This window comes from Mesorhizobium sp. P171375 (assembly GCF_057786075.1).
Genome location: NZ_JBYNWF010000001.1, coordinates 6,634,731 through 6,747,175, shown reverse-complemented (window position 1 = coordinate 6,747,175; position 112,445 = coordinate 6,634,731). Strand labels below are relative to the sequence as shown.

108 protein-coding genes and 2 pseudogenes (2 of these 110 cut by a window edge) are annotated in these 112,445 nt (G+C 63.3%); 61 read left to right on the top strand and 49 right to left on the bottom strand.

Annotated elements, in window-relative coordinates; all coding sequences use genetic code 11:
• A protein-coding gene (locus tag ACYHH6_RS32900) for a DeoR/GlpR family DNA-binding transcription regulator (RefSeq protein ID WP_352585574.1) crosses the window boundary here: on the top strand, positions 1-708 show its 3' portion. The gene continues 75 nt to the left of window position 1, outside the view; only the last 708 of its 783 coding nucleotides appear in the window; the start codon falls outside the window, past its left edge; its stop codon occupies positions 706-708.
• A 17-nt stretch (positions 709-725) separates the two neighbouring features.
• Here the strand turns inward: ACYHH6_RS32900 and ACYHH6_RS32895 are convergent, their stop codons facing one another.
• From ACYHH6_RS32895 to ACYHH6_RS32870, 6 genes are all read right to left on the bottom strand, one after another.
• Complete coding sequence (locus tag ACYHH6_RS32895; protein WP_352585575.1) at positions 726-1,235, bottom strand: L-2-amino-thiazoline-4-carboxylic acid hydrolase; 510 nt, start codon at positions 1,233-1,235, stop codon at positions 726-728.
• A complete protein-coding gene (locus ACYHH6_RS32890; RefSeq protein ID WP_352585576.1) occupies positions 1,232-2,017 on the bottom strand; it encodes an ATP-binding cassette domain-containing protein in 786 nt (261 codons plus the stop codon). Before ACYHH6_RS32890 ends, ACYHH6_RS32895 begins: the two co-directional genes overlap by 4 nt.
• Positions 2,014-3,012, bottom strand: a complete 999-nt coding sequence (locus tag ACYHH6_RS32885) for an ABC transporter ATP-binding protein (RefSeq protein WP_352585578.1) — start codon at positions 3,010-3,012, stop codon at positions 2,014-2,016. The genes ACYHH6_RS32890 and ACYHH6_RS32885 overlap by 4 nt, the downstream gene beginning before the upstream one ends.
• Positions 3,009-3,839 (bottom strand): ABC transporter permease, encoded by an 831-nt coding sequence (locus ACYHH6_RS32880; RefSeq protein ID WP_352585580.1) that lies wholly within the window; start codon positions 3,837-3,839, stop codon positions 3,009-3,011. The genes ACYHH6_RS32885 and ACYHH6_RS32880 overlap by 4 nt, the downstream gene beginning before the upstream one ends.
• Entirely contained in the window at positions 3,836-4,822 is a 987-nt protein-coding gene (locus ACYHH6_RS32875; protein ID WP_352585582.1) for an ABC transporter permease, read from the bottom strand. Before ACYHH6_RS32875 ends, ACYHH6_RS32880 begins: the two co-directional genes overlap by 4 nt.
• Before the next feature lie 272 nt (positions 4,823-5,094).
• A complete protein-coding gene (locus tag ACYHH6_RS32870) occupies positions 5,095-6,699 on the bottom strand; it encodes an ABC transporter substrate-binding protein (protein WP_352585583.1) in 1,605 nt (534 codons plus the stop codon).
• A gap of 373 nt (positions 6,700-7,072) precedes the next feature.
• Here ACYHH6_RS32870 and ACYHH6_RS32865 point away from each other — a divergent pair, with 373 nt between their 5' ends.
• A complete protein-coding gene (locus ACYHH6_RS32865; protein WP_352585585.1) occupies positions 7,073-8,263 on the top strand; it encodes a M24 family metallopeptidase in 1,191 nt (396 codons plus the stop codon).
• Between the two features lie 616 nt (positions 8,264-8,879).
• On the opposite strand, the gene ACYHH6_RS32860 is transcribed toward ACYHH6_RS32865, so the two are convergent.
• Genes ACYHH6_RS32860 through ACYHH6_RS32850 form a run of 3 tightly spaced genes read right to left on the bottom strand, consistent with a single transcriptional unit; the run spans position 8,880 to position 11,361 of the window.
• Positions 8,880-9,296 (bottom strand): cupin domain-containing protein, encoded by a 417-nt coding sequence (locus ACYHH6_RS32860; protein ID WP_352585587.1) that lies wholly within the window; start codon positions 9,294-9,296, stop codon positions 8,880-8,882.
• Between the two features lie 3 nt (positions 9,297-9,299).
• On the bottom strand, positions 9,300-10,154 hold the full coding sequence (locus ACYHH6_RS32855; protein ID WP_352585588.1) for a phosphoenolpyruvate hydrolase family protein: 855 nt from the start codon (positions 10,152-10,154) through the stop codon (positions 9,300-9,302).
• A gap of 10 nt (positions 10,155-10,164) precedes the next feature.
• On the bottom strand, positions 10,165-11,361 hold the full coding sequence (locus tag ACYHH6_RS32850) for a Tm-1-like ATP-binding domain-containing protein (protein ID WP_352585590.1): 1,197 nt from the start codon (positions 11,359-11,361) through the stop codon (positions 10,165-10,167).
• Positions 11,362-11,474: 113 nt separating this feature from the next.
• Between ACYHH6_RS32850 and ACYHH6_RS32845 the strand changes: the two genes are divergently transcribed.
• The 7 genes from ACYHH6_RS32845 (at position 11,475) to ACYHH6_RS32815 (ending at position 18,205) form a co-directional block, all read left to right on the top strand.
• Positions 11,475-12,158, top strand: coding sequence for a TetR/AcrR family transcriptional regulator (locus tag ACYHH6_RS32845; protein WP_352585592.1), 684 nt, complete (start codon positions 11,475-11,477; stop codon positions 12,156-12,158).
• Between the two features lie 359 nt (positions 12,159-12,517).
• Positions 12,518-13,834, top strand: a complete 1,317-nt coding sequence (locus tag ACYHH6_RS32840; protein ID WP_352585594.1) for an ABC transporter substrate-binding protein — start codon at positions 12,518-12,520, stop codon at positions 13,832-13,834.
• Positions 13,835-13,902: 68 nt separating this feature from the next.
• Positions 13,903-14,808, top strand: a complete 906-nt coding sequence (locus tag ACYHH6_RS32835; RefSeq protein ID WP_352585596.1) for a carbohydrate ABC transporter permease — start codon at positions 13,903-13,905, stop codon at positions 14,806-14,808.
• Between the two features lies 1 nt (position 14,809).
• A complete protein-coding gene (locus tag ACYHH6_RS32830; RefSeq protein WP_352585598.1) occupies positions 14,810-15,769 on the top strand; it encodes a carbohydrate ABC transporter permease in 960 nt (319 codons plus the stop codon).
• Positions 15,766-16,002: a hypothetical protein gene (locus tag ACYHH6_RS32825; protein WP_352585600.1), complete on the top strand. Its 237-nt coding sequence runs from the start codon at positions 15,766-15,768 to the stop codon at positions 16,000-16,002. The genes ACYHH6_RS32830 and ACYHH6_RS32825 overlap by 4 nt, the downstream gene beginning before the upstream one ends.
• Positions 15,999-17,102, top strand: a complete 1,104-nt coding sequence (locus ACYHH6_RS32820; RefSeq protein WP_352585602.1) for an ABC transporter ATP-binding protein — start codon at positions 15,999-16,001, stop codon at positions 17,100-17,102. Before ACYHH6_RS32825 ends, ACYHH6_RS32820 begins: the two co-directional genes overlap by 4 nt.
• Entirely contained in the window at positions 17,102-18,205 is a 1,104-nt protein-coding gene (locus ACYHH6_RS32815; RefSeq protein ID WP_352585604.1) for an ABC transporter ATP-binding protein, read from the top strand. Before ACYHH6_RS32820 ends, ACYHH6_RS32815 begins: the two co-directional genes overlap by 1 nt.
• A 58-nt stretch (positions 18,206-18,263) precedes the next feature.
• On the opposite strand, the gene ACYHH6_RS32810 is transcribed toward ACYHH6_RS32815, so the two are convergent.
• Together ACYHH6_RS32810 and ACYHH6_RS32805 are read right to left on the bottom strand one after the other, a co-directional pair.
• Complete coding sequence (locus tag ACYHH6_RS32810; RefSeq protein WP_352585606.1) at positions 18,264-18,695, bottom strand: DUF4437 domain-containing protein; 432 nt, start codon at positions 18,693-18,695, stop codon at positions 18,264-18,266.
• Between the two features lie 133 nt (positions 18,696-18,828).
• Positions 18,829-19,800: an AraC family transcriptional regulator gene (locus ACYHH6_RS32805; protein WP_352585608.1), complete on the bottom strand. Its 972-nt coding sequence runs from the start codon at positions 19,798-19,800 to the stop codon at positions 18,829-18,831.
• A 90-nt stretch (positions 19,801-19,890) separates the two neighbouring features.
• Here ACYHH6_RS32805 and ACYHH6_RS32800 point away from each other — a divergent pair.
• A pseudogene (locus ACYHH6_RS32800) lies at positions 19,891-21,107 on the top strand (MFS transporter).
• 84 nt (positions 21,108-21,191) lie between these two features.
• Here the strand turns inward: ACYHH6_RS32800 and ACYHH6_RS32795 are convergent.
• Positions 21,192-21,539 carry a GFA family protein gene (locus tag ACYHH6_RS32795; protein ID WP_352585609.1) on the bottom strand — a complete coding sequence of 116 codons (348 nt, stop codon included), beginning with the start codon at positions 21,537-21,539 and terminating at the stop codon, positions 21,192-21,194.
• 131 nt (positions 21,540-21,670) lie between these two features.
• Here ACYHH6_RS32795 and ACYHH6_RS32790 point away from each other — a divergent pair, with 131 nt between their 5' ends.
• Positions 21,671-22,963 (top strand): amidase, encoded by a 1,293-nt coding sequence (locus tag ACYHH6_RS32790; RefSeq protein WP_352585611.1) that lies wholly within the window; start codon positions 21,671-21,673, stop codon positions 22,961-22,963.
• Between the two features lie 13 nt (positions 22,964-22,976).
• Here the strand turns inward: ACYHH6_RS32790 and ACYHH6_RS32785 are convergent, their stop codons facing one another.
• From ACYHH6_RS32785 to ACYHH6_RS32765, 5 genes are all read right to left on the bottom strand, one after another.
• On the bottom strand, positions 22,977-23,366 hold the full coding sequence (locus tag ACYHH6_RS32785; RefSeq protein ID WP_352585613.1) for a hypothetical protein: 390 nt from the start codon (positions 23,364-23,366) through the stop codon (positions 22,977-22,979).
• A gap of 53 nt (positions 23,367-23,419) precedes the next feature.
• On the bottom strand, positions 23,420-24,397 hold the full coding sequence (locus ACYHH6_RS32780) for an NAD(P)-dependent oxidoreductase (RefSeq protein ID WP_352585615.1): 978 nt from the start codon (positions 24,395-24,397) through the stop codon (positions 23,420-23,422).
• An 88-nt stretch (positions 24,398-24,485) separates the two neighbouring features.
• On the bottom strand, positions 24,486-25,202 hold the full coding sequence (locus tag ACYHH6_RS32775; RefSeq protein WP_192259232.1) for a FadR/GntR family transcriptional regulator: 717 nt from the start codon (positions 25,200-25,202) through the stop codon (positions 24,486-24,488).
• Between the two features lie 2 nt (positions 25,203-25,204).
• The gene (locus tag ACYHH6_RS32770) at positions 25,205-26,374 is read right to left on the bottom strand and encodes a mandelate racemase/muconate lactonizing enzyme family protein (RefSeq protein WP_352585616.1); all 1,170 of its coding nucleotides are present in this window, start codon (positions 26,372-26,374) and stop codon (positions 25,205-25,207) included.
• Positions 26,375-26,430: 56 nt separating this feature from the next.
• Positions 26,431-27,318: a sugar phosphate isomerase/epimerase family protein gene (locus tag ACYHH6_RS32765; RefSeq protein WP_352585618.1), complete on the bottom strand. Its 888-nt coding sequence runs from the start codon at positions 27,316-27,318 to the stop codon at positions 26,431-26,433.
• Positions 27,319-27,718: 400 nt separating this feature from the next.
• Between ACYHH6_RS32765 and ACYHH6_RS32760 the strand changes: the two genes are divergently transcribed.
• The 4 genes and pseudogenes from ACYHH6_RS32760 to ACYHH6_RS32745 all read left to right on the top strand — a co-directional run.
• The gene (locus tag ACYHH6_RS32760; protein ID WP_112562946.1) at positions 27,719-28,774 is read left to right on the top strand and encodes a sugar phosphate isomerase/epimerase family protein; all 1,056 of its coding nucleotides are present in this window, start codon (positions 27,719-27,721) and stop codon (positions 28,772-28,774) included.
• A 60-nt stretch (positions 28,775-28,834) separates the two neighbouring features.
• Entirely contained in the window at positions 28,835-30,022 is a 1,188-nt protein-coding gene (locus tag ACYHH6_RS32755) for a Gfo/Idh/MocA family protein (RefSeq protein WP_112562826.1), read from the top strand.
• A 97-nt stretch (positions 30,023-30,119) separates the two neighbouring features.
• Positions 30,120-30,971 carry a sugar phosphate isomerase/epimerase family protein gene (locus tag ACYHH6_RS32750; RefSeq protein ID WP_352585620.1) on the top strand — a complete coding sequence of 284 codons (852 nt, stop codon included), beginning with the start codon at positions 30,120-30,122 and terminating at the stop codon, positions 30,969-30,971.
• A gap of 404 nt (positions 30,972-31,375) precedes the next feature.
• A pseudogene (locus ACYHH6_RS32745) lies at positions 31,376-31,699 on the top strand (UTRA domain-containing protein); the annotation flags it as partial.
• A 15-nt stretch (positions 31,700-31,714) separates the two neighbouring features.
• Here ACYHH6_RS32745 and ACYHH6_RS32740 read toward each other — a convergent pair.
• The 6 genes from ACYHH6_RS32740 to ACYHH6_RS32715 form a co-directional block, all read right to left on the bottom strand.
• A complete protein-coding gene (locus ACYHH6_RS32740; protein ID WP_352585622.1) occupies positions 31,715-32,731 on the bottom strand; it encodes a zinc-binding alcohol dehydrogenase family protein in 1,017 nt (338 codons plus the stop codon).
• Positions 32,732-32,798: 67 nt separating this feature from the next.
• Complete coding sequence (locus ACYHH6_RS32735) at positions 32,799-33,764, bottom strand: ABC transporter permease (protein WP_192259215.1); 966 nt, start codon at positions 33,762-33,764, stop codon at positions 32,799-32,801.
• A complete protein-coding gene (locus ACYHH6_RS32730; RefSeq protein WP_352585624.1) occupies positions 33,761-35,314 on the bottom strand; it encodes a sugar ABC transporter ATP-binding protein in 1,554 nt (517 codons plus the stop codon). The genes ACYHH6_RS32735 and ACYHH6_RS32730 overlap by 4 nt, the downstream gene beginning before the upstream one ends.
• An 84-nt stretch (positions 35,315-35,398) precedes the next feature.
• Positions 35,399-36,391 (bottom strand): ABC transporter substrate-binding protein, encoded by a 993-nt coding sequence (locus ACYHH6_RS32725; RefSeq protein ID WP_112562796.1) that lies wholly within the window; start codon positions 36,389-36,391, stop codon positions 35,399-35,401.
• A 296-nt stretch (positions 36,392-36,687) separates the two neighbouring features.
• On the bottom strand, positions 36,688-37,686 hold the full coding sequence (locus ACYHH6_RS32720; protein WP_352585626.1) for an aldo/keto reductase: 999 nt from the start codon (positions 37,684-37,686) through the stop codon (positions 36,688-36,690).
• A 56-nt stretch (positions 37,687-37,742) separates the two neighbouring features.
• Positions 37,743-39,248 (bottom strand): UxaA family hydrolase, encoded by a 1,506-nt coding sequence (locus ACYHH6_RS32715; protein WP_352585627.1) that lies wholly within the window; start codon positions 39,246-39,248, stop codon positions 37,743-37,745.
• Here ACYHH6_RS32715 and ACYHH6_RS32710 point away from each other — a divergent pair.
• The 7 genes from ACYHH6_RS32710 to gndA all read left to right on the top strand — a co-directional run bounded on the left by ACYHH6_RS32710 (position 39,229) and on the right by gndA (position 45,337).
• Complete coding sequence (locus ACYHH6_RS32710; protein WP_352585629.1) at positions 39,229-39,408, top strand: hypothetical protein; 180 nt, start codon at positions 39,229-39,231, stop codon at positions 39,406-39,408. The genes ACYHH6_RS32715 and ACYHH6_RS32710 overlap by 20 nt on opposite strands.
• Positions 39,409-39,509: 101 nt before the next feature.
• A complete protein-coding gene (locus ACYHH6_RS32705) occupies positions 39,510-40,409 on the top strand; it encodes a GntR family transcriptional regulator (RefSeq protein ID WP_352561805.1) in 900 nt (299 codons plus the stop codon).
• A 119-nt stretch (positions 40,410-40,528) separates the two neighbouring features.
• A complete protein-coding gene (locus tag ACYHH6_RS32700) occupies positions 40,529-40,885 on the top strand; it encodes a DUF2946 family protein (protein ID WP_352585630.1) in 357 nt (118 codons plus the stop codon).
• Between the two features lie 101 nt (positions 40,886-40,986).
• Positions 40,987-41,526, top strand: a complete 540-nt coding sequence (locus ACYHH6_RS32695) for a copper chaperone PCu(A)C (RefSeq protein WP_352585632.1) — start codon at positions 40,987-40,989, stop codon at positions 41,524-41,526.
• A gap of 37 nt (positions 41,527-41,563) precedes the next feature.
• A complete protein-coding gene (locus ACYHH6_RS32690) occupies positions 41,564-42,082 on the top strand; it encodes a YcnI family copper-binding membrane protein (protein ID WP_352585634.1) in 519 nt (172 codons plus the stop codon).
• Positions 42,083-42,135: 53 nt separating this feature from the next.
• Entirely contained in the window at positions 42,136-43,758 is a 1,623-nt protein-coding gene (locus ACYHH6_RS32685) for a copper resistance CopC/CopD family protein (protein WP_352585636.1), read from the top strand.
• A gap of 151 nt (positions 43,759-43,909) precedes the next feature.
• Positions 43,910-45,337: an NADP-dependent phosphogluconate dehydrogenase gene (gene gndA / locus ACYHH6_RS32680; RefSeq protein WP_352585637.1), complete on the top strand. Its 1,428-nt coding sequence runs from the start codon at positions 43,910-43,912 to the stop codon at positions 45,335-45,337.
• On the opposite strand, the gene ACYHH6_RS32675 is transcribed toward gndA, so the two are convergent.
• The gene (locus ACYHH6_RS32675; protein ID WP_352585638.1) at positions 45,334-46,389 is read right to left on the bottom strand and encodes a LacI family transcriptional regulator; all 1,056 of its coding nucleotides are present in this window, start codon (positions 46,387-46,389) and stop codon (positions 45,334-45,336) included. The genes gndA and ACYHH6_RS32675 overlap by 4 nt on opposite strands.
• Before the next feature lie 395 nt (positions 46,390-46,784).
• Here ACYHH6_RS32675 and ACYHH6_RS32670 point away from each other — a divergent pair, with 395 nt between their 5' ends.
• The 7 genes from ACYHH6_RS32670 to mgrA all read left to right on the top strand — a co-directional run bounded on the left by ACYHH6_RS32670 (position 46,785) and on the right by mgrA (position 54,108).
• Positions 46,785-48,023: an ABC transporter substrate-binding protein gene (locus ACYHH6_RS32670; protein ID WP_352585640.1), complete on the top strand. Its 1,239-nt coding sequence runs from the start codon at positions 46,785-46,787 to the stop codon at positions 48,021-48,023.
• A gap of 82 nt (positions 48,024-48,105) precedes the next feature.
• Positions 48,106-48,999, top strand: a complete 894-nt coding sequence (locus tag ACYHH6_RS32665) for a carbohydrate ABC transporter permease (RefSeq protein ID WP_352585642.1) — start codon at positions 48,106-48,108, stop codon at positions 48,997-48,999.
• On the top strand, positions 48,992-49,927 hold the full coding sequence (locus tag ACYHH6_RS32660) for a carbohydrate ABC transporter permease (protein ID WP_352585643.1): 936 nt from the start codon (positions 48,992-48,994) through the stop codon (positions 49,925-49,927). The genes ACYHH6_RS32665 and ACYHH6_RS32660 overlap by 8 nt, the downstream gene beginning before the upstream one ends.
• Before the next feature lie 5 nt (positions 49,928-49,932).
• Positions 49,933-51,027 (top strand): ABC transporter ATP-binding protein, encoded by a 1,095-nt coding sequence (locus ACYHH6_RS32655; RefSeq protein ID WP_352585645.1) that lies wholly within the window; start codon positions 49,933-49,935, stop codon positions 51,025-51,027.
• Positions 51,028-51,103: 76 nt separating this feature from the next.
• Positions 51,104-51,850, top strand: coding sequence for a sugar phosphate isomerase/epimerase family protein (locus ACYHH6_RS32650; RefSeq protein WP_352585647.1), 747 nt, complete (start codon positions 51,104-51,106; stop codon positions 51,848-51,850).
• An 11-nt stretch (positions 51,851-51,861) separates the two neighbouring features.
• Positions 51,862-53,004, top strand: coding sequence for a Gfo/Idh/MocA family protein (locus ACYHH6_RS32645; protein ID WP_352585649.1), 1,143 nt, complete (start codon positions 51,862-51,864; stop codon positions 53,002-53,004).
• 57 nt (positions 53,005-53,061) lie between these two features.
• Entirely contained in the window at positions 53,062-54,108 is a 1,047-nt protein-coding gene (gene mgrA, locus ACYHH6_RS32640; protein WP_352585650.1) for an L-glyceraldehyde 3-phosphate reductase, read from the top strand.
• A gap of 84 nt (positions 54,109-54,192) precedes the next feature.
• Here mgrA and ACYHH6_RS32635 read toward each other — a convergent pair whose 3' ends face one another.
• Positions 54,193-55,284 (bottom strand): S1 family serine peptidase, encoded by a 1,092-nt coding sequence (locus ACYHH6_RS32635; RefSeq protein WP_352585652.1) that lies wholly within the window; start codon positions 55,282-55,284, stop codon positions 54,193-54,195.
• A 402-nt stretch (positions 55,285-55,686) separates the two neighbouring features.
• Here ACYHH6_RS32635 and ACYHH6_RS32630 point away from each other — a divergent pair, with 402 nt between their 5' ends.
• Together ACYHH6_RS32630 and ACYHH6_RS32625 are read left to right on the top strand one after the other, a co-directional pair.
• Positions 55,687-56,766, top strand: coding sequence for a trypsin-like serine peptidase (locus ACYHH6_RS32630; protein WP_352585653.1), 1,080 nt, complete (start codon positions 55,687-55,689; stop codon positions 56,764-56,766).
• Positions 56,767-56,916: 150 nt separating this feature from the next.
• A complete protein-coding gene (locus ACYHH6_RS32625) occupies positions 56,917-58,755 on the top strand; it encodes an MORN repeat-containing protein (RefSeq protein ID WP_352585655.1) in 1,839 nt (612 codons plus the stop codon).
• Positions 58,756-58,777: 22 nt separating this feature from the next.
• Here the strand turns inward: ACYHH6_RS32625 and amrB are convergent, their stop codons facing one another.
• From amrB to ACYHH6_RS32600, 5 genes are all read right to left on the bottom strand, one after another.
• Entirely contained in the window at positions 58,778-60,505 is a 1,728-nt protein-coding gene (gene amrB / locus ACYHH6_RS32620) for an AmmeMemoRadiSam system protein B (RefSeq protein ID WP_352585657.1), read from the bottom strand.
• A gap of 144 nt (positions 60,506-60,649) precedes the next feature.
• On the bottom strand, positions 60,650-63,625 hold the full coding sequence (locus ACYHH6_RS32615; RefSeq protein ID WP_352585659.1) for a hypothetical protein: 2,976 nt from the start codon (positions 63,623-63,625) through the stop codon (positions 60,650-60,652).
• Positions 63,626-63,683: 58 nt separating this feature from the next.
• Entirely contained in the window at positions 63,684-64,397 is a 714-nt protein-coding gene (locus ACYHH6_RS32610) for a DUF4760 domain-containing protein (RefSeq protein WP_352585661.1), read from the bottom strand.
• A complete protein-coding gene (locus tag ACYHH6_RS32605; protein WP_352585663.1) occupies positions 64,394-64,786 on the bottom strand; it encodes a hypothetical protein in 393 nt (130 codons plus the stop codon). The genes ACYHH6_RS32610 and ACYHH6_RS32605 overlap by 4 nt, the downstream gene beginning before the upstream one ends.
• 89 nt (positions 64,787-64,875) lie before the next feature.
• Positions 64,876-67,095, bottom strand: a complete 2,220-nt coding sequence (locus ACYHH6_RS32600) for a caspase family protein (RefSeq protein ID WP_352585665.1) — start codon at positions 67,093-67,095, stop codon at positions 64,876-64,878.
• A 296-nt stretch (positions 67,096-67,391) separates the two neighbouring features.
• Here ACYHH6_RS32600 and ACYHH6_RS32595 point away from each other — a divergent pair, with 296 nt between their 5' ends.
• Positions 67,392-67,796: a Fur family transcriptional regulator gene (locus tag ACYHH6_RS32595; RefSeq protein WP_112562754.1), complete on the top strand. Its 405-nt coding sequence runs from the start codon at positions 67,392-67,394 to the stop codon at positions 67,794-67,796.
• Between the two features lie 157 nt (positions 67,797-67,953).
• Here the strand turns inward: ACYHH6_RS32595 and polA are convergent, their stop codons facing one another.
• Positions 67,954-70,902 carry a DNA polymerase I gene (polA, locus tag ACYHH6_RS32590; RefSeq protein WP_352585666.1) on the bottom strand — a complete coding sequence of 983 codons (2,949 nt, stop codon included), beginning with the start codon at positions 70,900-70,902 and terminating at the stop codon, positions 67,954-67,956.
• Positions 70,903-71,340: 438 nt separating this feature from the next.
• On the opposite strand from polA, the gene ACYHH6_RS32585 reads away from it, so the two are divergent.
• From ACYHH6_RS32585 to ACYHH6_RS32550, 8 genes are all read left to right on the top strand, one after another.
• Positions 71,341-72,726, top strand: a complete 1,386-nt coding sequence (locus tag ACYHH6_RS32585; protein ID WP_352585668.1) for a M20/M25/M40 family metallo-hydrolase — start codon at positions 71,341-71,343, stop codon at positions 72,724-72,726.
• Positions 72,727-72,861: 135 nt separating this feature from the next.
• A complete protein-coding gene (locus tag ACYHH6_RS32580) occupies positions 72,862-73,482 on the top strand; it encodes a ribonuclease D (protein ID WP_112562932.1) in 621 nt (206 codons plus the stop codon).
• Between the two features lie 90 nt (positions 73,483-73,572).
• Entirely contained in the window at positions 73,573-73,779 is a 207-nt protein-coding gene (locus ACYHH6_RS32575) for a hypothetical protein (protein ID WP_352585670.1), read from the top strand.
• Positions 73,780-73,886: 107 nt separating this feature from the next.
• Positions 73,887-74,141: a GlsB/YeaQ/YmgE family stress response membrane protein gene (locus ACYHH6_RS32570; RefSeq protein WP_112562748.1), complete on the top strand. Its 255-nt coding sequence runs from the start codon at positions 73,887-73,889 to the stop codon at positions 74,139-74,141.
• Between the two features lie 79 nt (positions 74,142-74,220).
• Entirely contained in the window at positions 74,221-74,367 is a 147-nt protein-coding gene (locus ACYHH6_RS32565; protein ID WP_023686592.1) for a hypothetical protein, read from the top strand.
• 169 nt (positions 74,368-74,536) lie between these two features.
• Complete coding sequence (locus tag ACYHH6_RS32560) at positions 74,537-74,917, top strand: hypothetical protein (protein WP_352585672.1); 381 nt, start codon at positions 74,537-74,539, stop codon at positions 74,915-74,917.
• Between the two features lie 357 nt (positions 74,918-75,274).
• Positions 75,275-77,560 carry a transglycosylase domain-containing protein gene (locus tag ACYHH6_RS32555; RefSeq protein WP_352585674.1) on the top strand — a complete coding sequence of 762 codons (2,286 nt, stop codon included), beginning with the start codon at positions 75,275-75,277 and terminating at the stop codon, positions 77,558-77,560.
• Positions 77,561-77,623: 63 nt separating this feature from the next.
• Positions 77,624-78,376, top strand: a complete 753-nt coding sequence (locus tag ACYHH6_RS32550; protein ID WP_352585676.1) for an SDR family NAD(P)-dependent oxidoreductase — start codon at positions 77,624-77,626, stop codon at positions 78,374-78,376.
• A gap of 15 nt (positions 78,377-78,391) precedes the next feature.
• On the opposite strand, the gene ACYHH6_RS32545 is transcribed toward ACYHH6_RS32550, so the two are convergent.
• Positions 78,392-79,312 carry a zinc-binding dehydrogenase gene (locus ACYHH6_RS32545; RefSeq protein ID WP_352585678.1) on the bottom strand — a complete coding sequence of 307 codons (921 nt, stop codon included), beginning with the start codon at positions 79,310-79,312 and terminating at the stop codon, positions 78,392-78,394.
• 108 nt (positions 79,313-79,420) lie between these two features.
• Between ACYHH6_RS32545 and ACYHH6_RS32540 the strand changes: the two genes are divergently transcribed.
• On the top strand, positions 79,421-80,227 hold the full coding sequence (locus tag ACYHH6_RS32540) for an AraC family transcriptional regulator (protein ID WP_352585679.1): 807 nt from the start codon (positions 79,421-79,423) through the stop codon (positions 80,225-80,227).
• A gap of 24 nt (positions 80,228-80,251) precedes the next feature.
• Here the strand turns inward: ACYHH6_RS32540 and ACYHH6_RS32535 are convergent, their stop codons facing one another.
• The 3 genes from ACYHH6_RS32535 to ACYHH6_RS32525 all read right to left on the bottom strand — a co-directional run bounded on the left by ACYHH6_RS32535 (position 80,252) and on the right by ACYHH6_RS32525 (position 83,119).
• The gene (locus ACYHH6_RS32535) at positions 80,252-82,042 is read right to left on the bottom strand and encodes a cation:proton antiporter domain-containing protein (protein WP_352585680.1); all 1,791 of its coding nucleotides are present in this window, start codon (positions 82,040-82,042) and stop codon (positions 80,252-80,254) included.
• A gap of 205 nt (positions 82,043-82,247) precedes the next feature.
• Positions 82,248-82,697, bottom strand: coding sequence for a baeRF12 domain-containing protein (locus ACYHH6_RS32530; RefSeq protein ID WP_352585682.1), 450 nt, complete (start codon positions 82,695-82,697; stop codon positions 82,248-82,250).
• A 221-nt stretch (positions 82,698-82,918) separates the two neighbouring features.
• Positions 82,919-83,119, bottom strand: coding sequence for a hypothetical protein (locus tag ACYHH6_RS32525; protein WP_352585684.1), 201 nt, complete (start codon positions 83,117-83,119; stop codon positions 82,919-82,921).
• Here ACYHH6_RS32525 and cysG point away from each other — a divergent pair.
• The 7 genes from cysG to ACYHH6_RS32490 all read left to right on the top strand — a co-directional run bounded on the left by cysG (position 83,118) and on the right by ACYHH6_RS32490 (position 90,526).
• Positions 83,118-84,569: a siroheme synthase CysG gene (cysG, locus tag ACYHH6_RS32520; RefSeq protein WP_352585686.1), complete on the top strand. Its 1,452-nt coding sequence runs from the start codon at positions 83,118-83,120 to the stop codon at positions 84,567-84,569. The genes ACYHH6_RS32525 and cysG overlap by 2 nt on opposite strands.
• A complete protein-coding gene (locus tag ACYHH6_RS32515; protein ID WP_112562730.1) occupies positions 84,566-84,859 on the top strand; it encodes a DUF2849 domain-containing protein in 294 nt (97 codons plus the stop codon). The genes cysG and ACYHH6_RS32515 overlap by 4 nt, the downstream gene beginning before the upstream one ends.
• 35 nt (positions 84,860-84,894) lie before the next feature.
• Positions 84,895-86,565 carry a nitrite/sulfite reductase gene (locus ACYHH6_RS32510; RefSeq protein ID WP_352585688.1) on the top strand — a complete coding sequence of 557 codons (1,671 nt, stop codon included), beginning with the start codon at positions 84,895-84,897 and terminating at the stop codon, positions 86,563-86,565.
• The gene (locus tag ACYHH6_RS32505; protein ID WP_352585690.1) at positions 86,540-87,304 is read left to right on the top strand and encodes a phosphoadenylyl-sulfate reductase; all 765 of its coding nucleotides are present in this window, start codon (positions 86,540-86,542) and stop codon (positions 87,302-87,304) included. Before ACYHH6_RS32510 ends, ACYHH6_RS32505 begins: the two co-directional genes overlap by 26 nt.
• A 170-nt stretch (positions 87,305-87,474) precedes the next feature.
• Positions 87,475-88,008 carry a DUF934 domain-containing protein gene (locus ACYHH6_RS32500; protein WP_352585691.1) on the top strand — a complete coding sequence of 178 codons (534 nt, stop codon included), beginning with the start codon at positions 87,475-87,477 and terminating at the stop codon, positions 88,006-88,008.
• Positions 88,009-88,104: 96 nt separating this feature from the next.
• A complete protein-coding gene (locus ACYHH6_RS32495; RefSeq protein ID WP_352585693.1) occupies positions 88,105-89,709 on the top strand; it encodes a GMC family oxidoreductase in 1,605 nt (534 codons plus the stop codon).
• 196 nt (positions 89,710-89,905) lie between these two features.
• Positions 89,906-90,526, top strand: coding sequence for a DJ-1/PfpI family protein (locus ACYHH6_RS32490; protein WP_352585695.1), 621 nt, complete (start codon positions 89,906-89,908; stop codon positions 90,524-90,526).
• Between the two features lie 58 nt (positions 90,527-90,584).
• Here ACYHH6_RS32490 and ACYHH6_RS32485 read toward each other — a convergent pair whose 3' ends face one another.
• Positions 90,585-91,607, bottom strand: coding sequence for a fatty acid desaturase (locus ACYHH6_RS32485; RefSeq protein ID WP_352585696.1), 1,023 nt, complete (start codon positions 91,605-91,607; stop codon positions 90,585-90,587).
• Between the two features lie 84 nt (positions 91,608-91,691).
• Positions 91,692-91,892: a hypothetical protein gene (locus tag ACYHH6_RS32480; RefSeq protein ID WP_352585698.1), complete on the bottom strand. Its 201-nt coding sequence runs from the start codon at positions 91,890-91,892 to the stop codon at positions 91,692-91,694.
• Positions 91,893-92,131: 239 nt separating this feature from the next.
• Between ACYHH6_RS32480 and grpE the strand changes: the two genes are divergently transcribed.
• Together grpE and ACYHH6_RS32470 are read left to right on the top strand one after the other, a co-directional pair.
• Positions 92,132-92,761: a nucleotide exchange factor GrpE gene (grpE, locus tag ACYHH6_RS32475; protein WP_352585700.1), complete on the top strand. Its 630-nt coding sequence runs from the start codon at positions 92,132-92,134 to the stop codon at positions 92,759-92,761.
• 109 nt (positions 92,762-92,870) lie between these two features.
• Positions 92,871-93,503, top strand: a complete 633-nt coding sequence (locus ACYHH6_RS32470; RefSeq protein WP_352585702.1) for a trimeric intracellular cation channel family protein — start codon at positions 92,871-92,873, stop codon at positions 93,501-93,503.
• Between the two features lie 103 nt (positions 93,504-93,606).
• Here ACYHH6_RS32470 and olsB read toward each other — a convergent pair whose 3' ends face one another.
• The 6 genes from olsB to ACYHH6_RS32440 all read right to left on the bottom strand — a co-directional run bounded on the left by olsB (position 93,607) and on the right by ACYHH6_RS32440 (position 100,636).
• On the bottom strand, positions 93,607-94,482 hold the full coding sequence (olsB, locus tag ACYHH6_RS32465) for a l-ornithine N(alpha)-acyltransferase (protein ID WP_435053288.1): 876 nt from the start codon (positions 94,480-94,482) through the stop codon (positions 93,607-93,609).
• Between the two features lie 176 nt (positions 94,483-94,658).
• Positions 94,659-96,950 (bottom strand): PAS domain-containing sensor histidine kinase, encoded by a 2,292-nt coding sequence (locus ACYHH6_RS32460; RefSeq protein ID WP_352585706.1) that lies wholly within the window; start codon positions 96,948-96,950, stop codon positions 94,659-94,661.
• A 144-nt stretch (positions 96,951-97,094) separates the two neighbouring features.
• Positions 97,095-98,084 carry an acrylyl-CoA reductase (NADPH) gene (gene acuI / locus ACYHH6_RS32455; protein WP_352585708.1) on the bottom strand — a complete coding sequence of 330 codons (990 nt, stop codon included), beginning with the start codon at positions 98,082-98,084 and terminating at the stop codon, positions 97,095-97,097.
• Positions 98,085-98,182: 98 nt separating this feature from the next.
• Complete coding sequence (lspA, locus tag ACYHH6_RS32450) at positions 98,183-98,671, bottom strand: signal peptidase II (RefSeq protein WP_352585710.1); 489 nt, start codon at positions 98,669-98,671, stop codon at positions 98,183-98,185.
• Positions 98,668-99,525, bottom strand: a complete 858-nt coding sequence (locus ACYHH6_RS32445) for a TrmH family RNA methyltransferase (protein ID WP_352585712.1) — start codon at positions 99,523-99,525, stop codon at positions 98,668-98,670. Before ACYHH6_RS32445 ends, lspA begins: the two co-directional genes overlap by 4 nt.
• Positions 99,526-99,559: 34 nt before the next feature.
• On the bottom strand, positions 99,560-100,636 hold the full coding sequence (locus tag ACYHH6_RS32440) for an RsmD family RNA methyltransferase (RefSeq protein ID WP_352585713.1): 1,077 nt from the start codon (positions 100,634-100,636) through the stop codon (positions 99,560-99,562).
• Positions 100,637-100,763: 127 nt separating this feature from the next.
• Here ACYHH6_RS32440 and ACYHH6_RS32435 point away from each other — a divergent pair, with 127 nt between their 5' ends.
• The 4 genes from ACYHH6_RS32435 to ACYHH6_RS32420 all read left to right on the top strand — a co-directional run bounded on the left by ACYHH6_RS32435 (position 100,764) and on the right by ACYHH6_RS32420 (position 102,921).
• Entirely contained in the window at positions 100,764-101,462 is a 699-nt protein-coding gene (locus ACYHH6_RS32435) for a helix-turn-helix transcriptional regulator (protein WP_352585715.1), read from the top strand.
• A 91-nt stretch (positions 101,463-101,553) separates the two neighbouring features.
• Positions 101,554-101,934: a VOC family protein gene (locus tag ACYHH6_RS32430; protein ID WP_352585716.1), complete on the top strand. Its 381-nt coding sequence runs from the start codon at positions 101,554-101,556 to the stop codon at positions 101,932-101,934.
• On the top strand, positions 101,931-102,365 hold the full coding sequence (locus ACYHH6_RS32425; protein WP_352585718.1) for an EVE domain-containing protein: 435 nt from the start codon (positions 101,931-101,933) through the stop codon (positions 102,363-102,365). Before ACYHH6_RS32430 ends, ACYHH6_RS32425 begins: the two co-directional genes overlap by 4 nt.
• 121 nt (positions 102,366-102,486) lie before the next feature.
• Positions 102,487-102,921, top strand: coding sequence for a VOC family protein (locus ACYHH6_RS32420; RefSeq protein ID WP_352585720.1), 435 nt, complete (start codon positions 102,487-102,489; stop codon positions 102,919-102,921).
• Here ACYHH6_RS32420 and lhpI read toward each other — a convergent pair.
• The 4 genes from lhpI to sppA form a co-directional block, all read right to left on the bottom strand.
• Positions 102,911-103,876 carry a bifunctional Delta(1)-pyrroline-2-carboxylate/Delta(1)-piperideine-2-carboxylate reductase gene (gene lhpI, locus ACYHH6_RS32415; protein ID WP_112562692.1) on the bottom strand — a complete coding sequence of 322 codons (966 nt, stop codon included), beginning with the start codon at positions 103,874-103,876 and terminating at the stop codon, positions 102,911-102,913. The two genes, ACYHH6_RS32420 and lhpI, sit on opposite strands and share 11 nt — an antisense overlap.
• A gap of 31 nt (positions 103,877-103,907) precedes the next feature.
• Positions 103,908-104,252, bottom strand: a complete 345-nt coding sequence (locus ACYHH6_RS32410) for a DUF1049 domain-containing protein (RefSeq protein ID WP_352585722.1) — start codon at positions 104,250-104,252, stop codon at positions 103,908-103,910.
• Positions 104,253-104,306: 54 nt separating this feature from the next.
• Positions 104,307-104,591, bottom strand: coding sequence for an integration host factor subunit beta (locus ACYHH6_RS32405; protein ID WP_006200394.1), 285 nt, complete (start codon positions 104,589-104,591; stop codon positions 104,307-104,309).
• An 80-nt stretch (positions 104,592-104,671) separates the two neighbouring features.
• Positions 104,672-105,628, bottom strand: a complete 957-nt coding sequence (sppA, locus tag ACYHH6_RS32400; RefSeq protein WP_352585723.1) for a signal peptide peptidase SppA — start codon at positions 105,626-105,628, stop codon at positions 104,672-104,674.
• A gap of 296 nt (positions 105,629-105,924) precedes the next feature.
• Here sppA and lptC point away from each other — a divergent pair, with 296 nt between their 5' ends.
• The 6 genes from lptC (at position 105,925) to ptsN (ending at position 111,191) form a co-directional block, all read left to right on the top strand.
• The gene (gene lptC / locus ACYHH6_RS32395) at positions 105,925-106,638 is read left to right on the top strand and encodes an LPS export ABC transporter periplasmic protein LptC (protein ID WP_352585725.1); all 714 of its coding nucleotides are present in this window, start codon (positions 105,925-105,927) and stop codon (positions 106,636-106,638) included.
• A complete protein-coding gene (locus ACYHH6_RS32390) occupies positions 106,625-107,209 on the top strand; it encodes an LptA/OstA family protein (RefSeq protein WP_352559666.1) in 585 nt (194 codons plus the stop codon). Before lptC ends, ACYHH6_RS32390 begins: the two co-directional genes overlap by 14 nt.
• Complete coding sequence (gene lptB / locus ACYHH6_RS32385; RefSeq protein ID WP_112562685.1) at positions 107,206-108,024, top strand: LPS export ABC transporter ATP-binding protein; 819 nt, start codon at positions 107,206-107,208, stop codon at positions 108,022-108,024. Before ACYHH6_RS32390 ends, lptB begins: the two co-directional genes overlap by 4 nt.
• Positions 108,025-108,238: 214 nt before the next feature.
• Positions 108,239-109,765, top strand: a complete 1,527-nt coding sequence (gene rpoN, locus ACYHH6_RS32380) for an RNA polymerase factor sigma-54 (protein WP_352585727.1) — start codon at positions 108,239-108,241, stop codon at positions 109,763-109,765.
• Positions 109,766-110,059: 294 nt separating this feature from the next.
• Positions 110,060-110,644 carry a ribosome hibernation-promoting factor, HPF/YfiA family gene (gene hpf / locus ACYHH6_RS32375; RefSeq protein ID WP_112562681.1) on the top strand — a complete coding sequence of 195 codons (585 nt, stop codon included), beginning with the start codon at positions 110,060-110,062 and terminating at the stop codon, positions 110,642-110,644.
• Positions 110,645-110,726: 82 nt separating this feature from the next.
• Positions 110,727-111,191: a PTS IIA-like nitrogen regulatory protein PtsN gene (gene ptsN / locus ACYHH6_RS32370; protein WP_006200387.1), complete on the top strand. Its 465-nt coding sequence runs from the start codon at positions 110,727-110,729 to the stop codon at positions 111,189-111,191.
• 94 nt (positions 111,192-111,285) lie between these two features.
• Here ptsN and ACYHH6_RS32365 read toward each other — a convergent pair whose 3' ends face one another.
• Together ACYHH6_RS32365 and ACYHH6_RS32360 are read right to left on the bottom strand one after the other, a co-directional pair.
• Positions 111,286-111,543, bottom strand: coding sequence for a BQ00720 family protein (locus ACYHH6_RS32365; protein ID WP_352585730.1), 258 nt, complete (start codon positions 111,541-111,543; stop codon positions 111,286-111,288).
• A gap of 65 nt (positions 111,544-111,608) precedes the next feature.
• Positions 111,609-112,034: an Hsp20 family protein gene (locus ACYHH6_RS32360; protein WP_023770615.1), complete on the bottom strand. Its 426-nt coding sequence runs from the start codon at positions 112,032-112,034 to the stop codon at positions 111,609-111,611.
• 143 nt (positions 112,035-112,177) lie between these two features.
• Between ACYHH6_RS32360 and ACYHH6_RS32355 the strand changes: the two genes are divergently transcribed.
• On the top strand, positions 112,178-112,445 hold the beginning of the coding sequence (locus ACYHH6_RS32355) for a nucleoside hydrolase (protein ID WP_352585732.1). 674 nt of this gene lie beyond the right edge of the window; only the first 268 of its 942 coding nucleotides appear in the window; it begins with the start codon at positions 112,178-112,180; its stop codon lies beyond the right edge, outside the window.

Genomic DNA, 112,445 nt, shown 5'->3' with positions numbered 1-112,445 from the left:
CGCATCTCCAAGCTCGCCCGGCGAATCGGCGTCGCCGGCGAGACCATCCGCCGCGATCTCATCGAACTCGGCGATGCCGGGCTGATCAACCGCACTTATGGCGGCGCGACGATCTCGCTGGTGACGACCGAACCGGTGATTTCCGAGCGCGGGCTGACCCTGGTCGACGAGCGCGCCCGCATCGGCCGCGGCGCGGCCGGCCTGGTCGAGAAGGGCCAGATCGTGATGATCGATGGCGGCTCGACCACTTATGAGGTGGCACGCAACCTTTCGCAGCTGAAGCGCGACCTTACCATCATCACCAATTCCACCGGCGTGGCCTCGGTGGCCGGCGCCAATCCGACCTTCCGCGTGCTGCTTTGCCCCGGAACCTATGACAGCAGGGAAGGCAGCGTGCTGGGCGAAGACACGGTCGAGTTCGTGCGCCGCTACAACGCTGACGTCGCCATCATCGGGGCGTCGGGACTAAGTGCCGACGGCCCGAGCGACATGATCTCCGGCGCCGCGGCAGTCAAGCGCGCGATGATATCGCGTTCACTGTCGACGGTGCTGGTGGTGACCCACGACAAGTTCGGCCGCTCCAGCCTGGAGCGCATCTGCGGACTTGACGACATTGCCGATATCGTCACCGACAGCGAACCGAAGAGCGACCTGCGCACTGCTGCCGAACAGGCGGGCACGGAGCTGCACGTGTTTGCCGGCGACTGATTGGGCGGCGCCGCTGGCTATCCGGCAGCATCCCGGTTGGTCAGCGCGATGTGGCAGCAGCCTGAGCCGTGGCCCGGCGTCCAGGTGACATTGTCGAAGCGCACGCCCGTCGCCTCGAAAAGGCCGCGGTCGAAGGCGCCGGCGATGCGGCAGAGCGTGGCGAGCTTTTCATCGCCGACACCGGCCTCGATCCAGGCCTCCTTCAGTGGGCAGCGTTTTACCTTGAAGGCGATATGGTCAGGTCCGCGCTCGACATCGGTCGGATACATCAGGCCGCCATCCGGGCTGACGGCCAGGAACGCTTCGCCGATGGCCGCTGCGTCGTTGGGCCCGAAGCGGGCAAAGGCTGCTGCCGCCACCTCCTTGCCGCGCTGTTCGATGGTGCGGATCATGATCGCTTCGGCTCTTTCCGCGCCCAGTTCGCCGGTCAGCTCGTCGAGAAACAGGCGGTAGAGATCGGCCCGGTTGCGGAAGGCGGAATCGAGTTCTCGCGAGAGTTTTTCGGCTCTGGCTTCGGCGTCTGTCATGGTACCTGCCTGCTGCGTCTGTTCAATCTTGGTGCCGCCGCCACCAGCGCCTTGCCGATGGCCGATTGCGGCGCGTCGATAACGGCGCGGGCGTCGCCGCTCTCGGCGATCCGCCCGGCGTCGAGAAGGACGATGCGGTGGGCGATGGCCCGCACCACGCCGAGATCATGCGAAATGAAGAGATAGGCGATCCGTTCCCTGGCCTGCAGGTCGAGCAGCAGCTCGAGGATCTGGCCGCGCACCGAAACATCGAGCGCCGACACCGCCTCGTCGAGCACGATCAGCGACGGGTTCGTTGCGATGGCACGGGCAATCGCCACGCGCTGACGCTGGCCGCCGGAGATTTCATGGATGGCGCGTGGAGCAAGATCGGCCGTCAGCCCAACACGCTCGAGCAAGGCAGCGATCCGGGCAGGCCGTTCGGCTCGAGAGGCGATGGCATGGATGCGCAAGGGATCGTCAAGCACGCGCGCCACCGTGGCGCGCGGGTTGAAGGCGGCGAGCGGATCCTGAAACACCATTTGCAGGTCGGCTCGCCGGGCGCGCAGGGCAGCGTCGTTCAAGGTAAGGAAGTCATCGCCTTCGAATTGTATGTTTCCGGCATCCGGTTCGATCAGTCTGAGCACCAGCCGCCCGATTGTCGACTTGCCGCTGCCGGAGGGGCCGGCCAGCGCCAGCGTCTCGCCGGGTTCGACGGTGAAGGAGACGCCGTCGACGGCGGCAATGGCCTTGCCGCCGCGGCGATAGCGCTTGGTCAGATCGGAGACGGCGAGCAGACTCATGCCGGCGTCCGTCGCAGCAGCGGCGAGGCGTCGAGGCCAAGATGGGCGTCGAGCAGCGCGCGCGTATAGTCCTGGCGCGGGGCATTGACGATCTGCTCCGTCGAGCCGATCTCGATCACCTCGCCGTGCCGGAACACGGCGATGCGTTCGGCAAGCTCGGCGGCCAGCGCGATGTCGTGGCTGATGAACAACAACGTCATGCCATCCTCGATGACCAGTTGCCGGATCAGCGCGACGATCTCGGCTTGCACGATGGTGTCGAGCGCGCTGGTCGCCTCGTCGGCGATCAGCAGTTTGGGTCCGGCGGCAATGGCCGCGGCGATCGCTACGCGCTGCTTCTGGCCGCCGGAGAGCTGATGAGGAAAGGCGCGTATGGCGGAGGCCGGGTCGGGCAAGCGGACGCGTCCGAGCAGGTGCTTTGCCCTGGCGTAAGCTTGTGGCCAGTCAAGGCCGAGATGGGTGTGGGCGACTTCGGCGATTTGCTTGCCGACCGCCATCACCGGGTCGAGGCTGGCGGAAGGGTCCTGGAAGACGAAGCCAATGTCGCGACCAGGGAGGGGCTGTCGGGGTCCGCCAATCGCGGATGTTCGGCGTTCCGTCACACCCCCCTCTGTCCTGCCGGACATCTCCCCCGCAAGGGGGGAGATTGCTCTCTCATCTCCGCTTTCACCAATCACGAACGTTGCAGAAGGGAGGCCGTCGGCAAAGCTGTTGATCTCCCCCCTTGCAGGGGAGATGTCCGGCAGGACAGAGGGGGGTGGGAAGGATCGCGGCGCCTGAAATTGCCACCTGATACGCCCCTCAACCTTGGCTGAACCCGGCAGCAACCCGGCAATCGCCAGCGCCAGCGTGCTCTTGCCCGAACCGCTCTCGCCGATGATCGCCAGCCGCTCGCCGGCAACGATATCAAGGCCGACGCCTTTCAGCGCCGTCACCTCGCTACCATCACGTCGATAGCGCACCGACAGGTCGCGGATCTCAGCCAGCGCGGTCACGAAAGGCTCCTCCTCACCGCCGTCGTCTCGACCACGCCTTCGCCGGCGAGATAGATACCGAGCACGGTCAGCACGAGCGCGATACCTGGAACGATCGACAGGAAGGGCGCGGTGCGCAGAACGGTGCGGCCCTCGGCGATCATGCCGCCCCAGGTGACGCGATTGGGGTCGCCGAGGCCGAGGAAGGAAAGTGCTGCTTCGGTGAGGATCGCGGCGGCGACGATCACCGAGGACAGCGCCAGCACCGGCGGCAGAGCGTTCGGCAGCACTTCACGGAAAGCGATCGCCATCGGATGCATGCCGATGACGCGGGCGCCGGCGACATAGTCGCGCTCGCGGATCGACAGTACCTCGGCGCGCGCCACACGCGCCGGTCCGGTCCAGGCGCCAAGCGCGATGGCCGTGACGACAATGCCGAGCGACGGGCCAACGACGCTGACGAAGGCCAGCGCCAGGAGAAAGCTAGGCACGGTCTGAAAAGCATCGGTGATGCGCATCAGCACCTCGTCGACGAGGCCGCCGACAAAGCCGGCTAGCGTGCCGATGACCGCACCGATGATGAGCGCCGCCGCTGCCGCGGCCAGGCCGACCGCCAGCGAGGTGCGGGCGCCGTGAAACAGTTCTGCCAGCACGTCGCGGCCGAGCCTGTCGGTGCCGAGCGGCAGCGACCAGTCCTGAAACGGCGGCAGCAGGGCCGGACCGGCGATGGCTTGAGGGTCGCCGGGGAAAAGCAGCGAGGCAGACAGCGCCATGGCGAAAAGCACCGCCAGAATGATCGCGCCGGCGACCGCTTCCGGCCGGCGCAGGAGCCGGTTGAGCGGGCTCACGCGCCGGCCTCGCTGGCGCCGACGCGCGGGTCGAGAAAGGCGTAGGCGATGTCGACGGCAAGGTTGATGGCGATGACCAGGACGGCGCTGGTGAGGATAATGCCGAGCAGCAGCGGTGTGTCGCGCGAGGCCACCGCTTCCTGCGCCAGCCGGCCGAGCCCGGGCACGGCAAAGACACTCTCGATGACCACGCTGCCGCCCAGCATCTGCGCCGATTGCAGGCCGAGCATGGTGACCAGCGGCAAGAGCGCATTGCGGGCGACGTGGGCCAACACGATGCGGCGGCGCGACAGCCCCCTGGCGCGGGCGGCGAGGACAAAATCCTGCCGCCAGGCCTCGGCCATGCCGGCCCGCATCATGCGCAGATACAGCGCGAGATAGATGAAGCCGAGCGCGGAAACCGGCAGTACGAGATGGACGACGATGTCGGCGGTGCGGGCGAAGCCGGTCTTGTCGGAGGCCAGGCTCTCGATGCCACCGATCGGCAGCCAGCGCAAATCGACGGCGAAGACGACGATCAGCACCAGGCCGAGCCAGAACCCAGGCACGGCATAGAGCGCCAGCGAGCCGATGGACAGGAAGCGGTCGCGAAAACTGCCGGGTCTGGCACCGGCATAGATGCCGAGCGCCGAGCCCAAGCCGAAGGAGAGCGCGGTGGCGCTGACCATCAGAAGGAATGTCGTCGGCAGGCGCTCGAGGATGACTTCGCGGATCGGTCGCGAGAAGGTGACTGACTGGCCGAGGTCGAGATGCAGCAGCGCCCAGAGATAGTTGGCGAGCCGTGTCAGTTCCGACTGATCGAGGCCCCAGCGATGACGCAGCAATTCGATCATGCCGGCATCGCCACCGGTCGAGACGATATACGCGTCGACGGCGTCACCGGGGGCGGCTTCGAGCAAAAGGAAGGTGCCGATGATGACGATCAGCAGCACGAAGATGCTGCCGACGAGACGGCGGCGAATGAGGGTGAGGGCGCGGGTCATGGCGAAATGGCGCCGCCCGCAAGCATTTGAAGTTGCGCTCTACGGCGCCCCCCTCTGTCCTGCCGGACATCTCCCCCGCAAGGGGGGAGATCAGCTGTCATCGCTGCCTTCGCCAATCTCCAACGTTGCAGGACTGAGCGGGCGGCAGAAACTGCCAATCTCCCCCCTCGTGGGGGAGATGTCCGGCAGGACAGAGGGGGGCGCGAAGGAACTCTCATCCTTGATGATGAGCACTCGCTCAAATGATGCGCAAGCATCGCGTGCGGATCGCGCTAGCCCGCCAGATACGTGTCCGCCCAGTTCGAAACCGCCCAGCGCGGATTGTTGGCGATATTCCCCACCGTGTCGCGCGCGACGCTGATAAAACTCCACTCCGCAACGTTGATCAGCGGCAGGTCGGCGGCCACCTCCTTCTGGAATTCCTTGTACAGATCGGTGCGCGCTGCGGTGTCGAGCGTTTCCGATGCCTTGGCGATCAGCGCATCGAGCGCATCGTTCTTGTAGCCGCCCTGGTTGGAGAAAGGCACGCCGCCCGGAATGCCGCTCTGCACCAGGATGGTGGTCGAGATCGCCGGGTCGCCGCGGAACACTGGCGGGCCGACGGCGAGGTCGAAGGCGTGGTCGGTGTAGACCGCCTTGATGTGCGCGGGCGCATCGTTGTTGACGATCTCGGCGTCGATGCCGATGGCAGCCAGCGCCTGGCGCAGATAGTCGCCGAATTGTTTGGTCTCGTTGAAATAGGGCGCCGGCAGGAGTTTGAGAGCAAAGCGCTTGCCATCATCGGCTTTGGCGTAGCCGGCCTCGTCGAGCAAGGCGTTGGCCTTGGCGACGTCGAACGGATAGGTCGGCACGTCGGCGGTGTAGAATTGCGGGTCATTCTTCGGCACCGGGCCGGTGGCGGTCGCGGCATAGCCGAGGAACACCGTCTTGACGACGAAATCCTTGTCGATGGCATGCGCGATGGCCTGGCGCACCTTCACGTCGGCCAGTTCCTTGCGGCGATGGTTGATCTCGACGACGAGCTGGTAGGTCAACCCCTCATAACCCTTGGAAATCACCTTCAGCCGCGGCACCTTGGAGATGCGGTCGAGGTCGGCCAGCGGCACGGCGGAGAAGGCGGCGAGCTGGATCTCCTGGGCCTCGAGCGCGGCCGCCGCCGAAGTGCGGTCAGGCAGCACCTGATAGATAATCTCGTCGAGATAGGGCTCGTCCTTGCCCCAGTAGTCGGCATTCCTGGTCAGCTTGTAATACTGGCCGGCCTTGTACTCGCCGAACTTGAACGGGCCGGTGCCGATGGGCGCATTGTTGGCCGGGTTCTCCTCGATCTTGCCGACCTCATAGACATGCTTTGGCACCACGCTCGACAGCGCCGGCAAGGCGTTGCGGATGAGCTGGAATGGCGTCGGCTTGGCGAATTTGAATACGGCGGTGAAGTCGTCCGGGGTATCGACGCTGGCCAGATCCTTGAACACGGTGCGGCCGAGATTTTGCAGCGGCTTCCAGATCTGCAGCGCCGAGAAGGCGACGTCGGCCGAGGTGAACGGCTTGCCGTCATGCCATTTGACGCCCTCGCGTAGCTTGAAGGTCACCGACAGCCCATCGGCGGCGCCTTCCCAGGAGAGAGCAAGGCGCGGCTCGAGCCCATCCTTGCCGTCAAACGAAGCTTCGGCCAGCGTCTCGACGATCTTGCTGGAGATGAAGAAAACGCCGTTGGAGGCGACGATCGCCGGATTGAGATTGCGCGGCTCGGAATCGGCGGCGAGCACGAGGCGGCCGCCCTTCTTCGGTGTCTGCGCCCAGCCCAATGTCGGCATGGCGGTGGAGGCCAGCAGCAAGGCCGACCCCGAAAGCAGCGCGCGTCTAGAAATATCTGACATGATCGAACTCCGTCCTCTCCGCGACCCTGCCGGGTGCACCAATCCCCCTCGGATACCAGCGGATCCGCCAGCCTCCTTGTAGCGCCGATTATGGGCCTTGTGCGGGGTTTCGCCAGAGACGGATTTGGCGCATCCTTGCTTGGCTTTGAAATTTTCGTCCGCTGGACCAGTTAGAAGCAGTGGCTCCATCCAATCATTCTGGTAGGACCAGATTGGCTGAGTAGCCGACGAATGACGATTTGCTGACTGGCGCGGTGACGCCATTTCCTTGTTTCTGGCTGGACCAGACTGAGCAAAATGGTGCAGATTTGATCGACAGCCAAGGGATCGGGCGCAGCGCGACTGACGATCCCAAGCAATCAGGGAGAGAAAGATGAACATCGCCCCGGGCAAGAATGCCGTCAGCAATATCCCGTTCGACCAGGCACGGGTCGACCGGCTGATGGAAGAAGCCGGCATTGATCTGCTGCTGGCGACGTCCAAGCACAACACGCAATATCTGCTCGGCGGCTACAAGTTCATCTTCTTTGCCGCCATGGATGCGATCGGCCACAGCCGCTATCTGCCCGTTGTCGTCTACGAAAAGGGCGGGCCGGAGCATGCCGCCTATATCGGCAACCGTATGGAGGGTGCGGAACACCAGAACAACCCGTTCTGGACGCCGACGCTGCATGCCGCCTGCTGGGGCACGCTCGACGCCGCCAATCTTGCGGTGGAGCATACCAGCAAGATCGGCAAGGCGGGCGCGCGCATCGGCATCGAGCCGGCCTTCCTGCCATCGGACGCCTATGCGCTGATCCGCAAGGCGTTGCCGGACGCCAAGCTGATCGATGCGACCGACATGCTGGAGCGCATGCGCGCCATCAAGACCGATGCCGAGCTGGAAAAGCTGCGCATCGCTTCCGAGCTGATCACCGATTCCATGCTGGCGACCATCCAATGGGCGCGCGAAGGCATCACCAAGGCCGATATTATCGAGCATCTGCGGCGCGAGGAAACCAATCGCGGCGCGCATTTCGAATATTGCCTGCTGACGCTCGGCTCCAGCCACAATCGGGCGGCGTCGCCGCAGGCGTGGAAGAAGGGCGAGGTGCTGTCGATCGATTCCGGCGGCAATTACCGTGGCTATATTGGCGATCTCTGCCGCATGGGTATTCTCGGTGAACCCGATGCCGAACTGGAAGATCTGTTGGCCGAGGTCGAGACGGTGCAGCAGGCGGCCTTCTCCAAGGTCAAGGCAGGCACCATTGGCGGCGACATGATTTCGCATGCCGAGGGAGTGCTGAAGGCCTCCAAGGTTGCGCCCTATACGGATTTCTTCGCCCACGGCATGGGGCTGATCACGCATGAAGCGCCGTTCCTGATGACCAACCACCCCGTGACCTATGAAGGCACCTATGCGGCCAAGCCGCTGGAGACGAACATGGTGCTGTCGGTGGAGACGACGATGCTCCACCCGACGCGGGGGTTCATCAAGCTGGAGGATACGCTGGCCGTGACGGAGACGGGGTATGTGATGTTTGGGGATAGGGCTCGGGGATGGAACAGGGGTGGGGTGGCTTAATTATAGTACGCCAGGATTGCCATTTTCAGGCTCGGAATAACCACGAGCTCACCTGACCGCTTCGTCGTAAAATACGAGCCAGGCAACTTTAGCGCTTCGGATATGACTTTGTCCGTTTCGCGTGAGTTGTTCATGCACTGCAAAGATAGTGAGAAAAAGCCCTCTGGACCGACCCAGCCTTGTGGCACAGGCGTGTCCTGCCATTCGGCATAGCTGTAGTAGTATGCGTTCCGATCTGTGGCTGGATAGCCCCGACCCTGACGGGCATTTTGGAAAAACGACAACCCCTGTTGCCCAATTGCGGAAAGTGTCTCATCGGTCAGGTCGAAAATTACTCCGCCACATGCCTTCCGGAGAAGGACTACCGCATCGCTTCCTTGTGTGTTGACGCGATATGTCTTTATCCTATCGGGTAATGCTTTCGTGTAAGAAGCAACCTTATAGTGCTCCCATCCGATCCAGGTTGATAGCGCGGCCACTAACGGAATTATCACGAAGTACCGGCCCAAGAATATGCCCTTTCTGAGCAGGAAATTGGCTATCGGATAGCCTATGCTCTGCCTCGAAGCCGGTTATTCGAAGGCGTTTATGTGCAGATTTCCACGATCTGAAAAATCTATGCGCCCGCCGGAATCAGCCTGAAATCCGGCAGCTCCCGCAGCACCAGCTCCGGCCCGGCCGGCGAGTAAACGACGAAGAGCTGCATCGGTCCGTCACCCGTATTCAGCGTCGAATGAAACCGGCTTTCCGGCACATAGATGGTGCAGCCGGGCCCGACTTTCGCCACCACCGGGTTGCCGTTCTCGTCCTCGACCATCTGCTCGCCATTGCCCGAAATGACGAAGATGATCTCTTCGGCGCCGGGATGATTGTGGCGGGTGTGGCCCTTGCCTGAGGGCAGGTCGACGACGCCGCCGGAAAAGCGCATCGCGCCATTCACTTCCGGAGCGACCGTCAGCGCCAGCTTGCCCCAGTCGAAGCCGAAGGCGTTGACGTCCTTCGGGTAGACAAACACCTTGCTCTTGTCGGTCATCTCTCATCCCTTCTTTTTCTTCTGGTCGTGCAGCGTGACGGCTTTGAAATCCGCCGTCTGCCTGGCGATCGCGGCTTCGGCCGGCAGCCGTTCCATCGAGCTTGCGCCATAGAAGCCGTGCAGGTCCTTGCAGCGATCGAGAATGTAGCGGGCGTCGTCCGGCATCGAGATCGGTCCGCCATGGCAAAGCAGGATGACGTCCTTGCGCACCGAACGGGCGGCGTTGGCGATGGCGTCGATCTGGACAACGCAGTCGTCGAGCGACTTGGCCGACGTCGCGCCAATCGAGCCACCAGTCGTCACGCCCATATGAGCGACGATGATATCGGCGCCGGCTCGTGCCATGGCGCGAGCCTCGTCCGGGTTGAAGACATAGGGCGTGGTCAACAGGTCGAGCTTGTGCGCCTCGGCGATCATGTCGACCTCGAGGCCGAAGCCCATGCCAGTCTCCTCAAAACTCTGCCGCATGCTGCCATCGAACAGGCCGATGGTGGGGAAATTCTGCACGCCGGAAAAGCCCATCGTCTTCAGCTCGGTGAGAAGCAGCGGCATGATGACGAAGGGATCGGTGCCGTTGACGCCGGCCAGCACCGGCGTCTTCTTGACCACCGGCAGCACCTCATAAGCCATTTCCTTGACGATCTCGTTGGCATTGCCATAGGCGAGCAGGCCGGCGGCCGAGCCGCGCCCGGCCATGCGGTAGCGGCCGGAATTGTAAATGATGATCAGGTCGATGCCGCCGGCCTCCTCGGCCTTGGCCGACAGGCCGGTGCCGGCGCCGCCGCCGACGATCGGCACGCCGTCGGCGATCATCGCCTTGAACTTCTTCAGTATGTCCTTGCGCGGTATGGCGGCCATGTCTGGGCTCTCACTGTCTGGCGATGTCGAGGAAGGCCGCGGTTGCGGCCTTGGCAAATTGTGGATCGTTGATGTGCAGCGGCAGCCGCGTGACGCGGCGCGTGGCATTCGGCTGGACGGTTCGCTCGATGGCGTCGAACAGGATGGCGTCAGCTTGCGGATCGAAGAAGGCGCCGCCCTCAATGTCGAGCGCCGATACACCTTTTTCCGGGATCAGGAAATGCACCGGTCCCTCGCAACGGCTCAGCTTCTCGCCGATCCATTCGCCGATGCTGCGGCATTCGTCGGCTGTCGTGCGCATCAGCGTGACGTTGGGATTGTGCTCGTAAAACAGCCGGCCGCGATATTTCCCGGGAATGGTCGGTGGCGCCCAGAAATTGACCATGTCGAGCGCGCCGACAGAACCGACATAGGGGAGCTTGGTGCGAGCAACGGCGCCGAAGCGATCTTCCGTCGCCGGCAACACGCCGCCGAACAGCAGGTCGCAGACCTCCGTCGTGGTGATGTCGATGACGCCGGCGAGCAGGCCACTGTCGGCGAGCTTCTCCATCGAGCGGCCACCGGTGCCGGTGGCGTGGAAGACCATGCAGTCGTAGTTTGCCCGGAGCTGGTCGGCGATGGCCGTCACGCAAGGGGTAGTGACGCCGAACATGGTCAGCCCGAGCGCTGGTTTGCCGGTTGCAGCCGGCGCGGGTTTCGACGCCATGCCCGCTATGGCCTGCGCCGCATTGTGCAACACCGTGCGGGAGAGCCGGTTCAGTCCCGCCATATCGGTCACCGAGGGCATCATGATGATGTCGGAGACGTCGACATAGGGCGCTGTGTCGCCGGAGGCGAGCGTCGAGACCATGATCTTTGGGACGCCCAGCGGCAGTGCGCGCATGCCCGATGTGACGATCGAAGTGCCGCCGCCACCGCCAATGCCGATCACGCCGGATATGTCGTCGCGCGACAGGATGAACCTGGTGAAGGCGGCGCCCATTCCTGCCACCGCGGTACCTCGGTCGTCGATGCCGAGCACGGCGCTAGCTCCGCCCGGGTGATGCGCGGCGACCTCGCTGGCTGGAATATTGACCGGCACGGTGGCGTCGCGCGTGCCGATGTCGACGCGGGCTACCGAACTGCCGGTGGCGGCAATCGTATCGGCCAGGAAGGCAAGTTCTTCGCCCTTGGTGTCGGCTGTGCCCACCACATAGATGCGTTTCATCGCGTTCTCCCGTCGCCGGCTGACCCCGCGTTGAGCCGCCCGCCGCTCACTTGCCCGGCCCTTCGTTGAACGAAGGCCATTGCAATTTTTTGAGACGCGCGTATCGTATTGATATGGATGTCTCACGTCAACAAGCTGCAGCAGGCGACGACGCCAAAGATGCTGCCGAACGCGGCCCGCGTGCCCGCACGAGGCGGCTGATGCTGGAGACGGCGACGCGGCTGATGCAGGCGGGCGTCACGCCCTCGGTCAGCGAAGTCGCGGAGGCGGCTGAAGTCTCGCGCGCAACCGCTTATCGCTATTTCCCGAGCCAGGCAGCCCTGGTGCATGCCGTGGTCGACGAGGGACTCGGGCCGATCCTGACCTGGCAATCGGCTTCGAAAGATCCGGAACGCCGCGTCGCCGAATTGTTCGACACGGCCATGCCGCGCATCGAGGCTTTCGAGGCGACCTTCAAGGCAGCGCTGAAACTGTCGCTCGACCAGTGGGCGCAGCGCCAGGCGGGCACGCTGGGGGGCGAGCCGCAGTTCACACGCGGTCATCGCGTCCAGCTGCTGAAGGATGCAATTGCGCCGCTCAAGGGGCAGCTGCCGCCGCGCGAATTCAAGCGCCTGGCGCAGGCGCTGTCGATGATGTTCGGCGTCGAGGTGCTGATTGTGCTGAAGGACATATGGGGGCTCGACAGCCGCGGCATGCGGTCGGTCGCGCAATGGGCGGCGGGCGCCTTGGTGCGCGCCGCGATGGCGGAATCGATGACAGAAGCGGATACGGCGCGGCCGGCGGCAGCGGTGAAATAGCGCCAATCTGGTTCGACCAGATTTGAGCGGCCACTACCGATGTTAACCTGGATGTGGGTACCAAAACAAGGCTTTCCTATATCAAGGAGTAGGAAAATTAAGGGAAAACAGTCAGATACATGAGAAATCCGGTTATGCAAGCTCCGGCTGTGGTCCAAGAAAGAGCTTGACGGCTATCCAAAATTGGTAATACCAGATCAGGACAGAAAAAGCGGATCGAAAGTGAGAGCTGCGGTCCATTTTCCGGCAAAGCGCGGAGGCTTAGAACCGGAAAGGTGCGATCTCGGGAGGAACTACCAGGGCCGGCCCCGTTGCCGGCTCGCATGATACGGTAGAATGCGCACAAGGGAGGAAACATTATGCGCAAGACAATGACCAGCCTGCTTGCTGGTATCGGCTTAGTGCTTGCCTGCGGAACGTCTGTTTACGCGCAGGATAAATCGCTCACCATCTTCTGGGCGGAATGGGATCCGGCCAATTACCTGCAGGAACTCGGCAACGAGTACGAGAAGGAAACCGGGGTCAAGATCACGGTGGAAACCACGCCATGGTCCGACTTCCAGACCAAGGCCTTCACCGAGTTCAACGCCCATGGCGATGCCTACGATATGGTCGTCGGCGACTCGCAATGGCTCGGCGCCGGCTCGACCGGCGGCCACTATGTCGACCTGACCGACTTCTTCAACAAGCACAAGGTTGGCGAAGTGATGGCGCCGGCGACGGTGAAATACTACGCCGAATATCCGGGTGGCAGCAGCAAGTACTGGGCGATCCCGCTCGAAGGCGACGCGGTCGGCTGGTCCTATCGCAAGGATTGGTTCGAGGACCCCAAGGAAAAGGAAGCGTTCAAGGCCAAGTACGGCTACGATCTCGACGTGCCGAAGGATTTCAAGGCGCTGCGCGACATCGCCGAATTCTTCTACCGGCCGGATCAGAAGAAATACGGCATCGCCATCTATACCGACAATTCCTATGACGCTATGGCGATGGGCTTCGAAAACGCGCTGTTCTCGTATGGCGGGGAACTGGGTGACTATTCGACCTACAAGGTCGATGGTTTCATCAACTCCGACAAGGCGATCGCGGCGCTCGACGCCTACAAGGAACTCTACAAGTTCACCCCTCCGGGCTGGGCCAAGTCGTTCTTCGTCGAGGACAACCAGGCGATCACTGAAAACCTGGCCGCGATGAGCATGAACTACTTCGCGTTCTTCCCCTCGCTGATCAACGAGGCGTCGAACCCGAACGCCAAGAATACCGGCTTCTTCGCCAATCCTCCCGGCCCCGGCGGCGAGCAGTTCGCAGCGCTCGGCGGCCAGGGTATCTCCATCGTCTCCTACTCGCAGAAGCAGGACGAGGCGGTGAAGTTCCTTGAATGGTTCATCAAGGACGAGACCCAGAGGAAGTGGGCGGCACTCGGCGGCTACACCTGCAGCGCTGCCGTCCTCAAGTCGGACGAATTCCAGAACGCCACGCCCTACAACAAGGCCTTCTATGAGACCATGTTCAAGGTGAAGGACTTCTGGGCGGTGCCCGAATATGCCGAACTGCTGCAGCAGCTCAACCAGCGCATCTATCCCTATGTGATCGGTGGTCCCGGCACCGCCAAGGAGACGCTGGACGCGCTTGCCGCCGACTGGAACGCGACCTTCAAGAAATACGGCCGCGGGCAGTAATCGACTTCTTTACGGAGGGGGCGATTGGTGCCTCCTCCGTTTTCTTTTTCAGAACCGGGAGCAGGGTCTTGGCGACCACGATGATCACAACGCTGGACAGGTCCTCGCGAGCCGCCGCACGCGGCCTCAGCGACATTTCGATCCGCAATCTCTTCATCATTCCGACGATCCTGTTCCTGATCGTCTTCAACATTTTCCCGCTGATCTATTCGCTGGGTTATTCCTTCACCGATTTCCGCGCCTCGACCAATGCGCCGGCAAATTTCGTCGGGCTGCAGAATTATCGCGACCTGCTCAACGATCCCTATGTCTGGTCGAATTTCGCCATCACGGCCAAATACGTCATTGTCTCGGTCACCGGCCAGCTGCTGGTCGGCTTCGGCGTGGCGATGCTGCTCAACCGGGATATCCCGCTCAAGGGCCTGATCACCACGCTCCTGCTGCTGCCGATGATGCTGTCGATGGCCGTTGTCGGCCTGTTCTGGAAGCTGCTCTACGACCCATCGTGGGGCGTCATCAACTATGCGCTCGGGCTCGGCAATTTCGAGTGGCTGGCAGACCCCAAGATGGCGCTCTACGCCGTAGCGCTGACCGACATCTGGATGTGGTCGCCCTTCGTGATGCTGTTGTCGCTGGCCGGCCTTTCGGCGGTGCCGAAGCATCTCTACGAGGCCGCCGCGATCGACCGCGCCGGACCGTTCTACACCTTCTTCCGCATCACCCTGCCGCTGGTGGCGCCGATCCTGATGATAGCGGTCATCTTCCGCACCATGGAAGCGTTCAAGACCTTCGACCTCGCCTACATCCTGACCAGCCAGCCGACGGCCGAGCTGATCTCGATCCGGCTCTACAAGATGGCCTTCCAGGAATGGCAGACCGGGCGCTCCTGCGCGATGGCCTACATCGTGCTGATCATGGTGCTGGCAATCACCAACATCTACGTCAAGTATCTGAACAAAGTGAAGGAGCGCTGAGATGGCTGCCGTCCGCACTTCTTCCGAAGTCGCCTTCAACCGCGCCGCAATCGTCGTTGTGCTGGTGGTGACGATCATCTTCCTGGCGCCGATCTACTGGATCGCCTCGACGGCATTCAAGCCGCGCAATCTCGCCACCACGATCCCGCCGACCGTGGTCTTCCAGCCGGAGATATCGCCCTTCGTCAAGCTGTTCACCAAGCGCTCGCAGCTGCGCACGCCACCGACGCCCGAAGAATACGCAGCCGCCCCGTGGTGGGAGCGGGTCGTCTTCGACGGCGGCGAAAAGATCGTACGTGACGGCAAGGGCCAGGTGCAGTGGTCGGGCTATCCGAACCGCTTCATGAACTCGCTGATCATCGCCATCACGTCGACGGTGCTGGCGGTCGGTATGGGCACCTTCACCGCCTACGGCTTCTCGCGCTTCAGGGTTAAGGGGGAGGCGGACCTGCTCTTCTTCATCCTGTCGACGCGCATGCTGCCGCCGGTCGTCGTCGCCATTCCAATGTTCCTGATGTACCGGGCAGTTGGCCTCAACGATTCCCATGTCGGGCTGATCATCCTCTACACCGCCTTCAACCTGTCCTTCTCGGTCTGGCTGATGAAAGGCTTCATGGACGAGATCCCGAAGGAGTATGAGGAAGCAGCCCTCGTCGACGGCTACACCCGCATGGAAGCCTTCTTCAAGATCGTGTTGCCCGAGGCTGCCACCGGCATCGCCGCCACCGCGGTGTTCTGCTTCATCACCGCGTGGAACGAATATGCCTTCGCGCTGATCATGACCAACCGCCGCGCCCAGACCGCACCGCCCTTCATCCCCAGCCAGGTCGGCGCCGGCTTGCCGGACTGGACGGTGATTGCGGCAGGCACTTTCCTGTTCCTGATGCCGGTCGCGATCTTCACCTTCCTGCTCCGCAATCATTTGTTGCGCGGCATGTCGTTCGGAGCGATCCGCAAATGAGCTTTCGCACCATCAACCAGAAATATCTCGAACCCGGCTCGCAGATCCTGATGGTGCTCGGCATCGTCGCGCTCTGCCAGCCCTGGAACATGCTGCTGCACACATACGGCCTGACCATCATCCTGATCGGCCTGATCGGCTTCAACATCACCTCGAAGATCGCGCCGGAAGAGAAGGCCGGCACTGGCCACGGTGCGGACGAGCCGGCGCGAAATCCGGGAGCACCGCATTGACCCAGATCGAGCTTCGTGGCGTTCAGAAATTCTTCGGCGCCGTCCAGGTCATCAAGGACCTCAACCTCAAAATCGACGACAACGAATTTATCGTGTTGCTCGGCCAGTCAGGCTGCGGCAAGACGACGACGTTGCGCGCCATTGCCGGGCTGGAGACGATCGATGGCGGCGATATCCTGATCGACGGCAAGCCGGTGCAGCACCTCAAGGCCGCCGACCGCGACATCGCCATGGTGTTCCAGTCGTTCTCGCTCTATCCGCATATGAGCGTCTACGAGAATGTTGCTTTCCCACTCAGGGCAACGCGAAAGAGCAAGGCTGAAATCGACCAAGAAGTGCGCTCGGTCGCCAAGACGCTGCAGATCACTGACCTCCTGGCCAAGAAGCCGTCGGCTCTGTCGGGCGGAGACATGCAGCGCGTCGCTATCGGCAGGGCGCTGGTGCGGCGCCCGAAGGCGATGCTGATGGACGAACCGATCGGAGCGCTCGATGCCAAATTGCGCGAGGAGATGCGGGCCGAGATCAAGCGGCTGCACATCAAGCAGGGCTCGACCACCATCTATGTCACGCATGATCAGATCGAGGCGATGAGCCTCGCCGATCGCATCGTCATCATGCATGAGGGCGTGCTGCAGCAGGTCGGCTCGCCAGACGAGGTCTATTCGCATCCGGCCAATCTGTTCGTGGCGCAGTTCGTAGGCAGCCCGGTGATGAATGTCGCCGATGCGTCGGTCGCAGAAACGGCGTCCTCGGCCTCGGTCACCGTCGGTGGTGCTGCCGCCGGTTTCGAATTCCCGCGCGCGCTTTTGTCCAAGCTCAACGGCCACGCCGGCGGCCAGCTGGCGCTCGGCATACGGCCCGAAGGCGTGCTGGTGCGCCATGAAGCGGCGGAGGGCTTCCTGCCGGTCGAAACGCAGATCGTCGAGCCGCTCGGCTCCTTCGACATTGTCGACCTCAAGGTCGGCTCCAAAATGCTGCGTGCCCGCACCAAGAGCGGCTTCGTCGGTGGCCCCGGCGAAAGGGTCTTCGCCAGGATCGATCCGACGCAGGCGCATTTCTTCGATACGGCAAGCGGCAAGTCGCTTGGGGTGAGGCTCTGATGGCGCATATCCAGCTCAAGAACATTTCCAAGAGCTTCGGCAACCACACCGCGCTGACCGGGCTCAATCTCGAGATCGCCGATGGCGAGTTCTTCGTGCTGCTCGGCGAGACGGGAGCCGGCAAGACGACGACGCTGCGGATGATCGCCGGCCTGGAGAAGCCCAGCGAAGGGCAGGTTCTGATCGATGGCGTGGACGTCGCCGATTGGGGTGCGGCCGAGCGCGACGTGGCGCTCGTACTGCAGCAATATTCGCTGTATCCGCGCTACACAGTGCGGGAGAACCTCGAATTTCCGCTGAAGCCGAAGATCCGCCGGCTGCCCGATGCCGAGATCAAGGATCGCGTCGACCGCGCCGCCAGGACACTGCGGATCGAACATCTGCTCGACCGCAAGACCGATCGCCTTTCGGGCGGCGAGATGCAGCGCGTCTCCATCGGCCGCGCCATCGTGCGCAAGCCGCGTGTGTTCCTGATGGACGAGCCGCTGTCGGCGCTCGACGCCAAGCTGCGCGAGGCGCTGCGGACGGAGCTGAAGAACCTGCAGATACAGCTCGGCGCCACCTTCCTGTTCGTCACCCATGACCAGATCGAGGCGATGTCGATGGGCGACAAGGTCGGCGTGTTGAACCACGGCCGCATCGTGCAGACCGGCACGCCGCACGAGATCTACAACAATCCGCGCGATACCTATGTGGCGAGCTTCGTCGGCTCGCCGCCGATGAACCTCATCGACGGACGGCTGGTGGATAATCGCGCGGTGATGGCGCCGATGAATTTCGAGCTGCCGCTTTCAGGGGGAGCCAAGGGTTTTGGAGGGGCGAAAGCGGGCGCGGCGACCGAAGGGCGCCCGCTCGTCTTCGGCATCCGTCCGGAGGATGTCTATCTGGAGAGCGGCGCGCCGGTCGAGGCACGCGTCCATGATGTCGAGAACCATGGCGTGGAAAAGATCCTGACGCTCAGGGTCGGCGACACGACGCTACGCGCCACCGTGCCGGCCAGGACCGATGTGGCGATCGAGCAATCGGTGCGCTTCGCGTGGAATGCGGACAAGGTCGTGCTGTTCGACAAGGGCAGCGGCGTAAGCCTGCGGCACACCAGCTAGGCTCTCCTGCAGACTTAAGCCGGCGCCAATCCGGTGGCGAAAATCGGCAGGCGCCCTACTATTTCTGGAAATAGGTCTCGTAGGGCGTGTCGTTGATCAGCAGGATCACGCACTCCGTGTCCGACAGGCAGGCGTCGTCGTGCATCTCATTGGCCTTTTGGGTCCAGTAGGACCCTGGCGGCAGTTCGACCTTGGTCGCTTCGCCGCCCTCCATCTGCCAATGCGCCCACAGCCCCTTGATGACCACCGCGCGGTAGTCGGCGGTGTGCGCATGGACCGGCGCGCGCCAGTTGCCGGGAACTTTCAGCAAGGTGCCCGCCGGCCCCTTGGCCCGCTCGCCCCATAATGGGCCTAGGCGATGCGGCTGGTCCGGCACTTCGGCGACATAGGGGATCTTGTCGGCCGGCAGGTAGCTGTCCTCGAGGGCGAAGGCGCGAGCGGGAAAGATGCACAGAATGGCGAGCGCTAGAAACGCAGAGCGACTGGACATGGTGGGTTCCTCCGCCTGCCAGACTATGGAGGTTGGTCGCGCGTGCAATGACATGCCGTCCAAAAGGTTTGGCAATTTCTCCAGCCGCAGAGGGACTGGCGGGACGTCCCCGAATCTCAGGAGTGCCCGAATCTCAGGAGTGTATGTCGCCGTCGCCGATATTGCGCAGGTGGCTCGGCGCCACGCCCATCACCCGCTTGAAGGCGCGGCTGAAGGAAGCCTCCGAATCGTACCCCAGTTTCGCCGCCGCCACCGACACTCTCAAACCGTCGCGGGTAAGCCATTGCCGGGCCTGGTGCATGCGCACGCGCAGCACATATTTGGCCGGCGTTTCGCCGACGACGGTGGCAAAGCGCTGGGCGAAGGCGGAGCGCGAAGCGCCCATCAGCCTTGCCAGCGCCTCGACCGTCCAGTCGCGGTCGGGCTGCAGGTGAATGGCGGCGAGCACCTTGCCGACATCGGGATTGCGCACGGCGGCAATCCAGCCGGAGGCATCGCCGCAGCCATTCTCCACCCAGGAGCGGATGATGGTGGCGGCGAGCACGTCGGCAAGACGCGCCAGAATGCCGCCGGAGCCGACCCGGTCCATCGTCACCTCGCCGGCCATGGCATCAAGCAAATGCTGGATGCCCGGCGCGTTGGTCATGAGCCTATGCGCCTGCATCAGATTGGGCATCATGTCGAGCAGCGGGTGCGAGCCGTCGAGGTTGAAGTGCATGCTGCCGCAGAACAACAACGTCTTGCAGCCATCGCAGCCGTTGGAGACGTCGTAGATGTTCTCGCATACCGGCTCGATTGAGTAGCGGCCGATCGGAACGGGCGGCACGCCTGGCGCGCTGGCCAGAATATGCTCGTCGCCGCGCGGGATCAGCAGCGCGTCGCCGACCGACAGTTCGATCCACTCCTTCGACGGCGAGAACAGCCAGCAGCTTTGCTGTCCAATGAAATGGAACCGCGCCGCTTTCTGCGCGGGAAAGGACACGGCCCAGGGCTCGCCAAGCACGCAGCGGCCATAGTCGACGCCGTCGAGGCGCAAGCCGCGCAGCATGTCGGTCAGCGGGTCGCCGGACGCGGGTAAAGCGGCTTTGGACGAATTGTAGTTCATTTCGGTGTTTCTAACATGGAAGCTCCAGACCGTCACTCCCTATGTTGCAGTGCAGCCAAATGTTGCGCCGCAAACAGACCGGAGATGACCATGACCGAACCCGCGACGGGCGTCATCGACGCCACAGTTCTCAACCCCCGCGGGCTCCGATGAACGAACCGAGCCTGTCTGGGGCGCCGTGGTCTCGCTGGCGCTCGGTGTGTTCGGCTTGGTCACAGCAGAATTCCTGCCCGCCAGCCTGTTGACGCCAATGGCTGCCGATCTCGGCGTCAGCGAAGGCGTGGCCGGGCAGGCGGTAACGGCGACGGCTGTTGTCGGCGCCATCGCCGCGCCCACCATGGCCATCATCACCAGGCGGATGGACCGCCGGCTGGTGATGTGGATGTTGTCGAGTTTCCTGATCGTCTCCAATCTTCTTGCGGCCTTTGCCTCGTCGCTGCCCATGCTGCTCATCGCCCGCGTCATACTCGGCGTTGCGCTTGGCGGCTTCTGGGCGATGTCGGCGGCCATGGCGCTGCGGCTGGTGCCGATGCGGCTGATGCCGCGCGCCATGTCGATCATCCTGACCGGCGTTTCGTTGGCCACCGTCACCGCCGCGCCGGTCGGCGCCTATGTCGGCGACATCTGGGGATGGCGCACGGCGTTCATGATCGCGACCATCGTTGGCGGGCTGGCGCTGCTGGTGCAACTGGCGACCATTCCGCGGCTGCCGCCGGTTGGTGTGGCGAGCTTTCGCACCCTGCTCGAAGTGCTGGAGCGGCCGTCGATCCGGATGGCGCTATTGGTCGTGCTGTTGGTCGCTTCCGGCCACTTCGCCGGCTTCACCTATGTCCGCCCGTTCCTTGAGAAGGTGCCGCTGCTGCACATCGAGACGATCTCGCTGGTGCTGCTCGCCTATGGCATTGGCGGCTTCGTCGGCAACATCGTCGGCGGCATCGTGGCCGAGCGCAGCCTCAAGGTAGCCGTGGCGCTGGCGCCGCTTCTGATCGCCCTGGCTGCGGCCTCAATGCTTGTCTTCGGCGCCTCGCCGACGATCGCCGCTGCTTCGGTCGCCGTCTGGGGCTTTGCCTTCGGCGCGGTGCCGGTCGGGCTGCAGAGTTGGCTGGTGCGGGCGGGCGCCCGACCAGGCCGAAAGCGCCGGCGGGCTGATGGTGTCGACCTTCCAGGTGGCGATTGCGCTGGGCGCTGTCTTCGGCGGCCTGCTGGTCGACAATGCCGGTGTGGCCAGCGCCTTCGCCTATTGCGGCGCTGCGACCTTGCTGGCGGCGATCCTGGTGTTCGCGCGCGGCCCGAAAAGCGCTGAGTAATCTAGCCCAAAAACCATCGCTGGCAGCGGCCCGAGGACCATCGCGGTTTTCGGGCTGCTGTTGTGATGAGGCTATCGATAGGTTTCAGAACGAGCGGCCGTCGAAGTCAAAGATCGACAGGGAGGATGGGTCGATATCGGCGACGCAGTTGATGTTGATATAGGCACTGCGTTCACTGCCTTCGCGAACATCCTCGGCAAAGGGATGGATGCCGCAGGTGCGGCAGAAGCGATGCGCCATCGCATGAGTGCCGAATGTGTAGGTGCCGAGATCATCACCCCAGGCCAGGACGGTCAGGCTGGCATGCGGGATAGCGCATAGAAGCGCGCCCTTGCGCGAGCAGATCGAACAATTGCACCGCACGGCGCCGGTCAGCTCTGCCTTGAATTCGAACGCCACCTTGCCGCAGTGGCAGCTGCCTTTGTACAGCATCAGTCTCTTCCTATCGCTGGCAGGTGCAAAGGCACGCTGGCCGGGTTATCCCTTCCGCAGGCCCAACCGGCCGCTTGAACTCTCTGTGCTTGCTTTAAAGACGTTGCATCCTGGCGGAGTCCGACATCGACATGCAATCAATCCGCGATCATCTCGAAATCATCCTGTCACGTCTTGCCAATCGTGCGGCAGACGAGAGGGTCTACACCAAGGTCTATGCCGAGGCCGCGCGGGCCGCGGCCGATGCCAGCGATGCGCGCAAACGGGTCGGCATGAGCCTCGGGCCGCTCGATGGCACCATTGTCTCGATCAAAGATCTGTTCGATGTCCCCGGCGAGCCGACCACGGCCGGTTCGCTGATGCTGAAGAATGCAGCACCTCCCCTGTGGGACGCGGCAATCGTCAGCCGGCTGCGGCAGGCCGGCGCTATCATCATCGGCAAGACCAACATGACCGAATTCGCCTTCACCGCGATCGGCGACAACCAGCACTATGGCACACCCGGCAATGCCGCCGACGCGAGCCGCATTCCCGGCGGCTCGTCCTCGGGCGCCGGCGTTTCCGTGGCCGAGGGCACATGCGACATCGCCATCGGCTCGGATACTGGCGGCTCGGTGCGCATCCCGGCGTCGCTGAACGGCGTCGTCGGCTTCAAGCCGACGGCGCGGCGCGTGCCGCTGACCGGCGCCTATCCCCTGTCCGCGACGCTGGATTCGATTGGGCCGCTCGCGCTGAGCGTCGCCGCCTGCGCGGTCGCCGACGCCGTCATGTCAGGGGACGAACTCCCGCCGCTGCATCTGCCGCTGTCACTTGCCGGCCTCCGCGTTGGCGTCCCGCGCGGTGTGCTGTTCGACGAGACGGAACCGGAGGTCGCGGCAGGCTTCGAGCGATGCTTGCGCGCGCTGGAGCAAAGCGGCGTGCGCGTCGTCGAGCTGTTGATCGACGACTTGATTGCCGAGATGCGCACGGCGACCAAACGCGCCTCGATCGCATCGATGGAAGGTGCCGAGGTTCATGCCGACTGGCTGTCCGTCGGAGCATCGGTTCCGGTGGACCCGCATGTCAGCGGGCCGCTTTCGCGGGCACTCGCCATTCCTGCCTCGGTCTATATCAGGACCATCCGCCGCCGCCGCGAACTCGCCGCTGTCATGGCCGAACGCCTGGCGTCAATCGATGTGTTAGCCCTGCCGACCGTGCCGATCGTCGCGCCCTCGATCGCCACCATGGCCAGCGACGAAGCCCTGCGCAACAAGGCCGAGGGCCTGCTGTTGCGCAACACCCAGGTCGCCAACCAGTTCGACCTCTGCGCCATCTCGCTGCCGATGCCCGGCATGACGTTGCCGGCCGGGCTGATGCTGGTGGCGCGCAACTGCCATGACCATCATTTGCTGCGCATCGCGGCTGAGGTCGAAAGGCTGTTCTGACCGGCGTCCAGTATCAGCGCGACGAGCAGTGCTTGCGTTCGCTGTCCTTGGCTGTGCGGTCGATGCCGGTCGCGACCAATGTCGGCAGGCTGTACTGCTTGCCGTTGAAGCTGTGCGGCCGGTTCTCGATGGTACCGGTGACAACGAGCTTGCCGGCATAGAGTTTGTCCGGAAGGTCGAGCGCCTTGTCCTGCTGCGGCAGGCCGTCAATATCGACCCACACGCCCTTGACGACCTTGCCAGTGGTGAGGTCAAGCGCGCTGGTGGAAGGGCAGGGCGCCATCACGCACCGCAGGCCGTTATCGCAAGGCACGTAGCTGCCTTGCCCATCGGCCTGAGCCTCGGTAGCTGCCATGCAGATGCCGGCAATCAGAACAAGAATTCGGGTAACGCTTTGGGCCATGTCGGCGAAGCTCGTCGCCAAATCCGCGAAAATTGAGGCGGGTCGCAGAACCGTCAGTCGGCCGGAAACCGCCTGCGGTAGTGCTCGACCACGTCGGGATTGCGCAGATTGACCGGCAGCCGGTTGGCCAGCACCAGCAAGGTCTCGCCGGCAGCACCCACACCCATGCGCATCATCGACTGCTCGGTAATGCCCGCCATATGCGGGGTGACGATGACATTGTCGAAGCCGAAATAGGGGTGATTTGCCGGCAGCGGCTGCGTGGCAAAGACGTCGAGCGCGGCGCCGCCAATGCGGTCCTTGCGCAAGGCCTCGATCAGCGCGTCGTCGTCGATCACGGGCCCGCGCGAAATGTTGATCAAAAGCGCATCCGGTTTCATGCGAGCGATGCGTTCGCGGTTGATCAGACCGCGCGTTTCCGGCGTCAGCGGGCAGCACAACACGATGATGTCGCTCTGTTCGACCAGCGCGTCAATCGACAGGAAGCCGATCCTGTCGGGGGCCGGCTGCATGCTGCGCGTCGTCGCCACCACGTTGAGGCCGAAGCCGTGCGCGGCGATATGGCCGACCGCCTGGCCGATGGCGCCGAAGCCGATAATGCCGATCGTCTTGCCGGCGAGCTCGCTGGCATGGCTGGCGTGGTCGCGGCCGGCATTCCAGCCTTTGGCGCGCAGGTCGCGGTCGACCGAGCGGAAGCGGCGAAGCAAAGCAAGCGCCGCGAACATCACATATTCGGCGACCGAGCGTGCATTGACCGCCGGCACATTGGCGACCAGCACGCCGGCCGCGGCGGCAGCCTCCATCGGCACCATGTCGAGGCCGGCGCCGTGACGGACTGCTGCCCGAAGCTTCGTTGCGTTTTCAAACAGCGCCGGCGGCAGCGGCGCGCGCACGATGATGACGTCGGCGTTCTTCGCTTCCGCGGTCAGTGTTTCGGCGTCAAGCGCGGAGGCGACGACGAGTTCGCCGGCGCCGACCAGCATGGCGGAGGCACGCGGATGCAGCGTGTGCGTCGACAGGATTCTGGGCATGGAGCTCTCGTTCTTAGTCGCAATTCCCTAGGGAAAGCGCTGCGCGCTTTTTCCGGGAAAACCGTTTCACACTTTTCCCGGAATTGCTCTAGACCTTTTCGAGCGTGGCGTTTTTCTGCTCCATGCCCCGGCCCTCGATGATCCCCTTCCAGTAGCTTTCCGCGCCTTGCAGATGGGCGCTCATCAGCGCCTGGGCGAGATTGCCGTCGCGGCGCAGCAGCGCCTCGTAGATCTGGATGTGCTCGGCATGCGAGCGCACCGAGCGCTCGGGGTCGTTGAAGTAGATCGGCAGGCGCAACTCGCCCATCAGATAGTAGACGCTGCAGATGTTGTGGAACACGCCGTTCTTGGTCGCCCGCACGATTTCGAGATGGAATTCACGGTCCTCCTTGGCGAGACCCTCGCCGGCGGCGATGCGCTCTTCGGACGCTTTCAGGATTTCGCGCAGGCGTTCGAAATTCTCTTCGGTGGCGCGCGAGCAGGCGAGTTCGGCGGCCTTGATCTCGTGGATCTTGCGCAGTTCGACGGTCTCGTAGATCTGCACCGGATCGAGCGGCAGGCCCGCGCGGGCGAAAAGGGCCAAGGCTTCCACGCTGGCCTGCCTGGTGTCGACATAGATGCCGGATTTGGCGCGGCGCTCGACGATGCGCATGGCTTCGAGAATGGCCAGCGCCTCGCGGATCTGGCCGCGGCTGACGCTGAAATGCTCGGCCAATTCGCGCTCCGAGGGCGTGCGGCCGGTCTCCTTGTCCGAATGGGAGAACAGATAGGCGGCGAGTTCGGCGAGAAGGTTCTTTTCTTTCATCGTCAACTGCGTTGCGCGTGCGCCTCCAGGAACCGCTCCGAAATGGTGAATCCCAGACCCGGCTTTTCAGGGATCGCTATCATACCGTCTTTTGCTTCGACAGTCTCTTCGACAAGATCGTGGATCATCGGGTTAGCGCCGAGCGAATATTCGACGGTGAAGCTAGCCGGCGAAGCAGCGCAGACATGCAGGCCGGCAAAGAAGCAGGGCGCGCCGGCCCACAGATGCGGGGCAAAGCGCAGATTGAAGGCGCTGGCGATGGTGCCGATCTTCATCGCCTCGCTGATGCCGCCGCAAAAGGCCGGATCGGGCTGGAAGATGTCGGCCGATTTCAGCACGGCGAGATCGCGGAAGGCGTAGCGTGTCGCCTCGCTTTCGCCGGTGGCGATCGGGATCGAACCCGAAGCGCGCACCTCGGCCATGCCAGGCTTGTCGTCGGCGATGACCGGCTCCTCGAACCAGGCGAGGTCGAGATCGCTGGCCAAGCCGATGAAGCGCTTGGCCTCAGCCACCGTATAGGTGCCGTGGGCATCGACCATCAGTTCGACATCCGGGCCGAGCGCCTGCCGGGCGGCACGGACACGGGCGGCGGAAATGTGCGGGGCGCCGTCCATGGCGCCGATGCGCATCTTCAGCGCCTTGAAGCCGCCCTTGGCGATGTAGGATTTGAGTTGCTCGCCGATCGCGTCGGCGGCAGCCCAGCCGCCGGAGGCGTAGGCCTGCATGCGGTCGAGCTTGCGGCCGCCGATAAGCCGCCACACGGGCTGTCCGAGCGACTTGCCGAGAATGTCCCAGAGCGCAATGTCGACGGCGCTGATGGCCGCCACGCTCATGCCGCGCCGCGCCAGTTGTGGCATGGCGTGGCCGGCATGCGCGGCTGTCTCGTGGCGCACACCGTTGTAAAGCATCTCCCAGATGACGCCGATGTCGGCGGGGTCGCGGCCGATCAGCTGCGGCCCGACCTCATGGTTCAGCATGTGGACCAGCGCCCCATAGCTGCCGGCGCTGCCGGCGGCGTTCTTGCCTTCGCCCCAGCCGACCAGCCCGTCATCGGTCTCGATGCGCAGGATGGCGGCGTCGAAGGTCGTCACCTGGCCGAAGTCGCTGCGATGCTGCTTCGCGGCTTCGATCGGTATGCGGACCCACCAGGCCTGGACGTTTCTGATGCGCATGGTCATCCCCGGCCCCGCCGCCGGCAGGCGGAAGGGCGCATTCCAAATCGGATCGGCTACTTGATCAGCGGCAATAGCGTTTCGGCGGTAATGCGCATCTGGTCGGTGTAGAATTTCTCCGTCAGCACGCTGGAGCCGTGATCCTGGATGAACTTCAACTGCTCCGGCGAGATGTCGACCGGGTGGCGCTCGACCATGTCGGGATAGGGCGCGGCCGGCGTGCGATCGACAGGCGCGACGAACTCGTTGGTCAGCGCGCCATCGTAGCCGACTTCCTTCAGCGTCTGCACGATCCGTGGCCAGTCGATCTGGCCGAGGCCGGCGGCGAAGCGGTTGTTGTCGGCGACGTGGAAATCGAACAGGCGTTTGCCGACCTGGCGGATGGCGTCATAGACGTTAAATTCTTCCATGTGGATGTGGTAGGCGTCGAGGCAGACGCCGCATTCGGGGCTCACCGCATCGGCCAGGGCGAGGGCCTGCGCGCCGCGGTTGAACAGATAGGTCTCGAAGCGGTTGAGCGGCTCGACGGCGATCTTGACGCCGACTTTCTTGGCATGGGTGAAGCATTCGCGGGTGGCGTCGACCACCCACTTCCACTCCTCTTCCTCGGTGCCGTCTGGTACCACCTTGCCGACGGTGGCGGGCACAAGCGTGATGATCTCGCCGTCGAGCTCGCTGATCATGGTCAGCACGTCCTTGACGTACTGCACCGAGCGTTCGCGCTGACCCTGGTCCCTGGCGGCCAGGTTGCGTTCGCCAAGCATCAGCGTCACCGCACCCCAGCAGCGTATGCCGTGTTCTTTCAGCAGCGCGCGGGTCTCCTTGGTCTTGTATTGCTCGGGCTCGCCGGAAATCTCGATCGACTCGTAGCCGAATTTCTTGATGCGCTTCAGCGTCACCTCCAACGGCTCCGCGCGCATCCAGTTGTGCGTCGAAAGATGCATGGTCTATCCTTCCCAGAATTCGTCTGTGCCAGTTCGCCTGCGATGCGCCTCACTGAAGCGCGCGTCATGATTCCTCCCCAAGGCGCTCCAGCATTTTTACGCAAACTGGTTCGACCAATTGGGCCTGAATGGAGGTCTACAGCAATTTTTGTCACGCGGCAAGAACTGCCGCCGTACGATCGCGGCATCCATTTACTGTATTGATTATGCTTGTATATGTTCCCTATTTCGGGGTGCGCCGGCTGCTGCGCTTGCGAGTCAAATGGCTTGACCCATTTCCGGTATTTGGTAATACCAGAATGGCAAGTCGAGAATGCACATCACAAAAGACCAAAGAGGCTGGCCCTGCTTTCATCAGGCGCTATGCTTGGTCTCTGGAAAATGAATTGGGAGGATGCCGATGCCGTCGACAATGAAAGGTCCGGGGCTGTTTCTGGCGCAGTTCGCGGGCGATGCCGCGCCATTCAATTCGCTGGCTTCGATCACCAAATGGGCGGCCGGTCTCGGCTACAAGGGCGTACAGATCCCGACCTGGGACGCACGCCTGTTCGACCTCAAGAAGGCGGCGTCTTCCAAGACCTATTGCGATGAGGTGAAAGGCATCTGTGCCGATGCCGGCGTCGAGATCACCGAACTGTCGACGCATCTTCAGGGGCAGTTGGTGGCGGTGCATCCCGCTTATGACGCGCAGTTCGACGGTTTCGCCCCGGCCTCGGTGCACAACAACCCGAAGGCGCGGCAGAAATGGGCGGTCGAACAGATGACGTTCGGCGCCAAGGCTTCGAAGAATCTGGGCCTGAAGGCCTCGGTGACATTTTCCGGGGCGCTGGCCTTCCCGTACCTTTACCCTTGGCCACAGCGGCCGGCCGGGTTGATCGAGGAGGCCTTCGCCGAACTTGGCAAACGCTGGAAGCCGATCCTCGACGTCTATGACGAGAATGGCGTCGATGTCGGCTATGAGATCCATCCCGGCGAAGACATCTTCGACGGCGCCACCTTCGAAATGTTCCTCGACGCGGTCGGCGGCCACAAGCGCTGCAACATCAATTACGACCCGTCGCATTTCCTGTTGCAGCAACTCGACTATCTCGAATTCATCGACATCTATCACGAGCGGATCAAAGCGTTCCACGCCAAGGATGCCGAGTTCAACCCGACGGGACGGCAAGGCGTTTATTCCGGCTACCAGAGCTGGACCAACCGCGCCGGCCGCTTCCGCTCACTGGGCGACGGGCAGGTCGATTTCGGCGGCATCTTCTCCAAGCTCACCCAGTATGGCTACGATTCCTGGGCGGTGCTGGAATGGGAGTGCTGCCTGAAGCATCCGGAAGACGGCGCGGCCGAAGGCGCGCCCTTCATCCAGCACCACATCATCCGCGTGACGGAAAAGGCATTCGACGATTTCGCCGGCGGCACAACCGACAAGAAGATGCTGCGCGCGATGATGGGGATCTGACCGGCTTCGCCGGCAGTGGCAGACGCCAAAAGCAGAACGCACAAGACGAGGGAGACGATCATGGTCGGCGCATCGAAAGCTGAAACGGGAGGCGGCCCGATCCGCTATGGCATGGTCGGTGGCGGCCAGGGCGCTTTCATCGGCGCCGTGCACCGGATCGCGGCGCGCATGGACAATGACTTCGTGTTGGTGGCCGGCGCGCTGTCGGCCAATCCCGAGCGCGCCAAGGCTTCCGCCGCCGAACTCGGTCTCGACCCGGCGCGCAGCTACGCGTCCTATGCCGAGATGGCCAAGGCCGAAGCCAAGCGCCCGGACGGCATCGAGGCGGTTGCCATCGTCACCCCCAACAATGTGCACGTCCCGGCGGCGAAAGCTTTCCTCGAAGCTGGCATCCACGTGATCTGCGACAAGCCGTTGGCGACGACTTTGGCTGAGGCCAAGAAGCTTGCGGCGATAGTCGAGAAGACCGGCAAGGTGTTCGTGCTGACGCACAATTACACCGCCTATCCGATGATCCGGCAGGCGCGCGAGATGGTGGCCAAAGGCCAGCTTGGCGATATCCGCATCGTGCAATCCGAATACCCGCAGGACTGGCTGACCGAAGACCTTGCCGCCACCGGCCAGAAGCAGGCGGCGTGGCGCTCCGATCCCAAGCAGGCAGGGGCGGGCGGCGCGCTCGGCGACATCGGCACCCATGCCTACAATCTCGCGCGCTTCGTCTCCGGGCTGGAACTCGATTCACTGTCGGCCGATCTCGACGCTTTCGTGCCGGGGCGGCAGCTCGACGACAATGTCAACGTCATGCTGCGCTTCAAACCGGTCGGCAAAACACATCCGGCCAAGGGCATGATCTGGGCGAGCCAGGTGGCGCCCGGCCACGAGAATGGGCTGAGGCTGCGCATCTATGGTTCGAAGGGCGGGCTGGAATGGGTACAGGCCGATCCGAACTATCTCTGGTACACGCCGTTCGGCCAGCCCAAGCAGCTGCTCACCCGCAACGGCGCCGGCGCGCTGCCGGTCGCCGGCCGCGTCAGCCGCGTCCCGTCGGGGCATCCGGAAGGCTATCTCGAAGGCTTCGCCAATATCTACCAGGAAGCCGCGCGGGCGATCCGGGCTGCACGCAAGAAGGGCGGCAAGCCGGGCAAGGATGTGGTGTTCCCGACGATCGAGGACGGCGTCGAAGGCATGGCGTTTATCGAAGCCTGCGTGAAGTCGTCGAAGAAGAATGGGGCGTGGACGAAACTTTAGGCGGCGGGAGAGAAGGTGGCCGCGAAGCGGCCGGATGAGGGGCAAGGCGAAGCTGGCGAGTGAGACCAGCGCGCCGTCACATGGGGAGGGAATGTCGATGAAAATCGGCATGTGTATGTTCTTGTGGACGACCAGCGTCTCGAAGAAGCACGAGGCGCTGCTCAGGGACATCAAGGCGACGGGCTTCGACGGGGTCGAGATCCCGGTCTTTGCCGGTACGCCTGACGACTACAGAAAACTCGGCGAAATGCTCGACCGCATCGGGCTGGAGCGCACGGCTGTGACCGCGATGGGCGATCCGGGGATGAATCTGATCTCGCCGGATGCGGCGACCCGCAAGGCTGGCATCGACTATATGAAATGGGCCATCGACTGCAGCGTGGCACTCGGTTCCGACAAGCTGAGTGGACCGCTGCATTCGACGCTCGGCGCCTTTTCCGGCAGTGGGCCGACGGCGGCCGAGAAAAAACGTTCGGTCGCCTCGCAGCGCGCCATTGGCGACCATGCCGGCAAGAGGAACGTCACCATCGGGCTGGAGGCGCTCAACCGTTTCGAGTGCTACCTGCTCAACACGATGGCCGACCTGTCCGAGCACATCGACGCCATCGACCGGCCGCACATAAAGGCGATGTACGACACGTTCCACGCCAATATCGAGGAGGCCGACCCGATCGGCGCCTATACCAAGCACCGGCGGAATGTCGTGCATATCCACATTTCGGAGAACGATCGCGGCGTGCCGGGGCGCGGCAACATTCCCTGGGCCGAGACGTTCTCGGCGATCCGCAAGGGCGGCTACGACGACTGGTTGACGATCGAGGCGTTCGGACGCTCGCTGAAGGATCTGGCGGCGGCGACCAAGGTGTGGCGGGATTTTTCGGAGAGCCCGGAGGCGGTTTATCGCGAGGGATACAGGCATATCCGGGATGGGTGGAAGAGGGCGGCTTAGGCCCTGCGCCCTAGTCCATTTTCTATTTGCGTCGCGGCGGTTGCCAGGTGGTTTCCCCACTCCGTCTCGGCTTTGCCGAGCCACCTTTCCCCCCTCCAGAGCAGGGCAATCGCATATGAAACTTCCCGAAGGTTTGCCCGGCACCTACCCCCACCCTAACCCTCCCCACAAGGGGGAGGGAGAACTCCGTAAGCGCTGATTTCAGCAAATTACCGAGGTTTGGGCGGGCAAATGTTGGCGCGCGGCCGCGTTCCTTCCCCCTTGTGGGGAGGGTTAGGGTGGGGGTCCCTCTTCGAAAGAATCCATATGCGATAGCCCTGCCCTCCGGAGGGAGAGGAAAGGGAGCCTAGCGGCTCGGGAGAGGGAGAAAGCCTCGGCCTTTGAGGACAGGTAATCCGGCTGGCGGCGAGGCCGACGGCCGGCCGGTGTCGCGCGCCGCCAGCTGGTACGAGGCAAAGCGTTTCGCAGGCATCGATGCCGTGATGGCGGAGACCGGTTCGATCACCGCCTCGCTCCGGCGTTTCGGCGTGGATGATTATCTCAGGCAATCGACGGTGCTGTCGGCACGCCATGCCGATGCCGCCGACCTTGCCGACCTCAACCTGCAGCCGGGGGCCATCGTGCTGGTCGCCGCCGCCGTCAATGTCACAACGGATGGCCGACCGGTCCAGTTTTCCGAAACGCGGTTTCCGGCGGAGCGGGTGGAGCTGAAACTGTCAGCGCTGTAAGCCCGCCTGCTGGCCCTACGCGATCTCGATCACAGCTTTGATCAGCCCGGATTTCTCATGCGCCCAGCGGGCGAGATCGTGCGGCGTGGCGGCCAGCGTGGTGCGGTGGGTGACGAGCTTCGCCAGCGGCACGGCGCCGTTGCGGATGGAGGCGGCGACGTGGTCGAAGTCGGCCTTGAGCGCATTGCGGCTGCCTACCAAGGTCATCTCGCGCTTGTGGAATTCGGGGTCGGAAAAGACGATGTCGTCCTTGACGACGCTGACCAGAACCAGCGTGCCGCCATGCGCGACGTGGGCGAAGGCAGATTGCACCGAGGCGGTGTTGCCGGTGGCGTCGAAAACCACGTCGAAGCCTTCGGCGCCGGTTGCATCGCGCACCAGTTCGGCTGCCGCCTTTTGCGAGCCGTCGAGCGTGGCGAAGCCGAGTTCGCCTTTGGCAAAATCCAGCCGCTCCGTGCTCATGTCGAGCAGGCTGACATCGAGCCCGGCAATGCGGGCGAAGATCGCCGTGCCAAGCCCGATCGGCCCTGCGCCGATGACCAGCGTGCGGGCGCCTGGTTCAGCGCGGGCACGGCGCACGGCATGCGCGCCGATCGCGAGAAATTCGACGGCAGCGGCATCGGCCAGCGACAGGCCGTTTGCCGGATAAAGATTCTGTGCCGGCACCAGGATCTGCTCGGCCATGGCGCCGTCGCGATGCACGCCGAGCACTTCGATCCGCACACAGCAATTCGGCTTGCCCTGCCGGCAGGCGATGCATTTGCCGCAAGCGAGGTAGGGGTTGATGATGACGGGCTCGCCGACGGCGAGTTCGACGCCTTCACCGGCCTCGACGATGGTGCCCGACACTTCGTGGCCCATGATCCGGGGGTAGGCAAGGAACGGGTGCTTGCCCTCGAAGATGTGGTAGTCGGTACCGCATATGCCGATATGGCTGACCGCGACGAGCGCCCAGCCGGCAGGTGGTGCGCCTGGTGCGGCGCGGTCTTCTAGGACAAGGTCGCCAGGCGAGCGGCAAACGACGGCTTTCATTCAGCAATTCCAGTGTTCAAAAAAGGCGCCGGTCCGTCGAGCGGACCGGCGAAAAGGTCAGGGAGGATTATTTGCCGCGACGGCGCAGGCCGTCGAAATAGACGATGATGATGATCAGCGCGCCGGTAATGATGCGCTGCCAGAAGGCGTTGACGTTCAAGAGGTTGGCGCCATTGTTGATGGTGGCGAGGATGAAGGCGCCGAGCAACGGTCCGTGGACGGAGCCGACGGCGCCGAACAGCGAGGTGCCGCCGATGACCGACGAGGCGATCGCCTGCAGTTCCCAGCCCTCGGCCTGGGTCGGGTTGCCGATGCCGATACGTGAGGCCAAAAGCACGCCGACGAAGGCCGCGCACAGGCCAGACAGCGTGTAGGCCATGTAGATCGTGCGCTGGACATTGACGCCGGAGAGGCGCGAGGCCTCGGCGTTGGAGCCGACCGAGAACAGATAGCGGCCCCAGCGGCTGTGATGCAGGAAGATGTAAGCCGGAATGCCGACCAGGATCACCATCCAGAACAGATTGGGGACGCCGACGAAGGAGTTGCGCGAGAACTCCTGGAAGGCGTCGTTGTTGATCGAGATGGAGTTGCCGTTGGTCATCAACAGGCCGATGCCGCGCAGCGAGGTGAGCGTCGCCAGCGTGATGATGAAAGGCGGCAGGCCCATTTTGACGATGCCGAAGCCGTGGAACATGCCGATGGCGACGCCGACCAGAAGCGTGATCAGGATGGCGAGGAAAACCGGCACGCCGGCGTTGATCAGCATGGCGGCGATGACGGTGGCGAAGCCGACCACGGCGCCGACGGATAGATCGATACCGCCGGTGATGATGACGAAGGTCTGGCCGACCGCCAGGATAGCGATCATCGAGCCCTGGCGCAGCAGGTTCGAGATGTTGTTGGCCGAGGCGAAGCTCTGCGTCGACACCGACAGGATGATCCAAAGCAGAACCAGCAGCGCCAGCAGCGTCAACCCGAACAGGGCGTTGTAGTTGCGCTTCGGCTTTTCGGCGGCAATGGCCTCGGTGCTCATGTCTGACCTCCCTTTTTTTCTTGTTTCTCGGCGAGCGCCTGAGAGAGAATTTCCTCGTGGTCGGCGCTGCGGAACCCGTGCGTGGCCACCAGCTTGCCGCGCCGGAACACATGCAGCGTGTCGGCCAGCTCATAGACTTCCGGCAGGTATGACGAGATCAGGATGATGCCGGCGCCCTTGGACAAAAGCGCGCCGAACAGGCGGTAGATCTCGGCCTTGGTGCCGACATCGACGCCGACCGTTGGCTCGTCGAAGATGAACAGCTTGGCGCCGTGCGCCAGCCACTTGCCAATGACGATCTTCTGCTGGTTGCCGCCCGACAGGCTGGAGGCGAGGGCGCCGCGTGTCGGGGTCTTGATCCGGAGGTCGGCGATCTGGCGATCGGCCTCGGCCTTCTCCTTTGCGCCGGAGATCAGCATGTTCCTGGATATGCGCTTGTAGATCGGCAGATTGAGATTGAGGCCTACGGGCAGGTTCAGGCACAGGCCCTGGTCGCGGCGGCTTTCAGGCGCCAGCGCCATGCCGAGCCTGATCGCGTCGTGCTCGGAGTTGACCTGGACTTCCTTGCCTTCCCAGAGAATCTGGCCGGCCGACTTGCGATGGCGGCCATAGAGCGTGGTGACGAACTCACTGCGGCCGGCGCCGATCAGGCCGTAGAGGCCGACGATCTCGCCCGCGCGGACGGTCATCGAGACGTTTTCGAAGCCATTGCCGGACAGGTTCCTCGCTTCGACGATCATCGCGCCGGGCGTGAAATGCTCCTTGTGGTAGACCTGCTCGATCGAGCGGTTGATCATCATCTTGACCAGCTCGGCGTCGTTGGTCTCAGCGATGTTCCTGGTGCCGACCAGCGTGCCGTCGCGCAGCACCGAGACACGGTCGGCGAGTTCGAACACCTCTTCCATGCGGTGGCTGATGTAGATGATGGTGACGCCTTCGCCCTTGAGGCGGCGGATCAGCTTGAACAGCTGGTCGGCCTCCTTGCGGGTGAGGTAGGCGGTCGGCTCGTCGAAGATCAGGAACTTGGTGCCGCGCACCGTGGCGCGGGCGGCGGCGATCAGCTGCTGCTGGCCGATGGTGAGGTCGCCGAGCACGACATGCGCCGGCAGGTCGAAACCGAGGTCGTCTATGATCTTTTGTGCATCCTTGACCATGGCGCGCTGCTGCAGGATGCCGAAACGGGACTCCTCCTCGCCGAGGAACATGTTGGCGGCGACGGTGAGGTGGCGGCAAAGCACGACTTCCTGGTGCACGGCATTGATGCCGAGCGCCATCGCCTCGTGCGGGGTCGCCAGAGCTGCCGGCTTGCCTTCCCAGATGACGTCGCCGGAGGTGCGCGGCATGACGCCGGTCAGAAGCTTGATCAGGGTGGATTTGCCGGCGCCGTTTTCGCCGACGATGGCGTGGATTTCGCCAGCCTTGAAGGCGAGGTGGACCGGCTTCAGGGCATGCGTGCCAGGATAGCGCTTTTCCAGACCGTGCAGTTCGAGGATCGTCCTGCCAGGCTCCAGCGTTGGGGCCGGGTGCAGTTCCTGCGCCGTTGGCGTCATGACAATCCTCCCAGATTGGCCTTGCGATTGGTGTTTCCGGGGCGCGCGAGGAGCCCCGGAAACAGTTTTCGAGATGGATGCGGCTCAGAGTTTCGGGTTGAGCAGCGCGTCGATCTTGGGGTCTTTCATGTTGGCCTTGGTCACCAGATTGGCACCGGTGTCGACATTGGCTTCGACCTTCTCGCCCTTCGAGGCGGCGAGTGCGGTCTTGATGCCGTCATAGCCCATCCGGTAGGGGTCCTGGACGACGAGGCCGGAGATGACGCCGTCATTGAGGAACTTGATCAGCTTCTCGTCGCTGTCGAAGCCGATCAGCCCGACCTTACCGGCAAGGTTGTTCTCGGCGATCGCCTGGCCGACGCCCTGCGCCATGATCAGGTTGGACGCGAAGATGCCCTTGAGGTCCGGGTTGGCGGTGATCAGGTCGGTGGCGATGTTGAGGCCGGTGGTGGCCTGGCCGTCGGCATACTTGTCGGCAACCAGTTCAAGGCCTGGATATTTGGCCTTGAGCTGCTCCTTGAAGCCCTGTGCGCGCTGTTCGAGCGAGCCGGCGCCGGGCAGTGCGGTGATCAGCGCAACCTTGCCCTCGACCTTGCCACCATTGGCGGCGCCGATGGCAGCGGCAAGACCGTCAGCTGCGACACGGCCGCCCTGGACGTTGTCGGTGGTCAGGAACGAGGTGAAGGCCTTGGAGTCGGCGCCGGAGTCGATGCCGATGACCTTGACCTTGGTGGCGGCCTCGTCGATCGGCTTGCCGAGCGCCTTGGCCTCGGTCGGGGCGATGACGACGGCAGCCGGGTTGCCGGCAACGGCGTTCTCGAGGATCGAGATCTGGCCGTTGACGTCCGTCTCAGCCTGGGCGCCGAGTTCCGGCACGTTGACGCCGAGATCCTTGCCGGCCTTGCGGGCGCCGGCCAGAACGATCTGCCAATAGAAGGACGTGGTGTCCTTGACGATGATCGGAATGGTCACATCCGCCGCCGAAGCCGGCGCCGTGTGCAGCGCACCGGCAAGCATCGAGGCGGCAGCGAGCGCGACGAGCGAGCGGCGGTTGAGAATGCTGGTCACAAATTTCATGAGGGTTCCTCCCTAGATCGCCCGGTGAAGGTTACGGAAGCTCCATTCGGATAGGCGCGGCCCAAACAGAACTTTATCAATAAAAAACAGTTACCGCTTTTTGATAGTGCATCGATCCAGCCGACGCAAGCGGTGTTTCATATCGGCCTGCGCATGGCTCGGCGGAGAAGCCTCCTTGCCGATCCTCAATGCCACGTCCAGACGCTCCCGATCCTCCTTGATTGCAATGGAATATTAATTCCATTGTCTAGTCAATATGGAATGTTCATTCTTTCTTGAGAATCACATGATCATCGTCATCCGAGTTCCTGAACGACGGTGTAAGGAGCATATTTTGCGAATTCCGTTTGCGGCACCTCGACGTCGAACAGGTCGAGATTGCGTGTCAGATTGGCGGCTTTGGCTGTTCCGGTCAGTACGCTGGCCACGACCGGTTCGTGCAACGGGAACTGCAGCGCGGCCGCCGCCAGCGGATAGCCACCCTCGGTGGCGATTTTCTCCATCGCGCCGACGCGCTCCAAGATGTCCTCCGTCGCCGGCACATAGTCGAAATGCGCGCCATGTACGGGGCCGGTCGCCAGGATGCCGGAGTTGAAGACGCCGCCTATGATCAGCGAAGTCTGCCGCTGCCGGCAGAGCGGCAAAAGGTCGGCCTCAGCCGAGCGATCGAGCAGCGAATAGCGGCTGGCGAGCAGGATGCAGTCGAGCGGGGCTTCGCGCAGCACGTCGAGACAGATTTGCACCTCGTTGACGCCGAGCCCATAGGCGGAAATGACGCCGGACGATTTCAGCTCTTCCAGAGCCTTCAAGCCGCCATCCATCAGCTGGCGAAAATGCACTTTCGTCTTCTCGACACCATGCGTGTAGGTGCCGATGTCGTGAACAAACAGGATGTCTATCCGGTTTAGCCCGAGCCGCGCATAGGAGAACTCGACCGAGCGCATGATGCCGTCATAGGAATAGTCGTAGTCGAGCGCGAAAGGCAGCGGGTCGACATAGGAATGATCGGGAACCTGATCTTCCGGCACGGGGCGAAACAGGCGCCCGACCTTGGTCGACAGAACATAGGAGTCTCGCGGCTTGTAGCGCAGGAAATCACCGGTCCGCCGTTCCGACAGGCCGAAGCCATAGAAGGGAGCGGTGTCGAAATAGCGCAAGCCGGCTTCCCAAGCGGTCTGCAGCGTCTCCATCGCCGCCTCGCGCGGGCAGGCCCGGTAGAGGCCGCCGATCGCCGCCCCACCGAAGCTTATCTCGGTGACCTCGAGCGCAGTTGTGCCGATGCGGCGTTTGTCCATCCAAAGCCTCCCCTTGCGGACTCACTTTTGCAGCCCGTAGTTTTTTGGTCAGTGTTTTAGAGCGTTGCGCCGAGGTGCCACGGCACGAATTCGTTGTCGCCGTAGCCGAACGCCTCGCTCTTGGTCTTGCGGCCCGATGCCGTCTCGACGATCAGTTCGAACAGCTCGCGACCCATGCCGGCGATGGTCTTTTCACCCGAGGCGATGACGCCGCAATTGACGTCCATGTCCTCTTCCATCTGGTGGTACATGGTCGAGTTGGTGGCGACCTTGATCGACGGCGTCGGCCGGCAGCCGAAGCAGGAGCCGCGGCCGGTGGTGAAGACGATGATGTTAGCGCCGCCCGCCACTTGGCCGGTCGCCGAGACCGGGTCGTAGCCGGGCGTGTCCATGAACACCAGGCCGCTGCCGGTGACCTTCTCGGCATAGCCGAAGACGCCGTTGAGCGGCGTCTGGCCGCCCTTGGCGACCGCACCCAGCGACTTCTCCAGAATGGTGGTCAGGCCGCCGCGCTTATTGCCGGGCGAAGGGTTGTTGTCGATCGAGGCACCATGCTTGGCGACGTGATCTTCCCACCACTTGACGAAACCGTCGAGTTTCTTGGCGATCTCCGGCGTTGCCGCGCGATAGGCGAGCAGATGCTCGGCGCCATAGATCTCCGTCGTCTCGGACAGGATGCCGATGCCGCCGACGCCGGCCAGGATATCGACGGCCGCACCAAGTGCTGGATTGGCCGTGATGCCCGACATGCCGTCGGAGCCACCACATTGCAGGCCGACAACGATCTCGCTGACCGGGATCGGCTCACGCTGCAATGTGCCGACTTCCTCGGCGATCTCGGCGAGCACGCCCATCGCCTTCTCCACCGATTTGCGCGAGCCGCCGGCGTCCTGGATGTTGAAATGGCGTTTTCCGGCGGCCGCGCCCTTCTGGCCATAAAGGGTGAGCTGGTTGACCTCGCAGCCGAGGCCCACCATCAGCACGCCGCCGAAATTCGGATGGCGGGTGTAGCCGGCCAGCGTGCGATGCAGCACCATCATGCCGTCGCCGGTGGCGCTCATGCCGCAGCCCTGGCCATGGACGATCGGCACGAAGCCGTCGATGCCCGGATATTTCGGCAAGAGCGTGCGGTTGGCTTCGTCGGCAATGGCATGGCAGACGGTGGCCGAGCAATTGACGCTGGCAATGATGCCGATGAAGTTGCGGGTGCCGGCGCGGCCATCGGCGCGGCGGTAGCCCATGAAGGTGCGGGCGCGATCGGCTGCCGTCGCGTGTTCGGCCTCGCTCGGCGGCACCACCGGCAGGCGGCCGCTCTCGAAAACCAGATTGTGCGAATGGACATGCTCGCCGGGCGCGATGTCCTGCGTGGCACGGCCAATGGCCTGGGCATACTTGACCACCGCCTCGCCGGCGGCGATAGGCTTGATCGCCACCTTGTGGCCGGGCTCGATCAAGGCCGTGGCGACGGCGCCGCCGGGCAGAGCGGTGCCGATCTCGATGCGGCCATTGGCGACCGCGACATTGTCGGCGGGAGACAGAAGAATGCTGTTCGAGGCGTTCACGGGCAGTTTCCTGGGTCTGTTCCTGGGGGATGCGCGGATTGACACGCGTCTGTTTCCATATAATGTCTTTTATCGGGAAAAAACATTTGTGCGTCAATTGTTTTTTCAGGAGGAGACCATGCATCCGATGGACGCGTGGGTTGTAGAGAGCCGCGTCTGACACGCAAAGCGTTTTGCTTTGCCGGGTCATGCGCTAGGAAACATCTGTGATATCGCGCTTCAAGCCAGCCATAGCAAGCGCCGGCGCGCAACGGGCCAGGGATGTCGAAGAGCAACAACGTCTACAAGGACGCTTACAACAGGGGTCTGCGGCTGCTCGATGAAACGCAGAGCCTGCCGTCGGAGCCGGAGCTTGGCACTCTGCTTGGGGTCAGCCGCACCACCGTGCGCACCATCCTGGCGCGCATGGAAGAAACCGGCCTGATCGCTTGGAACAAGCGCAACAAAACGGTGCTCAGGGCGCCGAAGCCGGACGATTTCTTCCCCGAGGAAGAGACCGACACGCTGGCGCAGATCATCGAGCGCTCGTTCATGCGCAGGCTGCTCGTCGGCGGCGCCGAGGCCGGTATGCAGATCAACGAACTCGAACTGGCGCGCGAGATCGGTGTTGGCACCACCAGCGTGCGCGAATTCCTGATCCGATTCTCGCGCTTCGGCCTGATCGAGAAGCGGCGCAACAGCCATTGGGTGCTGAAAGGCTTTACGCGCGCCTTCGCGCTCGAACTCACCGAAATCCGCGAGATGTTCGAGATACGCTCGGCGGCGGCCTTTGCGGCGCTGCCGCAAGACAGCCCGGTGTGGGCCGACCTCGACCGCCTGGAGGACGAGCACCGGCTACTGGCCAGCGAGATCGCCACCCGCTTCAACGAATTCTCGGAGCTCGACGAGCGCTTTCACCGGCTGATCCACCGCGCCTCGCACAATCGCTTCATTGTCGATTTCTACGACGTCATCGCCATGATCTTCCACTACCACTACCAGTGGAACAAGGCGCAGGAGCGCGAGCGCAACGAAGTCGCGGTTGGCGAGCATCTCGCCTATATCGCAGCCCTGAAATCGCGCGATCTCGGCAAGGTCGATGCCGCCTGCCGCAAACATCTGAAGTCGGCGCGCAACACGTTGCTGACCTCGATTCCGGAAATCGGTCGGATCGCTTCTTAACGCGCCGCGTTGCCGCAGCGATGATTTGGCGATTTTCCGGCCGCGTGGCGCGTGCTAGACATCTGCCGTTGCTGCGTGAAGAGGCAGGTTTCTTGAACATCCGGCGCCAAAGATGGAGCATGACGGCCGTGTTTGTCGCGGCCTGTGTGTTGCTGCTCCAGTCGACGCTCGGCGCCTTTGCCTTCGGCACGGCGCCGGATGCCTCGCAGCTCGACGCCTTCGGCAACGTTATCTGCACCCATGAGGGAGCGGTCCAGCTTCCCGGCGGCGATCCACACCAGCAGCATATGCCGGCATGCTGCATGCTTGGCTGCAGCATGGCCTCGGTTGCCTATGCGCCGCCGCCCGGTGTCGGCGTGACGCCGGTCAGCCTGTCCTTCGAAACTGTTTCCTTTGTCGTTCCGATAACCAGGCATCTCGATTTCACACGCGAGCGTTCTCCGGCCAATCCACGCGCTCCGCCGCTTATGGCCTGAAACTGCGGCATCTCGCGTAACCTGCGCGAGCGACAATCATCCAATGACCGATATCGTTCGCGACCGGCAACGGCGCGACCTCATATTCATGGAGCCTCCCCATGCCCCGTTTACTTCGTGCCGCCGCGTTGCGCCGCAGCACGCCTTTCTTCCGCACGATCGAGCAGCGTCTCGGCAGCGTGGTCTTCGCCTTCGCGCTGTTGTTCGTCGGCGCACACTCCGTCCTTGCGCATGAGTTCAAGGCCGGCGACATCGAGATCGAGCATCCCTGGTCGCGCGCCACGCCGGCCGGCGCCAAGGTCGCCGGCGGCTATTTCACCATCGTCAACAAGGGCAGCGCGCCGGACCGGCTGCTGTCGATTGCCTCCGACATTTCGGGCAAAGCCGAACTGCACGAAATGGGGGTGAAGGATGGTGTCATGACCATGCGCCCGGTCGACGGCGGCCTGGACATCCCGGCGGGCGGCAAGGTGACGCTGGGACCCGGCGCCTACCACATAATGTTCATGGATCTGAAGCAGCCGCCCAAAGAGGGCCAGATGTTTGCCGCCACGCTGACCTTCGAGAAAGCTGGAGCGGTGACCGTCGAGTTTGCCGTGCAAGCCATAGGCAGCGCTCCGCCCCATGAAGACAACGACTGACCAATTATTGCCAACCGATTTTTCGAGAGGGACCATCATGAACAGATATCTTTTGCCCGCCGTTGCATGTCTCGTCCTGGGGACAAGTGCCGCCTTCGCCCATATCACGCTCGAAACCCAGGAAGCGCCGGTCGGCTCGACCTACAAGGCTGTGCTGCGGGTGCCGCATGGCTGCGACGGCAAGGCGACGATTGCCGTGCGCGTGCAGATCCCGGAAGGGGTGATCGGGGTGAAGCCGATGCCCAAGCCCGGCTGGACGCTGCAGGTCAAGAACGGCAAATACGAGAAATCCTACCAGCTCTATGGCGAGGCGGTGAAGTCGGGCGTCAAGGAGGTCGACTGGAGTGGCGGCAGCCTGCCGGATGAATTTTATGACGAATTCGTCTTCCGCGGCACGCTGGCCGCCGATCTGCCGGTCGGCCAAAAACTCTATTTTCCGGTGGTGCAGGAATGCGATGGCGCCACTACGCGTTGGATAGAGATTCCGGCTGCTGGCCAGGATGAGGATGCGCTGGAAGATCCGGCGCCCGGCCTCAACCTGCTGCCCAAGAAGTGATGCATTGGTGGCGCGCTGCTTCGAAGCGGCGCGCCACTGTTTTGATGGATGGCATGAGCGTGGCCTGTTTCCAGCGGATAGAACGGACAGTCGGCAGGTGCTTTGGCCTGCTGGCCACGATCCTGCTTCTTGCCGTCCTCGCCACGCCAAACCAGGCCCTTGCCCATGCGGCGCTGATCAAGGCCGACCCGGCCGACGGCGCTGTGCTGGCGCAAACGCCTACGCAATTTTCGCTGACCTTCAGCGAGCCGGTGTCGCCGCTGGTGCTGACGCTGGTGTGGCCCGACGGTACGCCTGTCGCGCTGACCTCTTCCCGGCTCAGCGACCAGACGGTCGAGATCGACAATCCGCAAAAGCTCGGGCCGGGCACGCATGTCTTGAGCTGGCGGGTGATTTCCGCCGACGGCCATCCGGTCGGCGGCTCGGTGCTGTTTTCCGTCGGCGCGCCAAGCGCGGCGCCGGCAGTGGCGGAAGCTGTCGACATGGATTTGCGGTCGGCGATCTGGACCGGCAAGGTTCTTCTCTACATCGGGCTTTTCCTCGGCGTCGGCGGCGCCTTCGCGCTGACATGGCTGGCGCAAGGTGTGCGCTCAGGCCAGCGTTTCGTCATTGCCGCCATGCTGTGCGGCCTGGTCGCAGCACCCCTGTCGCTCGGGTTCCAGGGGCTGGATGCGCTGGGCGCGCCCCTTGCCCGGCTGGCACAACCGGTGGTCTGGCGGACCGGGCTCGGCACCAGCTTCGGCTGGACGGTGCTGATTTCGCTGGCGGCGCTCGGGCTAGGCCTTTTGTCGCTGGTCGGGCCGCGCGCTGGCGCCAGGCCGCTGGCGCTCGCCGGACTTGTGGGTGTCGGCGCAGCCCTTGCCGCCAGCGGCCATGCGAGTGCTGCCGAGCCGCAATGGCTGACGCGGCCGATGGTGTTTCTGCACGGCACCGGCATCGCCTTCTGGGCCGGAGCGCTGCTGCCGCTCGGTCTGGCGCTAAACAGCCAATCGGCAGAGGCCGGCGCGTTTCTGCGGCGGTTTTCACGCACGATCATGCCTGTGGTGGCGATGCTTGCCGCCGCGGGCATCGTGCTCGCAATCATCCAGGTGCAGACGCCGGCGGCACTCGTCAACACCGCCTATGGCCGGCTGCTGCTGATCAAGCTGGCGCTGCTGGTGTTTCTGTTCACGCTGGCAGCGGTCAATCGCTGGCGGCTTACCGCCTTGGCCGAGGCCGGAGCGACGGAGGTGCGGCGCCGGCTGAGCCGCTCGATCTCAGTCGAAATGCTGATCGTGCTCCTGATCTTCGGCGTTGCCGCTGGCTGGCGCTTCACGCCGCCGCCACGGGCGTTGGCGATCGCTGCGGCGCAGCCGACATCGACCCATATCCACACGCTGAAGGCGATGGCCGACATCGACATCACGCCTGGCCATGCCGGACAGGTTGCTGCCTCCATCGTCATCATGGACGGGGATTTCGGACAGCTCGACGCCAAGGAAGTGACGCTGGTGCTGTCCAAGCCCGATTCCGGCATCGAGCCGATAAAACGGCCGGCAACCAAACCCGGCGACGGCACCTGGCGGGTCGACAATCTCGTCATCCCGGTACCCGGGCGCTGGACGGCGCGGCTCGACATTTTGGTTTCGGACTTCGACATCGTGAAGATCGAGGCGCCTATCGATATCCGGCCGTAAAGTCGGACTGCCATACGGCACCGCGCGAGTTGGGCGCGACAATCCACCCAACACAAATCGGCGAGGCGGTTGACGCGGCCCGAAAGGGCCGTCAATCATCCCCGCAAATCGCGGGCTCAAACAAACAAAATTCGAAAACAGGGAAGAAACGATGGAAAAAGCCGAAATCGGCCTGATCGGCCTTGGCACGATGGGCTCCAACCTGGCGCTCAACATTGCCGAGCACGGGCACCGCATCGCCGTCTTCAACCGCACCAAGGCGCGCACCGATGCCTTCCTTGAGAGCGCCGGTGCACTCAGGGACAGGGTGGTGCCCTGCTACAGCCTCGAGGAACTCGCCGAAGCCATCCGGCCGCCGCGTCCGATCATCATCATGGTGCTGGCCGGCAAGCCGGTCGACGAGCAGATCGAAGCGCTGCGCGGCGTGCTGTCGGCCAACGACATCGTCATCGATGCCGGCAACGCCAATTTCCGCGATACGATGCGGCGCTTTTCCGAATTGTCGGGCTCGGGCCTGACCTTCATCGGCATGGGTGTGTCCGGCGGCGAGGAAGGCGCGCGCCACGGGCCGTCGATCATGGTCGGCGGCACCGAAGAATCCTGGAAGCGCGTCGAAAGCGTGCTGACCGCGATCTCGGCCAAATTCAAGGACGAACCGTGCGCTGCCTGGCTCGGCACCGACGGCGCCGGGCATTTCGTGAAAACCATCCACAACGGCATCGAATATGCCGACATGCAGATGATCGCCGAGATCTACGGCATTTTGCGTGACGGCCTCGGCATGGGGCCGAAGGAGATAGGCAAGGTCTTCGAAGACTGGAACAAGGGTCGGCTCGATTCGTATTTGATCGAGATCACCGCCAAGGTGCTGGCCGCCGACGATCCGAAGACCGGCAAGCCGGTGGTCGACATCATCCTCGACCGCGCCGGCCAGAAAGGCACCGGCAAATGGTCTGTCATCGAGGCGCAGCAGCTCGGCATTCCGGCAACGGCGATCGAAGCGGCGGTGGCGGCCCGTGTGCTGTCGTCGATCAAGGATGAGCGCCAGGCTGCGGAAAAGGCCTATGGCAATATCGGCGTGACCAAGATCTCCGGCGACAAGGCGGCACTTCTGAAAGACCTGGAGCTGGCGTTGCTCGCCGGCAAGATCGCTGCTTATGCGCAAGGTTTCGCGGTGATGAGCGGCGCTTCGAAGGAGTTCAACTGGAACCTGCCGATGCCGACCATCGCCAAGATCTGGCGCGCCGGCTGCATCATCCGTTCGCAGATGCTCGACACCATGGCGGAAGCCTTCGGCTCCGGCGGTGCATCCACCAACCTTTTGATGGCGCCGGCCTTCATCGCCATGATGCAGGAGGCGCATCCGTCGCTCCGGCGCATCGTCGCCAAGGCTTCCGAGGCCGGCTCGCCCGTGCCGGCGCTGGCGTCGGCGCTTGCGTATTTCGACAGCTACCGCCAGGGCCGCGGCACCTCGAACCTGATCCAGGCGCAGCGCGATTTCTTCGGCGCGCACGGTTTCGAACGCATCCGCGAGCAGGGGGCTTTCCACGGTCCATGGGGCAGCGGCGCGGCGGGTTAATCGGCCGTAGGGTTGCGATAAGCGACGACGTCGCCCGGCTTGACCACGGTCTGCAAAGAGCCGGGTGCCACGCCGCCTATCCAGCCCAGCACGGCGCGGGCAAGTTCGGTGCCTGCCAAGCGGAAGTCTTCGTTGACGATCAGCAACTCCCGGCGGAACAAATGCAGCAGTTCCGACGACTGCTTGGATACGACATCGACGTCGCGGCCGAGTTTCAGGCCCGCATCCTCGATGCCGGCTACGATGGCCAGCGTCGCGGCGGCGGCGCTGCTGACGAAACCGTCCGGCCTCACGTCGCGGCGCATCAGCTGCGCGGTCCGTGTCCTGATCTGATCGATCGACTGGTCGATTGAAACGGTGTTGAACGGCACTTCGCTGGCGTCAACCTCGCCCAGCGCATCGGCAAAGCCGTTCACCGTGTGGCCGTAATAGGTGAGCCCCACAGGCGGTGTCACCAGCGCCAGCCGGCGCCGGCCGATGCCGGCCAGATGGCGCACCGCCTCGGCGGCGAAGGCGTAGTTGTCGAAGTCATGATAGGGGTGCACCAGCCCCATATCGGTGCGGCCATGCGTGGCAAAGGGTATGCCGCGCTCGAGCATGTAGCGGGCGCGCGGATCGTTGGGCTGCGTGCGTGAGATGATGACACCGTCGGCCGAGCCGGACTCGACCAGATACTTCACCGGATCCAGCGGATCCTGCGAGCGCGAATAGGGCGTGACGATCAGGTGATAGGGCGTGTCTGCAATCACCTCCGAGACGCCGTAGATGATGTCGGAGACAAAGCTCATGATCTCGCGCTCGGTGTTGAGCACGAGGCTGATGACGTTGGTCTTGCCGGTTCTGAGGCGCACGCCGGCGCGGTTCGGCCGGTAGCCGATCTGTCTGGCGACGAGCTGAACGCGGCGCCTGGTCTCGGCGCCGATCTCGGGCGCATCTTTCAGCGCCCGCGAGACGGTGGTGACGCCGAGCCCGGTCATGAAGGCGAGCGTCTTTAGCGTCGGCCGCTCATGTGCCGACGCCTCGTCGTCCTTGTCCGTCTGGTCCCTGTCCATTCGTCCCGCCCCGTCAGGCGCATAGCAGCCGCCGGACCAGCCGACAATCGCTTCGATGACGATGTGGCACGGCCGTTCACCCGCCGAGCTTCAATATACTGAAACGTTACAGATTGCCAACATTGAGCCGCGCGGGTCTCTCAAGCCATGGTTTTGGACAGGGTTTTCGCGGCCAGGAACGTTGCGCGACCAATCAGGTTCGAGACGGTTTTCTTGCACTGCAGCATGATTTTGCAGCGCAACAGCCGGTTTTGCGCGGAGTTTGCCGACTTGCACGCAATGAATTTGTTCGCGCCTCGAAAAAATATTGGGCCGTGTTTACCTCAGGGGTTGCACGCACCGCACAATTGCCGTATCGAAAATCTGTAACGTTTCAGATTCTGGGAGGAACCGAAATGCGCTATAAACTTTTGACCGCTGCTCTTGCCGCGACGGCCGCGCTGCAATTTGCCGGCCCGGCAGCCGCGACCGACCTAGAAGTCACCCATTGGTGGACGTCGGGCGGTGAGGCGGCGGCGGTTGCGGAACTCGCCAAGGCCTTTGATGCCACCGGCAACCACTGGGTCGACGGCGCCATCGCCGGGTCCGGCGGCACGGCGCGGCCAATCATGATCAGCCGCATCACCGGCGGCGATCCGATGGGCGCCACCCAGTTCAACCACGGCCGGCAGGCGGAAGAACTGGTGCAGGCCGGCCTGATGCGCGACCTCACCGATGTCGCCACCAAGGGCAAGTGGACGGAAATCGTGCGGCCGAAGAGCCTGCTCGACAGCTGCACCATCGACGGCAAGATCTATTGCGTACCGGTCAACATCCATTCCTGGCAGTGGCTGTGGCTGTCGAACGAGGCCTTCGAAAAGGCCGGCGTGCCGCTGCCGAAGGACTGGAATGAATTCGTCGCGGCTGCGCCCGCGCTGGAAAAAGCCGGCATCATCCCGCTCGCCGTCGGCGGACAGGCCTGGCAGTCCTCCGGCGCCTTCGACGTGCTGCTGGCGGCCGTGGGCGGCACCGACGCGTTCCTCAAGGTCTACAAGGACAAGGACGCCAAATTCGCCGCCGGACCCGAGATCGCCAAGGTCTTCAAGGCCGCCGACGATGCCCGCAAGATGGCCAAGAACACCAATGTCCAGGACTGGAACCAGGCGACCAATCTGGTCATCACCGGCAAGGCCGGCGGCCAGATCATGGGCGACTGGGCGCAGGGCGAATTCCAGGTTGCCGGCAAGGTCGCCGGCAAGGACTACACCTGCCTGCCGGGCCTTGGTTTGAACGAAGTCATCGCCACCGGCGGCGACGCTTTCTACTTCCCGCTGCTCAAGGATGCCGACAAGTCCAAGGCGCAGGAAGTGCTGGCCGAAACGCTGCTCGATCCCAAGACGCAGGTCGCCTTCAACCTCAAGAAGGGTTCGTTGCCGGTACGCGGCGACGTCGACTTGAACGCCGCCAATGACTGCATGAAGAAGGGCCTCGCCATCCTCGCCAAGGGTGCCGTCATCCCATGGACGGACCAGTTGATGTCGCAGGACACCCAGAAGCAGAAGGAAGATCTCTTCGCCGAATTCTTCGCCAAGCCGGACATGACGGTGGAAGAGGCGCAGAAGCGCTTCGCCGACCTCATCGCGGCGGCAGACTGACGTTGGAGGCAATCCACCTCGCTCCCGGCCTTGCCACAAGCAGGGCCGGGATCGCAACGCCCTTACCCAGCCGGCTGACGATATGAGCAAGAGCGAACGCCCCACCCCGCTGTTCCGCAACCTCAATGCGAAGGTCGCCTCGATCCCGATGATCCTCACCGCGTCGGTGGTCTTCGTTGGCGGCACGTTGTGGACGGTGCTCTATTCCTTCACCAATTCGAAGCTCTTGCCGCGGCTGAATTTTGTCGGACTCGATCAGTACTACCGGCTGTGGTCGACACCGCGCTGGCTGATCTCGATCGAGAATCTGTTGATCTACGGCGCGATCTCGCTGGTGTTCTCGCTGGTCATCGGCTTCCTGCTTGCCGCACTTCTCGATCAGAAGATCCGCTTCGAGGACACGTTCCGCACTATCTTCCTCTACCCATTCGCGCTTTCCTTCATCGTCACCGGCCTTGTGTGGCAGTGGCTGCTCAATCCGGATTTCGGCATCCAGCGTGTGGTGCGGGACCTCGGCTGGACGAGCTTCAGCTTCGACCCGCTCTATAATTCCAGCATCGTCATCTACGGCATTTCGATCGCGGCGCTGTGGCAAGGCACCGGTCTCATCATGTGCCTGATGCTGGCCGGCCTGCGCGGCATTGATGAGGACATATGGAAGGCGGCGCGGGTCGACGGGATTCCAATGTGGAAGACCTATCTGTTCATAGTCATTCCGATGATGCGGCCGGTCTTCATCACCACGCTGGTCATCATCGCCTCGGGCATCGTCAAGGTCTACGACCTCGTCGTCGCCCAGACCAGCGGCGGTCCGGGCATCGCCTCCGAAGTGCCGGCGAAGTATGTCTACGACTACATGTTCTTCGCCCAGAATCTCGGCCAGGGCTTTGCCGCCTCGACCATGATGCTGCTCTCGGTGGTGATCGTCGTCGTGCCGTGGGCCTATCTCGAATTTGGAGGCCGGAAGCGTGGCTGACCAGGCCGTCTCCTTGCCCGCCGGCGCGGGTGCCATCGGGCGCGAAGCCTTGGGGCCGAGCGGACCAAAGCCGCGGCATGTCTTCTCGCGCCGCAACATCTTCCTCTATGGCACGCTGTTCGTGATGGCGGTCTACTATTTGCTGCCGCTCTACGTGATGGTTGTCACTTCGCTCAAGGGCATGCCCGAGATCCGGCTCGGCAACATCTTTTCGCCGCCGCTCGAAATCACCTTCGAGCCGTGGGTCAAGGCGTGGGCGACGGCCTGCACCGGCCTCAATTGCGACGGGCTTTCGCGCGGCTTCTGGAATTCGGTGCGCATCACCGTCCCCTCGGTGCTGCTGTCGATCGCGATTGCCTCGGTCAACGGCTATGCGCTCGCCAACTGGCGCTTCAAGGGCGCCGACACATTCTTCGTCATCCTGATCGTCGGCGCCTTCATCCCCTACCAGGTGATGATCTATCCGATCGTCATCATCCTGCGCGAGATCGGCCTCTATGGCAGCCTGAGCGGGCTGGTGATCGTGCACTCGATCTTCGGCATGCCGATCCTGACGCTGCTGTTCCGCAACTATTTCGCCTCGATGCCGGAAGAGCTGTTCCGGGCGGCGCGTGTCGACGGCGCCGGCTTCTGGGGCATCTTCCTGCGCATCATGGCGCCGATGTCACTGCCGATCTTCGTCGTCGCCATCATCCTGCAGGTCACCGGCATCTGGAACGACTTCCTGTTCGGCGTCGTCTACACCCGCCCCGACACCTATCCGATGACGGTGCAACTCAACAACATCGTCAATTCGGTACAAGGCGTGAAGGAGTACAACGTCAACATGGCCGCAACCATCCTGACCGGCCTTGTGCCACTCATCGTCTACTTCATCTCCGGCAAGCTTTTCGTGCGCGGCATCGCCGCCGGCGCGGTGAAAGGGTGATGGCGATGACGGCAGCCAACGGCACCAGCGTTTCGATCCAGGATCTGTCGCTCAATTTCGGCTCTGTGTCGGTGTTGCAGACGCTCAACCTCGATGTCGCCGAGGGCGAGTTCATCGTGCTGCTCGGTCCCTCGGGCTGCGGCAAGTCGACCTTGCTCAACTGCATCGCCGGGCTGCTCGACATTTCCGATGGCCGCATCTTCATCAAGGGCAAGAACGTCACCTGGGAGGAGCCAAAGGACCGCGGCATCGGCATGGTGTTCCAGTCCTATGCGCTCTACCCGCAGATGACGGTGGAGAAGAACCTGTCCTTCGGCCTGCGCGTTGCCGGCGTGCCCAGGGACGAGATCGCCAAGCGCATCGCGCGCGCCGCGGAGATCCTGCAGATCGAGCCGCTGCTGCAGCGCAAGCCGGCGGCATTGTCCGGCGGCCAGCGCCAGCGCGTGGCGATCGGGCGGGCGCTGGTGCGCGACGTCGACGTCTTCCTGTTCGACGAGCCGCTGTCCAATCTCGATGCCAAGCTGCGCGCCGAGCTGCGGGTCGAGATCAAGCTTCTGCACCGCAATCTGCAGAACACCATGATCTACGTCACCCACGACCAGATCGAGGCAATGACGCTGGCCGATCGCATTGCGGTGATGAAAGGCGGCGTCATCCAGCAGCTCGATGCGCCGCAGACGATCTACAACCGCCCGGTCAACCGCTTCGTCGCCGGCTTCCTCGGCTCGCCGGCGATGAATTTCCTTGAAGGGGAACTGGAGGCCGGTCCGACGTTCAAGACGGACGGTGTTTCGGTGCCGCTTGAGCGCTATGCCTTTGACGGTACGGAGCGCCCCACCGGCGCTTGCGTGCTCGGCATCCGGCCCGAACACATCGCCTTCGGTGACGCGGCGAAGTCGATGCCGTTTTCCGCCAGCGGTTCCGTCGAGATCGTCGAGCCGATGGGTTCCGACACGCTGGTGTGGACCAAGCTCGGCGGCCGCAACCTTTCGTTCCGCGTCGAGGCGGAAAGGACGCTGCGCAGCGGCGATCCGGTCCAATTCGGTTTCGATCCGGCGCGCGCCTCGCTGTTCGACGCGGCGACCGGCAATCGCCTGTAATTTTTGAAAATCATCCCAATCACATCCCCCAAGAACGATCCCCCAAGACCCACCACCCAAGAAACGGATAAAGACGATGAACTGGTCATTCCAACTCTACAGCGCCCGCAATTTTCTGCCCTGGGACGGCATCCTCAAAATGCTGGGCAAGGTCGGCTACAAGGAAGTCGAAGGCTTCGGCGGCGTCTATGACGACCCCAAGGCGTTCCGCGCCGAGCTCGACAAGAACGGGCTTGCGATGCCGACCGGGCATTTCTCGATCGATGCGCTGGAGAACGACTTCGACGGCGTGCGCAAAACGGCCGACGCGCTCGGCATCACGCTGGTCATCTGCCCCTATCTCATGGCCGAACAGCGGCCGGCCGATGCCGCCGGCTGGCGCGGCTTTGGCGAGCGCCTTGCCAAGGTCGGCGAAACCGCAAAAAAGGCCGGTTACGGCTTTGCCTGGCACAACCATGATTTCGAGTTCAAGAAACTCGCCGACGGCTCGGTGCCGCAGGATCATATTCTGTCGGCCGCGCCCGACATCGGCTGGGAGATGGATGTCGCCTGGGTGATCCGCGGCGGCGTCGATCCGTTACCGTGGATCGAAAAGCACGGCAAGCGCATCAGCGCCGTCCATGTCAAGGACATGGCCAAAGCAGGCGAAGGGCTTGACGAGGATGGTTGGTCGGATGTCGGCCACGGCACCATTGACTGGGCCGGCCTGATCAAGACACTGCGCGCCAAGAGCGCGGCCAAATATTACGTCATGGAACAGGACAACCCCAACGACATCGATCGCTTCGCCAGCCGCTCGCTCGCTTCCGTCAAGGCTTACTAGGAACAATCATCATGGCAAAGAAACTGGGTATCGGCGTCATCGGCTGCGGCAACATCTCGAAGGCGTATTTCTCGCTGGCGCCGCTGTTTCGGGGCATCGAGATGCGCGCTTGCGCCGACATCAACATGGACGCGGCGAAGGCACGGGCGAAAGAATTCAAGCTGCGCGCCGAGACTGTCGACGAACTGCTCAAGGACGACGAGATCGACATCATCGTCAACCTGACCATCCCCGCCGTGCACTACGACGTGTCCAAGCAGATCCTCGACGCCGGCAAGCATGTCTATTCGGAAAAGCCGTTCGTGCTGTCGATCAAGGAAGGGCTCGACCTGAAGAGCCGCGCCGAGAAGAAGGGTCTGCGCATCGGCTCGGCCCCGGACACTTTCCTCGGCGGCGCGCACCAACTGGTGCGCAACCTCATCGACAATGGCACGCTGGGCAGGATCACCAGCGGCACTTGCCATGTCATGGGTCACGGCATGGAGCACTGGCACCCCAACCCGGATTTCTTCTTCCAGCCGGGCGCCGGGCCGGTGCTCGACATCGGACCGTACTACATTACCAACCTGATCCAGCTGATCGGCCCGGTGAAGCAGGTGGCGGCCGTTGCGACCACGCCTGCCAAGGAACGCACCATCAGCTCAAAGCCGCGTGCGGGTGAAAAGATCCCGGTCAACACGCCGACGACCATCCATGGCCTGCTCGAGTTCGAGAACGGCGCGGTGATCACCCTCAACACCAGCTGGGACGTCTGGAGCCATGGCCATGCGCCGATGGAACTCTATGGCGAGGCGGGTACGGTCTATGTGCCGGATCCGAATTTCTTCGGTGGCGACGTGCGCATCACCGAGGCTGCCAAGCCGGTGAAGAAACTGCCGAAATGGAAGCATCCGTTCGGCGTGCCGAACGAAATGCACGGGCAGGGCATGATGGCCAATTACCGCACCGCAGGCCTTGCCGACATGGCGCTGGCAATCGCCGAGGGCCGGCCGCACCGCTGCTCGATGGAACTGGCACTGCATGCGGTCGACGTCATGACCGGGCTGTTGCGGTCGGGCGAGACCGGCAAGTTCGTCACCATGCAGACCACCTGCGAGCGGCCGGCTGCACTCGGCGTCAAGGACGCAAAAGGGCTGTTGGCGAAGAAGAAATGAGGTAGAAGGGTGTCGGCGCGCTCGCGCCGACACCCATTCAATCCAGGATATGTACCCATGCGCTGGCAGCCGGCTGAAAACCGCTATGAGAAAATGGTCTATAACAGGTGCGGGCGATCCGGCCTGAAGCTGCCGGCGATCTCGCTCGGCCTGTGGCACAATTTCGGTAACGACACGCCGCACAAGACCAAGCAGGCGATTGCGCGCAAGGCCTTCGATCTCGGCATCACCCATTTCGATCTCGCCAACAATTACGGCCCGCCGCCCGGCTCGGCCGAGATCGCCTTCGGCGACATATTGCGCACCGATTTCGCCGGCTATCGCGACGAGCTGATCATCTCGACAAAGGCCGGCTACGAGATGTGGGCCGGTCCTTACGGCGAATGGGGCAGCCGCAAATATGTGCTGGCCAGCCTCGACCAGAGCCTCAAGCGGATGGGGCTCGACTATGTCGACATCTTCTATTCGCACCGCTTCGACCCGGACACGCCGCTGGAAGAAACGATGGGCGCGCTCGACCATGCGGTGCGTTCAGGCAAGGCGCTCTATGCCGGCATCTCGTCCTACAATTCGCAGCGCACGCGCGAGGCGGCCGACATATTGAAGCAGCTCGGCACGCCCTGCATCATCCATCAGCCGAGCTATTCGATGCTCAACCGCTGGGTCGAAGAGGATGGGCTGCTCGATACGCTGGAAGGGCTCGGCGTCGGCTCGATCGTGTTCTCGCCGCTGGCGCAAGGCATGCTGACCGACAAATATCTCGGCGGCATCCCCGAGGGCAGCCGCGCTGCCCAAGGCAAGTCGTTGCGGCCCGCCTTCATCAATGACAAGACCATCGCCAACATCAAGGCGCTGAATGCGATCGCCGGCAAGCGTGGCCAGACGCTGGCGCAGATGGCGCTGGCCTGGGTGCTGCGCAAGGGCCGGGTGACCTCGGCTCTGATCGGCGCCAGCCGGCCCGAACAGGTCGAGGACTGCGTCGGTGCGCTTAAGGTGCTCGAGTTCAGCGACGCCGAGCTCGCCGAGATCGACACTTACGCGCGCGAGTCCGACATCAATCTGTGGGCGGCTTCGGCAGAGCGCAAAGGCCCGCCGAGGAAGTAAGCACAGCCGGCAAACGATACGAATCAAAACGGCGGGAGGATCCCGCCGTTTTGCATTTTCATGAGACGATGAACCGTTCTTGCCTCAGGGCTTCTTGGCGGTGCCGAGACCAGCCTTGGGCGCTGCCGCGGCGGCCGGAGCCGGGGTCTTCATCTTGGCTTCGATCCAGCCGGTGTAGTTGGCCAGCCGCGTGTAGATGCCGTAGGCGTTCTTGTGGCCGCAGGCGGCGGTGCCGTCGGACGGACCTTCGCCCCAGCTGACGACGCCGACCTGGACCGGACCGTCGGCGCCGGTCATGAACAGCGGCCCGCCGCTGTCGCCGTTGCAGGCGTCGCGTTCGCCGCTGTCGGTGCCGGCGCAGATCATATTGTTGGTAAGCGGATCGGACATATCGGCGGCAATCGCATTGGCGGCGGCATCGATGCCCTTTTCCGAATAACGCATGCGGTGCGAGAGGTCGCTGAGCGCCGCCTTGAGGTCGCGTGCATAGATCGACTTGATGCCGCTGTTGCAGGCAGCGCTCGGCTCGAGATCGAGATCGGCGACCATCAGCGCGGTCGGGAAGGTGCCGTCCTGCATCTTGCCCCAGCCGATGACCGTGGTCTTGCCGCTATCGGGCGTCGGCTCATTGGTGATTTTGATGACCGGCGCATCGGCGGGCTCGGCCAGCCGGAGCAGGCCGAGATCATTGTCCAGCGTCTGTTCGCTGTAGTTCTCGTTGACGATGACCTCGACCACCTTGTAGCGCTTGCCTTCGGTGAGATCGGTGGCGCCGGTTAGCACGGTCACCGTCTCGGGCGAAATCGGCCGGCCCTTGTCGTTGAGGCAGTGCGCCGCCGTCAGCACCCATTGCGGCGCGATCAGGCTGCCGCCGCAGAATTGCGCGTTCGGCTGTGAGGCCGGGCTGGGATCCAGCCGCGCGGTGGTCAGCAGCGCGACCTGGAATGGATAGGCGCCCTTGTCGGCTTCCTTGCCGCCATAGACGCGGTCGGCGCCGTCGGGGTTCTCGGCCTTGGCCTTGTCCCTGGCTTCGGCGACGCGTTGCATCGGCGAGACCGCCGCTTCCGACCTGGCGGCGGCGTCGGCCGCCTGCAGCGCGTTGACGGCGGGAAAAGCAGCCGCGATGCCCAACAGCGATGCAGCGGCGAGCGGCCTGAACCGATGGAAAATGTTCACCTTGAAACCTCCTGAGATGAAAATTGGCGGGCGATGCCAAGCTAGCGCAAAATCAGCCTGGGCGAACCGGTACGCCGCTCGCACCTTGCGCTATATCGAACGGCGCGCGAGCGGTCATAAAACCGAAACACCACTTTTGCTAATCGTGCCCCGCCGGGCAGAGCCCACCCAAACCCTATAGCCCCCCACGGGCTACGTGGAAGCGATTTGTCATTGCCAATGTTGGATTCTTTTAGGCAGTATATCGACGCGGGTGCGTTTGGCGGAGGACTTTAACGAGGCCGTCCGGAATGATGATCCGACACGGGCGGGTAACCAAACTGATTTTTTAACGCCACCACGATCTCGACAATATTTCTGTATTTTGATCCACTCCTTGCTGACTTTTGGGAGAGTCTCACCATGACAAAACTGACAAGCACTATCATTGCGTCCGCATTGCTATCCACCGCACTGTGGGCGATGCCCGCCTTCGCCGCCGATCCCGGCTCCGCGAATGCCGGCAACGGCGAAAGCATCCGCGATGTCGGGACGGGCGACTACCAGCCTGGCCGGGCAAAACCGATCGCGCCGCCGAAGCTGACCGAAGATGAAGCCAGCCGGGCAGCGCCGCTGACCGACGAGGCAACGGCGGTCAAATCCTATGGCATCGTCGGCCGTTCCGCCGATGGCAAGGACATCAAGATCGATGCCGGCGAGACGCTGAAGGACCTTGTCATCAAGGAACTGAATGCGCCGGCCAACGCACCGAATGTCGACAAGACGGGGCTGACGGGCGGCGACGAAGCCGGCCGCCAGGTGTTCGGGGCAGACGACCGCGAGCAGATCAAGAACACCAAGACCTACCCGTTCACCGCGATCGGCTATATCGAAGGCAAAGCCAAGAGCGGTTATGGCAGCTGCTCGGGGACCTTGATCGGCCCGCGCACGGTGCTCACCGCCGCGCATTGCCTCTACAGCAATGAAGACAAGGCCTGGCTCGACGACGTCATCTTCGTGCCGGCACTCAACGGCAACACCGCAGACGATGCACCGTTCGGCGCTTTCTCCTATGAGAGCGTCTACATCCTGCAGGGCTTCATCGACAATTATCAGGGCTACTACGGCTCGGTCATTCCGTGGGACCTCGGCATCATCACGCTGAAGCAGGATATCGGCACCAATCTCGGCTGGCTGGGCTATGCCAACTACGAGAACCTGGGCGATTTCACCGCCAATATCGTCGGGTATCCCGGCGACAAGCCGATGGGCACGATGTGGAAGGCGACCTGCGAAGTGCAGGCCGAAAACATCGGCGTGGAGTATTTCCAATACGACTGCGACACCTATCCGGGGTCGAGCGGCAGCTCGGTCTACGCCTATGACAATGGCGCCAAGCAGCGCGTCGTCACCGGCGTAAACGTGGCTGAAAGCCCGAATGCCAACACCGCCGTGCGCCTGAACGCCGCCAACGTGCAGTGGATCAACAGCCTGTACAAATAGACCCGATCTTTCGCCGGCAAACAGCGGCGAGAACCGGCTATACCAAACCGGCGACGGGACCTTCCCGTCGCCGGTTTTTTGCATCGAAGTCGCTCCCTTGCACAGTTTTGCGGCGGCGCTTACGCTAGGTGATCCAAGGGGTTGGGAACGATGGCGCGGGCAGGAATGATCTTCGGGGTCAGGGCGATGGCGGCTGCATCCATGCTGGCCGCACTGACATGCTTTTCCGCTATGGCCGATCAAGGTGGCGCCTCGCCTGATGGCGCCTGGGCCGAGCGGGTGCAGATCCTCTACCAGAGCGATACGCGGTCGGTGCTGCGCAAGAACGTGCGGGTCTGGGATTTCCATCCGGAACTCGGTCTCGACTTCGTCTGGGAGCCGGCCGCCGGCCAGTCTCCGGACCGGACGGTCGCGGTCGACGGCACCGTCAACGGCAAGGGCAGGCTGGTCTGGCGCGTGCGCGGCTCCGCAAGTTATGACCCCAAGACCATCTATTCCAGTTACTCCGGCGAGATCAGGAATGGCCGGCCCGATGGGCAGGGCCGACTGGAACTGCGCTCAGGCGAGATACTCGACGGCCATTGGGTCGCCGGCCAGCTCGACGGCCATGGCATCCATATCGACGCCGACGGCAATCGCTATGAAGGGCAATTCACGACCGGCGTGCCGAATGGTAGCGGCCGGCTGGAGACGAAGACTGGCGAAATATTCGCCGGCTCATTTGCCGACGGGTTGAAGAACGGCAAGGGCCGCACCCGGCTGCCGGGCGGCACCGTCTACTGGTCGCAATGGGCGATGGGCAAGGAGATCGGTGGGGCGCGTCCCGACGTGCTGGCCGATGCCCGAGTGGGTGGGCTGCTGAAGGCGCAAACCGGCGGCGGCGCCGCAGACAAGGTCGAAATCGGCATTGCCGTCGACCAGCGCATGACGCAGCAGGCCGACATGCAGTACCAGAATCTGGTGCGCGACGAAGACATCGCGATCTATCCGATTTCGGACGAATACAACGATGCCTGGAACGGCACCGGGCAGGTTCGTACCGGCAATGTCTATGACGGCATGGATTGGGAGCAGGCGCCGGCCTTCGCCGAAGTCGACCTCAAGACCGCCGATCAGTCGCGGGTCAAGCTTGACAGCCTGGAAATGAAGGTAGCTTCCAGCGAAGCCTATCGCAAACCAATGCTGTCGATCAGCGAGCACTATGGCTGTGTCGGATTCCGCCCCGATTTCTCGATCGTCAACAATGGCTGGGGCGACGTCAAGGACATGAAGATGTCGATCCAGTTCACCAGGACTGACGAGGAAGACAACGTGACCGGCGAGCCGAGCCGCATGTTCACGAAGGACATCGGCAATTTCGGCGACGGCGTCGACGTCTCGGTCAAGAATGTGCTGTCCGAGGCCGGCGTCGATACGACCACGCTCGAGACCCAGCGCTTCACTTGCCCGTCGAGGGACGCGCTTGACGTCTGCCGCGCCCAGGTGGCCAACAAGGTCAAGTTCGGCGATGTTGCCGATTATATCAGCGGCAGCGTCGAGAAGATGAGCGTCACCGGGATCGGCAAGCTCGATTATTCCTGGGCCGACGATCAGGGTGCTGTCTACCAGCAGAGCGAGCCGTTTCGCGTCGTCGTTTCGCTGGTCAGCATCGAGGTTCCCGAATCGCTCGCCGAATGCGGCGATGGCGGCGGCGCTTCGCCCGAAGCGCTGCGCTACCAGAACATCGAATTTCCGATCGGCAAAACCGATTACAGCATCCCCATGCCGGTGCGCGGCAACAAGAACCTCGGTGCCTACACGGCGCGGCTAAAGATGTGGTCGTCGATGTCGTCGATCCATCGCTTCAGCATCGCCGCCCATTTCGCCGACGGCAGCACGCGCGAGAGCAAGCCCACCACATTCTTCTATTTCAAGCCGAAGCAGTCTCTGTTCGAAACCAGGACCAAGCCGGCGGTCTGCTACCTGCCGGCCGATCTGCAGGGCTGCTGAACCGTCGCTTCCCGGAATGGCTCTATTTCGAACCCATCTCGAAATAGTTGGGCAGCGGGATCAGCCGGGCAAAGATCGTGCCCTGGCTGAACATTCTGAGTTCCAGCATCGACCCGGACGATCGCTCGGCCTTCTGGTCGAACAGGAAATTGCCGAGCGAATAGATCTCCGCCACATCGCCGCCAGCGAGCGGCAGGATCGCCTCGCTCGACACATGCGGATGTCCGCCGACGATTGCCGTGACACCGCGCAGCCGCATCTGGTCGGCGAGCATCTCCTCGCGCGGCGACGGCTCTGTCTTGTATTCGCGGCCCCAATGGACAAAGGCGACCACCGGCCGCTCGGCATTGTCGTGCAGCAGCCGGTCAAGCAATGCAGGCGTCAAAAGGTCGGTGTTGCTGGAGCCATTGGTATCGATGTCGGTCAGTCCGACAATGTCGAGATCGGCAAGCGCCTCGGTCTCGCCCTGGCCGAAATGGGCGATGCCGGCCGCATCGAGTGCGGCCAGAGTCTCGGCATAGCCGGACGGGCCGAGGTCATAGGCATGGTTGTTGGCGAGGCTGACGGCGGCGACATGCAGTTTCTTCAACATGCCGATGGCGAGGTCCGTCGGCATGGCCAGCGTCATGTCGTCGATCGCTTCGGGGACGTTGGGCAGGATGACGCCTTCAAGGTTGACGATCAGCGGCCTTGACCGGGTCAGGGCAAGCACGCTGTTGACTATCTTCTCGGCAATGCCGTCGCGGACCAGGACCTTCTTCATGGCGCGGCCGAAATTCACGTCGCCGGCGAAATAATAGAGCTTGTCGTTTGGCCGGGCCGGGCTGTTGAAACCGGGGCCGAAAGCGCCGAACAGGGCAACGACATAGCTGGTGGTGCTCTCGACATAGTCGCTCGAATGCGCCTGCGAATTCTCGTTGGCGACGACCAGCGGCGCAGCGCCGAACAGTTCGCGCTGCAGCCTGGTCTGGATGTACAGCGCGCCGACGGAATCGGCATGGTCCGGTTGCTGCAGCGCAGCAATGCCGTCGAGCGAACCGGCGGCGAGCATGTTCAGTGTCTGCTGGTCGAAACGCCGCGCGTCATGCTGAGGCAGATAGTGCGAGAAATCGGTGGATTCGACGATCAGCGTGTCCTTGTCGACGATCGCCTTCAGCGCCTCTGCCAGCCGGTCCCAATCACCGCGCTTGGCTTTGACCGACATCGCAACGGGCACGATTTCGGCCTCAGGAAAATAATGGTGCAGGAAGGGCAGCATGGCCTGCACGCCGTGCTCCTTGGCAAACAGGCAGGAGTCTTCGACCATGGCGATGTTGGCTTCCAGCAGGCGCACCGCTGCCGTATCGGCCACGACCGGGCCAAGCACGGTGTCGAAGCCGCGCGTCGTGGTGGCGAAGAGCTTCTGCGTCTTGTGGAAATGGTCCGGCGACAGGATGACGATGCGCTTGTAGCGGAAGCCGGTAGCGGCATGGAAACCGAGCGCGACAAGGTCGGCGACCAGCAAATGATGCGGCACGATGATGCCGGTGAGACGTTGGTTGGAGGGTTCGATTTCGGCGACGCTGGCGATGGCGTCGGTGAAGAGGGTGGGGTCGTCATAGAAGGATGGGAAGTTCTCTGTACCTTGTGGGCAGGCGACGGGCGCGGCGAATGCGTGAAGGGGAAAAACGAGAGTGATTGCAAAAATCAGAAGAATGATGGTCCGCGCCCAGGCACCCCCCTTCTGTCCTGCCGGACATCTCCCCCTCAAGGGGGGAGATTGGCAGCTGCGGTCTCGCGACCATTCTTGCAAGGTTGAAGGTGAGCGAAATCGCAGATGACAGCTGATCCCCCCCCTTGAGGGGGAGATGTCCGGCAGGACAGAGGGGGGTGCCTTGGCGCCGTCCTGCCGTGGTCACGGCTCAGCCAAAACAATGTTTTCGACGCCGCCGACATAGTAGAACGGCTTCTGCTTCGACGCGGTCAGCCGCACCACTTCGCGCGAAATGTAGTCGGCGAGGCCGAACAGCGTCACGCCGCCATCGGAGGTCTTGGCCCGGCCGCGCAGGCCTTCGAGGATCGAATAGGTGAAGACGCCATGGCCGAGCTCGGGCAGTTCGGCGGCGGTGTTGTTGGCGGCGGTGGCCGAGAAGACGACGATGCGTGCGTCCTGCGCATCCTTTTCCAGGCGCGGATTGAAGGCGTTGGCGGCATGGCAGGTGTCGAGCAGCATGAAGCGCATGCCCTTGGCGCGCTCGACCGATTTCTGGATGTCGCCCCAGTCGACGAGCGAGGAGCGCTTCCAGCGCTCGGCATCCTGTTTGCGGCCGTCGGTCGGGATGAAATAATAGTCCTCGTCGATGTTGATGCCGTGGCCGGCGACGAAAATGATGGTGGTGTCGTTCTCGCCGGGTCTGTCGAGGAAGTCGGCGAGCTGGTCGTCGATCGTGTCCGAATCCGGCTCCAGGATGCTGTCGGCGCTGGCGACCTTGAACACGTCCTTGCCGGCGTCGGGCGCCTCCAGTGCTTCGCGGTTGACCAGCACCAGCGTCTCCATCGACGAGAACAAGGGGGCCGATTTCTGCGAGATCACCTTGAGGAATTCCGTCGCGTCGTCGACAGGGTAGCGCAGATCGCAGGCGCGGCCGGCGCAGGCGTCGGTGAGGAAAGGATATTTGTCGACGCCGATCACGGCGACGTAGAGCTTGCCCTTGTTGGCGGGCTTCTCGGTTTTCCGGCCAAGTGCTGTGACGCTGCGCTCGGTCAAATAGCCGAATTCATTGTTGCCGGTGATGCGGATGGTGTTTTCGCCATTCTCGACCGGCACCTCAACGATGGTGCTTTTGCCGCCACCGGCCGAGCGTGCCGTGACATCGCCGACATTGCGGCTGTTCGACAGGATCGAAAAGCCTGCGACATCAGCGCCGGCTTCCTGCGCACCTGTGATCTCGACGGCGACATAGCCCTCGCGGACATTGCTCTGGTCGTCAGCTAGCTTGATGCCGAATTCCGGCGGCTTGCGCGAAAGCAGCTTTTCCAACTCGCGGTCGACGCCGGGCCGCATTTCCTGGACCGCCTGTTCGGCGCTGCGCAGGACAATGGCCCGGCGCACCATTTCCGGGCTCCAGAGGTATTTCTTCAACTGGCCGGCGCTGATGAAACGTCCCTCATGATCACGGCCCTGATTGACGTGCCAGCCGATCAATTTGTCGCCATCGGCGGAGGAGTAATAGTAGCCCTGCGGCATCCAGACGATCCATTCGGAGCCGGCAAAAAACATCGAGACGATCAGTTTGTGCGTCTTCAAGTTCCACAGCCGCACGGTCTGGTCGGCGCTGCCGGTGACCAGAAGTCTGTCCTTCTCCGAGGCGGCCATGGCATTGATCTCGCCGGTGTGGCCGGTGAATTCGCCCGACACCGCGGCGGTCGTGGTCTTGTACTCCAGCAGCGTGCCGTCGCTGCCGCCGGTGATCAAGCCAAGACCGTTGCTAATCAGGGTGTAGGCCGAATGGACGAAACCATTGGTGGCGGCGTTCTCGATGCTGTGGACCACCTTGCCGCCGTTCGCGATTTCCAGCACGGCATTTTCCAGGCCGTCCTTGCCGCCGGGGACAGCACGAAGCGACCAGTCACTGTCGGCCAGTACGGCGCGGGCATAGGCGCTCTGTTCCGACAACGCTTCCGGGTCCTCGAAGAACCGCTCGGCCGTCGGCAGGGCCAGCGTCTTGTCCAGCGTGCCCTGAAGCTCGGGACAGGACACGCGTTCGGGGCAGGGGTTGGCATTGCCCCAGGCGATGGAGCTGCTCGCCGCATCGATGCCGACAGAAGTCACCGGTTCGCCGACCCCTTGCAGCAGTGCCTTGCGCTCGCCTGTCGCGGGGTTCCAGAGCTGGATGGCGTTGCGGGTGCCGCCAGCGGTCGCCACCAGCGAACCGTCGGTATTGCTGGCGCTGGCAAAGACCGTGCCGTCATGGCCGCGATAGTCGAGCACCTGCTCGCCACTGTCGGTATTCCAGATCACCGAGCGATACTTGTCAGCGCAGCGATAGCTGCACGACGCCACAAGCCGTGAGCCGGTAGCGAAGCTCAGCGCGCCGATCTGAAAATCCTGCTTGGGCATGGAACGGACCAACTTGCCGTCGCTGGCCTGCCAGAACTGGACGTCACCGTCCTTGCTGCCGGTGGCGAAGAGGCTGCCATCCGGCGAGACAGCGAGTGCGGCGACGCTGACGTCGCGCAGCGGTTCGGCCTCGGCGGGCAAGGCGATTTCCTCGCCCTTGGCGACATCCCAGAGCCTTATGCCATTGTCGGTGGTCGTCGCCGCCAGCCTGGTTCCCGCGGCGGCGAAGGCGAGCTTTTCGACACGCCAGGAATCGGCATCGAGTTTTGCGGCCAGCGTCCAGCCCGAAGCGGATTTGTCATCCACGCGCCACAGATAGACGAAGCCATCGCCACCGCCGGCGGCCAGCATGCTTCCGTCCGGCGAAAAGGCGATGTCGTAGATCGCGAACTCGGCGGCCTTGAGCACGGCCTTGATCTTGCCGGTGGCGAAATCGAACAGCCTGACATCGCCATAGGGCGGCTTGTCGCCGATGCTGGCGCCGAAATAGCCGCCGGCGGCGATGGTCTTGCCGTCCGGCGACACGGCGATCGCAAAGATCTTGCCGTCATTGCCGTTACCGAGATAGCCGCGAATGGTGCGCAGCGTCACCCCACTCTGCCAGTCCCAGATGCGGATGGTCTTGTCGTCCGACGACGAGACCAGTTCCTGGCCGTCCGGCGTGAAGGCAAGGTCGGTCACCCTCGCACTGTGACCGCCGGTGTTGAGATCGAGATGGAAATCGAGGTCTTCGGCACGCGCGGTCGACGCCAGCGCCAGAAGACCGACCACGATCAGCCTCCGGAAAGCACGCAAGAGATAAGAGCTGCCCGGCACCTTCGTTGCGCCGCTATTTGGATTCAGTCGGCGGCGGCGACTCGTGGCGCACATAGTTCTCGATCGCCTGGGCATAGTTCGCGGAACCGGTCTTGCGTTCCTTTTCTATGTAGCTGGCAAAGTAGCTCCAGAACGATACCGCATAGTCGCGGAAATAGGCGTCGGCAACATCGCGCGAGCAGAGCTTGCCCTCGACGCAGATGGAGAGGCGGTTGAGAAAATAGACGATGCGGTCGAAATTGTCGTTGAAATCGGCGATCGGCATGGTGCCGCCCCCGGCCGTCATTGCCTCGATGCCGATGCGTTGCCGGAACACCTGTTCCTCGGTCGGCGACGGCGTGGCGCTGAGCAGATTGTCATATTTGGCGTTGAGCGCCGCCAGCCGCTCCTTGAGTGCGCGTTGCGCCTGCTGGAAATCCTTGCTTTCCCAAAGCTCGACCAACGACATCGTCTGCTCGACGCGTTTCTGTTCCTGGTTTGCCAGAAACTGAAAGACCGAGAAGCCGAGGGTGAAGATGATCGCCAGGCGCACGGCGAGGCCCGACCAGGCGTAGGCGAGCATGCGCCAGTCGCGATCGGTGAACGGGTTGGATTCCTTCTTGATCTCGTGACTGCTCGGCCACGGAAAGCCTTCGGTGGTTTCCGGCAAGCTCTCCGGCTTCTTGGCCGGTGCCGGCGCCGATGCGGCTGGCGACTTTGGTGTTGCAGTGCCCCCCGGCTTTTTCATCCGCAGCTGTCCAGTTGGATGGTGGCGGAGGGATCGAGCACGATGCCGGGCGCCTCCAGTTTCTTTTTCAGGCAATCGAGCTGCGTGCGCGAAATCATGAACTGCACGTCCGGTTCGGCAGCCGCCTTGTTGGGTGACGGCAAGGGCTCGACCACGCCGCGCGAGGCGCAGCTGGAGAGATCGACGACGACGGCCGTGCCGCCGGTCTTGGCGATTTGGTCGTACTGGTCGAGAAAGCAGGTGGCGAGCTCGGAATTGGTGACGATCTGCTTGGCGCACAGGCCGCAGTTCTCGTCCGCCGAGGCGCTGGCAACCAGCAACAAGCCGGCGGCAAGGCCGGCGATCGCTGCACGCCAGGAGAGCACGGGGATAGTCACTGAAGTCCTCATCTTTTGCGTCCCGCAGTACAACGAGGCGCCGCGAGCCGGGAAATGTTTCACCATATCATGCCGGTAACGCAAGAGCCGACAAAGCATGTTCAGGCGCGCGGCACCGTCTCCATCGGGAAGATCATCACCGCGCCCTTCGGACCGCTCTTGTCGGCAAGCCGCATCACCGAGCGCGTCGCGGGCGCCATGCCGATGTCGGCCAGCATGTCGGAGAAGCCTGGCGTTCCGGAGGCAGCCCGCGTCACGGCGCGCACGCCTTCCTGGGCAAGGAAGCTCAGATCTTCCTTCTCGCTTTGCGGCGGCGCCTCGGTCAGCACGGCAATCATGCGCTCCATGCCGAAGCTGGTGTCGGTGAAGGCAAGCAGGCCTTCCTTCAGGCCCTGGTCGGTCTGCTGGTTGATCGGCGCCAGCCGCTCGGAAACGATGTGGGTGATCGAGTAGTCGCTGCCGATATAGAGTACGTTGATGTCGACGAACTCATCGGACTCGTTCCTGGCTGAGATATGCACCTGGTCGCCCGGCGAAACGCGCGGCACGGTGGAGGATTCGATGGGCTCCATTGCATCGCTGTCCTGGCGCTTGATCAGGAACTGGACGCTGACCTCGTCCGGCCGGTAGTCGGAAGCGGCGGCGAGCCGCGACAGGCCGGTAGCACGGAAGATGGTGGTCAGGTTCTGGGCCGTATTTTCGGCGAGCTTGTCGCGCCCATCCTGATGGATGACGATGCGCGGCGGCTTGCTGCCGTCCTTCAGGCTGATGTCGCCGGACGTCGGCAGGAACCATAGCGCTGGCTCGTCGCTGGCGTCGGCGGCAGCGCCGGCAATGGATTTTTCGCGCAGCACCGCCAGCCGCAGATCGGCGCTCTTGCCCGGCTCGACCAGCGCGATTTGGAAGCCGGATTTCTGTTTCGCCGCCAGGTCGTCGAGAACCAAATTGACGAGCTCGGTTTCCTTTTCGAGCCCTGCTGTCGGCGCCGGCTTCGCCACCAGCAGCTTGTAGTCGACGGCAAGTTCGGCAACGCGTGCATAGGCACCGGCGGGTACCGCTGTTGCCGCGAGCGCCGGCTTGCCGTCGAACTCGACCGGCTTGAGATTGCTTTCCAGATTCCTGGCCGATTGCACTTCGAGGTAGCCGACCGCGTCGGAAAGCTTCGACAGCGCCGAAGGCAGGATGGCGAGCTTGCTGCCGAGGGTGAGACCCTGCAGCAGGCCGGCGCCGATCGCGACATCGCCGTCCTTGACGGCAATTGGCCATTGCATGACGGCGTCGGTCTTGTCGGTGCCGAACACGCGGGCATCGAGTTCACCCTCAAACAAGGGCGTCGGCCTTGTGCGGCCGTCGGCCGAATATTGCTGCAGCACGGCCTGGCCGAGCTGGCGATAGGTGACGTTGGGGTTCTCGGCCAGCTTCGACAGGATGGTGAAGGTGAACAGGCCAAAGCGCGGCGCGTCGGGCGTACCCTTGGGCAGCGGCATTTCCGGCGTCGTTTCGACCGTCTGCGCGGCATAGAAGGCAACCAGCTTGCCCCTGGCGATCGGCTCGGCGCCGGTCGGCGTCAGGTTGAAGGCCGGCTTGCGGCCGCCGTTCTCGTCGAAACCGCGCGATGCGCTGGCCGAGATGTTGTCATAGACCTTCACGGCTGCAGCTTTGGCCGCGTCGTCGCCGCCGACCAGATCGGCGAATTCGACCTTGCGCTCCAGTTCGTCATCGACTTCCGCGGCACGCGTTGCCGTGCCGGAATGGCAGCAGTCGAACACGACCCAGACAAAGGCGCCCTTGTCGCGGATGGCGTCGAGTGCGGCGCCGACCTCGTTGTCGACCAGTGCGTTCGGCACGCCTTCTTCGCGGTTGATCCATTTGTTGATGTCGGAGGGCAGGAAAATCTCGTCGAGGCCGTCGGTTTCGTCGCCGGCCTTGGCCTGCGGCTGCTGGGCGCCGTGGCCCGACAAATGAAGATAGACGAAGTCGTCGCGTTGTACCTTGCCGGCGAGATCGGCAAGGGCGGCCTTGATCGCCGCGTGCGTCGGCGGGCCGTTGGCGCCTTCGACATCCTTGGCAAGCAAGGTGACGTTCTCGGCCGAGAACTTCACCGGATCGGGCGTGTTCTTCAGGAGATAGTCGCGCACCAGGCCGGCGTCGTTCTTCGGCCCGATCAGCCAGTTCTTTTGCGGCAGGTTGGGATAGTCGGTGCAGGCAACCAGCAACGCATGGTAGGTGCGCGAGGCGGCGAGACTGCGGAACGAGACGGTACCGGCGGCCACAAGCGCCGACGTGCCGACGAGCAGCGTCCGTCGTGTCAATTTGATCATGATTGCTTCCCCAAGCCCGATCGAATTTCCAACTGCGCTACCCCTCGTTGAGAATTTTGTCAGTATTTTGAATGTGGTCTGTGCCGTCAACCGAGGGTGGCGGTCATGGTGTCGATGGCGATAACGGAAACAGTGGCAAAAAGCCCGGTTCATCGCTATCTCAAGGGGATAGAGACTGCCGCATGACAGAAATAGTGTGCGAGCGGCACTCTGAATCAAATAGATAGAACATGATGTCGTCCGAGAACCGCTTCACACTTTTCGGCATCATGCTCTAAACGATCGGAAACAGGATCATGGCGGCAAGGGATGTGCTGACGAAGAATCAGCTGAGCGTGCTCGAGAAGCTCGAGGCCGCCAGCGGACCGCTCAGCGCCTATACGCTGCTCGACCAGTTGCGCGAGCGCGGTTTCCGCGCGCCGCTGCAGGTCTACCGTGCGCTCGACAGCCTGGTGAAGTCAGGCTTCGTGCACCGGCTGGAAAGCCTCAACTCCTTCGTCGCCTGCGCCGAGCCGCATGACCACAGCCACTCGATGACCGCCTTTGCCATCTGCGACACGTGTGGGCAGGTGACGGAGATGTCGGACCATGATGTTGACCACCGGCTGGATGAGTGGGTGCGCTCGACGGGGTTTGCGGCCAAGAAGGCGGTGATCGAGTTTCGCGGGACGTGTGCGAAGTGCCGGGCTGAGGCAGCCTAGGTACGCCGATATTCAGGTGAGGCCGGCCTGCAAATGGCCGATACCTGCGCTTCCGGTGCTCACGTACGAAAAGTACGCTCCGCTCCGGTTCTCGGCATCCGCCATTTTCGACTCGGCCTGACCTGAATCTCGACGCACCTATGGGCGGGGTATTAGACTAGTGCGCCTCGTCCCAGTTGTTCGCCGCCCGTGCATCAACGTGCAGAGGCACCGACATCGAGATTGCAGGCATCGGCGCGTTCTCCATGACGCGGCGCACGACGGGGATCGTCGCTTCGACTTCCGCTTCCACCGTCTCGAAGATCAGCTCGTCATGCACCTGTAGGAGCATGCGGGCGGACAGGCCGGCCTTTTCCAGCGCTTCGTCCATATGCACCATGGCGCGGCGGATAATGTCGGCGGCGGTGCCTTGGAGCCTGGCGTTGATCGAGGCGCGCTCGTTGAAGGCGCGGATCGACGGGTTTGACGACCTGATCTCCGGATAGTGGATGCGGCGGCCGAAGATGGTTTCGACGAAACCATGTTCGCGCGCATAGGCCTTGGTCGCCTCGATATAGTCGCGAATGCCGGGGAAGCGCTCGAAATACTTCTTGATGTAGGCGCCGGCTTCCTCGCGCGGGATCGACAGCTGGTTGGCGAGGCCAAAGGCCGAAATGCCGTAGATGATGCCGAAATTGATCGCCTTGGCGCGGCGGCGCACTTCCGACGGCATGCCCTCGACCGGCACGGAAAACATTTCCGAGGCGGTGACGGCATGAATGTCGACACCGTCGGCGAAGGCCTGCGTCAGCTGCGGGATCTCGGCGACATGGGCAAGCACGCGCAACTCGATCTGGCTGTAGTCGGCCGAGACCAGTTTCTGACCCTTGTCGGCGATAAAGGCGGTCCGGATCTTGCGTCCTTCGGCGGTGCGCACCGGGATGTTCTGCAGATTGGGATCGGAGGAGGAGAGCCGGCCGGTTGTCGTCGCGGCCAACGCATAGGAGGTGTGGACGCGTCTGGTGTCGGGATGGATGAAGCCGGGCAGGGCGTCGGTGTAGGTCGATTTCAGCTTGGTCAGCTGGCGCCAGTCGACGATCTTGCGCGGCAGTTCGTGGCCTTCGGCGGCAAGGTCTTCGAGAAGCTGCGCGGAGGTCGACCATTGTCCGGTCTTGGTCTTGGAGCCGCCGGGCAGGCCCATGCGGCCAAACAGGATGTCGCCGAGCTGCTTTGGCGAACCGATGTTGATGCGTTCGCCGATCAACCCGTAGATTTCCTCTTCCAGCCGCGCCGCGCCTTGCGCCAGCTCGCCGGAGAGCCGCGACAGGATCTGGCGGTCGACCGAGATGCCGCGTTGCTCCATCCGGGCCAGAACCGGCACTAGCGGCCGCTCCAGCCGCTCATAGACTGAGACCAGCCCCTTGGCGGCCAGCCGCGGCTTCAACACCTGCCATAGCCTGAGCGCCACATCGGCATGGCCTGCGGCGTAGGCGGTCGCCCTGTCGATATCGACCTGCTCGAAACCGACGGAGCTTCTGCCGGAACCGGCGAGATCCTTGAGCGGGGTCGTCGCATGGCCAAGCCATTTGTCGGCAAGTGACGACAAAGTGTGGTGGCCGGTGCCGGCGTCGAGCACATAGGAGATCAGCATGGTGTCGTCGAAGGGCGCGATGTCGATGCCGTGGCGGCTCATCACGACGATGTCGTATTTGGCGTCCTGGGCGATCTTGAGCACCGATTTGTCCTCAAGCAGCGGCTTCAGCAGCGCCAGCGCCTCGCGGACCGGAATCTGGTTCTCCAGCGCGCCGCCGCCGAGCAGGTCGCCTGCGCCGGTTCTGTGGGCGAGCGGCACATAGGCGGCGCGGCCGGGGCCAACCGCTAGGGAGAAACCGATAAGGTCGGCCAGCATCGGGTCCGACGACGTGGTCTCGGTGTCGAAAGCGACGATGCCGGTCTCCTTGGCCTGGGCTAGCCAGGTCTTGAGCGCTGCCGTGTCGCGGATGGCGACATAGGCACCGGGATCGATTTTGGCGGCGGACGCCGCTTCAAGACGAAGGGCTGAAAGCAAAGAAGGGGTATCGCCGGCCTTGGCGGTATCGGCCTTGGCTTCAGCTTGTGCTGCTTCGTTGGTTCCGCCGCCCCGAGCAACTGCTGGTGCGCCCGACCCGACATCGGGGCCATGCGCGGTGTCGGCGCGCTCGACGGTGACAGCGACGGCTTGAACATCGCCGGCTTCGGTGCTGGTCGCCTCGGCCACGCGGCGGGTCAGCGAGGTGAATTCCATGGTCTTGAGGAAGCCGATCAGCTTCGGCCCGTCCGGCGCATGCAGCACGAAATCGTCGAGCCCGTCGGTCACCGGCACGTCGTTCTTCAGCGTCACCAGCTGGCGCGATATACGCGCCTTGTCGGCATTGGCGATGATGGATTCACGCCTTTTGTCCTGCTTGATCTCGCTGGCGCGCGCGAGCAGCCCGTCGAGGTCGCCGAACTGCTCCAGCAATTGCGCCGCCGTCTTCGGCCCGATGCCGGGCACACCCGGCACGTTGTCGACGGAGTCGCCGGTGAGCGCCTGCAGGTCGATCATCTTTTCCGGCGGCACGCCCCATTTCTCGATGACCTCGGGGACGCCGATCTGGCGGTCTTTCATCGGGTCGTACATGCCGACCGTGGGGCCGACCAGCTGCATCAGATCCTTGTCCGAGGAGATGATGGTGGTGTCGCCGCCAGCCTCGCAGGCAAGCTTGCAATAGGTGGCGATGAGGTCGTCGGCCTCGAACCCTTCCATCTCGATGCAGGGCAGGTTGAAGGCGATGGTAGCCTGGCGGATCAGGCCGAATTGCGGGATCAGGTCTTCGGGTGGCGCGTTGCGGTTGGCCTTGTATTCCGGGTAGAGCTCGTTACGGAAGGTTTTCGACGAATAATCGAAAATGACCGCGAAATGCGTCGGCACAATGCCTACATCGGTGTTGCGGGCATCCTGCATCAGCTTCCACAGCATGTTGCAGAAGCCCGAGACGGCGCCGACCGGCAGGCCATCGGATTTGCGCGTCAGCGGCGGCAGTGCGTGATAGGCACGAAAAATGTAGCCGGAGCCGTCGATAAGGAAGAGATGATCGCCTTTTTTCATGCCGGCAGGGATAGCGCGGCAGGGCGGCGCGGTCCATGGCAAAGGCACGCTTCCAACAGGCGTTGCGGCGCCATCCTGACAGAGGCTGCCTGTGAATGCCTCGTTATGGACCTCGGCCGCTCACAACCATGTTACAAAAGTGTAATTTTCGTGCCCTTGAAACGCCACGTTCGAAGACACAAATACATGTCATCGGCAGTTTTCGCCGAGTCCGGAGCAAGGCCCGTCCCCCGCCTATCCCGGACAACTGCGGCAGCCTATCCCCCTCTCCGGGCTGCCGCAACGTTTCGAGTAAAGGCCGCCGTGGTTCCCCCTCCACCACGGCGGCTCTTTTGCCTTTCAATAAGCAAATTCCAGCCCGTGGTCTAATGATCGCGGGCTTTTCGTTTTGATGCGCTGCCTTTACGGTCCCGGCACCGAAAAGAAAGGCCCGCAATAATGTCCACCATTTCCCCCGTCCTCGACCGTCTCGATAAAAATCTCGACCAGAGCCTGGAGCGCCTGTTCGGCCTGCTCCGCATCAAGTCGATCTCCACCGATTCCGACTACGCCGCCGACTGCCGCAAAGCCGCCGAATGGCTGGTGGCCGACCTCAAGCTGATCGGCTTCGATGCCTCGGTACGCAACACGCCAGGACATCCGATGGTGGTGGCGCATCATGAGGGCTCCGCCGGTTCGCCGCATGTGTTGTTTTACGGCCATTACGACGTACAGCCGGTCGACCCGATCGAGCTCTGGGAAAACGACCCGTTCGCGCCGGCGGTCAAGGAGATCGAGCCCGGCCACAAGGTAATCACCGGGCGTGGTTCGGCCGACGACAAGGGGCAATTGATGACCTTCGTCGAGGCCTGTCGCGCCTGGAAGCAGGTGCACGGCAATCTGCCTTGTCGCATCACCATCCTGTTCGAGGGCGAGGAGGAATCGGGCTCGCCGTCGCTGAAACCGTTCCTTGAAGCCAATGCCGAAGAGCTCAAGGCCGACTTCGCGCTGGTCTGCGATACCGGCATGTGGGACCGCGAGACACCGTCGATCTGCGTCGGTCTGCGTGGAATGGTCGGCGAGGAGATCACCGTCAAGGCTGCCGATCGCGACCTGCATTCGGGTCTTTATGGCGGTGCCGCCGCCAATCCGATCCGCATCCTGGCGAAAATCCTCGCCGACATCCATGACGAGAATGGCCACATCACCATTCCCGGCTTCTATGACGGAGTCGAGGAGACGCCGTCGCAGATCCTGAAATCGTGGGAGACGCTGGGCGAAACCGCCGAGACCTTCCTCGGGCCTATCGGCCTGTCGATCCCATCAGGCGAAAAAGGCCGCTCGGTGCTGGAGCTGACCTGGGCGCGACCGACCGCCGAATTCAACGGCATTATCGGCGGTTATACGGGCAAAGGGTTCAAGACGGTGATCGCGGCGGAGGCGTCGGCGAAAATCTCCTTCCGCCTTGTCCACAAGCAGAATCCCGAGAAGATCCGCGCGGCGTTCCAGAAATTCGTCAGGGAGCGGATTCCTGGGGACTGTTCGGTCGAGTTCCATCCCCATGGCGGTTCGCCGGCGATCCAGCTCTCCTATGACTCGCCGTTCCTGGCCAAGGCCAAGAACGCGCTGTCGGATGAATGGCCGAAGCCGGCGGTAACCACGGGCGGCGGCGGCTCCATTCCCGTCGTCGGTGATTTCCAGACCTATCTCGGCATGGAATCGCTGCTTGTCGGGTTCGGCCTCGACGACGACCGCATCCACTCGCCCAACGAGAAATACGAGCTGACCTCCTTCCACAAGGGCCAGCGCTCCTGGGCGCGCATTCTCGATGCGCTGACGCGCTGAAGCAGCGGGAAACCAGTTTCTGGTTGATTTTTCAGCGGATCGCGGCGAGGACGACCGACAAGTTTAATATGCTGCAGCGTCCTTTGCGCATCTCAAGAGATGCGCGGCGCTGCAGGCCGCGACCCGGAGAAGACAATGAGCGACATCCGCTTCCACAAGAACGATCTGCCTGACCTGTCCCACTACAATGTCGACGCAGTGGCCATCGACACCGAGACGCTGGGGTTGAACCCGCACCGCGACCGGCTCTGCGTGGTGCAGATCTCGCCGGGCGATGGCTCCGCCGACGTGATCCAGATCGCGCCCGGTCAGAAGAAGGCGCCGAACCTTGTCAGCCTGCTGCGCAACCGCGGCATCACCAAACTGTTCCACTATGGCCGTTTCGACCTCGCGGTGCTCTACAATGCCTTCGGCGTCATGCCGGAGCCGGTGTTCTGCACCAAGATCGCCTCGCGGCTGACCCGCACCTATACCGACCGGCACGGCCTGAAGGACATCTGCTTCGAACTGCTCGGCGTCGGACTTTCCAAGGTGCAGCAATCGTCGGATTGGGCGGCTGAGACCTTGTCGCCCGAACAGCTCGAATATGCCGCGTCCGACGTGCTCTATCTGCACCGGCTGCGCGATGTGCTGGCCGGGCGGTTGGCGCGGGACGGGCGTACCAAGGAAGCCGACGCCTGCTTCCGCTTCCTGCCGACGCGTGCCAAGCTTGATCTGATGGGCTGGGACGAAGAGGATATTTTTGCGCATAGCTGATGGTTCGGGCCCTTCGTTCCGCTGGAACCGGATGGGGGTGGCGGCGTTGTTCTGCGCATTCCGGACGGAAGTGCGACGAGAGGGGATGACATGGCAGACCGAAAGCCGATAGCAACCGCCCCGACGGACGGATCCAAGGTCACTGTCCTGTGGAAGGACGGCGCCGGTGTCGTCAGCGAATCCGTCGGGCAGTACCGCGACGGCGCCTGGTGGGTCTACACCGACAGCGACACCCAGAAAAAGGTCGACCCGACCAGCTGGCGGCCTGCCTCCAATGACGATGACGACGACCCGTGAGCCCGCTGGCGGGTTGATGTGCTTTCGCATAGCGTGAAGCCGTTGAAAATGAGGCCGATTCGGGGCCGTCCGCTCCGCAGCCGCCTCTCATCCTGGAGGGACTCGCCATGGGCATCGAAAGCCTTCTCATCTTCCTGATCATCGGCGCCATTGCCGGCTGGCTCGCCGGCCTCATCGTCTCGGGCTTCGGCTTCGGCCTGATCGGCAACATCGTCGTCGGCATTATCGGCGCCTTGATCGCCGGCTGGCTTTTCCCAAGGCTCGGCTTTGCCATCGGCGGCGGCATTCTCGCTGCCATCATCAACGCCACGATCGGCGCCGTTATCCTGCTGGTGCTGGTCAAGGTCCTGAAGCGAGCATGAGGCTCGGATTTTTATCTAACGCAATTCCATGGAAAAGCGCTGCGCGCTTTCCCGTGGAATTTTTCCAAAGGAGCGCGCCGTGAAGCAGAACACACTCTACCTTCTCGTCGGCGCGCTCGTTGTCGTGGTCATCGCGCTCGGTGCGTATGTCTATCACGAACAGACCAAGCCAAAAGGCGTCGAGCTCAAGATCGACGACAAGGGCATTTCGATCCAGCAGAACTGAGCCTGCCGTCGACGGCGGCGGGGGCGCCGGCTGGCTGCATGTAAAAAGGCATTGGCGAGGTCTCCCGCGATTGCCCCGACATGGAATTCGAATGACGGATCGACGCTTCGGCGCTATGATGTCGATGAAGGGCGTTTGGGGTCAACCAACCTATTACTAGGAGGTTGCCATGAAACACCAAACACTGGACCAACTGCATGCAGTGGCCGAGGTCAACACACAGCCGGTAATGAGCCGAACCCAACGTCTCGTACGTTGGGCCGAGCTTCTTGAACGTGAGCCCAGCCGGCTCCTGACCGCGCTCGCCGGGACTGAATACCGTGCCCCGCCGGAGCGCGATGTTATGCGAGGCGATGGCTCGCCGATAGCGGTTGCCTTCACGGACCCCATATTGCACGACGAAGGTCTGAAAGACGACAGCTATGGCGAAGCCAAGCGCTTCTTCGAGTTGACCGACCACCAACTGCACGAGATCGTCTGCTACTGCCATGTCGGCGAGGTTATGCAATCGTCCAGGGCAGCGCTCTCGATTCGTGCGGCGATCGGCTGACGCATGTCCACCAGGCGATTACCTGGTGACGGGTGATTTTGGGGCGCGGTCGAACGCGAAGCTGCGACCATTTGCGATCGCGCCGCAACGCGGAACATGTCCGCGACTGGCTGGTCGCGGCTGAGAATGGTTCGGGCCTTGGCGCCCGGACAAAATGCCACGCGAGCATTGTTCCTTCGCGGCGGGCGCGACTGCCTGCCAGCGCAAAAATCAGGGGCTCGAACAGCGCGATCACTGCCGGACCCCAGGCATTTGACTATCAATCGCCTTGAATTTTTCCGACTTAACCCGCCCTTAAATCGCCGCATCTACTCTGCAACCGGAGCGCCATAGGCACCGGGGACAGCAAGCGCAGGCATGGCGAACCGCAGAGACAGCCGCATCGAGCCCAGTTTCGAGGGACCGCCGCAGGCGCGATCCCAGCCGGGTCTTTCGGTGAGCGAGGAGGACCGCGTCGTGCCGAGCAACCGCAAAGCCTCCGCCAAACGCAAATCGTCGAAGGCGAAGTCGTCGCGCGGCAGGCGCGGCAAACCCCGGCGCGGCCTGTTCGGCGTTATGGCCCGGATGCTCTACTGGTGCTTCGTGCTCTGCATCTGGGGCGGCATCGCGGTGGCCGGCATTGTCGTCTATTACGGCGCCAAGATGCCGGCGGCCACCACCTGGTCGATCCCCGACCGCGCCCCCAACATCAAGATCGTCTCGGTCGACGGCCAGCTGCTTGCCAACAGAGGTATGAGCGGCGGCGAGGCGGTCGGCCTGCACGAAATGTCGCCCTACATTCCCGAGGCCGTCATCGCCATCGAGGACCGCCGCTTCTATTCGCATTTCGGCATCGATCCGATCGGCCTGTCGCGCGCCATGGTGACCAATGTGCTCGGCGGCCATTTCTCGCAAGGTGGTTCGACGCTGACACAGCAGCTGGCCAAGAACCTGTTCCTGAAGCCCGACCGCACGCTGGAGCGCAAGGTGCAGGAGGTGCTGCTTTCGCTGTGGCTGGAGCACAAGCATACCAAGGACCAGATCCTCGAAATGTACCTCAACCGGGTCTATTTCGGCTCCGGCGCCTATGGCGTCGAGGCGGCCTCGCGCCGCTATTTCGGCAAGAGTGCGCGCGATGTCACGCTTTCGGAGGCGGCCCTTCTCGCCGGCCTGTTGAAGGCGCCGTCGCGGCTGTCGCCGGCACGCGATCCCAAGGCGGCGGAACAGCGCTCGCAGCTGGTGCTCGCAGCCATGCGCGACGAAGGCAAGATCAGCGCCAAGGAACTGACCTCGGCGATGAGCGCGCCGGCAACGCGCGCGCCGTCTTACTGGACCGGCTCGGAAAACTATGTCGCTGACACCATCATGGAAGAACTGCCCGATCTGATCGGTGACGTGCGCAGCGATATCGTCGTCGACACCACGGTCGACCTCAACCTGCAGAAGCTCGCCGAACAGTCGATCCGCCGGCTAATCGACGACAGCGGCAAGAAACTCAATGTCAGCCAGGGCGCGCTGGTGTCGATCGACAATTCCGGCGCGGTGCGCGCCATGGTCGGCGGCTACGACTATTCGACCAGCCAGTTCGACCGCGCCTCGGAAGCGCGCCGCCAGCCGGGCTCGGCATTCAAGCCGTTCGTCTATATGGCCGCGCTCGAGGCCGGCCGCACCCCCGACAGCGTGCGCAACGACGCGCCGATCAAGATCGGCAAGTGGACGCCGGACAATTACGGCGGCAAGTATTTCGGCAAGGTGACGCTGGCGACCGCCTTGGCGAGGTCGCTGAATTCGGTCGCGGCACAGCTGACCATGGAGGTCGGCCCCGACGCGGTGGTCGAGGCGGCGCACCGCATGGGTATACAGTCGGAACTGACGGCCAACACCTCGATCGCGCTCGGCACTTCGGAAGTGACGCCGCTGGAGCTGACTTCGGCTTACGTGCCGTTCGCCAATGGCGGCTACAAGCCCGACATCCATTTCATCCGCCGCATCACCACGACCGAAGGCAAGGTGCTCTATGACGACAATGGCGGCAGTGCGCCGCGCGTCGTCAAGCAGGACATTGTCGGCATGATGAACTCGATGATGACCGGCACGGTCGAGACCGGTACGGCCAAGAAGGCGGCCTTCGCCTGGCCCTCGGCCGGCAAGACCGGCACCAGCCAGAATTCGCGCGACGCCTGGTTCGTCGGCTACACCGCCAATCTCACCACCGGCGTGTGGTTCGGCAATGATGACGGCACGCCGATGAAGAAGGTCACCGGCGGCGCGTTGCCGGCGCAGGCCTGGCACGAGTTCATGGTTGCCGCGCATGAAGGCGTGCCGGTCAGGCCGCTGCCCGGCACCTGGAAATCAACGCCGCCTGATACCATCGTCCCCGACGACATACCGTCGGCCGGCAACAATCAAGTAGCGCCGGTCCCGTCGGCATCGGTCGGCCAATCAGCTCCGGCTGCTGCCCCAGCGGCTCCCGCGACCGCCCAGGCACCTACGCCTCCGGCCCGCGCTGTCCGCCCGGCCGAAACCGTCGATGCCGACGGCTTCGACATGCCGGGCGATGGCGGCACCACGGCCTCGATCAAGCACCCGGTGCCGCCCGGCAGCGTCGGCGGCCCGACCAAGAAGCGCAAGACGTCGATCCTGGATATTCTCGGCGGCGGCTGAGCGTCAACTCGCCTCTCGCCAGCAAGGTTGCCTTCGGCTACATCTCCGGCCGGAGTGACAGAGATGACTGAGACCGACACCAGAAAAACCATCGTGCTGACCGGCGCCAGCCGCGGCATCGGCCACGCAACGGTCAAGCGCTTTTCGCGTGAGGGCTGGCGGGTCATCACCTGTTCGCGCCAGGCTTTTGCCGAGGACTGTCCGTGGCCGGCAGGGCCGGAAGACCACATCAAGGTCGATCTGGCCGACCAGGAAGATGTCGGCATCGCCGTCTCGGAAATACGCCATCGGCTGGAAGCGCATGGTGGGCAGCTGCACGCGCTGGTCAACAATGCCGGCATTTCGCCCAAGCTCAAGGACGGCAACAGCCGGATGGATTCGATCGACACGCCGATGCATGTCTGGCGCGATGTGTTCCAGGTCAATTTCTTCGCCCCGATCATGCTCGCGCGTGGCCTCTTCAAGGAGCTTGCTGCAGCCAAGGGCTCGATCGTCAACGTGACCTCGATCGCCGGCACCCGCGTGCATCCTTTCGCGGGCACCGCCTATGCGACCTCGAAGGCAGCGCTCGGCTCGCTGACGCGCGAAATGGCGCATGATTTCGGGCCGCACGGCATCCGTGTCAACGCGATTGCGCCAGGCGAGATCGACACAGCGATCCTGTCGCCGGGCACCGACAAGATCGTCGAGACCATCCCGCTTAGAAGGCTCGGCGCCACGGCTGAGGTCGCCGACATCATCTTCTTCCTGTGCTCGCAGCAGGCGTCTTACGTGACGGGCTCGGAAATCCACATCAATGGTGGCCAGCACGTCTGAGCACTGATAGGCTGCTCATCCGGCTATGGTGAGAACGGCCTTGCCGCTGAAGCTGCGCTGTCGCAGGGCGTCCAGCGCTTGCGCTATGTCGGTCCACGGCAGGGTCAAGGACACGCGGGTTTCCAGCCGACCGGCCGCGAGCAGAGCGAGCAGCGAGGCGATATCGGCGCCAATGGCTGGACCTGATGTGTAGTAGGCGAAGGTCTGAAGCCTCGCTCCCTCGTGGCCCGGAACGAACTGTCTGAAGCCAATCGGCGTCAGTTCGCCGCTGCTTGAACCGAACATGACGATGGTGCCGCCCGGTGCGACGCGTTCGATCGCGTGGGCGAGGCTTTGGCCTCCCACCGACTCGGTGATCAGCGAGAATGGCCCTTTGGCCAGTTCGATCGACTCCACGATCTGCTCAGCGCCTAGTCCACGGAGATCCTCGGCATGTCGGGCGGCGGCGATGGCGGTCACCACGGCGCCTTGCTCGCGGGCGATCTGGATCTGGAAACGCCCGACCGCACCACTGGCGCCGGTGATCAATACCTGCTGGCCGGCGAGTTCACCGCCATGGCGCAGGGTCCGCAGCGCCGTAGTGCCCGCGACCGGAAGCGTGGCCGCAGAAGCGACGCTGACCTCATCCGGTACGACTGCAAGACGGTCTGTCGGAACGGCGACACGTTCGGCCCAGCCGGCTTCGTCGACCAAAGCCACAACCCGGACGCCGACGGCTGGCCCGGAGCCATCGGCAGCTGCCTGTTCGACAATTCCAACCACGTCCTGACCAGGTATCCAGCCATCCGGGCGTATGGTGAGCAGGCGTAATTCGCCGCGGTTCAACGAGGTCGCGTGGACGCAGAGAAGCGCTTCGTTGGCATGAGGCCGAGGGTCCTCGACCTCGGCGAGCCTGAGCCCGGTGGTGCTGTCGGGAGACATAACGAGGGCGCGCATGGGAACCTTCCTGCTGGTTTGTGGACGCTAGCCACAAACCGGAACCTATCGATTTCCTCGCCAAAGAATTTAGCCATCATGGCGAATAGTCGCTAAAAGCCGTCAATCATGAGACAGCCTCTACGCTACCCCTGGATCAATTTCGATGTCGATGACGCCGTCGCGCCGGCAATTGCGGTGCGCGTCGACGTCACCGAAACCAAAGCGGAAGTGGCTGCCCATTGGCACCGCAAGGGCCAGCTCGTCTTCGCACTCGGCGGTGGCGTCACATGCCGCGTCCCCAGCGGCCTGTGGATGGTGCCGCCGCATTGCGGGGTGTGGATTCCCGGCAGTATGGAACACAGCAACATCGCGACGGCCAATGCGCGGATTTTCTTCGTCTACATCGAGCCGGGGGCTGCCGATCTGCCGGACCGGTGCTGCACGCTGTCGATTTCGCCGCTGCTGCGCGAACTGATCATCGAGCTGTCGGACTGCGCGCCGGACGATGCAAGGTGCGCCTTCCTGGGAAGCGTCCTGCTTGCCGAACTGCCTGATATGCCGGTTCAGCAGCTGCATCTGCCGATTTCCGCCGAGCCGCGTTTGCAGCGGATCGCCGAAGCGTTGGCGCAGGACCCTGCCGACCGCAGCACGCTGGCGGAATGGGCCAGCCGCGTTGCGCTCTCAGAGAGCAGCCTCGCCCGTCTCGTGGTAAAGGAGACCGGCCTGAGCTTCGGCCGCTGGCGCCAGCAACTGCATTTGATCGTCGCCATACGCGAGCTGGCCGCCGGCGCCAGCGTGCAGCAGGTTTCGGGCGATCTCGGCTATGGCTCCGTCACCGCCTTCATCACCATGTTCAAGAAGGCCCTTGGCAAGCCCCCGGCAAAGTACCTCAGCAGCGTCGCGCAAAATGGCGGCTCTGCATTCGTGGCGTAATCAACGCGCGCCTATGGGCAAACCTCAGGCCGGGGAGGGTTCAATGGCGTCGGGGCGCGGCATCGGCTTTTGCCGCAGCACCTCTTCCACGATGCCGCGGGCGATTTCGCGCTCGCCCATGATGACGGTGTCGGCGCCGAGCCCCTTGAGATGCTCGACCTCGGCGTCGGAATGGGCGCGCGCGATGACATTGATGTCGGGATTGGCGGCGCGTGCCCTGAGCACGATCTGCCCGGCCTCGAAAGCGTTGGGAATGGCAAGGATCAATCGTTTGGCACCTCGCGGATCGGCGGCGGCAAACACGCCTGCGTTGGCCGCATTGCCCGAGACAATTTCGACGCCGTCTTCTCTCAGCCTGGCCAGCGTCTTGTCGGCGTCCTCGATGACCAGGAAGGGCAGCGCCGCCTGTTTCAGCGCGGCACCCACCAGGCTGCCGACACGGCCGTAGCCGATCAGGATGGTATGGCCGGAAAGTGCCGTGCTCGGCGGCGGGCCATCCTCTTTGGCCACGGTGGCGACCGAGGCCACTTGTCCCGGTTGCGTCGCCGGGCCGACCGGCTTGGCCTCTTCCGGCGGCGCTGCCCTGGCGGCACGCGCGTCCAGCCATGGCTTTATCCAGTCGAGGGCGAGGAACATCAGCGGATTGACGAGGATCGACAGGATGGCGCCGGCCAGGATCAGGTCGCGTCCCTGTTCGGGCAACAGCTTCAGTCCGACGCCAAGCTCGGCCAGGATGAAGGAGAATTCGCCGATCTGGGCAAGACTGGCCGAGATCATCAACGCGGTTCCCAGCGGATAGCGGAAGGCGATGACGATGACGAAGGCGGCCAGCGACTTGCCGATGACGATGATGGCCAGCGTCGCCAGGATCGGCCAGCCATTGCTCATCAGGCTGAACGGGTCAAACAGCATGCCGACCGAGACGAAGAACAGCACCGAGAAGGCGTCGCGCAGCGGCAGCGATTCTTCCGCCGCGCGGTGGCTGAGCTCGGATTCGCTCATGATCATGCCGGCGAAGAAGGCGCCGAGCGCCAGCGAAACACCGAACAGCTTGGCCGCGCCGAAAGCGACGCCGAGCGCGATCGCCAGCACCGCCAGCCGGAACAGCTCACGCGAGCCGGTATGGGCGACATAGTGCAGGATCCACGGAATGACCCGGCGGCCAACCACCAACATGACGACGACGAAGGCGACGACCTTGGCCAGCGTGAGGCCGACGACACCCCAGATGCCGTAGCTCGTCGGCAGCGACAAAAGGCTCGCATGATCATCGACCTGCGGCTGGCCGCCGAGCACGCCGGCAAGCGCGGGCAGCAGCACCAGCGCCAGCACCATGGCCAGATCCTCGACGATCAGCCAGCCGACGGCGATGCGGCCGCGCTCGGTCTCGATCAGCCGCCGCTCCTGAAGCGCGCGCAACAGCACCACGGTGGACGCGACGGAGAGCGCCAGGCCGAAGACCAGGCCGGCGCCCATCGACCAGCCGAGCATCCAGGCAAGGCCGGCTCCGAGCGCTGTGGCAAAGCCGATCTGGACGATGGCGCCGGGCACGGCGATGGCGCGGACCGACAGCAGGTCCTTCAGCGAGAAATGCAGGCCGACGCCGAACATGAGCAGGATGACGCCGATTTCGGCCAGCTCATTGGCAAGGCCCGCATCGGCGACGAAGCCTGGCGTGTTCGGCCCGACCAGCACGCCGGCGACGAGATAGCCGACCAGCGGCGGGATGCGAAAACGGTTGGCGAGCGCCCCGAAGATGAATGCCAGCCCCAGACCGGCGACGATGGTGGCGATAAGGGGCGTGTCATGCGGCATTGTCTATGGAGCGCCTTTCAAGAACCGTGATGTCGGGGTGCGCCGCCGAAGCCGCCGCCTTTTCCAATATGGTGGAGGGTGCGCCCGCGATGCAACCCGCAAGCCGGAAATTGCTGGCCAGAGGTGCTGAAAAACCAAAGGCGCGCGCAGCAGAACCGCTGCGCGCGCCTGATAGCGGATGTCGGATGGGCAACCCGGCTGGGTGTCAGGCCGCTTGCAGCATGGCCTCGATGTCGATCACGGCATGGTTGGTCAATGTCTTTGGTATCTCGGCCTGCACCTTGTCGGTGACTTCCTTGTGCAATTTCTTGCGCATCGTGCCGAGCACCAGGGGTGGCGCAATCAGCACGATGTTGTCGAAGATGCCGTTATGGGCGAACTTGTAAAGTCGGTCGGCGATCTCCTCGGCGAAGCGTTCCTTGCCCTGCCGGTGCCAGTCGGTATCCTCGCCCGTGCTGCGGTTGCCGGATGCGCCGTCATTGTAGCGGCCGGGGCTATCGCTGCCTTGCTCGCGCGTCGCCGGATTGTCCTGTTTCATCTCCTGGAAGAGCTGCAGGTTCGGGTAGAGATTGTCGCCCTCGTTCTTGAGGAACAGCGCTTTCTCGCCATCGGCCACCATGACCAGAAGGCCGTGTTTCAGGTTGATCTTGTTCATTGCGCGCTCCTGCTTGAAGGTTTCAAATCCAGCCGACGATTGTCTGCTTCGGCAGGGTCAGAACGCACGGCGGAGCGGGAACGTTCCACTGTTCGACGGGGGGCCAGCACCTGCCCCTGTCTGCGGCAACTCAACCGCCTCAGCGAAGGGCTGTGCCACCGACGGCTTTAATCTACTAAATTGGTAGAATTTAGAAAAAACAATTTTGCGGCTCGGACAACTCAGGGATAAAAGAGCCGCAGAACAAGGCCTGCTGCAGCGGCTTGAATCCGCTCGATGTGCGGATATGGAATATTTTTCTCTTGGCCTTCTGGCTTGCGGAAAACCGATTGCCTCCTGTCAGGGGATTCGCGAGTGGGTTCCTTCAGCTTTTTCACGCTCGCGCGTAAAACTGCCACCTTGTTCCGGAATCTGTTCGTCATGCCGCAGGCCAATCCCAAGCTCAACGCTTTCCCCGTCTTCCTGCGGGTCGAAGGCGAAGCCGTGGCCATCGTCGGCGGCGGCGGCGAGGCTTTGGCCAAGGCGCGGCTGCTCGATCAGTCGAGCGCGACGCTGCGCATCGTCGCTGATGCTGCCGACGCCGAACTGTTGAGCTTCATCGCCGTGACCGGCGCCATCCACATTGCCGTCCCCTACGATGCAGCGCATCTCGAAGGCGCGGTCATGGTGTTTGCCGCCAGCGGCGATGAGGCGCTCGACCGCCGCGTGGCCGAGGATGCGCGCCGGCTTGGCATTCCGGTCAATGCCGTCGACCGGCCGGAGCTCTGCGATTTCTTCACCCCGGCGCTGGTCAACCGTGCACCGGTCGCCATCGCCATCGGCACCGAGGGTGCTGGGCCTGTGCTGGCGCAGATGCTGCGCAGCCGCATCGACCGCATGCTGGCGCCCTCGCTCGGGCCGCTGGCAACGCTTGCCGCCTCGTTCCGGGGTGCAGCCGAAAAGCTGCTGCCGAAAGGCAATGCGCGCCGCCAGTTCTGGGGCAGTTTTTTCCAGGGCGCACCGGCACGTGCCGTCGAAGCCGGCGAGCTTTCGCAGGCGCATGACGCCGCCGTCGATCTATTGCTGTCGAAGGCTCCGGTCGCGGGCCATATCGCGCTGGTTGGCGCTGGCCCCGGCGCCGAGGATCTTTTGACGCTGCGTGCGCATCGCTTACTGATGGAAGCCGACGTCATCGTCCATGACGCGCTGGTGCCGGAGGCGATCGTCGCCATGGGTCGCCGCGACGCCGAGCGGCTGCCGGTGGGAAAACGCAAGGGCTGCCACACCAAGAGCCAGGCCGAAATCAACGCGCTGCTTGTCGAGCTCGGCAAGCAGGGCAAGCGCGTCGTGCGGCTGAAGTCGGGCGACCCGCTGGTGTTCGGCCGCGCCGGCGAGGAGATGGCAGCACTCCGCGATGCCGGCATCGCCTATGACGTCATCCCGGGCGTCACCGCCGCTTTCGCAGCCGCCGCCGATTTCGAACTGCCGCTGACGCTGCGCGGCGTGTCTTCGTCGATGGTGTTCACCACCGGCCATGATCTGAAAGGCAATTCGCTGCCGGACTGGGCCAAGCTCGCCATCTCCGGCGCCACCGTCGCCGTCTATATGGGCCGCTCGGTCGCGGCCGAGGTTGCGGGGCGGCTGATCGAGGCCGGCCTGTCGCCGGACACGGCGGTCGCCGTGGTCGAGAATGCCAGCCTGCAGAACCGCCGCCGTTTCCACGGCACGCTGGCCGACCTGCCGTCGCTGGAGGCGCGCGCCGATCTGACCGGCCCGGTGATGACCATCATCGGCGACGCGGTTGCCGGCGCCAACTTTGAACGTTCCGAGCCGCTGGCGGCACATAGTCATGAGAGCGCCGCCAACGCGGCCGCCGCAGAGGTCGAACCATGAAGATATTGACCGCAAACCGCCTCACCGACGGCATCGCTGTCTGGTACGCCGATGGCGGCTGGGCCGAGACGGTGGACCACGCCGATCTCGCCCATGACAAGGCGGCCGAAGATCGGCTCGAGGCGATCGGCGCCAAGGCCTATGCCGACAATGAAGTGGTCGACGTCAACCTGATCGACGCTGAGGTCGTCAATGGCGTCGTCGAGCCGGTGCGGCTGCGCGAAAAGATCCGCGCCGCCGGCCCCACCATCCGCGAAGACCTGGGCAAGCAGGCTGCGCGGGCAGCGTAACAAAATACGGGCGGACGCGCCCTGAAAGACGAAGCATGTACCGTTACGATGAGTTCGACCACGATTTTGTCCAGGCCCGCGTCGCCGAGTTCAGCGACCAGGTCGAGCGCCGGCTGTCCGGCGAGATCACCGAGGACCAGTTCCGGCCGCTCAGGCTGATGAACGGCGTCTATCTGCAGCTGCACGCCTACATGCTGCGCATCGCGGTGCCCTATGGCACGCTGAACGGCAAGCAATTGCGCATGCTCGGTCACATCGCGCGCAAATACGACAAGGGCTACGGCCACTTCACCACGCGCCAGAACATTCAGTTCAACTGGCCGGCGCTGTCGGACATTCCGGCGATCCTGGCCGATCTCGCTAGCGTCGAGATGCACGCCATCCAGACCAGCGGCAATTGTATCCGCAATGTCACCGCCGATCATTTTGCCGGCGCCGCCGCCGACGAAGTCGCCGATCCACGCCCCTATGCCGAGATCCTGCGGCAATGGTCGTCGGTGCATCCGGAATTCTCGTTCCTGCCCAGAAAATTCAAGATCGCGGTGACCGGGGCCGAGCGCGACCGCGCCGCCATCCAGACGCATGACATCGGCCTGCACCTGAAGAAGAACGCCGCCGGCGAGCTTGGCTTTGCGGTCTATGTCGGCGGTGGCCAGGGCCGCACGCCGATGGTGGCGAAGAAGATCCGCGACTTCCTGCCGGAAGCCGATCTTCTGTCCTACTGCACGGCGATCCTGCGCGTTTACAACCTCTTTGGCCGCCGCGACAACAAGTACAAGGCGCGCATCAAGATTCTGGTGCACGAGACCGGCGTCGAGGAAATTACCCGCCAAGTCGAGGCCGAATGGCAGGAATTGAAGGACGCCGAGCTGAAACTGCCGGAGGCCGACATCCGCGCCATCGACGCCTATTTCGCGCCGCCTCAGCTGGCGGATCGGCCGGAAGGCGACGCGGCGGTCAAGCTTGCACGATTGGATTCAAAGAGCTTCTCGGACTGGCTCGACCAGAATGTCGTGACGCATCGCCATCCCGACTATGCGGCGGTGACGATTTCGCTGAAGGGCATCGGCGAGGTGCCGGGTGACGCCACCGACAGCCAGATGGAAGCGGTTGCCGACATCGCCGAGAAATACGCCTTCGACGAGCTGCGCGTCAGCCATGAGCAGAACCTCATCCTGCCGCACGTGGCGCGCGCCGATCTGAAGGCGGTCTATGACGCGCTGGTCGATATCGGTCTGGCGACAGCCAATTCCAATCTGATCAGCGATATCATTTCCTGCCCCGGCCTCGACTATTGCGCGCTGGCGACGGCGCGCTCAATCCCGATCGCGCAGGAAATCTCGCTTCGCTTTGCTTCGCTGGAGCGGCAGCGCGAGATCGGCGAATTGAAGCTCAAGATTTCCGGCTGCATCAATGCCTGCGGCCACCACCATGTCGGCCATATCGGCATTCTCGGTGTCGAGAAGAAGGGCTCCGAGCTCTACCAGGTGACACTTGGCGGCTCGGCCGACGAGAACACCTCGGTCGGCGAGATCATCGGCCGCGGCTTTTCCTCGGAAGAGATCACCGACGCCATCGAGCAGATCGTCGACATTTATCTTGGCCTTCGGCTCAGTCCCAGTGAAAGATTCATCGACGCCTACCGCCGTGTCGGTCCCGCGCCGTTCAAGGAGGCGCTCTATGCTGGCGAAACCAAGGCCGCTTGACCGTATCGTCGACGTCGATGACAGCATCGCCGCCAAGGCGGCGGGCTTGGATGCGCTGTACGGACATCTGAAGCCGCTTGAGATCATCGAACGCGCGACCCGCGAGCTGTTTCATGACGAAATCGCCGCTGTCTCGTCCTTCGGCGCGGATTCGGCGGTGCTGTTGCACATGATCGCCAAGGTCGATCGAACGTTGCCGGTCATCTTCCTCGACACCGGCAAGCATTTCGAGGAAACGCTCGGCTATCGCGACGCACTCGCCGCCGATTTCGGGCTGACCAACATCAGGGTGATCAAGCCGGAGGAAGCTGCGCTCGAACGGATCGATCCGACCGGCAATCTGCACCAGAGCAACACCGATGCCTGCTGCGACGTGCGCAAAGTCGAGCCGCTGGCGCGGGGTGTGGCGCCCTTCCGTGCATGGTTCACCGGCCGCAAGCGCTTCCAGGCCTCGACGCGGGCGGCATTGCCGGTGTTCGAGGCGGTCGGCCCACGCGTGCGCATCAACCCGCTGGCGCATTGGACGACATCCGACCAGGCCGACTATATGCGGGCTCACGCGCTGCGCGAAAATCCCTTGGTTGCCTACGGCTATCTGTCGATCGGCTGCTTCCCGTGCACGCAGCCGGTGCAGCCGGGCGAGGATGCGCGCAGCGGCCGCTGGGCCGGTCACGCCAAGACCGAGTGCGGCATCCATCTGTCGGGGTTGGAGAAGTCGCTGACCGACGCTTCCCTTTAGGATATGCCGATATTCAGGTGAGGCCGGTCTGCAAATGGCGGCCTCCTGCGCTTCCGGTGCTCACGTACTTCAAGTACGCTCCGCTCCGGTTCTCGGAAGCCACCATTTTCGACTCGGCCTGACCTGAATCTCAACACATCCTTGGCCTGTTTGAATTTTAGGAATTCTCGATGACTGAACAGACGACACCGGAGACCCGGCTCTGGACCCCGACGGGTTTTCGTGAGGACGAGTGGGCGCATGCCGAAAGCGCCGAGGCGCTTTCGGGCAATGGCCGCTTCATCCTGCCGCTGCAGGCGTTTCTCGGCCTTGATGCCGAAGTGCGGCGTTCGGCCAAGGAGCGGCTGGGCGTGGTGCTGCAGCCCGGCGACCAGCTGGAGAAGATCGCCGATCTGCTCGACCAGCTGTCGCTGGTGGCCCTGGCCTTCCCGGCCTTCAACGACGGCCGCTCCTTCTCCAAGGGTGAGCTGCTGCGCAGCCGTTACCAGTTCGAGGGCGCCGTCCGCGCCACCGGGCAGGTCCTCGTCGACCAGCTGCCGCATATGCTGCGGCTCGGCTTCGACGAGTTCGAAATATCGAACCCAGTGCTGTTGAAACGGCTTGAAGAAGGCCGTATCGGCGGGCTCGGGCTGTATTACCAGCCGACCGAAGCCTCTGAGCCGAAGGGGCCGAAATACTCCTGGCGGCGCGTTCGCAACAGCTGACGCAGCGGTAATTCCACCCGCCTTTACATCGGCTGAAATCAAGCCTTCTCTTGGCTGTCCAGACGGAAACATCCGCGGGACGCCAGGGAGGAAGCCATGGATTTCGATTATGTCATCGCCGGCGGTGGCTCCGCCGGCTGCACGCTTGCCGCACGGCTCTCGGAAGATGCGTCGAAAACCGTCTGCCTGATCGAAGCCGGCGGCGAGGGAAAAAACCTGCTCATCCGCGCTCCGGCAGGCATCATCGCTTTGCTGCCGGGCCGGCCGAAGATCAACAATTGGGGATTGCAGACGGTGCCGCAGCAGGGGCTCGGCGGCCGCAAAGGCTACCAGCCGCGCGGCAAGGCGCTCGGTGGCTCCAGCGCTATCAATGCCATGCTTTACACGCGAGGGCACCGCGGCGATTACGACGAATGGGCCGGCCTCGGTTGCCAGGGCTGGTCGTGGAACGAGGTGCTGCCCTATTTCAAGCGCGCCGAAGGCAACCAGCGCGGCGCGGACGCGCTGCATGGCGGCGACGGGCCGCTCAGGGTCGGCGAACAGCAGGAGCCGCGCCCGATCGCGCGCGCCTTTGTCGAGGCTTGTGGTGAAAACCAGATCCGCCGCAATGACGATTTCAACGGGCCGGAACAGGAAGGGGCGGGGCTTTATCAGGTCACGCAATTCTGGGGTGGGGACCGAAATGGCGAGCGCTGCTCGGCGGCCGCCGCCTATCTGCATCCGGCGATGAACCGGCCGAACCTCACCGTTATCACCGGCGCGCATGCGACCGGCATTGTGCTCCACGGCAAGCGCGCCAGCGGGGTGCGCTATCGCAAGGGCAACAGCGAAGCGGTGGCGAAAGCCAGGCGCGAAGTCATCGTCTGCGGCGGCGCCTTCGGCTCGCCGCAGCTTCTGCTGTTATCCGGCATCGGCCCGGCGGCCGAACTTGCCATGCACGGGATTCCGGTCATCCACGAACTGCCCGGCGTCGGCAAGAACCTGCAGGACCATCTCGATTTCATCCTGGCCTGGACGTCGAAGAATGCCGACATGATGGGCATCGGCCTGCGCGGTCTGCCTGGCCTGCTCAGGCATACGGCGCGCTGGCGCAGAAACGGCACCGGCATGATCGCCACGCCCTATGCGGAAGGCGGCGCCTTCCTCAAATCCGACCCGGCGATCTATAGGCCCGATCTGCAGCTGCATTTCTGCATCGCCATCGTCGACGATCACGGCCGCAAGCTGCATCTGGGCTACGGGTTCTCCTGCCATGTCTGCGTGCTTCGGCCGCATTCGCGCGGCGAGGTCGGGCTGTCGAGCTCCGACCCGCTGGCGCCGCCGCGCATCGATCCACGCTTTTTGTCCGACGAGCGGGACGGAGACCTGCTGCTCAAGGGTGCCAGGATGATGCGCGCCATATTGGAGGCGCCGGCGCTGGCGAAATACCGCGACAAGGAAATCTACACCGCCGGCGTGTCCAGCGATGCCGAGCTGATGGCGCATATCAGGGCGCGCGCCGACACGATCTATCACCCCGTCGGCACCTGCAAGATGGGCGTCGACGCCATGGCGGTGGTCGATCCTGAGCTCAAGGTGCGCGGTCTGCAGGGGGTACGCGTTGTCGATGCCTCGGTCATGCCGACCTTGATCGGCGGCAACACCAACGCGCCGACCATCATGATCGCTGAAAAGGCGGCCGACATGATCATGGCCGCCTGACCTTTGAAGTCATTGGTCGGACCAAGCTTGATGTTTCTCCTGAGGCTGCGTCTGGATGGCCGGCATTCCGACGAGAAAAAGTCTTATCTGGTAAGACCAATTGTGCGATTTGAGCTTTCCCTGTCGCGAGCCTGCCCTTAGGATAGGGCCATTATTTCGCGATCCGAAATAATGGCCAGCAAGGGAGGAGACCGGCATGGCAGGCAAAAAGATATTGATGCTCGTTGACGAGTTCAGCGAGGAGTATGAGATTTTCGTCTTTGAACAGGCCATGCATGCGGTTGGCCACACGGTCCACGTCGTCTGCCCCGACAAGAAGGCCGGCGATATCTTGAAGACCTCGCTGCATGATTTCGAAGGCCACCAGACCTACACGGAAAAGCTCGGCCACGACTACATCCTGAACAAGACGTTTTCCGAGGTCGATCCGACGCAATACGACGCCGTCTATGCCGCCGGCGGGCGCGGTCCCGAATATATCCGCATCGACAAAAGGGTGCAGGCGCTGGTCAGGCATTTCCATGAAACCGGCAAGCCGATCTTCACCATCTGCCATGGTGTGCAGATCCTGATTGCGGTCGACGGCGTGGTGCGCGGCCGTGAGGTGGCGGCGTTGCAGTATTGCGAGCCGGAGGTGACGCTCGCCGGCGGCATCTATATCGATGTCGCGCCGACCGGCGCCCATGTCGACGGTAATCTGGTGTCGGCCAAGGGCTGGCCCGGCCTCGCCGCCTTCATGCGCGAATGTCTGAAGGTGCTCGGCACCGAGATCCGCGATGGCAAGGCTCTGATGCGCGACGAGCGCATGACCGCCTGAGCAGCATTTGGAAATAGCCGGTTCTGGAAATCGCCGCGCCTTGGCGCGGCGGTTTACTTCAGGCCATAGCCCGCGCTTCGCGAAACGAGATCAGCTTGCGGCGCTGTTCGTCCCACAGGGCCAGCTTGACGCAGCGCAGGCTGTCGAGCAGCGTGACGCGGCCGATGCCGCGCAGTTCCGGATAATCACGCAGCACTTCCTGCAGCCGGTAGCCCGGCACCTTGGCCGATAGATGGTGGACATGGTGGACGCCGATATTGCCGGTAAACCAGTTCAGCACCGGGGGCAGGTCGTAATAGGACGAGCCGTGCAGCGCGGCATGCTGGAACTCCCACTCTTCGTCCTTCGCCCATTCCGTCTCCTCGAACTGGTGCTGGACGTAGAACAGCCAGATGCCGGCCGAACCGGCGAGGACGACGATCGGCAGATGGACAACCAGGAAGGCGCCGGGGCCGATCCACCAGATGAGCAGAGCCGCGGCAATCGCAATGGCGAGATTCGTCGTCATCGACGACACCCAGGGCGTCAGGCCGCCGCGCATCATGCCGATCGGCAGTCTCTGCTCGAAGATGAACAGCCAGATCGGCCCGAGGCCGAACATCACCAGCGGATGGCGGTAAAGACGATAGGCCAGGCGCCCGCGCCATGACAGGCGCCGGTACTCGGCCAGAGTCAGCGTACGGATGTCGCCCATGCCGCGCTCGTCGAGGTTGCCGGCGCTGGCATGATGCACTGCATGAGCGCGGCGCCAGCAGTCGTAGGGCGTCAGCGTCAGCACGCCGAGCGCGCGGCCGATCCAGTCGTCGGCAGTACGGTTGGCGAAGAAGGAGCCGTGGCCGCAATCGTGCTGGATCATGAAGATCCGCACCAGAAAGCCGGCGGCGGGAAGGATGAGGACCAGGCCCCACCAGTGGCCGTAGGAATAGGCGGCCGAAGAGAGCGCCCACAGGGTGACGAAAGGAATGAGGGTGATGGCCAGTTCGAGGGTACTGCGCCGCCGGTCAGGCTTCTTGTAGCGCGCCAGAATCTTCAACCAGGCGCGCTTGCTGTTGGCGGCCGTCTCAGGGGAAATCATGTTCATCAGGAAGCATAGGCGTGGCTTGCCGTTGCCGCAAGGTACAGCTCACGCAAAATTACTGCGCGTAATTGTCGCGCGATTGCGTCGCTATTGCCGGCGTTGGCCGCCTGCCACGCTGGCTTCTATGCCGTCCAGACGGTCGAGCAGGTCCCGAAAATGCTCCGGAATGTCGGCCTCGGTGCGGAATGCCGGCAAGCTGCGCAGGAAGCGCTTCGTTGCCTCGGTGCCGAACTGGCGCTTGATATCGGCGGCGAGCTCTTCGTTCCTGTTGCCATTGTTGCCTGTCATTGTCCCAAAATCCTGTGTTGGCTTCGAAACTCCTCCAGCCACGGAATGGTTCCCCCATAGCGGGGTATTGGCAAGCAAAGCCGGCAATCACGGTAAAATTTGAATTAATTTCGAAAGACCTTCGCGATCCGTGCCAAGGTCCTCCGAACGGCCCCAAGCATCGCTTGCCCCTTGATTTTTGACCGCCAAACCTCGATATCGGGCGCAAATCCAAACCATTCGAATGACGGGAAACGGCGATGAGCGACCAGGCAAAAGACGAACGCGCGCCCGAGGATATCGAAACGGCCGAGGCCGAGCGCACGCAAGGCGGCATCGACGGCGACTATGAAGCGCTGGTGCGGCTGCTGAAGGAAAACGAGGAACTGAAGGACCGCGCGCTGCGCGTCGCGGCCGAGATGGAGAATCTGCGCCGCCGCACCGCCCGCGACGTGCATGACGCGCGCGCCTATGCGGTAGCCAATTTTGCCCGCGACATGCTGTCGGTGTCGGACAATCTGCGCCGCGCGCTCGATGCCATCCCGGCCGAGGCCAAGGCAGCCGGAGATGCCGGCTTCAAGGCGCTGATCGACGGCGTCGAGATCACCGAGCGCGCCATGCTGTCGGCGCTGGAGCGGCACGGGGTGAAGAAGCTTGAGCCGGAAGGCCAGAAGTTCGACCCGAATTTCCACCAGGCGATGTTCGAGGTGCCCAATCCCGATGTGCCAGCCAACACCGTGGTCCAGGTCGTGCAGCCGGGCTATTCGATCGGCGAGCGCGTGCTGCGGCCCGCCATGGTCGGCGTCGCCAAGGGCGGCCCCAAGATCGCGGCAGCCGAGGCGCCTGTCGAACCAGGCCCGGTGAACGAGCAGGCCGAGAAGGATGCGTAAATAAGGCATTAGGGGAGTAAGGCAGTAGGGCAGTAGGGAAGGGAGCCGTACCAGTGGTGCGGCTTCGTGCTAAGCATACTGCCCTACTGCCTTACTCCCCTGGTCTGCCATGAATCCCATCGACCTCCTCGACTATGCTGGCGTCGCCGTCTTTGCGGCGACCGGGGCGCTGGCGGCTTCGCGCAAGCAGCTCGACATTATCGGCTTCCTGTTCCTGGCCAGCGTCACCGGCATCGGCGGCGGCACACTGCGCGACGTCATCCTCAACCTGCCCGTCTTTTGGGTCGGCAGCTCAGGCTATGTGCTGATCTGCGCGGCCGTTGCGGTGCTGGTCTTCTTCATTGCCCACCGCGTCGAATCCCGCTGGAAATGGCTGCTCTGGCTCGATGCCATCGGATTGGCGGCCTTTTCGGTGATGGGCGCGGCCAAGGGACTGGCGATCACCGGTTCTCCGGTCGTCTCCGTCATTATGGGCGTGCTGACCGCCACATTCGGCGGCATCCTGCGCGATCTGCTGGCCGGCGAGCCGTCGGTGCTGCTGAGGCCCGAAATCTACGTCAGCGCGGCGCTGGCGGGCGCCGGCCTCTACACGCTTGGCGATCTTATCGGATTGCCGCCGGTCGCCTCGGACCTTGCCGGCTTTGTCGCGGCTTTCCTGGTGCGTGGCGGCGCGCTCAAATTCGGCTGGACGTTTCCGTCCTACAAGAGCCGGCCGGGACGGCGGCCGGAGGATATTCCGTAAGAGGGACGTGAGTAGGGATTAGTGAGTAGTCAGTAGGGGCAGGAACCCGCAGCGTGGTGGGTAGCCCCCTACTCACTACTGACTAATCCCTACTCACTAAACATCACGCCGCAAAGCGCTGCGCTTCGCCGCCATAATAGTTGACGTAGCGGGCGCCGATTTCCTTGACCGGCATCACCACGAACACATCGACGGTGGAGAATTCGCGGTCGATGACGCAGCCGTCGCCGATGCGGGCGCCGACGCGCAGATAGCCCTTGACCAGCGGCGGCATGGCCGCGATCGCCGCCTTGGCGTTTACCGCCTCGATCGGCATCAGGTCCATCGAGCAATAGCGCCCGGACACAGCCCGCACATCCCAGGCTGAGTTGGTGCGGCAGTGATGGGCAAGATAGGTAAGCGCCTCGGCATGCGCCGCCGGCACCGTGCCGTGGAACGAGGCACAGCCGGTCATCACACCGATCTCATAGTGCTTGATATAGGCCCAGATGCCTTGCCACAGCGCCTCGATGGTGCGCTTGGAGCGGTATTCCTTAAGAACGCAGGAGCGGCCGAGCTCAAGGAAGCGCTGTCCGGGATGACGGGCAATCAGCTTTGTCAACTCGAACTCGCCTTCGGAATAGAAGCCGCCGGCGGTCGCTGCGATTTCTTGCCGCAGCAGCCGATAAGTGCCGACGATGCGGCGATGCTCGGGTCCGGAAATCGAGGTGTCCAGCACCAGCAGATGGTCGCAGAGCGGGTCGAAACGGTCGGCATCACGCCGATCCTGTGCCTGGAACAGGTCCCTCCTGGCGCCAAGCTCGTCATAAAATACCCGGTAACGCACTTCCTGCGCGGCAGCGATCTCGGCTTCGTTGCGGGCAAGCCGCACTTCGAGATTACCGATCCGGCCCAGCGGTGCGCCTGTTGCGACGGCATCGGCGTTACGCGCGGCGAGCAAAGCACCGCCTGCATTGGGCCGAGTGTCACATTCCGGCATAACTGTATGCACGAGTGATTCTCCTTCGAGCCATCCCTCTTGGCACGGGGATACGGTGTAGGTGCAACAGGATTGTGACAGTACCGTGATACGGCGCAGCGAGCAATACTTCGTCGGCTGGCGAAAACCCTCAACCGGCTACCTTACGTGACGGCAGAGAGCACGTTGGGGCGGCCTCAGGCGGCCACCTGGCCTTCGACGGCATGGACCAGCGCGTCGGGGTCCAGCGGCTTGGTGACGAAGCCGCTGGCGCCATGGGCAAGCACCGTGTGGCGGGTCTTTTCCTGGCTGTCGGCCGAAAGCACCATGATCGGAACCGGCGGCACGGCCATTTCTTCCTCGTGGCGGCGGATCGCCGCGATTGCGTCCAGCCCGTCCATCACCGGCATGTGCAGATCCATCAGCACCACGTCGAAACGGTGTTTCAGCCCGGCTTCGGTGATTGCCTCGACCGCCGCCTTGCCGTTGCCGACGACTTTGACCCGATGCCCTGCCTTCAAAAGCGTGGCGCGGGCCAGCATGGCGTTGATGTCGTTGTCTTCGGCGATCAGCACCGACAGGCCCTGCTGGCGCCCGCCAACAGGCCGATGCGACGACGCCCCGCTTTTTTCCGGCTTCATGGGCAGGGGCAAAGCAGGGGCATGGCTGGTCAACAGCACGCGCATCAGCGTTTCGCCGCGCACCGGCCTTGCCAGGAAGGTGGCGTAGCCGCTGGCGCGGAATTCGCCAAGCATGCCGCGGTCGGTCGGCGCGATCAGCGTGATCGCCTCGCAATCGGCAAAGCCGCTCTGGCGCAGGCGCTTGAGCAGCCTGCCGTCGCTGTCTTCCATGGCGGCGTCGATCAACAGCGCGTCGCAATGTTCGGCGAAAGGCGTCGCCTGGGAAGCGGTCGCGGCCACATCGACGGCGCCGCCATGGGCGCGGATGGCACGGGCGATTGCATCAGCCTCTACAGCGTTCTTCGACACGATGACGGCGCGCCGGCCGACGAGGATATTCTGCCGGTTCTGCGGCGCTTCGGTGGCCCCTGTGGCCGGGATTTCGAAGACGAATTCAGATCCCTCGCCAAGCCGGCTCGACACCGAAATGGCGCCGCCCATGGCCGTCGCCAGTCGTCTCGATATGGCAAGGCCGAGGCCGGCGCCGCCATGGGTGCGGGTTGAGGTGCCGTCGGACTGTTCGAATTCCTCGAAGATGCGCTCCATATCCTCTTCGCGCAGGCCAGGGCCGGTGTCGGCCACGGTGAAGCAGATGCGGTCGCTGGTCTCGGTGCGGGCCCGCGCGACCGAGACCAGCACGCCGCCGGTGTCGGTGAACTTGACCGCGTTGCCGATGAGGTTGAGCAGCACCTGCCTCACTCTTCCCGGATCGGCTATGATCATCTGCGGCACGTCGGGCTCGACATAACAGCCGAGGCCGATGTTCTTGGCGAAGGCTTTCGCCGCCATCAGTTCGATGATGTTGTCGGCAATCTCGCGCAAAGATGTCGGCTGCGGCTCCGGGTCGAAGCGGCCGGCTTCGATCTTGGAATAATCGAGCAGGTCTTCGATGAGCGCCAAGAGGGCGCTGGCCGAGGTCGAGACGGCGGCGACATAGGTGCGCTGCTCCGGCGACAGATTGGTGTCGGCCAGTAGCTTGGCCATGCCCATGATGCCGTTCATCGGCGTGCGGATCTCATGGCTGACGGTGGCGAGGAAGCGCGACTTGGCCTGGCTGGCATATTCGGCGCGCTCCCGCGCGGTGATGAGCGAGGATTCGGCACGTTTGCGGGCGGTGATGTCGCGGGCAATCGCCCGGTGCGAAACGGCGCCGCTGTCCTTGTCGCGCACCGACAGTTCGATCCACGAAAACCAGCGCGGACCGTTCGGCGTGCGGATGGAGACGTCGGTGGAACTCAGGCATTCGTGATCCGAAAAGGCGGCGTCGGGAACGACCCCGACATCGATGCCGAGGTCGGCCAGCGTCCTGCCGGCAAGATCGCGCTGATCGGTTCCGACGAGGCTGGCGAAAACCTTGTTGGCATAGACGATGTGGCCGTCGCGGTCGCGGTGGACGACGAGGTCGCCGAGCGCATCGATCAGCCCGCGAAAGCGCTCCTCGCTCTCCTGCATCTCCCACATGCGGTCGGCCAGCGTCTCGATCTCGGCGCGGCTGCGGGCTGCGGTTTCGTCGAGCAGGGCGGTCGCGCGGTGGACGGTGTGGCGGTTGCGCCAGTGCATGGCGACGCCGCCAAGGCCGGTCGCCAGCAGGCCGAGCGTGATGAAGATCGGCGCGCCGGTGAGGTGGGACAGGCCCGCCAGCACGACACTGGCGACCACGGTCAAGAACAGCAGGCCCTCGTGCGTGGCGCGCGGAAAATCCGGCGCCAGCGGCGGTGGGACAACATGCTGCCGCTTCGGCGTCGCCGGGCTCGGCCCGTCGACGCTCTCGGCTCGGTTCTTCTCTTTCCTGACGGACTCCGCGATCATGCGGAAATCCTTGCCAGATAGAGATTATGGAAAAGCGCGGCGGATCGTTCGAATTTTAGCGGTCACGCGTTTTTGGCGGTTTTCCGCATCTCATAATCTTTTCCGAAAACCGGATTTCACTTTTCGGGATCATGCTTCGGGGCCTCACATATCCACGACCACGCGCCCCCTGATCTTGCCCTCGACGATGTCGTGGGCGGCGGCGATGATGCCGTCGAAGCCGATTGTCGTCGACAGGCCGGCAAGTTTCTTGAGGTCGAGATCGGTGCCGATGCGGCGCCAGGCTTCCAGGCGCACAGCCTTGGGCGCCATCACCGAATCGATGCCAAGCAGCGAGACGCCACGCAGGATGAACGGTGCGACGCTCGACGGCAGATCCATGCCGCCGGCCAGGCCGCAAGCGGCGACCGCGCCTCCGTAGGCGGTCATCGACAGCACATTGGCCAGAGTGTGGCTGCCGACGGCATCGATGCCGCCGGCCCAGCGCTCCTTGGCCAGCGGCTTGGCCGGCTGGGAGAGTTCGTCGCGCGAAATCACTTCGGCGGCACCGAGGTCGATCAGATAGGGGCTTTCGGCGTGGCGGCCCGTCGAAGCGATGACATGGTAGCCGAGGCTGGACAGGATCGAGACCGCGACCGAGCCGACGCCGCCGGCGGCACCCGTCACCACCACCGGGCCGCGATCCGGCAGGATGCCGTGCCGCTCCAGCGCCATGACACACAGCATCGCCGTATAGCCGGCGGTGCCGACCGCCATCGCATCGTGGGCGCTGATGCCGTCGGGCAACGGCACCAGCCAGTCGCCCTTGACACGGGCGCGCCCGGCATAGGCGCCGAAATGCGTTTCGCCGATACCCCAGCCGTTGAGGATGACCTTGTCGCCCTTGCGCCAGTCGGCGTGCGATGACGAGAGAACGGTACCGGCGAAATCAATGCCCGGCACCAGCGGCCAGCGGCGGATCACCGGCGCCTTGCCCGTGATCGCCAGCCCATCCTTGTAGTTGACCGTCGTCGCCTCGACCGCGACGGTGACATCGCCTTCCATCAGATCGGCTTCGCCGAGATCGACGATTTCGACCGACTGCTTTTTTTCGGCATCGCGCGAAACGCGGATGGCTTTGAAGGTTTCGGACATTTTTTCTCCTCGGTCGAGCAGCTGTGAAGATCGGCAAAGGCTGGCCGGACTGTGCGGCGACTGTCCGGCGCGGTCAATTGGTCAAAAGACGGCGCCGTTCAAGCGTCCGGGCTTTGCGGCTTTGCCTCTCGGCGCCAGCCGATGAGTTCATCGAAGACGACCAGCGCGGCACCCACAGAAATGAAAGCGTCGGCGAGGTTGAAGACGGCGAAGGACCATACCGGCGTGTGGAACAGTATGTAGTCGATGACGTGGCCGTAGACGGCGCGGTCGATCAGATTGCCGAGCGCCCCACCGATGATCAGCGCAAAGCCGATGCGGGCCAGCACATGGCCGGCCGGGGTGCGCGTCGCCAGATAAAGCACGAAGGCGACGACGAGAACGGCAATGACGACCAGGCCGGTGTCGCCGAAGGACGAGAACATCGAAAAGGCAATGCCGGTGTTGTAGGTGCGGTAGAGCGCCAGGAACGGCACCAGATCGAGCTTTTCCTGGAAAGCGAGGCCGGTTTCGACCAGATGCTTTATCCATTGGTCGAGCGCGATTGCCGCTACCACCAGCAGCGCGTAGGGGAACCATGATTTCACGATTTAGCGTCCTCGGGAGCAAGCTTCAGGGCGCCGCGCCGGATCTCGAACAGCATGACGCCGGTGGCGACCGCAAGGTTGAGTGAATCGGCGCGGCCGGCCTGCGGAATCCGGAGCAGCCGGTCGCAGCTTTCGGCCAGATTGTGGGGCAGGCCCTGCTGTTCGTTGCCCATCATCAGCAGCACCGGCCCCCTGGAGAAATCGACCGAGCGGTAATCAACCGCACCCTTGAGATGGGTACCGACGACAAGGCCCGAGAAGCTGTTTCGCCAGGCCAGGAACGCTTCGGACGTGGCCCTGGTTACCGGCACAGCGAAGATCGAGCCCATGGTGGCGCGTACGGTTTCGACAGAGAAAGGATCGGTGGTCTCGCCGACCAGGATGACTCCCTTGGCGCCGACAGCATCGACGGTGCGGATGACGGTGCCGAGATTGCCGGGGTCGCGCACCCGGTCGAGCGCCACCCAGACATCGCCGTCGTGGGCGCGGATGTCCTTCAACGGCAGAAGTTTCTGCTGGAAGACGCCGACCACCATTTGCGGATTGTCGCGACGGGTGATGGCGACCAGCACCTTTTCCGACACTTCGAGCACGGTGCCGCCGGCGGCAACCGTGCGCGCCGCTACCTTTTCGACCGCCGCATTGCCACGACCGGCCTTGGCGAAGACCAGCGTCTTGATCGACCAGCCGAGGTCGAGCGCGTCGATGACCAGCTTCAGCCCTTCGGCCATGAAGGCATTCTGCTGGTCGCGGAATTTCTTCTGGGCGAGCGCCTTGATGTCCTTGATCAACGGGTTGGCGAGGCTGGTGACTTCCTTCACCTGCCCCGGCGCGCCAGCGTGCCGCTCATTCATCTATGACTCCCGGGCATTCAGGTCCCCCGGGCATTCAGGCCACCCAGCGCGAAAACAGCGATGTCGACAGCGCCCGCCCAGCGGATTGCTCACGGATGATCAGTTCGCCTGACTCAACCGCGCCGCCCATGCCGGCGAAGGTGTCGCGCATCAGGGCATGGATGGCGAAGAAGGAGGCGCGGATCGAATAGGCGGTCAGCACCACGGCCAGCGGCTTCGGCGTCAGGATCGCGCGGCAAAGGTCGGTCAGGCCAGGCAGGTCCTCGAACAATTGCCAGACCTCGCCCTTGGGGCCGCGACCATAGGCGGGGGGGTCGAACAGGATGATGTCGTAGCGGCTGCCGCGGCGCTCCTCGCGCTCGGCGAATTTCACTGCGTCGTCGACGATCCAGCGGATCGGCTTGCTGCCGAGGCCGGCCATTTCCTGGTTTTCGCGGGCCCAGCCGATCGCCTTCTTCGAGGCATCGACATGGGTAACTTCGGCGCCGGCTCGGGCTGCTACGAGAGAAGCGAGCCCGGTGTAGCCGAACAGGTTCAGCACCTTGACCGGGCGCTTCGCCGCCGCGATCAGGCTGGCCATATGGTCCCAGTGCGAGGCCTGCTCGGGGAAGACGCCGACGTGGCGAAACGAGGTGAAGCGGCCGAGATAATCGATGCCGTCATGCTTCATCGGCCAGGTCTCGCCAAGCGGCATTTTCGGAAAACGCCAGCGGCCGATGCCCTCCTCGTCGGTGTCGCCGGTGAAGATGGCGTCGGCGCGGTCCCAGTCCCTTGCCGGCAAGGCCTTTTGCCAGATCGCCTGGCCTTCGGGCCGCACGATGCGGTAGGGCCCGTATTGTTCGAGTTTTTCGCCGGCGCCACTGTCGAGCAGCGCATAATCCTGATTGGGCGCTACTTCGAGGATCACCGGCAGGCGTTCGGCGGGCAGGGCGCCGTCGCGACGCGCAAGCAGGCGCGGCGCCGGCTTCGGATCAAACCGGTCGTCCGGTTTTGTTTCGTGGCGCTTGGCTTCCGGTCGGACTGGCGCAGCGGCTGGCTGCGGCCGCACGAGTTCGGCCCTGCCCTTTGCGGGCGGACGGTTGTCGCGGCGTTTGTCGCGAAAAGACTTCAAGCAGGAACGTCTCCGGAGGCGGCAGGCCGCTTTTGACATAGGGTCACCGGCTGCGCAAACAAAATGGTCCAACATACGAATCTCCGAGGTAGTGGACCTCGCCTGAGGAAACAGGCAAATCTGGGCGATGTCCCGTTCCGAACGCCTGCTTGACCTGATCCAGATCCTGCGCCGGCATCGCCGGCCGGTCAGCGGCCGCACGCTTGCCGGCGAGATGAATGTGTCGATCCGCACGCTCTATCGCGACATCGCCACGCTGCAGGGGCAAGGCGCGCCGATCGAGGGCGAGGCGGGGCTGGGCTATGTGCTGAAGCCCGGCTTCATGCTGCCGCCGCTGATGTTCACCGACGAGGAGATCGAGGCCATTGTGCTCGGATCGCGTTGGGTTGCCAGACAACCGGACAAGCGTCTCTCGGCCGCGGCCGCCGACGCGCTGGCCAAGATCGCCGCGGTGCTGCCGGACGATCTGCGCGAGGACCTCGATGCAAACACACTGCTGGTCGGGCCGCGCAGCGATGCCGTCGAAGGTATCGATCTTGGACTTGTTCGCCAGGCGATCCGCAATGAGCGAAAACTCGGCTTTATCTATCGCGACGCCGGTGGCGCCGCTTCGCAGCGCATGGTCTGGCCGTTTGCGATCGGCTTCTTTGACAAGGTGCGGGTGATGGTCGCCTGGTGCGAGACGCGCCAGGATTTCCGCCACTTTCGAGCTGATCGCATGTCCGCTCTCAACGCCACCGAAACCCGCTATCCGCGCCGCCGGCAGGCGCTGCTGAAGGAATGGCGCGTGACGTTGGATGCGCCAAAGCGCCAAACTGACGCGTGATGCTTCCTTTTACGAGTTGGCGAATCACTGCTGCCAGAATCTGACAGTGGGGCCGCCTATGCTCCTCCAATCGAAACCCTGGAGAGCAGGCATGAACACCCCTAATTTCGTCATCCTCTATGTCGACAGCCCGGAGCGGAGCGGTGACTTTTACAGCGCGCTGTTGGGGCGCCAGCCGGTGGAGGCAGCGCCAACCTTTGTGCTGTTCGTGCTCGACAATGGCTTCAAGTTCGGCCTGTGGTCGCGTCACACGGTGGAGCCGTCGGCCGCCGCAGCGGGTGGTGGTGCGGAGCTCGTCTTTGCGTTGGACCGGGCTGATGCGGTGGACGCAGCCCATAAGGACTGGGCAGGGCGCGGCCTGGCCATCCTGCAAACGCCGACCGACATGGATTTCGGCCGCACCTTCGTTGCGCTCGATCCCGACAACCACCGGCTGCGCGTCTGTTGGCTGAACGACGGAGAACAGGGATGAGTGCCCATTGGGTCGCGGTGGCTTCCGCCGAACATGTGCGGCGCGGCCGCGAGGCCGGCTTCATGCAGGTCAACCACGGCAAGGCGGCACCGCTGCGCCGCATCAAGCCCGGCGACGGCATCGTCTACTACTCGCCGACCACAATTCTGCGCGAGAAGGACCACCTGCAGACCTTCACGGCGATCGGCACCGTGCGCGAAGGCGAACCTTACCAGGGCGACATGGGCGCCGGTTTCACACCGTTTCGTAGGGATGTCGAATGGGCCAAGGCGGACGAAGCGCCGATCAAGCCGCTGCTCGAACAACTCGACTTCACCAAGGGCAAGTCGAACTGGGGCTACCAGCTGCGCTTTGGCCTGTTCGAAATCACCGCGCATGATTTCTCGCTGATCGCCGAGGCGATGGGCGCCGAAACCACGAAGGCAGCCTAGGTCTTCAGCTCCCCGGATTGGCACGGCCATGGTGACAAGGCTGCTGACGCCAAGCTGTCAGCAGTCTTGTGCGACAAGCGCATCGTCACCTGATCCGCCGCGCCTCTCCAAGGAGAATAGTATGGACTTCGTCTCGATCCGCATCATCACCGACCAGATCAAACCTCTGGTGGCATTCTACGAAACGATCACCGGGCTTAGCGCAACCTGGTTCACCGACGATTTCGCCGAGCTGGCAACGCCCTCCTGCACGCTGGCGATCGGCAACACACGCACTCTGGCCCTGTTGGGAACGGGTGTGGCGCAGCCGGCCGCCAATCGATCAGCGATCATCGAGTTTCGCGTCAGCGACGTCGATGCGGAGTACAGCAGGCTGGCGAAAATCATTCGCGGCTTCGTACAGACGCCGACGACAATGCCGTGGGGTAACAGATCGCTGCTGCTGCGCGATCCCGATGGCAATCTGGTGAACTTCTTCACTCCGGTCAGTGCGGAAGCAATCCGGAAATTCGATCGCAAGGCTGGCGCCGTAGCGCCGGCCGACGCTACGGCTTGAGGGCGTTGTAGACGGCAATGCCGGCGGCGAGGTCCTCGAGCGCCGCGCCGACAGACTTGAACAGCGTGATCTCACCGGGGCTCTGCCGGCCCTGTTTTTCGCCGCGCGCCAGTTCATGCAGATCGGCGACGATGGCTTCCGATTTCAACACGCCGGAGGCGAGCGGCTGGACGATGTCACCGGCTTCCTTGGTGGCGCCGGCGCGGGTGTCGACATAGATGCGGGCGCGCGTGATCGCATCGTCATCGCTTTCGCGCATGGTCGGCGTGAAGCCGCCGACCAGATCGACATGCGCGCCCGGTTTCAAGAGCGCGCCCTTGACGAGCGGCGTCGTCGTGATGGTCGCCGATGAGACGATGTCGGCCTGAGCAAGCTCGGCGTCGAGATCGCTAGCGGCTTCAGCGTTGAAACCTTCCTCGCGCAAATCGGCCGCAACCTTTTCGGCATTGGCCGGCGTGCGGTTCCAGATGCGGATGGTCTTGATCGGCCGAACCGCCGAATGCGCCTTGGCCAGGAATGGCGACAGCGCGCCGGCGCCGACCACCAGAAGCCGTGAGGCGTCCTCGCGGGCGAGATAGGAGGCGGCGAGCGCCGAGGCGCAAGCGGTGCGCCACTGCGTCAGCCGCTGGCCGTCGATCAGCGCCTCGGGCTCGCCGGTGGCGCCGTTGAGCAAGAGGTAGAGCCCCATGACAGCCGGTTTGCCGATGGCGTTGTTGTCGGGCGATACGGTTACGATCTTGACGCCGATATGACCGCCCGCCGATGTGCCGGCGGCATGGAAGTCGGTCCAGGCCGGCATCAAAAGCAGCGTCGATGTGGCACCGTCGGGCCGCTCGACCCCGTGGTGATGGCGGACGGGCTGCACAGCACCCTCGCGGAAGGCCGCGCGCAATGTCTCGACCAGTCCGGGAAAGCTCAGCGCCTGGTCGACAGCGTCGGCCGAAATGGTCAGCATGCAAAACTCCGCGAAGGTAAAATCGCCGGCTTCAGGCCGTTGGCTTCGGCAGCGCCGTCCCCGGGGCAGAACCTTGCGGCGCGGCCGGCACGCGGCTGACCGCCTGGCGCAAATTCTCGGCCTCGACGCCGCGCTGGCGCGCCAGCTTGCGGTAGCGGCCCTGCTTGACCCAGGTCGCCAGGCTGCCGACGACCATGCCGATGGCCAGTGCCACGAACAGGAAGATAAACAGCGGCAAGTTCAGCGTCAGCTTCGGATTGCCCGGGTTGAACGGATCGAGCGTGAAGGCGACGAGCTCGCGGTTAGCGACGGCCAGTGCAATCAGGATGACGGCCAGCGGCACCAAGACCACGATAAGTATGAAGCGGTTGAACATAGAGATTCCTTGGGAAAGGCAGGCCTTGAGAGGGCCGACGCGTCAAGTCCGCGCTTATTTGCCGCCGTTCAGCCGTTCACGCAATTCCTTGCCGGTCTTGAAGAACGGCACCCACTTCTCCTCGACCTCGACGGATTCGCCGGTGCGCGGGTTGCGGCCGGTGCGGGCAGGGCGGTTTTTCACCGAAAAAGCGCCAAAGCCGCGCAACTCGACCCGGTTGCCTTCCGCAAGGGCATCAGTGATCTCGTCGAATATCGCCCCCACGATGTTTTCGACGTCGCGCAGGAAAAGATGCGGGTTGCGCGTGGCAATGATCTGCACAAGCTCGGATTTGATCATCAGAAAGGTCCCCGTGAAAGCGCTGCGGTCAAATTATCAGGATGATTTTATTTGTTTTTTTACTCGCCCCAAACGGCAGATCAAGGGTGCCAGACGGAAACGAGACCGTCAAGAAACAAGCGATCGGCGCCGATTTCGTGAAGAACGTCGCTTCCGGTCTCCGACAGACCGAGCGCGCTGCCGACGCTGCGCGCTATTGCTTTCGAGAACAGGAAGCTGCCGCGCCGTTCGGTGTCCTTCCATTCCACTACCTTGAGCTTGGCGTCGACACCCTTGGTCGCCAGCCAGTCGATGGCCACGCTTTCGCCGCCAACGGCGTCGATCAGACCGTTGGCGAGACCCTGGCGGCCGGTGAAGATCGACCCGTCAGCGAGCGCCAATGCCTGGTCGCGGGTCATCTTGCGGCGCTCGGCGACGATGCCGACGAACCAGTCATAGCTGTCGAGGATGAGCTTGCGGACCATGGCGCGCTCGTCTTCATTGGTCGGCTTGAAGGGCGAGGGCGCGGCCTTCAGCGGCGAGGATTTCACCTCTTCGAGCTTGATGCCGACCTTGTCCATCAGGCCGCTGACATCGGGATATTGGATCAGCACGCCGATCGAGCCGACGATCGAGGTCTTACGGGCGACGATGTGGTCGCTGGCGCTGGCGATCATGTAGCCGGCCGATGCGGCCAGCGTGCCGACCTCGGCAACCACCGGCTTGTCGGCGGCGAGCTTGCGCACCTCCTCGTAGATCGATTCGCCGCCGACCGTGGTGCCGCCAGGCGAATCGATGGCCAGGATGACGCCCTTGACCTGCGAGGACGTGCGGATGGTTTCCAGCCGCTTGATCAGTTCCTCGTCCTCGGTGATGGTGCCTTCGATCCTGACCTTGGCGATATGGTTGACCGAGGAGCCGCCGAGGTCTTCGCCATAGAACCAGCTTGCAAGCGCAATCACCCCGACCGCCACGATGGCAATGGCGGCGCCGCGCCAGAAGGTCAGCTTGCGTCGCAAGCGGCGGCGGTCGATCAGGTCGTCGGCTCTCAGTGCCATGGTCTGCCTCATAGTCGGTGGGAAGCGATGCTTTTAAAGCAAGCGTCCGCGCCCGGCTACCTCTTCCTCACGGGGCTGCAACGAAGCGACCGCGCCAGTGGCGGCATTTCAGGAAAAAATGACGCGGCGCCTTCGTTTCTGCTATGAAGTGCCGAAATTGTGTCGCCTGATTTCCGTTTGCAAAAACAACGGCCGTCACATTTTTGCGGTTTTCCTCCGCTTGTGCTTGCTTGCGGGGGCCGGCAACCCACCTATAGCAGGTGTTTTGACGGGCAAGGGTTTATTAGAAGACAGTCATGCTAGCTCGATCGAACGAACCGACCAACGCCGATGCGGCCTTGGCGCCCACGGCGCCAGCGGGCACGCGCGGGGACGCCTTCGACCGCGCCCAGCGCCATTCGCGCCGCGTGCGCGTGCTGAAATTCGCAGTGCCGGTGCTTGCCGCTGGAATCGCGGTTGCGTTTCCGGTCTATTCCTATCTTGCGGCGCCGGTCTCGATCTCGATACAGGCCGACGGCACCGCCTTTGCCGACGGCAAGCTGGTGATGGCCAATCCCAAGCTCAACGGCTTCACCAAAGGCAAGCTGCCCTATTCGCTGACGGCGCTGCGCGCCATCCAGGACGTCGGCATGCAGGACATCATTCAACTCGAAGGCATCCATGCCAAACTGCCGCTGACGGCGGACAATGTGGCGGTCGTCGATGCCAAGCGCGGCATCTATAACCGCAACGCCAACACGATGGACATGACCAGCGACGTCACCGTCACCACCACCGACGGCGTCGCTGCCACGTTCAAATCGGTCTTCCTCGACATGGGCAAAGGCTCTATGAAGACAGGTGATCCGGTCGATGTCAGCCGCAACGGCTCGCGGATCACGGCGGGTTCGATGTCGGTCGAAGAAAATGGCAACGTTGTCGTTTTCGAAAATAAGGTAAGCGTTCACATCGATCCGGCCACTATGAAGGCGGCAGAGGCAAAGAGCGGAGAATCGAATGCGTCCCAGTAATTCGGCACGGCTTGTCGCCGCAGCTTCGGCCTTGCTGTTGCTGGGTGTGGCGCCGTCCTGGGCTCAGTCCAGCGCCAGCAGCCAATCCGGGCTCAAACTGTCGGGCGACCAGCCGATCCAGATCGAGAGCGACAAGCTCGAGGTCCGCCAGGCCGACAGCATGGCGCTGTTCAGCGGCAACGTCACCGTGACGCAGGGACCGACGCTGCTCAAGGCCGGCAGTATGGAAGTCTACTACGTCAAGGACCCCAACGCCGCCAAGGGTGCGGCCGCCGGCGCTTCGGCGATGACCGGCTCGGCCAACATCGATCACCTGGTGGTCAAGAACAAAGTCTACATCAAGTCGAATGACCAGATCGCCACCGGCGACAACGCCACGTTCGACATGAAGACGCAGGTTCTCGTACTGTCGGGCAATGAAGTCGTGCTGTCCCAAGGCCCCAATGTGCTCAAGGGCTGCAAGCTCACCGTGCAGATGAAAAGCGGCCTGGCTCAGGTCGATGGCTGCGGCGGGCGAGTCATCATGTCGATGACACCGCCGCCGAAATCTGAGGCGCCGAAGCCCGAATGACTGGCGTATCTTCGCTGCTGACCCGCCTTCCGGGACGGGCGGCCAGCAAACTTGCTGCACCGGCCACAGTCACCGTCGATTCCGCGAAGTTCAAGGGCACCCTGATCGCCAAGGGTCTGACCAAGAGCTACAAGGGCCGCAAGGTGGTCAGCGGCGTCACCATCGGTGTGCGCGCCGGCGAGGCTGTCGGGCTGCTCGGCCCAAACGGCGCCGGCAAGACCACTTGTTTCTACATGGTCACCGGCCTGGTGCCCGTCGACGAAGGCACCATCGAGATCGACGGTTTCGACGTCACCTCGATGCCGATGTATCGTCGCGCCCGGCTCGGCATCGGCTATCTGCCGCAGGAAGCGTCGATCTTCCGCGGCCTCAATGTCGAGCAGAATATTCGCGCCGTGCTCGAGGTGGTCGAGAAGGACCGCAAGGTGCGCGAGCGCAATCTCGACGAACTGCTCGAGGAATTCCACATCAGCCATCTGCGCAAGTCGCCGTCCATGTCGCTGTCCGGCGGCGAGCGGCGGCGCCTGGAAATCGCCCGTGCCCTGGCGACGCGGCCGGCCTACATGCTGCTCGACGAGCCTTTCGCCGGCATCGACCCGATTGCGGTCGCCGACATCCAGCAGCTGGTGCGCCATCTGACGGCGCGCGGCATCGGCGTGCTCATCACCGACCACAATGTGCGCGAAACGCTCGGCCTCATCGACCGCGCCTACATCATCCATGCCGGCCAGGTGCTGACGCATGGCCGCGCCGACCAGGTGGTGGCAAACCCCGATGTGCGGCGCCTTTATCTCGGCGAGGGTTTCACGCTCTGAGCGTGAAATTTGTTTCCTGACGCGATTTTGCCGCCCAGCCGAGCCTTTTTTCTTCGATTTTGCGTGAGATAGCGCCCCGGTAGAGGCCTTTTGCCAGCATTTTCCTTGACAAGCAAAAGCTGGGCCAGTTTCTATGGAGGGTCGGAAAAATTCATTTTCCGGCAGCTTCTGATGTGTAGGCTTCCGGGTGCAGAAGGGCGTTTGAAACCGAACCATGGCGCTGGCGGCGAAACTACAGCTACGACAATCCCAGTCGCTGGTGATGACGCCGCAACTGATGCAGTCGATCAGGCTGCTGCAGCTCACCCATATCGAGCTCGACCACTTCATCGACGACGAGATCGAGCGCAATCCGTTGCTGGAGCGCGCCGAGCCCCAGGATGACGCCGCAAGTGACCAGGTGCAGAAGGGCGACGCCGCGCCTGAGCCTGCCGCCGATGGCGACTGGTTCGAGAGCGAGACGGCGTGGAGCGCCGAAGCAATCTCGGACAAGCTCGACAGCTCGCTGGAGAACCTGTTTCCAGACGATCCCGGCACCAGCGAGCGACTCGGGCCCGACCTGACGGCGCAGTGGAAGTCGGCCACTGGCAATGGTTCGTCCGACTCGTCCGAAGGCTTCGATGTCGGCGACATGGCTGCTGCCGCAATCACGCTGCGCCAGCATGTCGGCGAGCAGATTGCGCTTGCCTTTGCCGATCCGGCCGCAAGGCTGATCGCCAGCGAACTGGCCGACGGCCTGGACGAGGCCGGCTATCTGCGCGCCGACCTGGCTGACACCGCGAAACGGCTCGGCGCCGATCAGGCGATGGTGGCCAAGGTGCTGGCCGTTTGCCAGACATTCGAGCCGGTCGGCCTGTTTGCGCGCGACCTTGCCGAGTGCCTGTCGCTGCAGCTTGCCGTGCGCGATCGCCTCGATCCGGCGATGAAGACGCTGATCGGTAACCTTGAACTCCTGGCGCGGCGCGATTTCCAGACGCTGAAGCGGCTTTGCGGGGTCGACGAGGAGGATCTCCTCGACATGTTGGCCGAAATCCGCGCGCTCGACCCGCGCCCGGGCATGGTGTTCTCGGGCGGCACCAGCGACGCTATCGTCGCCGATGTCGAAGTCCGCGCCGCCAATGACGGCAGCTGGACGGTCGAGCTCAACGCCGAGACGCTGCCGCGGGTTCTGGTCGACCACATCTATTTCGCCCAGGTCTCGCCGCAGGCCAAGAACCAGGCGGAGAAGGATTTTTTGGCCGAATGCCTGCAGAACGCCAATTGGCTGACGCGCAGCCTCGACCAGCGCGCAAAGACGATCCTGAAAGTGGCGTCGGAAATCGTGCGCCAGCAGGACGCTTTTCTCGTCCATGGCGTGCGCCACCTCAGGCCGCTCAACCTGCGCACGGTGGCCGATGCGATCGGCATGCACGAATCGACCGTCAGCCGCGTGACGGCCAACAAATACATGCTGACGCCACGCGGCGTGTTCGAGCTGCGTTATTTCTTCACCGCTTCGATCGCGGCATCGGGCGGTGGCGACGCGCATTCCTCGGAAGCGGTGCGCGACCGCATCAAGCAGCTGATCGACGAGGAAAAGCCCGCAGACGTGCTGTCCGATGACGCCATCGTCGACATGTTGAAAGAAAGCGGCGTCGATATTGCCAGGCGCACCGTGGCCAAATACCGCGAGGGCATGAACATTCCCTCATCGGTGCAGAGGCGGCGCGAGAAGCGCGCTCTGGCCAGCGCCGGGCGCTAGTTCTGCTTGCCCGACACGGCTTTTGCTGTGGCTGGATTTCCACAACTCTAGGCCTTCATTGACAAGCCGCAATGAAGTGTCTAGAAGCCCGCCCGCATGAGACGGGCTGAATTGCCCGCATGCGGATGGTCCGTCACGATGAAGGCCACGGGACGGCCAAGAAGGCGGATTGTGATCAACCGGAAAGTTCGGATCTAAAATCGGCGCGAGTTGACGCCGCAAAGCTTGTGCGCACGGACCACGAGTATAAACTCTGGCCAGTTTGAAGCCTGAGCAAGGAAGGTCAGTTTTCAGATGAAGCTGCGCATATCGGGAAAGCACATGGATATCGGCGATGCGTTTCGTACGCGCATCACCGACCGTGTCGGAGAGGCGATCGGAAAATATTTCGACCGCGGTTTTTCAGGGCATGTCACGGTCATCAAATCGGGGTCGCGTTACTCCGCCGACTGCATGATCAGGCTGGATTCCGGCGCTTCGCTGCAGGCGACCGGGGACGCCCAGGATCCAACGCTTGCCTTCGAGGCGGCTGCGGATCGCCTCGAAACGCGGCTTCGGCGCTATAAGCGCCGGCTGAAGTCGCACAATTCAGGCAACGGAAATGGCGAAATCACCGACATCGCCTATACGGTGATGGCGCCGCTAGCCGACGACGACGAGGAGATTCCGGAGGATTTCGCGCCGGCCATCGTCGCCGAATCAACCATGACGCTGCAGACCATGTCGGTGGCGTCGGCAGTCATCGAGCTCGACACCAAGGAGAGCCCGGTCTTCGTCTTCCGCAACGCCGGAAACGACCACCTCAACATCGTCTATCGGCGGCCGGACGGAAATATCGGCTGGATCGACCCGTCCACGACCAAAGTCGCACAAGGATGACGACAACAGTCGCACAGGGATAAGAACCAGCCGCGCGAGGGGCGAGGACTGGCGACGGCAGGCGAATAAGGGATTTTCAAGCATGGATCTGAGCGATCTTATCAACGTTCCGGCGATCATGCCGGCGTTGAAGGCGAACTCCAAAAAGCAGCTTCTGCAATTGCTGTCCGAGAGAGCGGCGGCGATTTCCGGCATTCCGGAGCGCGAAGTGTTCGACACCATCCTGCAGCGCGAACGGCTGGGCTCCACCGGCGTCGGCAACGGCATCGCCATTCCGCACGGCAAGCTCGCCGGGGTCAAGCGCATCGCCGGCGTCTTTGCCCGGCTGGAGACGCCGGTCGATTTCGAGGCGCTGGACGACCAGCCGGTCGATCTGGTGTTTTTGCTGCTGGCCCCGGAAGGCGCCGGCGCCGATCACCTCAAGGCGCTGTCGCGCATCGCAAGGGTGTTGCGTGACGCTGACACGGTGGCCAAGATCAGGGGCACGCGCGATGCGGTCGCCATCCACGCGCTGCTGTCGGACACGCAGGCCTCTCACGCGGCCTGAAGTCTTCGGGGATTAAGTCGTCCAGGGGCCGCCAAAGGCGGCCCTTTGCATTTCCGATCCTGACAATCGCCATAGTGAATGGCGACGGTGCGCCTTAGTGAATAGCGACAGTGGTCAGGTCGTTTTCCATGGCGCCGGCCAGAGCCCGGTCTTTCGCATCGGAAAGCAGGATCGGCTGGCCGTTGGCGGCAAACAGGGCCCACAGGACCATGCCGGGCGCGATTTCGCCGAGATTGGGGAAGCGGCCGAGCAATTCTTCGCTCGAGAGCTTGCGGAGGTAAGCGACCGAGCCTTCGCCGAGATGGGCGAATTCGCCGCTGGTCATGGTGATGGTTTCGTCAGTTCTGGTCATTTCAAAGCCTCCTTGGCGCGTGGACGCCGCTCAAGGCCATCCCGCATGAGAGCCATCGGTAAAGATCAGTCTTTCACCGATATATTTATTTTCCGTACCAGCCGTTCGGACTCCGGGCGATCGAGATCGATCGACAAAAGGCCGTTCTTCAGTTCCGCTGCGATCACCCGCATGCCGTCGGCCAGCACGAAACAGCGCTGGAACTGGCGCGCGGCGATGCCGCGGTGGAGGAATTCGCGCTCGGTGTCGTCGGTCTGACGGCCGCGCACGACCAGCTGGTTTTCCTCCGTGGTGACATCGAGATCGCTTTCGGCGAATCCCGCCACAGCGAGCGTAATGCGCAGCCTTTCGGCGTTGCCGTCGGCACCGCTGAGGCGCTCGATGTTGTAGGGAGGATAGCTGTCACCGGATTTCGCCAATCGTTCCAGGGTCTTTTCCATGGCATCGAAACCCAGGAGAAGCGGGCTGGAGAAGGGCGTCATTCGGCTCATGTTACACTGTCCTCTTTGGAGCGACATAAACTGGAAAAACCCGGATGGCATTTTTCCCGATGGTCTTGATATGGTCCGCGCCGCGGCGAAGTTCAAGCCGTCTAAAACCCCCGCCAAAAGACTCCCCCGCATAAGGAAATGAAATGCCCCAAACCTGCAAGATCATCATCGACACGGATCCCGGCCAGGACGATGCCGTCGCCATATTGCTGGCGCTCGGCAGCGCCGAGCTGGAGGTCGTCGGCATCACCGCTGTTGCCGGCAACGTGCCGCTGAAATTGACCGAGAAGAACGCCAGAAAAATCTGCGAACTGGCCGGTCGCCCCGATATCAAGGTCTATGCCGGCGCCATCCGCCCGCTGGCGCGCGAACTCGTCACCGCCGAGGAAGTGCATGGCAAGACCGGCCTCA

Excerpts from the sequence above, each read along its gene's own strand:
- ACYHH6_RS32685 (WP_352585636.1), top strand. The coding sequence starts at position 42,136 with ATGAGCGTGGCCTGTTTCCAGCGGATAGAACGGACAGTCGGCAGGTGC.
- ACYHH6_RS32420 (WP_352585720.1), top strand. The coding sequence starts at position 102,487 with ATGGACTTCGTCTCGATCCGCATCATCACCGACCAGATCAAACCTCTG.
- ACYHH6_RS32665 (WP_352585642.1), top strand. The coding sequence starts at position 48,106 with ATGAGCAAGAGCGAACGCCCCACCCCGCTGTTCCGCAACCTCAATGCG.
- ACYHH6_RS32750 (WP_352585620.1), top strand. The coding sequence starts at position 30,120 with ATGAAAATCGGCATGTGTATGTTCTTGTGGACGACCAGCGTCTCGAAG.
- ACYHH6_RS32535 (WP_352585680.1), bottom strand. The coding sequence starts at position 82,042 with ATGCCGCATGACACGCCCCTTATCGCCACCATCGTCGCCGGTCTGGGG.
- olsB (WP_435053288.1), bottom strand. The coding sequence starts at position 94,482 with ATGCCGGAATGTGACACTCGGCCCAATGCAGGCGGTGCTTTGCTCGCC.
- ACYHH6_RS32540 (WP_352585679.1), top strand. The coding sequence starts at position 79,421 with ATGAGACAGCCTCTACGCTACCCCTGGATCAATTTCGATGTCGATGAC.
- ACYHH6_RS32650 (WP_352585647.1), top strand. The coding sequence starts at position 51,104 with ATGAACTGGTCATTCCAACTCTACAGCGCCCGCAATTTTCTGCCCTGG.
- ACYHH6_RS32700 (WP_352585630.1), top strand. The coding sequence starts at position 40,529 with ATGACGGCCGTGTTTGTCGCGGCCTGTGTGTTGCTGCTCCAGTCGACG.
- ACYHH6_RS32595 (WP_112562754.1), top strand. The coding sequence starts at position 67,392 with ATGGCGGCAAGGGATGTGCTGACGAAGAATCAGCTGAGCGTGCTCGAG.
- acuI (WP_352585708.1), bottom strand. The coding sequence starts at position 98,084 with ATGTCCGAAACCTTCAAAGCCATCCGCGTTTCGCGCGATGCCGAAAAA.
- ACYHH6_RS32445 (WP_352585712.1), bottom strand. The coding sequence starts at position 99,525 with ATGAATGAGCGGCACGCTGGCGCGCCGGGGCAGGTGAAGGAAGTCACC.
- ACYHH6_RS32515 (WP_112562730.1), top strand. The coding sequence starts at position 84,566 with ATGAAGATATTGACCGCAAACCGCCTCACCGACGGCATCGCTGTCTGG.
- ACYHH6_RS32585 (WP_352585668.1), top strand. The coding sequence starts at position 71,341 with ATGTCCACCATTTCCCCCGTCCTCGACCGTCTCGATAAAAATCTCGAC.
- ACYHH6_RS32735 (WP_192259215.1), bottom strand. The coding sequence starts at position 33,764 with ATGAGCACCGAGGCCATTGCCGCCGAAAAGCCGAAGCGCAACTACAAC.
- ACYHH6_RS32495 (WP_352585693.1), top strand. The coding sequence starts at position 88,105 with ATGGATTTCGATTATGTCATCGCCGGCGGTGGCTCCGCCGGCTGCACG.
- ACYHH6_RS32890 (WP_352585576.1), bottom strand. The coding sequence starts at position 2,017 with ATGAGTCTGCTCGCCGTCTCCGATCTGACCAAGCGCTATCGCCGCGGC.
- ACYHH6_RS32850 (WP_352585590.1), bottom strand. The coding sequence starts at position 11,361 with ATGAAACGCATCTATGTGGTGGGCACAGCCGACACCAAGGGCGAAGAA.
- ACYHH6_RS32695 (WP_352585632.1), top strand. The coding sequence starts at position 40,987 with ATGCCCCGTTTACTTCGTGCCGCCGCGTTGCGCCGCAGCACGCCTTTC.
- ACYHH6_RS32425 (WP_352585718.1), top strand. The coding sequence starts at position 101,931 with ATGAGTGCCCATTGGGTCGCGGTGGCTTCCGCCGAACATGTGCGGCGC.
- ACYHH6_RS32655 (WP_352585645.1), top strand. The coding sequence starts at position 49,933 with ATGACGGCAGCCAACGGCACCAGCGTTTCGATCCAGGATCTGTCGCTC.
- ACYHH6_RS32720 (WP_352585626.1), bottom strand. The coding sequence starts at position 37,686 with ATGGACAAACGCCGCATCGGCACAACTGCGCTCGAGGTCACCGAGATA.
- lptC (WP_352585725.1), top strand. The coding sequence starts at position 105,925 with ATGCTAGCTCGATCGAACGAACCGACCAACGCCGATGCGGCCTTGGCG.
- ACYHH6_RS32505 (WP_352585690.1), top strand. The coding sequence starts at position 86,540 with ATGCTGGCGAAACCAAGGCCGCTTGACCGTATCGTCGACGTCGATGAC.
- ACYHH6_RS32775 (WP_192259232.1), bottom strand. The coding sequence starts at position 25,202 with ATGAAAGAAAAGAACCTTCTCGCCGAACTCGCCGCCTATCTGTTCTCC.
- ACYHH6_RS32480 (WP_352585698.1), bottom strand. The coding sequence starts at position 91,892 with ATGACAGGCAACAATGGCAACAGGAACGAAGAGCTCGCCGCCGATATC.
- ACYHH6_RS32760 (WP_112562946.1), top strand. The coding sequence starts at position 27,719 with ATGCCGTCGACAATGAAAGGTCCGGGGCTGTTTCTGGCGCAGTTCGCG.
- sppA (WP_352585723.1), bottom strand. The coding sequence starts at position 105,628 with ATGGCACTGAGAGCCGACGACCTGATCGACCGCCGCCGCTTGCGACGC.
- ACYHH6_RS32755 (WP_112562826.1), top strand. The coding sequence starts at position 28,835 with ATGGTCGGCGCATCGAAAGCTGAAACGGGAGGCGGCCCGATCCGCTAT.
- ACYHH6_RS32770 (WP_352585616.1), bottom strand. The coding sequence starts at position 26,374 with ATGCGCATCAGAAACGTCCAGGCCTGGTGGGTCCGCATACCGATCGAA.
- ACYHH6_RS32550 (WP_352585676.1), top strand. The coding sequence starts at position 77,624 with ATGACTGAGACCGACACCAGAAAAACCATCGTGCTGACCGGCGCCAGC.
- ACYHH6_RS32410 (WP_352585722.1), bottom strand. The coding sequence starts at position 104,252 with ATGTTCAACCGCTTCATACTTATCGTGGTCTTGGTGCCGCTGGCCGTC.
- ACYHH6_RS32725 (WP_112562796.1), bottom strand. The coding sequence starts at position 36,391 with ATGAAATTTGTGACCAGCATTCTCAACCGCCGCTCGCTCGTCGCGCTC.
- ACYHH6_RS32805 (WP_352585608.1), bottom strand. The coding sequence starts at position 19,800 with ATGAACTACAATTCGTCCAAAGCCGCTTTACCCGCGTCCGGCGACCCG.
- cysG (WP_352585686.1), top strand. The coding sequence starts at position 83,118 with ATGCCGCAGGCCAATCCCAAGCTCAACGCTTTCCCCGTCTTCCTGCGG.
- ACYHH6_RS32485 (WP_352585696.1), bottom strand. The coding sequence starts at position 91,607 with ATGAACATGATTTCCCCTGAGACGGCCGCCAACAGCAAGCGCGCCTGG.
- ACYHH6_RS32625 (WP_352585655.1), top strand. The coding sequence starts at position 56,917 with ATGGCGCGGGCAGGAATGATCTTCGGGGTCAGGGCGATGGCGGCTGCA.
- grpE (WP_352585700.1), top strand. The coding sequence starts at position 92,132 with ATGAGCGACCAGGCAAAAGACGAACGCGCGCCCGAGGATATCGAAACG.
- ACYHH6_RS32555 (WP_352585674.1), top strand. The coding sequence starts at position 75,275 with ATGGCGAACCGCAGAGACAGCCGCATCGAGCCCAGTTTCGAGGGACCG.
- rpoN (WP_352585727.1), top strand. The coding sequence starts at position 108,239 with ATGGCGCTGGCGGCGAAACTACAGCTACGACAATCCCAGTCGCTGGTG.
- hpf (WP_112562681.1), top strand. The coding sequence starts at position 110,060 with ATGAAGCTGCGCATATCGGGAAAGCACATGGATATCGGCGATGCGTTT.
- ACYHH6_RS32865 (WP_352585585.1), top strand. The coding sequence starts at position 7,073 with ATGAACATCGCCCCGGGCAAGAATGCCGTCAGCAATATCCCGTTCGAC.
- ACYHH6_RS32610 (WP_352585661.1), bottom strand. The coding sequence starts at position 64,397 with ATGAAAAAGCCGGGGGGCACTGCAACACCAAAGTCGCCAGCCGCATCG.
- ACYHH6_RS32435 (WP_352585715.1), top strand. The coding sequence starts at position 100,764 with ATGTCCCGTTCCGAACGCCTGCTTGACCTGATCCAGATCCTGCGCCGG.
- ACYHH6_RS32390 (WP_352559666.1), top strand. The coding sequence starts at position 106,625 with ATGCGTCCCAGTAATTCGGCACGGCTTGTCGCCGCAGCTTCGGCCTTG.
- ACYHH6_RS32810 (WP_352585606.1), bottom strand. The coding sequence starts at position 18,695 with ATGTCCAGTCGCTCTGCGTTTCTAGCGCTCGCCATTCTGTGCATCTTT.
- ACYHH6_RS32780 (WP_352585615.1), bottom strand. The coding sequence starts at position 24,397 with ATGCCCAGAATCCTGTCGACGCACACGCTGCATCCGCGTGCCTCCGCC.
- ACYHH6_RS32405 (WP_006200394.1), bottom strand. The coding sequence starts at position 104,591 with ATGATCAAATCCGAGCTTGTGCAGATCATTGCCACGCGCAACCCGCAT.
- ACYHH6_RS32740 (WP_352585622.1), bottom strand. The coding sequence starts at position 32,731 with ATGAAAGCCGTCGTTTGCCGCTCGCCTGGCGACCTTGTCCTAGAAGAC.
- lhpI (WP_112562692.1), bottom strand. The coding sequence starts at position 103,876 with ATGCTGACCATTTCGGCCGACGCTGTCGACCAGGCGCTGAGCTTTCCC.
- ACYHH6_RS32525 (WP_352585684.1), bottom strand. The coding sequence starts at position 83,119 with ATGACGAACAGATTCCGGAACAAGGTGGCAGTTTTACGCGCGAGCGTG.
- ACYHH6_RS32360 (WP_023770615.1), bottom strand. The coding sequence starts at position 112,034 with ATGAGCCGAATGACGCCCTTCTCCAGCCCGCTTCTCCTGGGTTTCGAT.
- ACYHH6_RS32470 (WP_352585702.1), top strand. The coding sequence starts at position 92,871 with ATGAATCCCATCGACCTCCTCGACTATGCTGGCGTCGCCGTCTTTGCG.
- ACYHH6_RS32825 (WP_352585600.1), top strand. The coding sequence starts at position 15,766 with ATGAGCTTTCGCACCATCAACCAGAAATATCTCGAACCCGGCTCGCAG.
- ACYHH6_RS32855 (WP_352585588.1), bottom strand. The coding sequence starts at position 10,154 with ATGGCCGCCATACCGCGCAAGGACATACTGAAGAAGTTCAAGGCGATG.
- ACYHH6_RS32830 (WP_352585598.1), top strand. The coding sequence starts at position 14,810 with ATGGCTGCCGTCCGCACTTCTTCCGAAGTCGCCTTCAACCGCGCCGCA.
- ACYHH6_RS32545 (WP_352585678.1), bottom strand. The coding sequence starts at position 79,312 with ATGCGCGCCCTCGTTATGTCTCCCGACAGCACCACCGGGCTCAGGCTC.
- ACYHH6_RS32765 (WP_352585618.1), bottom strand. The coding sequence starts at position 27,318 with ATGCATCTTTCGACGCACAACTGGATGCGCGCGGAGCCGTTGGAGGTG.
- ACYHH6_RS32605 (WP_352585663.1), bottom strand. The coding sequence starts at position 64,786 with ATGAGGACTTCAGTGACTATCCCCGTGCTCTCCTGGCGTGCAGCGATC.
- ACYHH6_RS32570 (WP_112562748.1), top strand. The coding sequence starts at position 73,887 with ATGGGCATCGAAAGCCTTCTCATCTTCCTGATCATCGGCGCCATTGCC.
- ACYHH6_RS32365 (WP_352585730.1), bottom strand. The coding sequence starts at position 111,543 with ATGACCAGAACTGACGAAACCATCACCATGACCAGCGGCGAATTCGCC.
- ACYHH6_RS32730 (WP_352585624.1), bottom strand. The coding sequence starts at position 35,314 with ATGACGCCAACGGCGCAGGAACTGCACCCGGCCCCAACGCTGGAGCCT.
- ACYHH6_RS32575 (WP_352585670.1), top strand. The coding sequence starts at position 73,573 with ATGGCAGACCGAAAGCCGATAGCAACCGCCCCGACGGACGGATCCAAG.
- ACYHH6_RS32530 (WP_352585682.1), bottom strand. The coding sequence starts at position 82,697 with ATGAACAAGATCAACCTGAAACACGGCCTTCTGGTCATGGTGGCCGAT.
- polA (WP_352585666.1), bottom strand. The coding sequence starts at position 70,902 with ATGAAAAAAGGCGATCATCTCTTCCTTATCGACGGCTCCGGCTACATT.
- ACYHH6_RS32860 (WP_352585587.1), bottom strand. The coding sequence starts at position 9,296 with ATGACCGACAAGAGCAAGGTGTTTGTCTACCCGAAGGACGTCAACGCC.
- ACYHH6_RS32705 (WP_352561805.1), top strand. The coding sequence starts at position 39,510 with ATGTCGAAGAGCAACAACGTCTACAAGGACGCTTACAACAGGGGTCTG.
- ACYHH6_RS32795 (WP_352585609.1), bottom strand. The coding sequence starts at position 21,539 with ATGCTGTACAAAGGCAGCTGCCACTGCGGCAAGGTGGCGTTCGAATTC.
- ACYHH6_RS32460 (WP_352585706.1), bottom strand. The coding sequence starts at position 96,950 with ATGATCGCGGAGTCCGTCAGGAAAGAGAAGAACCGAGCCGAGAGCGTC.
- ACYHH6_RS32600 (WP_352585665.1), bottom strand. The coding sequence starts at position 67,095 with ATGATCAAATTGACACGACGGACGCTGCTCGTCGGCACGTCGGCGCTT.
- mgrA (WP_352585650.1), top strand. The coding sequence starts at position 53,062 with ATGCGCTGGCAGCCGGCTGAAAACCGCTATGAGAAAATGGTCTATAAC.
- ACYHH6_RS32510 (WP_352585688.1), top strand. The coding sequence starts at position 84,895 with ATGTACCGTTACGATGAGTTCGACCACGATTTTGTCCAGGCCCGCGTC.
- ACYHH6_RS32895 (WP_352585575.1), bottom strand. The coding sequence starts at position 1,235 with ATGACAGACGCCGAAGCCAGAGCCGAAAAACTCTCGCGAGAACTCGAT.
- ACYHH6_RS32645 (WP_352585649.1), top strand. The coding sequence starts at position 51,862 with ATGGCAAAGAAACTGGGTATCGGCGTCATCGGCTGCGGCAACATCTCG.
- ACYHH6_RS32845 (WP_352585592.1), top strand. The coding sequence starts at position 11,475 with ATGGATGTCTCACGTCAACAAGCTGCAGCAGGCGACGACGCCAAAGAT.
- ACYHH6_RS32840 (WP_352585594.1), top strand. The coding sequence starts at position 12,518 with ATGCGCAAGACAATGACCAGCCTGCTTGCTGGTATCGGCTTAGTGCTT.
- ACYHH6_RS32500 (WP_352585691.1), top strand. The coding sequence starts at position 87,475 with ATGACTGAACAGACGACACCGGAGACCCGGCTCTGGACCCCGACGGGT.
- lptB (WP_112562685.1), top strand. The coding sequence starts at position 107,206 with ATGACTGGCGTATCTTCGCTGCTGACCCGCCTTCCGGGACGGGCGGCC.
- ACYHH6_RS32630 (WP_352585653.1), top strand. The coding sequence starts at position 55,687 with ATGACAAAACTGACAAGCACTATCATTGCGTCCGCATTGCTATCCACC.
- gndA (WP_352585637.1), top strand. The coding sequence starts at position 43,910 with ATGGAAAAAGCCGAAATCGGCCTGATCGGCCTTGGCACGATGGGCTCC.
- ACYHH6_RS32710 (WP_352585629.1), top strand. The coding sequence starts at position 39,229 with ATGCTGTTCGAGGCGTTCACGGGCAGTTTCCTGGGTCTGTTCCTGGGG.
- ACYHH6_RS32430 (WP_352585716.1), top strand. The coding sequence starts at position 101,554 with ATGAACACCCCTAATTTCGTCATCCTCTATGTCGACAGCCCGGAGCGG.
- ACYHH6_RS32675 (WP_352585638.1), bottom strand. The coding sequence starts at position 46,389 with ATGGACAGGGACCAGACGGACAAGGACGACGAGGCGTCGGCACATGAG.
- ACYHH6_RS32815 (WP_352585604.1), top strand. The coding sequence starts at position 17,102 with ATGGCGCATATCCAGCTCAAGAACATTTCCAAGAGCTTCGGCAACCAC.
- ACYHH6_RS32790 (WP_352585611.1), top strand. The coding sequence starts at position 21,671 with ATGCAATCAATCCGCGATCATCTCGAAATCATCCTGTCACGTCTTGCC.
- ACYHH6_RS32670 (WP_352585640.1), top strand. The coding sequence starts at position 46,785 with ATGCGCTATAAACTTTTGACCGCTGCTCTTGCCGCGACGGCCGCGCTG.
- ACYHH6_RS32875 (WP_352585582.1), bottom strand. The coding sequence starts at position 4,822 with ATGACCCGCGCCCTCACCCTCATTCGCCGCCGTCTCGTCGGCAGCATC.
- ptsN (WP_006200387.1), top strand. The coding sequence starts at position 110,727 with ATGGATCTGAGCGATCTTATCAACGTTCCGGCGATCATGCCGGCGTTG.
- ACYHH6_RS32870 (WP_352585583.1), bottom strand. The coding sequence starts at position 6,699 with ATGTCAGATATTTCTAGACGCGCGCTGCTTTCGGGGTCGGCCTTGCTG.
- ACYHH6_RS32580 (WP_112562932.1), top strand. The coding sequence starts at position 72,862 with ATGAGCGACATCCGCTTCCACAAGAACGATCTGCCTGACCTGTCCCAC.
- ACYHH6_RS32560 (WP_352585672.1), top strand. The coding sequence starts at position 74,537 with ATGAAACACCAAACACTGGACCAACTGCATGCAGTGGCCGAGGTCAAC.
- ACYHH6_RS32785 (WP_352585613.1), bottom strand. The coding sequence starts at position 23,366 with ATGGCCCAAAGCGTTACCCGAATTCTTGTTCTGATTGCCGGCATCTGC.
- ACYHH6_RS32490 (WP_352585695.1), top strand. The coding sequence starts at position 89,906 with ATGGCAGGCAAAAAGATATTGATGCTCGTTGACGAGTTCAGCGAGGAG.
- ACYHH6_RS32690 (WP_352585634.1), top strand. The coding sequence starts at position 41,564 with ATGAACAGATATCTTTTGCCCGCCGTTGCATGTCTCGTCCTGGGGACA.